The 111,482-nt window shown below is 65.9% G+C and carries 109 protein-coding genes, 1 tRNA gene and 1 riboswitch (2 of these 111 running past the window's edge); of the genes, 57 read left to right on the top strand and 53 right to left on the bottom strand.

Annotated features, from left to right (window positions below):
* The 3 genes from phaP to BLW48_RS21140 form a co-directional block, all read right to left on the bottom strand.
* Positions 1-163: the start of a TIGR01841 family phasin gene (gene phaP, locus BLW48_RS21130; RefSeq protein WP_093177318.1), read on the bottom strand. The gene continues 332 nt to the left of window position 1, outside the view; the window shows 163 of its 495 coding nt (coding positions 1-163); the start codon lies at positions 161-163; its stop codon lies beyond the left edge, outside the window.
* 152 nt (positions 164-315) lie between these two features.
* Positions 316-966 (bottom strand): hypothetical protein, encoded by a 651-nt coding sequence (locus BLW48_RS21135; RefSeq protein WP_093177320.1) that lies wholly within the window; start codon positions 964-966, stop codon positions 316-318.
* Between the two features lie 148 nt (positions 967-1,114).
* Positions 1,115-3,148, bottom strand: a complete 2,034-nt coding sequence (locus BLW48_RS21140) for a hypothetical protein (protein WP_093177322.1) — start codon at positions 3,146-3,148, stop codon at positions 1,115-1,117.
* Positions 3,149-3,342: 194 nt separating this feature from the next.
* Positions 3,343-3,413, top strand: a riboswitch (S-adenosyl-L-homocysteine riboswitch).
* A 66-nt stretch (positions 3,414-3,479) separates the two neighbouring features.
* On the opposite strand from BLW48_RS21140, the gene ahcY reads away from it, so the two are divergent.
* The 4 genes from ahcY (at position 3,480) to BLW48_RS21160 (ending at position 7,227) form a co-directional block, all read left to right on the top strand.
* Positions 3,480-4,919, top strand: a complete 1,440-nt coding sequence (ahcY, locus tag BLW48_RS21145) for an adenosylhomocysteinase (protein ID WP_093078405.1) — start codon at positions 3,480-3,482, stop codon at positions 4,917-4,919.
* 10 nt (positions 4,920-4,929) lie between these two features.
* Positions 4,930-5,712 (top strand): TlyA family RNA methyltransferase, encoded by a 783-nt coding sequence (locus BLW48_RS21150; protein ID WP_093177323.1) that lies wholly within the window; start codon positions 4,930-4,932, stop codon positions 5,710-5,712.
* Positions 5,713-5,722: 10 nt separating this feature from the next.
* A complete protein-coding gene (gene metF, locus BLW48_RS21155; protein WP_093056701.1) occupies positions 5,723-6,547 on the top strand; it encodes a methylenetetrahydrofolate reductase [NAD(P)H] in 825 nt (274 codons plus the stop codon).
* 62 nt (positions 6,548-6,609) lie between these two features.
* A complete protein-coding gene (locus BLW48_RS21160) occupies positions 6,610-7,227 on the top strand; it encodes a septal ring lytic transglycosylase RlpA family protein (RefSeq protein ID WP_093078408.1) in 618 nt (205 codons plus the stop codon).
* Between the two features lie 19 nt (positions 7,228-7,246).
* On the opposite strand, the gene BLW48_RS21165 is transcribed toward BLW48_RS21160, so the two are convergent.
* Positions 7,247-8,197 carry a 23S rRNA (adenine(2030)-N(6))-methyltransferase RlmJ gene (locus BLW48_RS21165; RefSeq protein ID WP_093177325.1) on the bottom strand — a complete coding sequence of 317 codons (951 nt, stop codon included), beginning with the start codon at positions 8,195-8,197 and terminating at the stop codon, positions 7,247-7,249.
* Positions 8,198-8,394: 197 nt separating this feature from the next.
* On the opposite strand from BLW48_RS21165, the gene rplM reads away from it, so the two are divergent.
* From rplM to mdtD, 4 genes are all read left to right on the top strand, one after another.
* Positions 8,395-8,826: a 50S ribosomal protein L13 gene (gene rplM / locus BLW48_RS21170; protein WP_028259766.1), complete on the top strand. Its 432-nt coding sequence runs from the start codon at positions 8,395-8,397 to the stop codon at positions 8,824-8,826.
* 12 nt (positions 8,827-8,838) lie between these two features.
* Entirely contained in the window at positions 8,839-9,231 is a 393-nt protein-coding gene (rpsI, locus tag BLW48_RS21175) for a 30S ribosomal protein S9 (protein ID WP_093056698.1), read from the top strand.
* A gap of 186 nt (positions 9,232-9,417) precedes the next feature.
* Positions 9,418-9,783 carry an iron-sulfur cluster insertion protein ErpA gene (gene erpA, locus BLW48_RS21180; RefSeq protein ID WP_007827949.1) on the top strand — a complete coding sequence of 122 codons (366 nt, stop codon included), beginning with the start codon at positions 9,418-9,420 and terminating at the stop codon, positions 9,781-9,783.
* A gap of 81 nt (positions 9,784-9,864) precedes the next feature.
* The gene (mdtD, locus tag BLW48_RS21185; protein WP_093177326.1) at positions 9,865-11,289 is read left to right on the top strand and encodes a multidrug transporter subunit MdtD; all 1,425 of its coding nucleotides are present in this window, start codon (positions 9,865-9,867) and stop codon (positions 11,287-11,289) included.
* A gap of 7 nt (positions 11,290-11,296) precedes the next feature.
* Here the strand turns inward: mdtD and BLW48_RS21190 are convergent, their stop codons facing one another.
* On the bottom strand, positions 11,297-12,421 hold the full coding sequence (locus tag BLW48_RS21190; protein ID WP_093177328.1) for an anhydro-N-acetylmuramic acid kinase: 1,125 nt from the start codon (positions 12,419-12,421) through the stop codon (positions 11,297-11,299).
* A gap of 39 nt (positions 12,422-12,460) precedes the next feature.
* On the bottom strand, positions 12,461-13,807 hold the full coding sequence (locus BLW48_RS21195; protein WP_093177329.1) for a M23 family metallopeptidase: 1,347 nt from the start codon (positions 13,805-13,807) through the stop codon (positions 12,461-12,463).
* 184 nt (positions 13,808-13,991) lie between these two features.
* On the opposite strand from BLW48_RS21195, the gene tyrS reads away from it, so the two are divergent.
* A complete protein-coding gene (gene tyrS, locus BLW48_RS21200; RefSeq protein ID WP_093056694.1) occupies positions 13,992-15,200 on the top strand; it encodes a tyrosine--tRNA ligase in 1,209 nt (402 codons plus the stop codon).
* A gap of 7 nt (positions 15,201-15,207) precedes the next feature.
* Here the strand turns inward: tyrS and BLW48_RS21205 are convergent, their stop codons facing one another.
* Complete coding sequence (locus BLW48_RS21205; protein ID WP_256216853.1) at positions 15,208-15,837, bottom strand: OmpA family protein; 630 nt, start codon at positions 15,835-15,837, stop codon at positions 15,208-15,210.
* Positions 15,834-16,379, bottom strand: coding sequence for a FecR family protein (locus tag BLW48_RS21210; protein ID WP_093078414.1), 546 nt, complete (start codon positions 16,377-16,379; stop codon positions 15,834-15,836). The genes BLW48_RS21205 and BLW48_RS21210 overlap by 4 nt, the downstream gene beginning before the upstream one ends.
* Before the next feature lie 150 nt (positions 16,380-16,529).
* On the opposite strand from BLW48_RS21210, the gene BLW48_RS21215 reads away from it, so the two are divergent.
* Both BLW48_RS21215 and dtd read left to right on the top strand, forming a co-directional pair.
* Positions 16,530-17,447 (top strand): cation diffusion facilitator family transporter, encoded by a 918-nt coding sequence (locus BLW48_RS21215; protein WP_093177331.1) that lies wholly within the window; start codon positions 16,530-16,532, stop codon positions 17,445-17,447.
* Entirely contained in the window at positions 17,444-17,887 is a 444-nt protein-coding gene (gene dtd, locus BLW48_RS21220) for a D-aminoacyl-tRNA deacylase (RefSeq protein ID WP_093177332.1), read from the top strand. Before BLW48_RS21215 ends, dtd begins: the two co-directional genes overlap by 4 nt.
* A 13-nt stretch (positions 17,888-17,900) precedes the next feature.
* On the opposite strand, the gene ybeY is transcribed toward dtd, so the two are convergent.
* On the bottom strand, positions 17,901-18,368 hold the full coding sequence (gene ybeY / locus BLW48_RS21225) for an rRNA maturation RNase YbeY (protein WP_093056690.1): 468 nt from the start codon (positions 18,366-18,368) through the stop codon (positions 17,901-17,903).
* A gap of 1 nt (position 18,369) precedes the next feature.
* Entirely contained in the window at positions 18,370-19,326 is a 957-nt protein-coding gene (locus BLW48_RS21230) for a PhoH family protein (protein WP_177142377.1), read from the bottom strand.
* 20 nt (positions 19,327-19,346) lie between these two features.
* Here BLW48_RS21230 and ruvA point away from each other — a divergent pair, with 20 nt between their 5' ends.
* Positions 19,347-19,919 (top strand): Holliday junction branch migration protein RuvA, encoded by a 573-nt coding sequence (gene ruvA / locus BLW48_RS21235; protein WP_093056689.1) that lies wholly within the window; start codon positions 19,347-19,349, stop codon positions 19,917-19,919.
* A gap of 203 nt (positions 19,920-20,122) precedes the next feature.
* On the opposite strand, the gene BLW48_RS21240 is transcribed toward ruvA, so the two are convergent.
* The 7 genes from BLW48_RS21240 to BLW48_RS21270 are packed head-to-tail and all read right to left on the bottom strand — an operon-like array spanning position 20,123 to position 26,591.
* Positions 20,123-20,719, bottom strand: coding sequence for a YdeI/OmpD-associated family protein (locus BLW48_RS21240; RefSeq protein WP_093177334.1), 597 nt, complete (start codon positions 20,717-20,719; stop codon positions 20,123-20,125).
* Positions 20,716-21,672 carry a phosphatidate cytidylyltransferase gene (locus BLW48_RS21245; RefSeq protein WP_093056687.1) on the bottom strand — a complete coding sequence of 319 codons (957 nt, stop codon included), beginning with the start codon at positions 21,670-21,672 and terminating at the stop codon, positions 20,716-20,718. Before BLW48_RS21245 ends, BLW48_RS21240 begins: the two co-directional genes overlap by 4 nt.
* Positions 21,669-22,394 carry a lysophospholipid acyltransferase family protein gene (locus BLW48_RS21250; RefSeq protein WP_371127381.1) on the bottom strand — a complete coding sequence of 242 codons (726 nt, stop codon included), beginning with the start codon at positions 22,392-22,394 and terminating at the stop codon, positions 21,669-21,671. Before BLW48_RS21250 ends, BLW48_RS21245 begins: the two co-directional genes overlap by 4 nt.
* Entirely contained in the window at positions 22,391-22,840 is a 450-nt protein-coding gene (locus BLW48_RS21255) for a hypothetical protein (protein ID WP_093056686.1), read from the bottom strand. The genes BLW48_RS21250 and BLW48_RS21255 overlap by 4 nt, the downstream gene beginning before the upstream one ends.
* A complete protein-coding gene (locus BLW48_RS21260; RefSeq protein WP_093177335.1) occupies positions 22,830-24,179 on the bottom strand; it encodes a phosphatase PAP2/dual specificity phosphatase family protein in 1,350 nt (449 codons plus the stop codon). Before BLW48_RS21260 ends, BLW48_RS21255 begins: the two co-directional genes overlap by 11 nt.
* Positions 24,176-25,942, bottom strand: coding sequence for a bifunctional alpha/beta hydrolase/class I SAM-dependent methyltransferase (locus tag BLW48_RS21265; RefSeq protein ID WP_093056684.1), 1,767 nt, complete (start codon positions 25,940-25,942; stop codon positions 24,176-24,178). The genes BLW48_RS21260 and BLW48_RS21265 overlap by 4 nt, the downstream gene beginning before the upstream one ends.
* 31 nt (positions 25,943-25,973) lie before the next feature.
* The gene (locus BLW48_RS21270; protein ID WP_093056683.1) at positions 25,974-26,591 is read right to left on the bottom strand and encodes a CDP-alcohol phosphatidyltransferase family protein; all 618 of its coding nucleotides are present in this window, start codon (positions 26,589-26,591) and stop codon (positions 25,974-25,976) included.
* Between the two features lie 87 nt (positions 26,592-26,678).
* Here BLW48_RS21270 and ruvB point away from each other — a divergent pair, with 87 nt between their 5' ends.
* Together ruvB and dmeF are read left to right on the top strand one after the other, a co-directional pair.
* A complete protein-coding gene (gene ruvB, locus BLW48_RS21275) occupies positions 26,679-27,743 on the top strand; it encodes a Holliday junction branch migration DNA helicase RuvB (protein ID WP_093056682.1) in 1,065 nt (354 codons plus the stop codon).
* A gap of 6 nt (positions 27,744-27,749) precedes the next feature.
* A complete protein-coding gene (dmeF, locus tag BLW48_RS21280; RefSeq protein ID WP_093177337.1) occupies positions 27,750-28,691 on the top strand; it encodes a CDF family Co(II)/Ni(II) efflux transporter DmeF in 942 nt (313 codons plus the stop codon).
* On the opposite strand, the gene BLW48_RS21285 is transcribed toward dmeF, so the two are convergent.
* Complete coding sequence (locus BLW48_RS21285; RefSeq protein WP_093177338.1) at positions 28,688-30,442, bottom strand: lysoplasmalogenase family protein; 1,755 nt, start codon at positions 30,440-30,442, stop codon at positions 28,688-28,690. The two genes, dmeF and BLW48_RS21285, sit on opposite strands and share 4 nt — an antisense overlap.
* Before the next feature lie 94 nt (positions 30,443-30,536).
* Between BLW48_RS21285 and BLW48_RS21290 the strand changes: the two genes are divergently transcribed.
* Positions 30,537-31,406, top strand: a complete 870-nt coding sequence (locus BLW48_RS21290; RefSeq protein ID WP_093056679.1) for a UDP-2,3-diacylglucosamine diphosphatase — start codon at positions 30,537-30,539, stop codon at positions 31,404-31,406.
* A 19-nt stretch (positions 31,407-31,425) separates the two neighbouring features.
* Here the strand turns inward: BLW48_RS21290 and BLW48_RS21295 are convergent, their stop codons facing one another.
* Entirely contained in the window at positions 31,426-31,662 is a 237-nt protein-coding gene (locus BLW48_RS21295; RefSeq protein WP_093177340.1) for a hypothetical protein, read from the bottom strand.
* Between the two features lie 246 nt (positions 31,663-31,908).
* Here BLW48_RS21295 and BLW48_RS21300 point away from each other — a divergent pair, with 246 nt between their 5' ends.
* The 5 genes from BLW48_RS21300 (at position 31,909) to BLW48_RS21320 (ending at position 38,219) form a co-directional block, all read left to right on the top strand.
* Positions 31,909-33,105 (top strand): acyl-CoA dehydrogenase family protein, encoded by a 1,197-nt coding sequence (locus tag BLW48_RS21300; protein WP_093177341.1) that lies wholly within the window; start codon positions 31,909-31,911, stop codon positions 33,103-33,105.
* 9 nt (positions 33,106-33,114) lie between these two features.
* A complete protein-coding gene (locus BLW48_RS21305) occupies positions 33,115-34,248 on the top strand; it encodes an acyl-CoA dehydrogenase family protein (protein WP_093177343.1) in 1,134 nt (377 codons plus the stop codon).
* 85 nt (positions 34,249-34,333) lie between these two features.
* Positions 34,334-35,446, top strand: coding sequence for a CaiB/BaiF CoA transferase family protein (locus tag BLW48_RS21310; RefSeq protein WP_093177344.1), 1,113 nt, complete (start codon positions 34,334-34,336; stop codon positions 35,444-35,446).
* Positions 35,447-35,457: 11 nt separating this feature from the next.
* Complete coding sequence (locus tag BLW48_RS21315; RefSeq protein ID WP_093177346.1) at positions 35,458-37,017, top strand: long-chain-fatty-acid--CoA ligase; 1,560 nt, start codon at positions 35,458-35,460, stop codon at positions 37,015-37,017.
* 41 nt (positions 37,018-37,058) lie between these two features.
* Positions 37,059-38,219: an acyl-CoA dehydrogenase family protein gene (locus BLW48_RS21320; RefSeq protein WP_093177348.1), complete on the top strand. Its 1,161-nt coding sequence runs from the start codon at positions 37,059-37,061 to the stop codon at positions 38,217-38,219.
* A gap of 16 nt (positions 38,220-38,235) precedes the next feature.
* Here the strand turns inward: BLW48_RS21320 and BLW48_RS21325 are convergent, their stop codons facing one another.
* From BLW48_RS21325 to BLW48_RS21340, 4 genes are all read right to left on the bottom strand, one after another.
* Positions 38,236-38,616 carry a hypothetical protein gene (locus BLW48_RS21325; protein ID WP_093056673.1) on the bottom strand — a complete coding sequence of 127 codons (381 nt, stop codon included), beginning with the start codon at positions 38,614-38,616 and terminating at the stop codon, positions 38,236-38,238.
* A gap of 73 nt (positions 38,617-38,689) precedes the next feature.
* Positions 38,690-39,499, bottom strand: a complete 810-nt coding sequence (locus BLW48_RS21330) for an AP2 domain-containing protein (RefSeq protein WP_256330853.1) — start codon at positions 39,497-39,499, stop codon at positions 38,690-38,692.
* Between the two features lie 196 nt (positions 39,500-39,695).
* The gene (locus tag BLW48_RS21335) at positions 39,696-40,526 is read right to left on the bottom strand and encodes an AP2 domain-containing protein (protein ID WP_093177351.1); all 831 of its coding nucleotides are present in this window, start codon (positions 40,524-40,526) and stop codon (positions 39,696-39,698) included.
* A gap of 180 nt (positions 40,527-40,706) precedes the next feature.
* Positions 40,707-43,385, bottom strand: a complete 2,679-nt coding sequence (locus BLW48_RS21340) for a winged helix-turn-helix domain-containing protein (RefSeq protein ID WP_093177352.1) — start codon at positions 43,383-43,385, stop codon at positions 40,707-40,709.
* A gap of 105 nt (positions 43,386-43,490) precedes the next feature.
* Here BLW48_RS21340 and BLW48_RS21345 point away from each other — a divergent pair, with 105 nt between their 5' ends.
* From BLW48_RS21345 to BLW48_RS21360, 4 genes are all read left to right on the top strand, one after another.
* A complete protein-coding gene (locus BLW48_RS21345; protein WP_093177354.1) occupies positions 43,491-44,273 on the top strand; it encodes an SDR family NAD(P)-dependent oxidoreductase in 783 nt (260 codons plus the stop codon).
* 145 nt (positions 44,274-44,418) lie between these two features.
* The gene (locus BLW48_RS21350) at positions 44,419-48,213 is read left to right on the top strand and encodes a patatin-like phospholipase family protein (protein WP_177142378.1); all 3,795 of its coding nucleotides are present in this window, start codon (positions 44,419-44,421) and stop codon (positions 48,211-48,213) included.
* Between the two features lie 102 nt (positions 48,214-48,315).
* Entirely contained in the window at positions 48,316-49,494 is a 1,179-nt protein-coding gene (locus BLW48_RS21355; protein WP_093177357.1) for an acetyl-CoA C-acetyltransferase, read from the top strand.
* A 59-nt stretch (positions 49,495-49,553) separates the two neighbouring features.
* Positions 49,554-50,723, top strand: coding sequence for a GGDEF domain-containing protein (locus tag BLW48_RS21360; protein ID WP_093177358.1), 1,170 nt, complete (start codon positions 49,554-49,556; stop codon positions 50,721-50,723).
* A gap of 9 nt (positions 50,724-50,732) precedes the next feature.
* Here the strand turns inward: BLW48_RS21360 and BLW48_RS21365 are convergent, their stop codons facing one another.
* From BLW48_RS21365 to BLW48_RS21400, 8 genes are all read right to left on the bottom strand, one after another.
* On the bottom strand, positions 50,733-51,755 hold the full coding sequence (locus BLW48_RS21365) for a serine hydrolase domain-containing protein (protein ID WP_093177359.1): 1,023 nt from the start codon (positions 51,753-51,755) through the stop codon (positions 50,733-50,735).
* A complete protein-coding gene (locus BLW48_RS21370; protein WP_093177361.1) occupies positions 51,752-52,441 on the bottom strand; it encodes a P-loop NTPase family protein in 690 nt (229 codons plus the stop codon). The genes BLW48_RS21365 and BLW48_RS21370 overlap by 4 nt, the downstream gene beginning before the upstream one ends.
* Positions 52,442-52,447: 6 nt before the next feature.
* Positions 52,448-53,287, bottom strand: a complete 840-nt coding sequence (locus BLW48_RS21375; protein WP_093177580.1) for a dienelactone hydrolase family protein — start codon at positions 53,285-53,287, stop codon at positions 52,448-52,450.
* A gap of 58 nt (positions 53,288-53,345) precedes the next feature.
* The gene (locus tag BLW48_RS21380; RefSeq protein WP_256330855.1) at positions 53,346-54,257 is read right to left on the bottom strand and encodes a DMT family transporter; all 912 of its coding nucleotides are present in this window, start codon (positions 54,255-54,257) and stop codon (positions 53,346-53,348) included.
* 36 nt (positions 54,258-54,293) lie between these two features.
* Entirely contained in the window at positions 54,294-55,073 is a 780-nt protein-coding gene (locus BLW48_RS21385; protein WP_093177362.1) for a helix-turn-helix domain-containing protein, read from the bottom strand.
* Between the two features lie 17 nt (positions 55,074-55,090).
* Complete coding sequence (locus tag BLW48_RS21390) at positions 55,091-55,336, bottom strand: hypothetical protein (RefSeq protein ID WP_093177364.1); 246 nt, start codon at positions 55,334-55,336, stop codon at positions 55,091-55,093.
* A gap of 64 nt (positions 55,337-55,400) precedes the next feature.
* Positions 55,401-56,195: a phosphodiesterase gene (locus tag BLW48_RS21395; protein WP_093177365.1), complete on the bottom strand. Its 795-nt coding sequence runs from the start codon at positions 56,193-56,195 to the stop codon at positions 55,401-55,403.
* Positions 56,196-56,233: 38 nt separating this feature from the next.
* Positions 56,234-56,905, bottom strand: a complete 672-nt coding sequence (locus tag BLW48_RS21400) for a nitroreductase (protein ID WP_093177367.1) — start codon at positions 56,903-56,905, stop codon at positions 56,234-56,236.
* 122 nt (positions 56,906-57,027) lie between these two features.
* Between BLW48_RS21400 and BLW48_RS21405 the strand changes: the two genes are divergently transcribed.
* Positions 57,028-58,668 carry a 3-(methylthio)propionyl-CoA ligase gene (locus BLW48_RS21405; RefSeq protein WP_093177368.1) on the top strand — a complete coding sequence of 547 codons (1,641 nt, stop codon included), beginning with the start codon at positions 57,028-57,030 and terminating at the stop codon, positions 58,666-58,668.
* A gap of 217 nt (positions 58,669-58,885) precedes the next feature.
* Here BLW48_RS21405 and BLW48_RS21410 read toward each other — a convergent pair whose 3' ends face one another.
* The 4 genes from BLW48_RS21410 to BLW48_RS21425 all read right to left on the bottom strand — a co-directional run bounded on the left by BLW48_RS21410 (position 58,886) and on the right by BLW48_RS21425 (position 61,321).
* Positions 58,886-59,338, bottom strand: a complete 453-nt coding sequence (locus tag BLW48_RS21410; RefSeq protein ID WP_093177370.1) for a hypothetical protein — start codon at positions 59,336-59,338, stop codon at positions 58,886-58,888.
* A 334-nt stretch (positions 59,339-59,672) separates the two neighbouring features.
* Entirely contained in the window at positions 59,673-60,149 is a 477-nt protein-coding gene (locus BLW48_RS21415; protein WP_093177371.1) for a copper chaperone PCu(A)C, read from the bottom strand.
* Positions 60,150-60,182: 33 nt separating this feature from the next.
* Positions 60,183-60,800, bottom strand: a complete 618-nt coding sequence (locus BLW48_RS21420) for an SCO family protein (protein ID WP_177142379.1) — start codon at positions 60,798-60,800, stop codon at positions 60,183-60,185.
* A gap of 116 nt (positions 60,801-60,916) precedes the next feature.
* Complete coding sequence (locus BLW48_RS21425) at positions 60,917-61,321, bottom strand: DUF2946 family protein (protein WP_256330856.1); 405 nt, start codon at positions 61,319-61,321, stop codon at positions 60,917-60,919.
* 190 nt (positions 61,322-61,511) lie between these two features.
* Between BLW48_RS21425 and BLW48_RS21430 the strand changes: the two genes are divergently transcribed.
* From BLW48_RS21430 to BLW48_RS36025, 11 genes are all read left to right on the top strand, one after another.
* Positions 61,512-62,798, top strand: coding sequence for a tyrosine-type recombinase/integrase (locus BLW48_RS21430; RefSeq protein ID WP_093177374.1), 1,287 nt, complete (start codon positions 61,512-61,514; stop codon positions 62,796-62,798).
* A gap of 270 nt (positions 62,799-63,068) precedes the next feature.
* A complete protein-coding gene (locus BLW48_RS21435; protein WP_093177376.1) occupies positions 63,069-63,431 on the top strand; it encodes a hypothetical protein in 363 nt (120 codons plus the stop codon).
* Between the two features lie 61 nt (positions 63,432-63,492).
* The gene (locus BLW48_RS21440) at positions 63,493-63,783 is read left to right on the top strand and encodes a helix-turn-helix transcriptional regulator (protein ID WP_093177378.1); all 291 of its coding nucleotides are present in this window, start codon (positions 63,493-63,495) and stop codon (positions 63,781-63,783) included.
* 5 nt (positions 63,784-63,788) lie between these two features.
* A complete protein-coding gene (locus BLW48_RS35855) occupies positions 63,789-64,274 on the top strand; it encodes a hypothetical protein (protein WP_256330857.1) in 486 nt (161 codons plus the stop codon).
* Between the two features lie 33 nt (positions 64,275-64,307).
* A complete protein-coding gene (locus tag BLW48_RS35860) occupies positions 64,308-64,766 on the top strand; it encodes a hypothetical protein (protein WP_256330858.1) in 459 nt (152 codons plus the stop codon).
* Positions 64,767-64,837: 71 nt separating this feature from the next.
* Positions 64,838-65,104 carry a helix-turn-helix transcriptional regulator gene (locus BLW48_RS21450; protein WP_256330872.1) on the top strand — a complete coding sequence of 89 codons (267 nt, stop codon included), beginning with the start codon at positions 64,838-64,840 and terminating at the stop codon, positions 65,102-65,104.
* A 6-nt stretch (positions 65,105-65,110) separates the two neighbouring features.
* A complete protein-coding gene (locus BLW48_RS21455) occupies positions 65,111-66,019 on the top strand; it encodes a hypothetical protein (protein WP_093177379.1) in 909 nt (302 codons plus the stop codon).
* 550 nt (positions 66,020-66,569) lie between these two features.
* The gene (locus BLW48_RS21460) at positions 66,570-68,831 is read left to right on the top strand and encodes a type I secretion system permease/ATPase (protein WP_371127561.1); all 2,262 of its coding nucleotides are present in this window, start codon (positions 66,570-66,572) and stop codon (positions 68,829-68,831) included.
* Positions 68,828-70,303 carry an HlyD family type I secretion periplasmic adaptor subunit gene (locus BLW48_RS21465; RefSeq protein WP_093177382.1) on the top strand — a complete coding sequence of 492 codons (1,476 nt, stop codon included), beginning with the start codon at positions 68,828-68,830 and terminating at the stop codon, positions 70,301-70,303. The genes BLW48_RS21460 and BLW48_RS21465 overlap by 4 nt, the downstream gene beginning before the upstream one ends.
* Positions 70,300-71,352: a hypothetical protein gene (locus BLW48_RS35030; RefSeq protein WP_143047763.1), complete on the top strand. Its 1,053-nt coding sequence runs from the start codon at positions 70,300-70,302 to the stop codon at positions 71,350-71,352. Before BLW48_RS21465 ends, BLW48_RS35030 begins: the two co-directional genes overlap by 4 nt.
* A gap of 239 nt (positions 71,353-71,591) precedes the next feature.
* Positions 71,592-75,614 carry a calcium-binding protein gene (locus BLW48_RS36025; protein WP_305367588.1) on the top strand — a complete coding sequence of 1,341 codons (4,023 nt, stop codon included), beginning with the start codon at positions 71,592-71,594 and terminating at the stop codon, positions 75,612-75,614.
* Positions 75,615-75,987: 373 nt separating this feature from the next.
* Here the strand turns inward: BLW48_RS36025 and BLW48_RS21475 are convergent, their stop codons facing one another.
* The gene (locus BLW48_RS21475; protein ID WP_093177385.1) at positions 75,988-76,521 is read right to left on the bottom strand and encodes an AbiV family abortive infection protein; all 534 of its coding nucleotides are present in this window, start codon (positions 76,519-76,521) and stop codon (positions 75,988-75,990) included.
* 374 nt (positions 76,522-76,895) lie between these two features.
* On the opposite strand from BLW48_RS21475, the gene BLW48_RS21480 reads away from it, so the two are divergent.
* Positions 76,896-77,405 carry a DUF1993 domain-containing protein gene (locus BLW48_RS21480; protein ID WP_093058073.1) on the top strand — a complete coding sequence of 170 codons (510 nt, stop codon included), beginning with the start codon at positions 76,896-76,898 and terminating at the stop codon, positions 77,403-77,405.
* Between the two features lie 54 nt (positions 77,406-77,459).
* A complete protein-coding gene (locus BLW48_RS35440) occupies positions 77,460-77,633 on the top strand; it encodes a hypothetical protein (RefSeq protein ID WP_371127562.1) in 174 nt (57 codons plus the stop codon).
* A gap of 57 nt (positions 77,634-77,690) precedes the next feature.
* On the opposite strand, the gene BLW48_RS21485 is transcribed toward BLW48_RS35440, so the two are convergent.
* Positions 77,691-78,254: a hypothetical protein gene (locus BLW48_RS21485; RefSeq protein ID WP_093177387.1), complete on the bottom strand. Its 564-nt coding sequence runs from the start codon at positions 78,252-78,254 to the stop codon at positions 77,691-77,693.
* Between the two features lie 410 nt (positions 78,255-78,664).
* Here BLW48_RS21485 and BLW48_RS21490 point away from each other — a divergent pair, with 410 nt between their 5' ends.
* Positions 78,665-79,288, top strand: coding sequence for a tyrosine-type recombinase/integrase (locus BLW48_RS21490; protein ID WP_093177389.1), 624 nt, complete (start codon positions 78,665-78,667; stop codon positions 79,286-79,288).
* A gap of 415 nt (positions 79,289-79,703) precedes the next feature.
* On the opposite strand, the gene BLW48_RS21495 is transcribed toward BLW48_RS21490, so the two are convergent.
* Positions 79,704-79,780 (bottom strand) — tRNA-Met (locus BLW48_RS21495).
* 54 nt (positions 79,781-79,834) lie between these two features.
* Positions 79,835-81,334 (bottom strand): vWA domain-containing protein, encoded by a 1,500-nt coding sequence (locus tag BLW48_RS21500; protein ID WP_093177390.1) that lies wholly within the window; start codon positions 81,332-81,334, stop codon positions 79,835-79,837.
* Between the two features lie 135 nt (positions 81,335-81,469).
* Here BLW48_RS21500 and BLW48_RS21505 point away from each other — a divergent pair, with 135 nt between their 5' ends.
* On the top strand, positions 81,470-82,135 hold the full coding sequence (locus tag BLW48_RS21505) for a sigma-70 family RNA polymerase sigma factor (RefSeq protein WP_093056656.1): 666 nt from the start codon (positions 81,470-81,472) through the stop codon (positions 82,133-82,135).
* Positions 82,132-83,367 carry a hypothetical protein gene (locus BLW48_RS21510; RefSeq protein ID WP_093177392.1) on the top strand — a complete coding sequence of 412 codons (1,236 nt, stop codon included), beginning with the start codon at positions 82,132-82,134 and terminating at the stop codon, positions 83,365-83,367. Before BLW48_RS21505 ends, BLW48_RS21510 begins: the two co-directional genes overlap by 4 nt.
* 5 nt (positions 83,368-83,372) lie before the next feature.
* Here the strand turns inward: BLW48_RS21510 and BLW48_RS21515 are convergent, their stop codons facing one another.
* Entirely contained in the window at positions 83,373-84,152 is a 780-nt protein-coding gene (locus BLW48_RS21515) for an enoyl-CoA hydratase (protein WP_093177393.1), read from the bottom strand.
* Between the two features lie 107 nt (positions 84,153-84,259).
* On the opposite strand from BLW48_RS21515, the gene BLW48_RS21520 reads away from it, so the two are divergent.
* Complete coding sequence (locus BLW48_RS21520; protein WP_093056653.1) at positions 84,260-84,595, top strand: SMR family transporter; 336 nt, start codon at positions 84,260-84,262, stop codon at positions 84,593-84,595.
* Positions 84,596-84,656: 61 nt separating this feature from the next.
* Positions 84,657-85,244 carry a DUF2325 domain-containing protein gene (locus BLW48_RS21525; protein ID WP_093177587.1) on the top strand — a complete coding sequence of 196 codons (588 nt, stop codon included), beginning with the start codon at positions 84,657-84,659 and terminating at the stop codon, positions 85,242-85,244.
* On the opposite strand, the gene BLW48_RS21530 is transcribed toward BLW48_RS21525, so the two are convergent.
* The 3 genes from BLW48_RS21530 to BLW48_RS21540 are packed head-to-tail and all read right to left on the bottom strand — an operon-like array spanning position 85,241 to position 88,979.
* Positions 85,241-87,088: a M61 family metallopeptidase gene (locus BLW48_RS21530; protein WP_093177395.1), complete on the bottom strand. Its 1,848-nt coding sequence runs from the start codon at positions 87,086-87,088 to the stop codon at positions 85,241-85,243. The two genes, BLW48_RS21525 and BLW48_RS21530, sit on opposite strands and share 4 nt — an antisense overlap.
* Positions 87,088-87,810 (bottom strand): DsbC family protein, encoded by a 723-nt coding sequence (locus tag BLW48_RS21535; protein ID WP_093078462.1) that lies wholly within the window; start codon positions 87,808-87,810, stop codon positions 87,088-87,090. Before BLW48_RS21535 ends, BLW48_RS21530 begins: the two co-directional genes overlap by 1 nt.
* Before the next feature lie 41 nt (positions 87,811-87,851).
* Positions 87,852-88,979: an FAD-dependent monooxygenase gene (locus BLW48_RS21540; protein WP_093177396.1), complete on the bottom strand. Its 1,128-nt coding sequence runs from the start codon at positions 88,977-88,979 to the stop codon at positions 87,852-87,854.
* A gap of 118 nt (positions 88,980-89,097) precedes the next feature.
* On the opposite strand from BLW48_RS21540, the gene BLW48_RS21545 reads away from it, so the two are divergent.
* Positions 89,098-89,979, top strand: coding sequence for an MOSC domain-containing protein (locus BLW48_RS21545; protein WP_093177398.1), 882 nt, complete (start codon positions 89,098-89,100; stop codon positions 89,977-89,979).
* 19 nt (positions 89,980-89,998) lie between these two features.
* Here BLW48_RS21545 and rbsD read toward each other — a convergent pair whose 3' ends face one another.
* Genes rbsD through BLW48_RS21575 form a run of 6 tightly spaced genes read right to left on the bottom strand, consistent with a single transcriptional unit; the run spans position 89,999 to position 96,063 of the window.
* The gene (rbsD, locus tag BLW48_RS21550; protein ID WP_093177399.1) at positions 89,999-90,391 is read right to left on the bottom strand and encodes a D-ribose pyranase; all 393 of its coding nucleotides are present in this window, start codon (positions 90,389-90,391) and stop codon (positions 89,999-90,001) included.
* Entirely contained in the window at positions 90,388-91,356 is a 969-nt protein-coding gene (rbsK, locus tag BLW48_RS21555; RefSeq protein WP_093177401.1) for a ribokinase, read from the bottom strand. The genes rbsD and rbsK overlap by 4 nt, the downstream gene beginning before the upstream one ends.
* Entirely contained in the window at positions 91,353-92,444 is a 1,092-nt protein-coding gene (locus tag BLW48_RS21560; RefSeq protein ID WP_093056646.1) for a LacI family DNA-binding transcriptional regulator, read from the bottom strand. The genes rbsK and BLW48_RS21560 overlap by 4 nt, the downstream gene beginning before the upstream one ends.
* A 36-nt stretch (positions 92,445-92,480) precedes the next feature.
* Positions 92,481-93,476, bottom strand: a complete 996-nt coding sequence (locus tag BLW48_RS21565) for an ABC transporter permease (protein ID WP_093177402.1) — start codon at positions 93,474-93,476, stop codon at positions 92,481-92,483.
* Positions 93,473-95,065, bottom strand: coding sequence for a sugar ABC transporter ATP-binding protein (locus tag BLW48_RS21570; protein ID WP_093056644.1), 1,593 nt, complete (start codon positions 95,063-95,065; stop codon positions 93,473-93,475). The genes BLW48_RS21565 and BLW48_RS21570 overlap by 4 nt, the downstream gene beginning before the upstream one ends.
* A gap of 44 nt (positions 95,066-95,109) precedes the next feature.
* Entirely contained in the window at positions 95,110-96,063 is a 954-nt protein-coding gene (locus tag BLW48_RS21575; RefSeq protein WP_093177404.1) for a sugar ABC transporter substrate-binding protein, read from the bottom strand.
* 208 nt (positions 96,064-96,271) lie between these two features.
* Between BLW48_RS21575 and ychF the strand changes: the two genes are divergently transcribed.
* The 4 genes from ychF to BLW48_RS21595 all read left to right on the top strand — a co-directional run bounded on the left by ychF (position 96,272) and on the right by BLW48_RS21595 (position 98,882).
* Positions 96,272-97,363: a redox-regulated ATPase YchF gene (gene ychF, locus BLW48_RS21580; RefSeq protein WP_093056642.1), complete on the top strand. Its 1,092-nt coding sequence runs from the start codon at positions 96,272-96,274 to the stop codon at positions 97,361-97,363.
* 30 nt (positions 97,364-97,393) lie between these two features.
* A complete protein-coding gene (locus tag BLW48_RS21585; RefSeq protein ID WP_093078473.1) occupies positions 97,394-97,915 on the top strand; it encodes an ATPase in 522 nt (173 codons plus the stop codon).
* Positions 97,912-98,097 (top strand): hypothetical protein, encoded by a 186-nt coding sequence (locus BLW48_RS21590; protein ID WP_093056640.1) that lies wholly within the window; start codon positions 97,912-97,914, stop codon positions 98,095-98,097. The genes BLW48_RS21585 and BLW48_RS21590 overlap by 4 nt, the downstream gene beginning before the upstream one ends.
* A 110-nt stretch (positions 98,098-98,207) precedes the next feature.
* Complete coding sequence (locus BLW48_RS21595; RefSeq protein ID WP_093177405.1) at positions 98,208-98,882, top strand: glutathione S-transferase; 675 nt, start codon at positions 98,208-98,210, stop codon at positions 98,880-98,882.
* Here the strand turns inward: BLW48_RS21595 and BLW48_RS21600 are convergent, their stop codons facing one another.
* The gene (locus BLW48_RS21600; protein ID WP_093056638.1) at positions 98,883-99,347 is read right to left on the bottom strand and encodes a YqaA family protein; all 465 of its coding nucleotides are present in this window, start codon (positions 99,345-99,347) and stop codon (positions 98,883-98,885) included.
* A 174-nt stretch (positions 99,348-99,521) separates the two neighbouring features.
* On the opposite strand from BLW48_RS21600, the gene dusB reads away from it, so the two are divergent.
* From dusB to purH, 3 genes are read left to right on the top strand one after another with little or no spacing between them, the layout of a single operon-like run.
* Positions 99,522-100,586 (top strand): tRNA dihydrouridine synthase DusB, encoded by a 1,065-nt coding sequence (gene dusB, locus BLW48_RS21605; protein ID WP_093056637.1) that lies wholly within the window; start codon positions 99,522-99,524, stop codon positions 100,584-100,586.
* 17 nt (positions 100,587-100,603) lie between these two features.
* Positions 100,604-100,840 (top strand): Fis family transcriptional regulator, encoded by a 237-nt coding sequence (locus BLW48_RS21610; RefSeq protein WP_007838304.1) that lies wholly within the window; start codon positions 100,604-100,606, stop codon positions 100,838-100,840.
* A 16-nt stretch (positions 100,841-100,856) separates the two neighbouring features.
* The gene (gene purH / locus BLW48_RS21615; RefSeq protein ID WP_093177407.1) at positions 100,857-102,464 is read left to right on the top strand and encodes a bifunctional phosphoribosylaminoimidazolecarboxamide formyltransferase/IMP cyclohydrolase; all 1,608 of its coding nucleotides are present in this window, start codon (positions 100,857-100,859) and stop codon (positions 102,462-102,464) included.
* Between the two features lie 107 nt (positions 102,465-102,571).
* Here the strand turns inward: purH and BLW48_RS21620 are convergent, their stop codons facing one another.
* Genes BLW48_RS21620 through BLW48_RS21630 form a run of 3 tightly spaced genes read right to left on the bottom strand, consistent with a single transcriptional unit; the run spans position 102,572 to position 105,294 of the window.
* On the bottom strand, positions 102,572-103,048 hold the full coding sequence (locus BLW48_RS21620; protein ID WP_093177408.1) for a hypothetical protein: 477 nt from the start codon (positions 103,046-103,048) through the stop codon (positions 102,572-102,574).
* Positions 103,049-103,051: 3 nt separating this feature from the next.
* On the bottom strand, positions 103,052-104,332 hold the full coding sequence (hemL, locus tag BLW48_RS21625; RefSeq protein ID WP_093177410.1) for a glutamate-1-semialdehyde 2,1-aminomutase: 1,281 nt from the start codon (positions 104,330-104,332) through the stop codon (positions 103,052-103,054).
* Complete coding sequence (locus tag BLW48_RS21630; protein WP_093056633.1) at positions 104,332-105,294, bottom strand: bifunctional hydroxymethylpyrimidine kinase/phosphomethylpyrimidine kinase; 963 nt, start codon at positions 105,292-105,294, stop codon at positions 104,332-104,334. The genes hemL and BLW48_RS21630 overlap by 1 nt, the downstream gene beginning before the upstream one ends.
* A gap of 111 nt (positions 105,295-105,405) precedes the next feature.
* On the opposite strand from BLW48_RS21630, the gene BLW48_RS21635 reads away from it, so the two are divergent.
* From BLW48_RS21635 to BLW48_RS21660, 6 genes are all read left to right on the top strand, one after another.
* Positions 105,406-105,576, top strand: a complete 171-nt coding sequence (locus BLW48_RS21635; RefSeq protein WP_007838397.1) for a rubredoxin — start codon at positions 105,406-105,408, stop codon at positions 105,574-105,576.
* An 84-nt stretch (positions 105,577-105,660) separates the two neighbouring features.
* Positions 105,661-106,059 (top strand): response regulator, encoded by a 399-nt coding sequence (locus tag BLW48_RS21640; RefSeq protein ID WP_021012487.1) that lies wholly within the window; start codon positions 105,661-105,663, stop codon positions 106,057-106,059.
* Positions 106,059-106,424: a response regulator gene (locus BLW48_RS21645; protein ID WP_093056632.1), complete on the top strand. Its 366-nt coding sequence runs from the start codon at positions 106,059-106,061 to the stop codon at positions 106,422-106,424. The genes BLW48_RS21640 and BLW48_RS21645 overlap by 1 nt, the downstream gene beginning before the upstream one ends.
* Before the next feature lie 19 nt (positions 106,425-106,443).
* On the top strand, positions 106,444-106,977 hold the full coding sequence (locus BLW48_RS21650; protein WP_093056631.1) for a chemotaxis protein CheW: 534 nt from the start codon (positions 106,444-106,446) through the stop codon (positions 106,975-106,977).
* A gap of 42 nt (positions 106,978-107,019) precedes the next feature.
* Positions 107,020-109,335, top strand: coding sequence for a methyl-accepting chemotaxis protein (locus BLW48_RS21655; protein ID WP_093056630.1), 2,316 nt, complete (start codon positions 107,020-107,022; stop codon positions 109,333-109,335).
* 34 nt (positions 109,336-109,369) lie between these two features.
* Positions 109,370-111,482 carry the start of a hybrid sensor histidine kinase/response regulator gene (locus BLW48_RS21660; RefSeq protein WP_093177412.1) on the top strand. The gene runs 4,019 nt beyond the window's last position, so 2,113 of the gene's 6,132 nt are visible here — the first part of the coding sequence; its start codon is at positions 109,370-109,372; its stop codon lies off the right edge, out of view.

Below are 111,482 nucleotides of genomic sequence, written 5' to 3' on the forward strand. Positions count from 1 at the left end.
GCAGCTTGCCGGCGCCGCCGGTCAGGTTGAGGTTCTGCAGCTTGTCGGCCATGCCCTTCAGCGGATTGAGCATGTCCGCGGCGGTCGGCATTGCCGTCTTCGCGCTGGCGGTGCTGCTGCTGGCGGTGGTCTTCTTGGCGGCGGCTTTCTTGGCAGTGGCCATGGTGCGGAATCTCCTGTGACGGTGAACGGTTGGATGGCAGGGACCAGCCTGACGGCAAAAGTCCCTCGCCACGATACGCCGCACAGATGCACCGGAGGTTGCCGCAGCGACAAAAATGCCTGCGGGATTTCCCTTGGGTGCCGGGCTTCTTCTTACATCGGCGGCGCAAAGCCGTTGCGGCCGGCCGTGACGCGCAATGCCGTGGGCGTGCCGTTCTTCTCCTGCGCATTGACCAGCACGTGGGCGCCGGGCACCAGCAGCGCGTCGGTGCCGGGGCGGAAGGTGACCACGGGCACATCGGGCGGCACGATGACGGTCTTCTCGCCACCCTTGTAGGTCAGCCGCAGCTGCTGGCCGCCGCGCACCGACTTCGGCGCCGCGGCCAGGTCGGCGACCGTGGCGTTGGTCATGGTGCTCTGGGGCAGCAGGTCCCATGGGCGGTGGCCTTCGCCCGTGCCGCGCGCAGCCTCGGGGAACACCACCACTTCGAGCGCCTTCTGCGTACCGTCGGCCTGCGGCATGGCGGCGGTGCCGATGAAGCTGCCGCGCTTGATGTCGGACAGCTTGATGCGGTAGACCTCGGACACGGCCATCTCGGCCGGGCGTGCGAGCGAGACGACCTCGCCGCCGCGGTCCTGCACGACGAGGGTGTTGGCATCGACGCGCACGATGGTGCCGCGGATGCGTACGGTGTCGGGGCTTTGCGCCGATGCGGTGACCGGCAGCACGGCGGCGGTCAGGCAAAGGGCGGTGGCGGTGGTGGCGAGCAGGGCTTTGGACGCGCTGGACAGGGAAATCGGCATGGTGGCTTTCGGGGGCGATGGGAGTCCGGCCAATGTACGTCGCGGCGGCGAATCGTGCAGACCGCCGACTTAGGCCTGAATGAGCAAGAAAAAAGGCCGCACACCGCGCGATGCGGTGTGCGGCCTTTTTTACGAAGAGCCTGGAGCGTCAGTCGATCAGGCCGATTTCAAGCGCGCCGGCCGTGGCCGGGTTGCGCGAGCCGACCATCGCGAAGAGCTTGCTGCTCTGGCTTGCGAAGTGGAACGCGGTGCCGCCGAACGTTGCCGCGCGCATGTTGAGCGGGCCGATCGTGCCCATCGAACCCAGCGTCGCACTGAGCGTGGCCGTGGTGCCGTCGGGTAGCACCTGCGCGCGGGCGTAGTTGACGGCGTCGATGGACGTGCCGCCCCAGCTGCCGTTGGTGGCGCCACCGCGTGCGGCGATGGTGGGCCATGTAGAGCGCTCCGGCAGGCCGATGCGGAACTGCGAGATCGTGGGCGTCGAGGAGCTGACGCCGGCCCCGAGGTAGACGTTCTCCCCACCGATGCGTGCGATCCCGAAGTTGCCGTTGTCGGAGGGATTGGTCACGCTCACGATGTGCCAGGTGTCGACGGTCGGGCCGGCCGACACGGTGTAGGTCCGCAGGGAGGCTGCAGGGCAGTTGTCGATGCGGTAGATCCCGTTGTCGTTGCACAGGTAGAGCGTGGCGCCTCCGTTGGCGATCTGGATCTGCGTGATCGACGAATCGCCGGTGGTGGCCGTCAGGTTGATGCCCAGACGGTTGTAAACGCCGTCGAGAGCTGCCTGCGTCTTCACCAGCGCACGCGATGCGACGAACGGCCGCACACCGTAGCTCACCGGAGTGACCTGCGCGACCGCGAACGGGAACGATCCGACCACCGTGTCCGTCGCGAGACGGAAGCGCGCCGTGTTCACCGGGCTTGTGATGCGGCTGCTGTCGAAGACGAAGCTGCCGGCTTCTGCCGCGTCTTCGGCGAAGCTGCCGGAGGCGACGGTGCTGGTCTCGTCGGTCATCTCGTAGCGCTTGCTGTCGAGGTTAAGCGCCAGCGTCTGCCGCGTGCCGTTGGTGGCGTAGACCTTGTAGCGGCCATTGCGTGCGTCGGGCGCGGTGCCGGTGTCGATCAGGTTGATCTGGATGTAGCCCTGCGTGTTGGGGTTGCGCGAACCGACGACCACCGAGAGCAGGCCGTTCTGCATCGCGAAGTAGCTGCTCGCGCCGCCGCTGTTGACGGTGCGGATGCCTTCGGGCGGCAGCGGAAAGGTGCCGCCTATCGGCATCGTCAGGGTGCCGTAGGTGCCGTCCGTGCTGGTGGCTGTGCGCACCGAGTTGGCGGTGTCGATCAGGTTGCTGCCCCAACTGCCCGTGGTCGATGCGCCGATGCCGCGGGTGGTGGGCCAGTTCGAAGAGTCGGGCAGACCGATCCTCAAGAGCTGGGTGGCCGGCGCAGTCGAGCTGGTGCCCGCCGCCAGATAGACGTTCTGGCCGCCGATGCGCGCCATCCGGAACCTCACTGTGTCAGCGGCATCGGCAATGTTGGTCGCAACCCACGCGCTGTCGATGTCTGCGGCGATTGTGTAGGTTCGCTTCGACGTGGCGGGACACAAGGCGATTCGGTAGACCACGTTGTCGAGACAGATCTCGAGCGTCGTGCCGGTGCCGGAGACGCGCATGGACAGGATTTGCGAGTCCGAAGCGCCGGCGCCGTTGCGTGTTATGCCGAGGCGGTTGTAGTCGCTGTCGAGCAATGCGGCGTCAGCCACGAAGTCGCGCGCGGCTATGAAGGGCTGCGCGGCATACGCAGCGGGGCTCGAGTACGCGGTCTGGAACGGGAAGGCACCGACGATGGCGTCCGTCGTCACCCGGAAGCGCGAGGTGTTGGCCGCAGTCGTGATCCGACTGCTGGCAAAGACGTAGGTCCCCGGCTCGGTGAAGTCTTCGCTGAAAGTGCCGGACTCGGCCAGGCCGAGGTTGTCCGTCATCGTGTAGCTGCCGGCGTCGAAATCGACCGCCAGTTGCTGTTGCGTGCCATTGGCCGCGTAGACGCGATAGCTGCCGTTGCGCGCGTCCGCGCCCAGGGTCTTGCCGGCCGCGACCTCCGGCTTGCCGCTGCCGCCCGACGACAGCGAAAGGCCACCGGAGCCGCCTCCTCCTCCCCCGCAAGCCGCCAGCAAGGCGACCATGCACCAACTCGCAAGATTCCTCGTCATCCTCATTTTTGTGCCCTTTTGTTTTCAGATAGGCTCGACAACAGGCCGGTTGGCTGCTGAACCAAACCCGAGGAAATCGTAACCAGAGGTCAATGTCACTCCGAGGGTGACAAATGTCAGCCAAGCCCCGAGCATTGGCGCAGGCTCTTGCCCCGTCTACAATCCGCCGTTCCGAGGAGCGTTGCAGCGCCGTCAGGCGTGAGGCTCGGACCACACATCGCAACCACGCTCACCCGCTGTTCTTGCGGTGAGTCCGTTCCCCGTACGCAGCGGCATCTTTCAAACCAGTTTTGTTGGAGTTCCCATGAGCGCTGTTCTCAAGCCCACCCCCGTTTCGACCGCCGACCAGGCGATCGCCGACCTGTCCCTCGCCGCCTGGGGCCGCAAGGAAATCAAGATCGCGGAAACCGAGATGCCCGGCCTGATGGCCATCCGCGAAGAGTTCTCGAAGGCGCAGCCTCTGAAGGGCGCGCGCATCACGGGCTCGCTGCACATGACCATTCAAACGGCCGTGCTGATCGAGACGCTGCAGGCGCTAGGCGCGACCGTGCGCTGGGCCTCGTGCAACATCTTCTCGACGCAGGACCACGCCGCCGCCGCCATCGCCGCGGCAGGTACGCCGGTGTTCGCCATCAAGGGCGAGTCGCTGAAGGATTACTGGGACTACACCCACGCCATCTTCGACTTCGGCCCCAAGGACTCGAAGGGCGAAGGCCCGAACATGATCCTGGACGACGGCGGCGACGCCACGCTGCTGATGCACCTGGGCCAGCGCGCCGAGAAGGACCTGGGCGTGCTCGCCAACCCGGGCAGCGAGGAAGAGCGCATTCTCTTCGCCGCCATCAAGGCCAAGCTGGCCGTCGATTCGACTTGGTACACCCGCAAGTCGGCCGAGATCATCGGCGTGACCGAGGAAACCACCACCGGCGTGCACCGCCTGAACGAGATGAGCGCCAAGGGCACGCTGCTGTTCCGCGCCATCAACGTGAACGACTCGGTCACCAAGAGCAAGTTCGACAACCTGTACGGCTGCCGCGAATCGCTGGTGGACGGCATCAAGCGCGCGACCGACGTGATGATCGCCGGCAAGGTGGCCTGCGTGGCCGGCTACGGCGACGTGGGCAAGGGCTCGGCACAGGCACTGCGCGCACTGTCGGCGCAAGTGTGGGTGACCGAGATCGACCCGATCAACGCCCTGCAGGCCGCGATGGAAGGCTACAAGGTCGTGACGATGGAATATGCCGCCGACAAGGCCGACATCTTCGTGACCACCACCGGCAACAAGGACGTCATCACGCACGACACGATGGCCAAGATGAAGGACCAGGCCATCGTCTGCAACATCGGCCACTTCGACAACGAGATCGACGTCGCGTCGATCGAGAAGTACGAGTGGGAAGAAATCAAGCCGCAGGTCGACCACATCAAGTTCCCGGACGGCAAGAAGATCATCCTGCTGGCCAAGGGCCGCCTCGTGAACCTGGGCTGCGGCACGGGCCACCCGAGCTTCGTGATGTCGTCGTCGTTCGCGAACCAGACCATCGCCCAGATCGAGCTGTTCACCAAGCCCGACGCCTACCAGGCCGGCAAGGTCTACGTGCTGCCCAAGCACCTGGACGAGAAGGTCGCGCGCCTGCACCTGAAGAAGGTCGGCGCCATGCTCACCGAGCTGACCGACGCGCAGGCCGCCTATATCGGCGTAAGCAAGAACGGTCCGTACAAGCCGGACACGTACCGCTACTGATCGACAACGGATGCGCGCTGATCAACTGTTGGTGGAGCGCGGCCTGGCCGCGTCGCGTTCGCAAGCGGTGCGGCTCATTGCCGGCGGCCTGCGCTGGCGCGACGCGGGCACGAGCGACGCGTGGCGCTCGGTCGTCAAGAACAAGGACGACGTGCCCGAGTCGGCCGAGCTCGAGCTGGCCGATGCGGCCGAGGCGCGCTATGTGTCGCGCGGCGGGCTCAAGCTCGAAGGCGCGCTGGCCGAGAGCGGCATCGATCCCTCCGGCAAGCTGTGCCTCGACGTGGGCCAGTCGACGGGCGGGTTTACCGATTGCCTGCTGCAGCGCGGTGCCGCGAAGGTGGTTGGCGTCGATGTCGGCCACGGGCAGCTGCATGCACGGCTGCGCGAGGACGAGCGCGTGGTTGCCATCGAAGGCGTCAATGCGCGTGCGTTGTCGCCCGATGACCTGGAAGAAGAAGGCGAGTCGCGTTTCGACCTGATCGTTGGCGACCTCTCGTTCATTTCGCTCACGCTGGTGCTGCCGGCGGTGGTCGAATTCCTGGCGGACGACGGGCGTCTGCTGATGCTGGTCAAGCCGCAGTTCGAACTGCAGCCCGGCCAGGTCGGCAAGGGCGGCATCGTGCGCGACGAGTCGATGTATGCGGTGGTCGAAAAACGCCTGCACGATGCCTGCGAGGCGCTGGGCCTGCGGGTGCTGCAGTGGTTCGACAGCCCGATCGCCGGAGGCGACGGCAACCGCGAGTTTTTCATTCACGCCGTTCGTGCCGTCCAGGACGCGAACGACGGTTCCTAAGGAGACGCAGGTGCGCCTTCCGCTGAGTTTCGAATTCTTCCCGACCAAGACGCCCGAAGGCGCGGTCAAGCTGCGCGCCGTGCGCCAGCAGCTGTATGTGCGCAAGCCGCAGTTCTGCTCGGTCACGTACGGCGCGGGCGGCTCCACGCACCAGGGCACTTTCGGTGCGGTGCAGGAGATCCTGTCCGAAGGCGTGGACGCCGCGAGCCACTTCTCGTGCATCGGCGCCACGCGCGCCACGGTGCGCGAGCAGCTCGCCGAGCTGAAGGCCATGGGCGTCAAGCGCCTCGTGGCCCTGCGCGGCGACCTGCCGAGCGGCTATGGCATCGGCGGCGAATTCCTGTATGCGAGCGACCTCGTCGCCTTCATCCGCGAAGAGACCGGCCGAGACTTCCACATCGAGGTGGCCTGCTACCCCGAGATCCATCCGCAGGCCCGTTCGCCCGAGGCTGATCTGCAGGCCTTTGCCGCCAAGGTGAAGGCGGGCGCCGATTCGGCAATCACGCAGTACTTCTTCAGCCCCGAGGCCTACTTCCGCTTCGTCGACGACGCGCGCAAGCTGGGGCTCGACACGCCGATCGTGCCGGGCATCATGCCGATCACGAGCTCGACGCAGCTCATGCGCTTCTCGGACGCCTGCGGCGCCGAGATTCCGCGCTGGATCCGCCTGCGGCTGCAAAGCTTCGGCGACGACACGGCATCGATCAAGGCCTTCGGCCTCGACGTGGTGACCGACCTGTGTGCGCGCCTGCGCGACGGTGGCGCCCCGGCGCTGCACTTCTACACGATGAACCAGTCGGCGGCCACGCTGGCTGTACTGGAGCGCCTCGATTGAGAGGGCGCGCGGGGCTCCGTGCAGTCCTGGTCGCTGCGACCTGCGTTCTCGCCGGTTGCGCCATGCCGCCGGCCACGGACGCCGAAGGCGGAACGGGGAAGCTGCTGCCCTTGCCCCGTGCCATCGCGGTGCCGCCGGGCGCGGCGCCGCGTTCGAGCGTGCCGTCGGTGCGCTATGACCTGGCGGTGTCCGGAATGGGCGAACAGACGCCGGACGACGGCGTGCCCGGCGACGACGGGCCGCGCGAAATCTTCGAGCGCGGCGGCGCCTCCTGGTACGGCATCCAGTTCCACCAGCGCAAGACCGCCAGCGGCGAGCGCTTCGACATGACCGCCCTGACGGCGGCCCACAAGACCCTGCCTTTCAACACGCGCGTGTGCGTGCGCAGCCTCGTCAACGGCAGCGAGGTGCTGGTGCGCATCAACGACCGCGGGCCCTATGCAGCGGGTCGCGTGATCGACCTGAGCCGTGCGGCGGCCGACCGCATCGGCCTGACGGGCCTGGGCATCAAGCAGGTGGCGCTGTCGATCGTCGACCGTGAAGGGATGCGCTGTGGTGGTTTGCCGGTGGAGGCAGGCGATGCGTCGGCGCCAGTGGCGGCTGCGGCCGTGCAGCAGCGAGCCAAGTCGCCGGTGCCCGCGCGGCGCAAGGTGATCGTGCCGCCTCGTCGCCGTAAATAAGAAACGAAAAGGCGGAGGCTCAGCCGCCCGAATCGAGCGAGAAGGCGGCATGCCGGTCTTGCGCCAGGCGCTCCACCAGCTGCGGCAGCGCAGCCGCCAGCAGCGGCTTCAGCGTGTACGGCGGATTGATCAGGAACATGCCGCTGGCCGGCAGCCCCGGCCGGTGCGTTTCGCCCGACGCATCCGTCGTGATCTTGCTGGACTTGACCGTCAGCGTGGCGTGCAGCCATGACTTGCCGGCCTTGGTCGCCATCGTCTTGAGCCGGCGCGGCAGGTCGTGCGCCTCGGGGCGCGGAATGATCGGATACCAGATCGCGTAGGTGCCGGTGGCAAAGCGCTTGAGCGCCTCGGCCGCGAAATCAAGCACCCGGCCGTAGTCGGTTTTCATCTCGTAGCTGGGGTCCATCAGCACCAGTGCGCGGCGCGACGGCGGCGGCAGGAACTTGGTGGCGCTGCCGAAGCCGTCTTCGCGCAGCACCGCGATCTGGCGTCCGGCCTCGAGCTGGGCGATGTTGGCGTCCAGCGTGCGGGCGTCGGTCGGGTGCAGCTCGAACAGCTTGAGCTTGTCGTGGTCGCGCAGCAGGTGCTGCACGATGAACGGCGAACCGGGGTAGACGCGCGCGCCGCCCTTGGGGTTGAAGTCGTGGATCACGCTGAGGTAGCGGGCGATCGCATCGGCCAGCGGGGCCTCGGCTTCGGGTGCTACCTTTTTGCTAGCGGACTTCGCCGCGGGGGCGGGCGTGGTGGGCTCTTTCTTGTCTGAAAGAAGGCGCAGGATGCCGTCAGCCGCTTCGCCGCTGGTGCCGGCGTAGTCGCCGTCGAGCCGGTACAGACCGGCGCCGGCGTGAGTGTCGACGACCGTCAGGGCTGCCTCTTTTTCAAGCAGATGGTCGAGCGTGGCAATCAGCACCGTGTGCTTGAGCACGTCGGCGTGGTTGCCGGCATGGAAGGCGTGGCGGTAACTGAACATAGGGGGAGGATGGTAACGGTGTTGGGCCGCACATATGCGAATTTGCCAGCACAGGGCCATTCTTTATATAATCGCGGGCTTCGCAGCGTTTTTGTGGCCCCGCGGCGAAGACTACCTTCCCACCTAAGAGATTCCCGTCAGAGGAACGCCGACCGTGGAAAAGGGCTCGACAAACCCTCTTTTCAAGAGAAAAACTCATGACCAAAACGTTCAGCGCCAAGCCCGCTGACGTGACGCACGAGTGGTTTGTGATTGACGCGACCGACAAGGTCCTCGGACGAGTAGCCAGCGAAGTTGCTCTCCGTTTGCGCGGCAAACACAAGGCCATTTACACGCCTCACGTCGATACCGGTGACTTCATCGTCATCATCAACGCCGCGCAACTGCGCGTCACCGGCGCCAAGTCGATCGACAAGGTGTACTACCGTCACTCGGGCTACCCGGGCGGTATCACGGCGACGAACTTCCGCGACATGCAATCCAAGCACCCGGGCCGCGCCCTGGAAAAGGCTGTCAAGGGCATGCTGCCCAAGGGCCCGCTCGGTTACGCGATGATCAAGAAACTCAAGGTGTACGGTGGTGCTGAGCACCCGCATACCGCCCAACAGCCCAAAGTGCTGGAACTGTAAGGAGCCTTGAGAATGATTGGTGAATGGAACAATGGCACCGGCCGTCGCAAATCGAGCGTCGCCCGCGTGTTTCTGAAAAAAGGCACCGGCAAGATCACGGTCAACGGCAAGGACATCCAAGAGTTCTTCGGCCGCGAAACCTCGATCATGATTGCCAAGCAGCCCCTCGCGCTGACCAACAACCTCGAAGCTTTCGACGTGATGGTGAACGTGAACGGTGGCGGCGAATCGGGTCAAGCCGGCGCCACGCGCCACGGCATCACCCGTGCGCTGATCGACTACGACGCGTCGCTCAAGCCCGTCCTGAGCCAAGCCGGCTTCGTGACGCGCGATGCACGTGAAGTCGAGCGTAAGAAGGTCGGTCTGCACTCCGCCCGTCGTCGCAAGCAGTTCAGCAAGCGCTGATCCACTGTTCGCTGCGAACAAAAAGCCGCCTTCGGGCGGCTTTTTCATTGGAAGCCCTCTTGGCACAGGGGCCTCCAACCCCACTTGCATTGGGGTGCACGCCACACCCAGCCTGCCGAGAATGCGGCATTGCAGTAGCATTCGTTCCATTGGCCGCATGTCCGGCCCCCTAGGAGTTATCACCCCATGAGCGCCGTTGCCGAAAACATCCAGACCCAGATGCCCGAGCCGATCGTCTTCACAGACAGCGCGGCCGCCAAGGTGGCCGACCTGATCGCCGAGGAAGGCAATCCCGACCTGAAGCTGCGCGTGTTCGTGCAGGGTGGCGGCTGCTCCGGCTTCCAGTACGGTTTCACCTTCGATGAAATCACCAACGAAGACGACACCACCATGACCAAGAACGGCGTGTCGCTGTTGATCGACGCCATGAGCTACCAGTACCTGGTCGGCGCCGAGATCGACTACAAGGAAGACCTGCAAGGCGCCCAGTTCGTGATCAAGAACCCGAACGCCACCAGCACCTGCGGCTGCGGATCGAGCTTCTCGGCCTGATGCCTGAATGCTGCTGACCCAGCTTCCCCAATAAGCCGCCTCCGGGCGGCTTTTTCGTTCCTGCTTCTCTTTTCCCTGCCTATGAACTCCGAGGCTGACGCCGCTGTCAATCCCGTTCGCAAGAGCCTGCTGTGGCTCGTCGCCGTCGGCTTCTTCATGCAGACGCTCGACGCCACCATCATCAACACCGCACTGCCGGCGATGGCCGCGAGCCTCGGCGAGAGCCCGCTGCGCATGCAGTCGGTGGTGGTGGCGTACGCGCTCACCATGGCGATGCTGATCCCCGCTTCGGGCTGGATTGCCGACCGCTTCGGCACGCGACGCATCTTTTTCTCGGCGATCGTGCTGTTCGCCGCCGGATCGGTGCTGTGCGCGCTCTCGCACGGGCTGGGCCAGTTGGTGGCCGCCCGGGTGGTCCAGGGCCTGGGCGGCGCGTTGCTGCTGCCCGTGGGGCGCCTGGCGCTGCTGCGCACGGTGCCGCGTGGGGAATTCCTGCAGGCGATGAGCTTTGTCGCCATTCCGGGCCTCATAGGGCCCTTGCTGGGCCCTACGTTGGGCGGCTGGCTGGTGCAGTACGCCTCGTGGCACTGGATCTTCCTGATCAACGTGCCCGTGGGGCTGCTGGGCTGCATCGCCACGCTCAAGTACATGCCCGACCTGCGCGGCGTGGTGCAGAAGCGTTTCGACAGCGTGGGCTACGCGATGCTGGCCTTCGGCATGGTGGCGATTTCGCTCTCGCTCGACGGCGTGGGCCTGCGCCAGGGCGGCGTGATGGTCGTGCTGATCTTCGGCTTTGCGAGCATCGTCGCCTACTGGCTGCGCGCTTCGCGTACGCCCGAGCCTCTGTTTGCGCCCTCGCTGTTTCATGTGCCGACGCTCAGCATCGGCCTGATCGGCAACCTGTTCTCGCGGCTGGGCAGCAGCTGCATGCCCTTCCTGGTGCCGCTGCTGTTGCAGGTGTCCATGGGCTATTCGCCGGTGCGCGCCGGACTGATGATGCTGCCGATCGCGTTGGCCGGCATGGCCATGAAGCGCTTTGCCACGCCGCTGATCACGCGCCACGGCTACCGCAAGGTGCTGGTGGTCAACACTATCCTCGTGGGCTGCACCATGGCCAGCTTCGGGCTGACGGCGCCGGGCCAGCCAATGGTGCTGCATGTGCTGCAGCTGCTGGCTTTCGGCGCGGTCAACTCGCTGCAGTTCACCGCGATGAACACCATCACGCTGAAGGACCTGGACGGCAGCATGGCGAGCAGCGGCAACAGCCTGCTGTCGATGGTGCAGATGCTGGCTATGAGCCTGGGCGTGGCCGCCGCGGGCGCCGTGCTGGCGGGTTACAACGGCATCTTCGGCACCGAAACGCCCGCGCACACGCTGGATGCCTTTCAGGCCACCTTTGCAAGTATGGGGCTGATCACGGTGGCTTCAGCGATGATCTTCTGGCATCTTCCCTCGGAAGTGCGAGCGCCGCACCCCGCCCAGCCGGAGGTTTCCGGCCAGGGCTGAGGGCGAATCAGGCGGGGTAGATCGCGCCGAGCACCCGTGCCCCGCGCGCGCCAGTCACGCTGGCCAGATTGCCGGCCTCGCGCCGGACGGTCGCGCGAGCAAGCCATGCAAACGCCGCCGCCTCGACTTGTTGGGGCGGCAGGCCGTGATCGGTCGAGGCCGCCACATGGATGCCAGGCAGCAGGGCGCGCAGGCGGTCTAGCAGATGGTCGTTCAGCGCGCCGCCGCCGCAGACGATCAGCAGCTTGCTATCTTTTCCATAGCTCTTCACGTCTGCCGCACAGACCTGTGCGGTCAATTCGGCCAGCGTCGCCTGCACATCGGCAGGCGCCATCGTCGTGGTGCCGAGTTGCGTGGCGAGCCAGGTCGGGTTGAACAGGTCGCGTCCGGTGCTTTTCGGTGGCGTCTTGGCGAAGTACGGGTCGGCCAGCAGCTGCGAGAGCAGGGCGGGCAGCACCTGCCCGCTGGCAGCCCATTGGCCGCCACGGTCGAAGGGCTGGCCCTGGTTGGTCTGGCACCAGTGATCCATCAGCGCATTGCCGGGGCCGCAGTCAAAGCCGAGCACGCTGGCGCCGCCCGCCGTATTCGTGGCCGGCAGCAGGCTCAGGTTGGAAATGCCGCCGATGTTCAGCACTGCGACCGTCTCGTCGGCCCGTGCGAACAGCGCGCGGTGAAAGGCTGGTACCAGCGGCGCACCCTGGCCGCCGGCCGCGAGGTCGCGGCTGCGGAAGTCGCCGACCACGTCGATGCCGGTCAGCTCGGCCAGCAGCGAGGGGTTGTTGACTTGCAGGGTGTAGCCGACATCGTCGAACTCGAGCGGCCGGTGGCGCACCGTCTGGCCGTGCGCGCCGATGGCGGTGACGGCCTTGGCGTCGGTGCCGCTGTCCGCCAGCAACTGGGCGACGACACCGGCATACGCACGCGCCAGCCCGTTGCCGGCAAGTGCCGCGCGATGCAGTTCGTTGTCGCCGGGAGTGTTGAGCGCGAGCAGTTCGGCGCGCAAGGTCACAGGGAACTGTGCCGTGGCGTAGGCCTGCACCGCGATGCGACCACCGGAAAAGTCGGCGAGCACGCCATCGACGCCATCGAGTGAGGTGCCCGACATCAGGCCGATGAAAAGTTCGGCGGCCATCTTTGGATCAGGGCTGGAGAGGCCGGCCGCGCGACGGAATCAGTCGGCGCTGGCCTGGATGACCGAGAAAGCAGCCGCCAGCTCGGTGCGCGCACCCACGGCGACGCGTTCGAAGGCCGGACGCATGGCGGCGGTGATCGGCGCGCCGCCTTCCTGTGCGATGGAGGCCGGGTCTTGATAGACGCCGCCCACGCGGAATTCGAAGTGCAGGTGCGGGCCGGTGGCCCAGCCGGTGGAGCCCACCGCGCCGACCGTCTGGCCCTGGCTCACTGCCTGGCCGGCCTTGACGTCGATGCGGCTCAAATGTGCGTACGCCGTCTGCTGGTTGTTGCGGTGATTGATGATGACGATGTTGCCGTAGCCGTTCTGCGTGCCCGCGAAATCGACCGTGCCGTCGCCGACCGAGCGCACCGAGGTACCCGTAGGAGCCGCGTAGTCGATGCCGTTGTGCTGGCGCCAGCTGTTCAGGATCGGGTGCATGCGCATCGCGAAGCCGCTGGACACGCGCGAGAACTCGACCGGTGTTGCCAGGTAGGCCTTGCGCAGGCTGTCGCCGTTCGGGCGGTAGTAGCTGCCCTTCTGGCCCGCGCCCGGAGGCTGGAACCAGACGGCCTGGTGGATCTTTCCGTTGTTCTCGAACTCGGCCGACAGCACGCGGCCGCTGCGCAGCGCCTGTCCGTCGGCTTCGAAGGTTTCGTACACCACGGCGAAGCGGTCGCCCTTGCGCAGGGCGCGCACGTCGACGTCGCCCGCGAAGATGTCGGCCAGCTGGCTTGCCACCGCGTCGGGAATGCGCGAGTCGTCGGTGGCGGCGAACAGCGAGGTGCGGATGGTGCCGCTCGCCAGGCGCGTGCCCGGCGTGAGCATGTCGCGCTCGGTCACGCCGGCAAAGCCGGTGGGCGTGCGTTCGATGACGAAGCGCTTGAAGCCGCCGTCGCCGTCGGGAATCCAGCGGGCGCTGAGCTTCTTGAGCTGGTTTTCCTGCGTGGCCTCGGCCGTCACGGTGCGGCCGGCGCGCGAGAACAGCGCGTTGCGGGCTTCCACGCTGCCGCGCACGAAGGCGGTGGCGGCCGGGTCGGAAATGCCCAGGCGCTTCATCAGTGCCTCGGCCGTGTCGCTCGAACGGGTGACGTCGGTGCGGAACAGGGTGAAGCTGAAGTTTTCGAGCGATTCGCTCTGGTCGGCGAACGACATTGGCGCCGTCGCTTCGAGAATCTGGTGGACCGGGAGGTCGGATGCGTCAGGACCGAGCGATGCCACCGCGAGGGTGCCGGCGCTCAGCAGCGCGGCAGCAATGACCGCGGTGATCTGCTTGGGGTACGTCCGGAATGTATAGGCCACGCGAGAAGCAAGTAGCTCCTCGGCGGCAAGAATGCCGTTGATCAAACTGTGAATTCCAGCTCAGGTTCTGCAAATCCGTGCTGCAAGGCCCAGTACGTTCAGGGCGGCAGCAGACGGTGCGGAAAAAAGCGCCGCTTAGAATTCGGCGCTTGAAAAGTCGGGCTGAGTATAGCTTCGGCACCCCCAAAGTCAGCTAAAAAAGCCCGTAAAGGCCGAATCTGTTACATCCATGAGCCTCTCAAATAGTGTAGGACGCGCGCTAGAAATATCCCTCCGCGGCGCTGACGAGCTGCTGCCGCAGGACGAGTGGGTGCGCAAGCTCCAGCGCTCCGAAGCCACCGGGACTCCCCTGCGCATCAAATTCGGCCTGGACCCGACGGCACCGGATATTCATCTGGGTCACACGGTGGTTTTCAACAAGATGCGCCAGTTGCAAGACCTGGGCCACACGGTGATCCCGCTGATCGGCGACTTCACCACCACCATCGGCGACCCGTCCGGGCGCAACAGCACCCGGCCGCCGCTGACCCGCGAGCAGATCGAGGCCAATGCGGCGACTTACTTCGACCAGCTGCGCCTGGTGCTGAACGTCGATATTGCCGAAGTCCGCTACAACTCCGAGTGGAGCGACCCCCTGGGCGCGCGCGGCATGATCCAGCTCGCCGCCAAGTACACGGTGGCCCGGATGATGGAGCGCGACGACTTCAACAAGCGCTTCAAGGGCGGCCAGTCGATCTCGGTGCACGAATTCCTCTACCCGCTGATGCAGGGCTACGACTCGGTCGCGCTCAAGAGCGACCTCGAACTGGGCGGCACCGACCAGAAATTCAACCTGCTCGTCGGTCGTCATCTCCAGCAGGAATATGGCCAAGAACCGCAGTGCATACTCACTATGCCATTGCTGGAAGGGCTCGACGGCGTCGAAAAGATGTCGAAGAGCAAGAACAATTACATCGGTATCAGCGAAGACGCCAACACCATGTTCGCCAAGGTGCTGTCGATTTCCGACGACCTGATGTGGCGCTGGTACACGCTGCTGAGCTTCCAGTCGCTGGAGCAGATCGCGGCGCTGAAGGCCGAGATCGAGGGCGGCCGCAATCCGAAGGACGCCAAGGTCGCGCTGGCCAAGGAAATCACCACGCGCTTCCACAGTGCGGCGGCGGCGGACGCGGCCGAGCAGGATTTCATCAACCGCAGCAAGGGTGGCGTGCCGGACGAGATTCCGGAGGTGTCGCTGTCGGGTGCTCCGCTGGGCATCGCCCAACTGCTCAAGCAGGCGAACCTGGCGCCTTCGACCTCGGAAGGCAATCGCCTGATCGACGGTGGCGGCGTGCGTATCGACTCAGCCGTGGTCAGCGACAAGGCGCTGAAGCTGCCCGCAGGCAGCTACGTGGTGCAGGTCGGCAAGCGCAAGTTCGCCCGCGTGACCCTGAGCTGAGGGGCTTTCAGCGAACCTCGATGGTGACGCGCCGGTTCCGCGGCTCGTCCACCTCGTCGGCGGTCGGGACGGCCAGGTCGCGCTCGCCGCGGCCCACGGCCTCGATGCGGTTGGCCGGGAACTGGCGCTCCACGAAGAGCTGGACCACTTCCTGCGCCCGACGACGCGACAACTGGTCATTCTGCTCGCCGCTGCCCTTGGTGTCGGTGTGGCCCGTGACCACGATGTCGCCGCCGCTGCGCGCCAACGCCGCAGCCAGCGCCTCGGTCATGATCTGCTGCGAAGCCGGCGTCAACGTGGTGCCGCCGAGCTCGAAATACACCGTGTAGCGCTGCGGCGGAGGCGGGCGCATGTCGAACAGCGGCTTGTTCTCTGCCTGCACCTTGGCCGGATCGGCCTGGTCGACCACCGGAGCGCCCTTTGCGCCCACTGCGGCCGTGGCGCGCTGGTAGGGCGTGGAGAGCACTTCTTCTCCGTCCTTGGCGCGCACCACCACTGCCGATGGCTTGCCGTCCGCCTGCGGCAGCAGCACCACCCGCGTGCCGGGCGTCGAGCATGCGGCCAGCAGCAGGGCGGCCAGCGCGGCCGGAAGAAGGAATGCGAGGCGGGACTGTTGGGGCTTGGGAGTCTTCATCATGGCTGGCCGTCGGCTTGCACGATGAAGTCGGTGCCGCGAATGCCGATGGTGGCCGTTTGCGTCTCGACCCGCACTGCGTCGGGATTGGTCTTGCCGATCAGGCCGGTGATCATGCGCATGGAGCCTCGCAGCAGCGAGACCAGCATGCCGCCTTCGTGCGTCGTGCCGTCGAAGTGGAATTCCTTCAGGTCGAGCCGCGACGAGGGGCCGACCACCAGTGTCGTGTCGTCGCGGAGCACCACGGAGGCCGAGGAGTCGGGGCCGGTCACGATGCGGTCCACGGCGCCCAGCGCGTCGCCGGGGCTGGCCGCGCGGGTGGCGCCGGCGCCGTTGAGCAGTTGCACGTTGCCGCGCACGAACTTCACGAAGCCCGCCTGGGGATCCGCCTTGGCGGCGGGGGCGGCTGTAGCAGGCGCCGGTGCGGACGCGGCTGCGGCAGGTGGCGCCGCCACGGGAGCGGCCGACGGCGTCTGGGCTTGTGCCAGCGCGGCCGAGGCCACAATGGCGAGGCCGCCCAAGGCGATCACGAGGTTTTTCATCATCTGGGCTCTCTGCGAAGGACAGTTTCGCGTTGGTCGCAAATTATTAATGCGAAGGCGTTACATGTAGACACGGAGCCGATAATTCAGGCAGTTCTTGCGGCCTTTTACCGCTTTTTGCGTTGCCTTCTGCCCAATTCCCATGGTTTTTGCATGACGTTGACCCCCAAGACGCTGCTGCGCGTGTCAGTTGCCGTGGCCTTGATCACGATTGTGCTCAAGGGCCTGGCTGGCTACATGACGAATTCGATGGGCCTGATCTCGGACGCGATGGAGTCCTTCGTGAACCTGGCGAGCGCCATGTTCGCGCTGGCCATGGTGACCATCGCCGAGCGGCCCGCCGACGACGACCATCCCTACGGCCACCACAAGGCCGAGTACTTTTCCTCCGGCTTCGAAGGCATCCTGATCGTGGGCGCGGCCATTGCGATCCTCTGGGTGTCCATCCAGCGCCTGCTGTCGCCGCAGCCGCTGGAGCAGCTGGGCTGGGGCCTGGCGCTGTCAGTGCTCAGCTCGGGCTTCAACGCGGGGCTGGCTTTCATGCTCTTCCGCGCGGCACGCACGCACCGTTCGATCGCGCTGGAGGCCGACGGCCGCCACCTGATGACCGACGTCTGGACCTCCGCCGCCGTTGTGGTCGGCATCGTCGGCGTGCAGCTCAGCGGCTGGCTCTGGCTCGACCCGTTGCTGGCCATCGGCGTAGCGCTCAACATCGTGCGCGAGGGCGTCAAGCTGGTGTGGCGCTCGTCGCAGGGCCTGATGGACGAAGCCCTCGACCCCGAAACCCTCGCCACCGTGCGCGCCACCCTCGACGCCTTCGCCGCCCGCATGCCCGAAGGCACGCGGCTGCGCTTCGACGACATGGTGACCCGCAGCGCCGGCCAGCGCCGCTTTGCCGACCTGCACATGCACGTGCCCGGCGACTGGACCCTGCAGCATGCCGCCAACATGCGCGACCAGCTGGAGCAGGCCCTGATGGACGCCGTGCCCGGCCTGCGCGTGACGATCCAGCTCCTGCCCCTGACCATGGAAGCCCGCGCCACCCAGGCTGGCGAACATCACGCCTTATGAAAGCTGTTCTCCAACGCGTGGCAAATGCACGCGTCGACATTGCCGGCCGCACCGTCGGCGCCATCGACACGGGCCTGCTCGTGCTGCTGTGCGCAGAGCGCGGCGACGTCGACGCGCTCGCCGACCGCATGCTCGCCAAGATCCTCAAGCTGCGCATCTTCTCGGACGAGGCCGGCAAGATGAACCGCAGCGTGCAGGACATCGGCGGCGGCCTGCTGGTGGTGAGCCAGTTCACGCTGGCGGCCGACGCGAGCGGCGGCAACCGCCCCAGCTTCACCCAGGCCGCGCCGCCCGACGAAGGCCGCCGGCTCTACGAATACTTCGTGGCGCAGGCGCGGGCCACGCACCCGGTGGTGGCCACCGGCGAGTTCGGTGCCGACATGCAGGTGCACCTGCTGAACGACGGGCCCGTCACCATCCCGCTGCAGATGACGGCGTAGCGGCGGCCGTTATTTATTTGCCGTACGGGCTGCGAATGCCCAGTCCCGCGAGGATCTCGATTTCGTAGGCCTCCATCTCGTCAGCGTCGGCCTCGCTGGTCTCGTGGTCCCAGCCCTGCGCATGCAGCGTGCCGTGCACCAGCAGGTGTGCGTAGTGGTCGGCCAGCGTCTTGCGGTTTTCCTTTGCCTCGCGCGCCACCACCGGAGCGCACAGCACCAGGTCGGCCATCACCAGCGGGCTTTGCGCGTAGTCGAAGGTCAGCACGTTGGTTGCGTAGTCCTTACCGCGAAACTCGCGGTTCAGGCGCTGGCCCTCGTCGGCGTCGACGATGCGCACCGTGATCTCGCCGTCGATGTCGAGCGCATGGCGGATCCAGCGCGTCACGCTGTGGCGCGGTAGCGCGGCGCGATGGCGCTCCACGCCCTTGAAGCGGCCGAACTGCAGCGAGAGCGAAAGTGCGGGAAGTGCGGATGCGGCCATCTCAGTGGGCTCCCGCGCGCTTGCGCTGGCCGTCGTAGGCATCGACGATCTTCGCCACAAGCGGGTGGCGCACCACGTCCACGCTCGTGAAGTGCGTCATGGCGATGCCGTTCACTCGCTTGAGCACGCGTTCGGCGTCAATCAGCCCGCTCAACTGCTGCTTGGGCAGATCGATCTGGCTGACGTCGCCCGTCACCACCGCGCGCGCGCCGAAGCCGATGCGTGTGAGGAACATCTTCATCTGCTCGGGCGTGGTGTTCTGCGCCTCGTCGAGGATCACGAAGGCGTTGTTCAGCGTGCGCCCACGCATGAAGGCCAGCGGCGCGATCTCGAGCGCATTTCGCTCGAAGGCCTTCTGCACCTTCTCGTAGCCCATCAGGTCGTAGAGCGCGTCGTACAGCGGGCGCAGGTACGGGTCGACCTTCTGCGTCAGATCACCCGGCAGAAAGCCCAGCCGCTCGCCTGCTTCCACCGCGGGCCGCGTCAGCACGATGCGCTGCACCGCGGCGCGCTCCAGCGCATCGACCGCGCAGGCCACTGCGAGATACGTCTTGCCGGTGCCGGCCGGCCCGATGCCGAAGGTGATGTCGTGCTTGGCGATGTTGTCGAGGTACAGCGCCTGCGTGGGTGTGCGCGCGCGCAGGTCGGTGCGGCGGGTGACCAGCATCGCGATGTCGTCGTCGCCCTCGAGCATTCCGCCGTCGCCGGCCAGCGTGAGCTGCACCACCGCCGCGTCGATGGGCCGCTGGGCAATTTCGTACAGCGCCTGCAGCACGTCCATTGCGCGCTGCGCGGAGGCCTTGGGGCCGTCGACCTTGAACTGTTCGTGACGGTGCGCGATCTTCACGCCCAACGCCTCTTCGATGCGGCGCAGGTGGGCGTCCAGAGGTCCGCACAGGTGGCCGAGGCGCGAATTGTTCAGTGGGGTAAAGGTGTGTCGCAGAATCACGCCGGACATTTCAAGGAAAAAGGGCACCCATGATAGGCAAACTGACCGGCACGCTGGCCGAACGCAACCCACCGCAGGTAGTTGTGGACTGCAACGGAGTCGGCTATGAGGTCGACGTGCCGATGAGCACGTTCTACAACCTGCCGAACCTCGGCGCGAAGGTCTCGCTGCTCACGCACTTCGTCGTGCGCGAGGACGCGCAGATTCTCTACGGCTTCGGCACTGCGGAGGAAAGGGCAGCCTTTCGCCAGCTCATCAAGATCACCGGCGTGGGGCCGCGCACCGCGCTGGGCCTGCTCTCGGGCATGAGCGTGGGCGAGCTTTCGCAGGCGATCACAACGCAGGAACTCGGCCGGCTCGTGAAGATTCCGGGCATCGGCAAGAAGACCGCCGAGCGGCTGCTGCTGGAGCTCAAGGGCAAGCTCGGCGCTGATATCGGCCTGCCGGCGCATGCGGCGTCCGATGCGCAGGCGGACATTCTCCAGGCGCTGATCGCGCTGGGCTACAGCGACAAGGAGGCCGCGCTTGCGCTCAAGGCGCTGCCGAAGGATGCGACGGTGAGCGAGGGGATCAAGATGGCGCTGAAGTCGTTGGCTAAGTGAGCTTGGTTCGGGGCGCGATCACGCCGATGGCGTGATCGTTCAGCGCAGCGCTTAAACCTCCGGCACAACGGCAGCGCACATGTGCGAATGGCACCGGGTGCTCCCCGCAGCGAAATAAAGGAGGAGGCCGCAGGCCGGGGGACATTCGCGGAGGGGAGTACCCGGTGTCATTCGCACGCACCCCGGAACGAAACTCTCGCCGCTCAGGGGTAGATTTTTTCGCCCTTGGCCAGCATCTCCACGAACTTCTCGATGCGCCGCGCCCGGGTCTCGGGCTTCTTCGCCCCCTGAGTACGAAACATCACCGCAAAGCGGTTGCGCGCATCCAGCGTGGCGAAGAACTTCGCAGCTTTCTTGTTCGCGTCCAGCGCGGCCTGAAGATCGGGCGGCACTGTCGCCACGCTCGCGGCTTCGTAGGCCGCGTCCCAGCGCCCGTCGGCCTTCGCGCGCTCGATCTCGGCCAGTCCGGCCGGCTGCATGCGGCCTTCGTCGATGAGCTTCAGCACCTTGGTGCGGTTGATCTGCGACCAGATGCTGCGCTTGGTGCGCGGCGTGAAGCGTTGCAGGAAATACTGCGCGTCATCGCTCTTGCGCTGGCCGTCGATCCAGCCGTAGCACAGCGCTTCCTCGAGTGCGGCGGGGTGGTCGATGGAGGCGATGCCGCTGTCCTTCTTCGCGATGCGAAGCCATACGCCGGCGGCGGTCGCGTGGTGGCGCTTGAGCCAGCGTGTCCACGACGCGGCATTGGTGCATTCGATCGGCGTGTCGTGCGGAATGCGCTCTGCCGTCTTCGTGGTCATGGCACCCACCAGTAGCGCAGCGCGTGAAAGTAGATGGGCGCTGCAAAGATCACCGAGTCGAGCCGATCGAGCATGCCGCCATGGCCTTCGATCATCGAACCCCAGTCCTTCACGCCGCGGTCGCGCTTGATGGCCGACATCACCAATCCGCCGAAGAAACCCATCAGGCAGATCGTGAGCGCCATCAGCGCCGCCTGCCACGGGTTGAACGGCGTGGCCCAGTACAGTGCCGCGCCCAGCGCGGTGGCGCTCGCCACGCCGCCGATCAGGCCTTCCCAGGTCTTGGAGGGAGACAGCTCGGGTGCCACCTTGCGCTTGCCGAAGAGCTTGCCCCACACGTACTGCAGCACGTCGCTGCCCTGCACCACGATCACGAGGAAGGCGATCAGCAGCAGGTTGCGGCCTTCGAAGCCGGGAATCTGCAGCGTGAGCAGCGCCGGCACGTGGCTGATGCAGAACACGCACACCATCAGCCCCCACTGGATCTTCGAGGTGCGCTCAAGGAAGCGGCGCGTGTCGCCGCCGACCGCCGCCAGGATGGGCAGCAGCAGGAAGGCATAGACCGGGATGTAGATCGCGTAGAGCCCGTACCAGTCGATCCAGATCAGGAAATACTGCCCCGGCAGCGCGAGGTAGAAAGCCAGCGCGATCGGCGCGTGGTCGCCGCGCCGCGTGTAGGCCAGGCTGATGAACTCGCGCAGCGCATAGAACGAGATCAGATAGAACAGCACGATCACGCCGCCCTTGCCGAAGGCAAAGGCAATGCCGATCACCGCCACCATCACCCACCACGCATTGACGCGCGAGTTGAGGTTGTCGATTACCGAATGAGGCTGGCCGTGCGCCACGCGCCACTTGAGCAGCGCGCCGATGGCCGAGGCCAGTATCAGCACGCCGGCCACGCCGCCGAAGAGCTTGAGCGTGGTCCACGCGAAGGGAGAGAGTTCGATCACGAGGCGCTCCCTCCGTTGCTTTGTTCGTTCTGTTGTTCGATGCGGTCGTATTCGGGGCGCAGGTCGAGCATCGCCGTGCGCGCGCGAGCGATGAAGGTGTTCTTGTCTTCCCCCTCAGCCAGCTTGATCGGCGCGCCGTAGCGCACCGTGCACGCGAGCGGAATAGGCACCAGCGTGCCCTTGGGCAGCACGCGTTTCAGGTTCTCGATCCACACGGGCACCAGCCGCACGTTGGGGCAGGCGCGGGCCAGGTGGAAGAGCCCGCTTTTCAGCGGCAGCAGGATCTCGTCGCCCGTGTTGCGCGTGCCCTCGGGGAACATGATGAGCGAGTCGCCTGCGTCCAGCGCTTCCTTCATCTGCTCGACCGGGTTCTCGCCCTGGCCCGATCCGTCGCGGCGGATCATCAGCGCATTGAACACGTCGGCGCCGATGAACTGGCGCGTCTTCGAGGCCATCCAGTAGTCCTGCCCGGCCACCGGCCGCGTGAGCGCGCGCAGATCGGGCGGCAGCGTGGCCCACAGCAGCACGAAGTCGCCGTGGCTCGTGTGGTTGGCGAAGTACAGCGTCTGCTCGGCCTTCGGCGTGGTGCCCGACCAGATGGCGCGCACCCCGGTCAGCAGCCCGGCCGCGCCGATGATCAGCTTGCCCGCCACGATGGCGAGCCCGCGCCGCAGCACGGTGCTTTCGGGCTTGTCGTTGTTCTTGTTGTTTTCTTCGGTCAAGAGAGGTCCTGTGTCATCAAGGCAAGGAGGAACAAGGCGCTCTGGCAGGCCACGACGATGGCATGGCGCTGCATGAGCTGTCGGGTGCCCTGCACGCGGTCGTCGAGCGGGCGCGTGGTGTTGTGTTGCGACGGCGGTGGCTCGCGCAGTCCGAGCGTGGAGAGCGCTTTGTCGAGCGCTTCGAGCGAAGCGACGGTGTTGCGCGCGAGGCCGTCGAACAGCGCTTCGTCGAAGCGCAGCCGGAACGCGAAGTAGCGCTCCAGCGCGCCGAGGATCACGACGGCGCCGAAGCCCATGGTGGCCGTGGTCGAGAGCGAGCGCAGCGTCAGCGCGAGCACCAGCGCCGAGATGCAGGTGAGCGCGAAGCCCCAGAGGCCCAGCAGCGCGATGGCGCGAAGCAGGCCCGCCAGTGCGGCGCAGGTGGTTCGGTCGTTGTCATCGGTCATGGGGCGGTACCTCCGGCAAAGGTTTGAACGGCTCCAGTGACACCCGCCAGGCACCCCGCAGCACGATCTGCGGCCGTGCGCGGCGCACCGTGTCTTCGGCCTGGGCGACGCCGCCGGCCGGGCCGTAGCGGCCCAGCCAGGCGATCACCGCCGCAGCGCTGCGCGAGAAGCCGAGCGCGCAGCAGACCCACACTGTGGCACCGTCTGCGTTCCGGCGCTGGCCTTCGATGACGGCTGCCGCGCGCTGCAGGCGCACGGTTGGCGGCACCGTCAGGTCGAGCAGCGGTACGCAGCGCGCATGCGGGACGCCCGCGGGCATCTGCAGCTCGGCGCACAGGCTCACCAGCCGGGGCTGCCCGGCGGCCAGCCATTCGGCGTGCGTCGGCCGTCGGCCCAGCCGCAGGCCCGGCACCACTTCGACCGAAGCCGGCAGCTTGCGCGTCCAGAGCCAGGCGTTGATGGCGGCGGCGAGCCGGTAGGGTGCCAGCATCCAGCGCGCGGCCCAACCCATGCGACCGTGGCCGTCCATCTGGAAGCCGCGTGCGCCGAAGCCGATGTAGTTCAACGCCACCAGCGCCAGCGACGCGGCCGGCCATGCGAGCCACAGCGCGACGCCACCGCCGTACAGCGCGGCCGCCAGGAACAGCGCCGCGCCCACTGCGTAGAAACCCGCGAGCTTCCAGCGCTGCGAGTCGCGCGTGATGCGCCACGCACGCGGCATCGACACCACGCGCTCCAGCGGCCACAGCCACACGCAGAACAGGCCGAGCAGGGCACCGGTCGGAATGTCGATGAAGTGGTGCTGCCACGTCGTGAGCACCGACGCGCAGATGGCGAAGGCCCACACATGCAGCACCAGCCGCGCCCAGAGGGGCCGGATGAACTGCCGATACCAATCCCACAGGATCACGGCCAGCGCGATGTGCAGCGAAGGCGCCTGGTTGAACGGCTGGTCGAACCCGCGCAGCGCGTTGAACAGAAAGGCCGGCGCCCCATCGACCGGCGGCTGCCCGAAGCTGAAGTGCAGCGGCCAGAGGATGAAGCAGCTGCAGGCGACGAGCGTGGCCGTGACCAGCCGCAGCGCGTGCCGGTCGAGCGTGTGCCCGCTGCGCGCCAGGAACAGCGACAGCGCATAGAAGACGTTGATCGTCCAGTAAGGAAAGATCGTCCACGGCCAGAACGGCACCTGCCGCTCCCACTCGAAAGCCATCGACGGCACGTTCGCCCGCGTGGTCGCCCACCAGTTGGCGAAACCATAGGTCGCATAGAACAGCGGCCCCAGAAACACCAGCCATGCGGCGGCGCGCTTCCAGGGCCGTTGCGCCAGCCAGGCGGTCATTGCGTGACGCGCACTGCCAGCGACACCGTGAAGATGCCCCACTCGTCGACCCGCTGGTCGATCTTGCGGAAGCCCGCTTCTTCCACCAGCTGGTCCATCTCGTACTGGGTGCGACGGCGCATCACCCAGGCCTCACCCTGGCGGTGGCTGGTGAGGGCGCGCGCGATCATCTCGAGCTGCGGGTGCCACGGCTGACCGGTGTAGACGAGGTAGCCGCGGTCTTCCACCGCGTCGCCCACGCCCGCGAGCGAGCGGCGCACCATCTCGTTGTCGGGGAACAGCTCGTACAGGCCCGACACCACGGCCAGCGTGGGCCGCGGCAATACGCTCGCGAGGCTCATGCGGTCGAAGGCGTCGGCCTGCACGAACTGCGCGACGTCCTCCAGGCCCTTCTCGGCGATGAGCGCCCGGCCATCGCGCACGTTGATGTCGCTGTAGTCGCGCAGCAGGATGGAGCTGGCCTTGACAGGGCTGGCCAGCACCGCGTCGAGCACGTAGCGGCCGTGACCGGCGGCGATGTCCATCACGCGCACCTCGCGGTGCATGTCGGCCAGGCGCTCCATTGCAATGCGTAGCAACTCCTCGACGTGGATCTTGCGTTGGCGGATGCCGCGCCAGCCGATGGAGTCCAGGTACGTCTTGTCGATGGAGCGGCCGATGGCCGAGCTGCCCTGCGGATGGTTGCGATACACGTAGTCGAGCGTGCTGCCCGAGTCGAAGCCGGTGGCGTGGCCGAGCTTGATGCCCTCGGACATCGTGCCGCCCAGCTTCAGGCTCGCGCGGGTCATGGCCCAGTAGGCACCGCGCGGCGACAGGGGCGACAGCGGCTCGGCCAGTGCACGCGACTCGTCGGCCGTGTCGCCGCTCAGGTGCGCCTCGCGGCGGTCCACCGGCACGGCCGGCTCGTCGAAGCGCTGCAGGATGAATTCGCGGATCTGCGCCACGGCCGGCGCCCGGTCTTTCTCGCCCAGCGTGTCGTGGAAGAAGCCTGGCAGCTCGGTCTTGGTCTTCACCGCGCTGCCCAGCCGCTCGAAGAACTGGTGCTGCGGCTTGTGGTGCACCACCCAGTCGGCGCCCGAGATGAGCAGCTGCACCGGCAGCGTGATCGCATTCGCGTCGGCCACCACGCGGTCAGCGGCTTCGTACAGGCCCAGCAGGATGTTGACCGCAATGGGCCGAGAGATCAGCGGATCGCTCTCGTAGCTGGCGATGCGTTCGGGGTCGTGCGTGAGGAACTTCGCCTTCACGTAGCTGTTGACGAAGAACAGGCCGCGCAGCTTGTGCATCAGCCCGAGCCCGGCGCGCGCGAACGGCACGTAGAGCTTGACCTTGAAGGCCGGCGAGGCGAGCGTGAGCCCGCGCACCTTGGGCGCGTAGTCGTGCGCCCATGTGGCGATCAGCACCGCGCCCACGCTCTGCGCGACCACGTGGATGTCCTGCTCGGGCACGCCGTGTGCCGTGCCGATGTGCTGCACGAAGGTCTGCACGTCGCGCACCGAGGTGCCGAAGCTCGGGCTGTAGCCGCGCTGCCCGGGTGAGCGGCCGTGGCCGCGGGCGTCCCAGGCGAAGAAGTCGAAGTCGGGCAGGTTCAGCTCGTCGACCAGGTGCGCCATGCGCGCGCCGTGTTCATGGCCGCGATGGAACAGCACGATGGCGCCGCGCCGCGTGGCGCCCGTGGCCGGCCAGTGGCGGTAGAAAAGCGATTCGCCGTCGTGCGTCTGGAAATGAAGCTCGTTCGGAGCGCGTGGGGTGGTGTCGTTCATTGAATCCCTGTGAAATCTTGTAGGAGCTTGTTCAGTGGCGGCCTGCGGCGTCGGCCTCGGCCAGCGCGCGGCGGATGCGGTTGACGGTGGTCCAGGCCACCAGCACAGCAAGCAGCGGCATCAGCCAGGCCGTCCAGCCCGGCAGCGGCAAGCCCAGCGCCACGTAGAGGCCGAGTGCGCCGAACACGAAGGCCCGGTCGCTCTTGCCCAGCGGACCGTCGTAGCGGCGCGAGGCGCCCACCGTGGGGCCCAGCGCGCCGGCGAATTCGCTCAGCCCGGCCAGCACGATCACCGTGCCGACCCAGAAGCCGCTGAAAGGCAGCACCAGCGCAAAGGGCAGGTACAGCGCCGCGTCGGAGACCACGTCGGTCAGTTCGTTGAGGAAAGCGCCCAGCTTGCTCTGCTGGTTGTGCTCGCGCGCCAGCATGCCGTCGATGGCGTTGAAGGCCATGCGAAGGAACATCCAAAGTGGAATGAGCCCGAAGGCTGCCAGCGAGGGCGCCGCGAAGAAGAGCCAGAGCCCGAGCGCGACCGAAACGACGCATGCCGCCATCGTGACCTGGTTGGCGGTGACGCCCATCGCATGCAGGCGGACCACCAGCGGCCGCAGCAGGGCCTGGAAACGCGGCTTCAGTTCGTAGATCGACACGTGCTGGCTTCCCCTCGTTTGTTATGTGCCGAAGCATTCTGCCAGTCTGGCCCAAGGACTAAACTTGCCGACGCAGACCCTTACCCAATGACCATCCAGACAGACGACTTCGCGCCCGCCCCCCAACGCGTGGTGTCCGCAGCCCCCGCATCGCCCAACGAAGAGGCGATCGAGCGGGCCCTGCGCCCCAAGCTGCTCGACGAGTACGTCGGCCAGGCCAAGGTGCGCGAGCAGCTCGAAATCTTCATCGGCGCCGCGCGCAAGCGCAAAGAGGCGCTCGACCACGTGCTGCTGTTCGGCCCCCCGGGCCTGGGCAAGACCACGCTGTCTCACATCATCGCGGCCGAACTGGGCGTCAACCTGCGCCAGACCTCCGGCCCCGTGCTCGAAAAGCCCAAGGACCTGGCGGCGCTGCTGACCAACCTGGAGCCCAACGACGTGCTCTTCATCGACGAGATCCACCGCCTGAGCCCGGTCGTCGAGGAAATCCTGTACCCCGCGCTGGAGGACTACCAGATCGACATCATGATCGGCGAGGGCCCCGCGGCGCGCAGCATCAAGCTAGACCTGCAGCCCTTCACCCTGGTGGGCGCCACCACCCGCGCCGGCATGCTGACCAACCCGCTGCGCGACCGCTTCGGCATCGTCGCGCGGCTGGAGTTCTACACGCCCGAAGAGCTGGCGCTGATCGTGACCCGCAGCGCCCGCCTGCTCAAGGTGGAGACCGACGAAACCGGCGGCTTCGAGATCGCCCGCCGTTCGCGCGGCACGCCCCGCATTGCCAACCGCCTGCTGCGCCGCGTGCGCGACTACGCCGAGGTCAAGGGCAATGGCCGCATCACCGAAGAAATCGCGCACAAGGCGCTGGCCATGCTCGACGTCGACCCGCAGGGCTTCGACCTGATGGACCGCAAGCTGCTCGAAGCCGTCATCCACCGTTTCGACGGCGGCCCGGTGGGCCTCGACAACGTGGCGGCCAGCATCGGCGAGGAGCGCGACACCATCGAGGACGTGATCGAGCCCTATCTCATCCAGCAGGGCTACCTGCAGCGCACGCCGCGCGGGCGCATCGCCACGCTGGCGGCGTACCGGCACCTGGGCGTGACGCCGCCTTCGAGCCGTTCCGACGGACAAGACCTCTTCGGAGCCTGAAGACACATGCACACCCATGACCTGAGTGCCTGGCAGCACGACCATCATTTCGGCGCCGACACCGCCTCCGCCGAGCGCAGCACGCGCCTCGTGATGTGGATCACCGCCGCGATGATGGTCGTCGAGATCGGCGCCGGCTGGTGGTTCAACTCGATGGCGCTGCTGGCCGACGGCTGGCACATGAGCTCGCATGCGCTGGCCATCGGCCTGAGCGCCTTTGCCTATGCGGCCGCACGGCGCTACGCACGCGACCCGCGCTTTGCCTTCGGCACCTGGAAGATCGAAGTGCTCGGCGGTTTTGCCAGCGCGCTGGTGCTGCTGGGCATCGCGGCGCTGATGGTGGTGGGCTCGCTTGAGCGGCTGTGGTCACCTTCGGCCATTCACTACCCCGAAGCCATCTCGGTCGCGGTGCTGGGGCTGGTGGTCAACCTGGTCTGCGCGCGGTTGCTGGGCGGGGCGCATCACCATCATCACGGGCATGACGATCACCACGCGCATGGCGACCATGGCCACGACCTGAACCTGCGTTCCGCCTACATGCACGTCGTGGCCGATGCCGCCACCTCGGTGCTGGCCATCGCGGCGCTGCTGGGCGGTTGGTTCTACGGCTGGGCCTGGCTCGATCCGGCGATGGGCATCGTCGGCGCGGTGCTGGTGGCGGTCTGGGCCAAGGGGCTGCTGAAGGAAACCGGCAAGGTGCTGCTCGACCGCGAGATGGACCACCCGGTGACGCAAGAGATCCGCGAAGGCGTCGAGACGACGCTGGCCGATTCGGAAACTTGCGTGGCCGATCTGCACGTGTGGCGCGTGGGGCGCGATGCGTACGCCTGTGCGCTCACGGTGGTGACGCATTCGATGACGCTGACGGCCGACCAGGTGCGGGCGTGCTTCTCGATGCACGAGGAAATTCGCCACTCCACGGTGGAAATCCAGCGCTGCGTCGACTAGCTCCCGCTTCTTTCTGCGGGCCGCGTGTGCCGCACGATCAGAATCTGCGCCGCGTAGTAGGTAGCCAGCACCCACAGCGACGCCAGCGGCAGCGGTGACACGAAACGGTTCGTTGCCAGCAGCGAGTCGCTCAGCATGAAGAAGCAGGCGCCCACCGCAACCCACAGCGCGGCAGGGTCTGCGCTTCGTAGCACGGCGGCCCGCCCGATGGCCTGTGCCGCCATGCAGGCGATCACGATCACATAGACGCCGACCGGCACCCGCAGGGCGACGGGCAGCCCACCTTGCCAGAGAAACGCGTACATCCCCGCGCCGATCAGCAGCGTCGCCGCGAGCACGCCGCGGCGCGGAAACAGGCCGACCCCGATGCGGAACAGCGCGATGTAGGCCAGGTGCGCCAGCAGGAAGCACACGAGCCCGGGTACGAAAAGCTTGGCCGGCCCCATCAGCAGCACGTCGCCGGCCAGCGATGCCACCAGCCCCGTCAGCAGCAGCCCGTCGAAGGTCGTTACGGCACCGGCCGCCATCGCCCGCCGCCCGGCGAAGAAGATCGCGATCGACAAAGCCAACGGCTTGAAGACGAGGTGCAGCCAGCCGATGCCCAGCGCCGCGCTCGCCGTGGCCAGGGCCGCTGCCTCGATCAGCAGCACCTCGGTCATCGACAACCGCCCCTGCAGCACACCGCCGATGGCCCACAGGCTCGCCGTCAGCGCGGCCAGCCAGACGGCGGCCTGCGGCAGCGGCATGGTGTCGGAGAACCACAGGAAGAATATGGCCCCCGCCAGCATCAGCATGAACTGCACGCCCGCGAACCACTGCACGGCCCGGCTCACCACCGGTTCGTAGCGCGTCACCGTTGAAATGTCGAAGGCGGGCTTTGGAAATCGCGCTGCCACGTCGGCCGGCCGCCAGCCCGGCGGCTTGAACCACACGCGCAGCTTGTCGGCCCAGCTGCGCGCATGCCATGAATCCTTCGCCAGCGCCCAGTACACCTCGGCGTTGGCCCACAGCGGGTCCCAGCTGCGCAGCTCGCCGCGCGTGCCGTAGACGCAGCGTTCGTCTTCCTCGCGGAAGCTGCCGAACATCCGGTCCCACACGATCAGGATGCCGCCGTAGTTGCGGTCGAGGTACTTGTCGTTCACCGCGTGGTGCACGCGGTGGTTCGAGGGCGAGCAGAACCAGCGGTCGAACCAGCCCAGCTTGCCCACCTGCTCGGTGTGCACCCAGAACTGATAGAGCAGGTCGACCAGAGCCACCACGCCGAACACCAGCGGTGGCACGCCCGCCACCGCCATCGGCAGATAGAACACCCAGCTCAGCAGTGCGCCGCTCGATGTCTGCCGCAACGCGGTCGACAGGTTGTAGTGCTGGCTCTGGTGATGCACCACGTGCGCCGCCCACAGGATGGCCGACTCGTGGCCCATGCGGTGCAGCCAGTAGTAGCAGAAGTCGTAGAACACCAGCGCCAGCAGCCAGCCGTACCACGTCGTCCAGAAGTCGCGCGCTGCCTCTTGCGGAAACAGCGCCACAGCCGAATACACGGCCGTGTAGATGCCGATGCGCAGCAGCCCCGTGAGCACCGCGCTGATCTGGCTCAGCATGCCCAGGCCGATGCTGTTCACCGCGTCGGCAAGGCGATAGGTGTCTTGCCCCGTGCCGCGTCGCGCGCGTACGCGGCCGACTGCGAATTCGATCGCGATCAGCAGGAAGAAAACGGGAGTTGCGAGAACGATGATCTGGCCGGGGCGCATCGCGCGATTGTGGCGTTGCCGTCGGGCCACAAGTCACCGGGATGTCACGGAGGCGCCATCGTATGGTCACGTGGCGGTGGGAGCCTACCCGTCCATGCAACGCGACGACGCCTTCCTTCGTGCATGGCACGACACCGCGACCCGGGCCCTCGACCCCGAGGACGATGATCGCGTACGTCCACCCCTGCAATTCCGCACCCTCTGGATTTCCGACCTGCACCTGGGCACGCCCGGCTGCCAGGCTCGTGCGCTGCTCGATTTTCTCAAGCACACCGAGTGCGAGACCCTGTTCCTGGTCGGCGACATCATCGACGGCTGGCAGCTCAAGCGCCACTGGTACTGGCCGCAGGCGCACAACGACGTGATCCAGAAGCTGCTGCGCAAGGCGCGCAAGGGCACGCGCGTGATCTTCATTCCGGGCAACCACGACGAGTTCGCCCGCAAGTACCTGCATCACAACTTCGGCGGCATCGACGTGGCCGAAGAATGGATCCACGAGACGGCCGATGGCCGCAAGCTCTGGATCATCCACGGCGACCTGTTCGACGGCGTCATCCAGTGCGCCAAGTGGCTCGCCTACGTGGGCGATTCGCTCTACGAGTTCACGCTCAAGCTCAACCGCCACCTCAACTCGCTGCGTGCGCGCATGGGGCTGCCGTACTGGTCGCTGTCGAAGTACCTCAAGGGCAAGGTCAAGCGCGCGGTGAGCTACGTGGGCGACTTCGAAGTGGCCGTGGCCCGCGAAGCCCGCAAGCGCGGCGCGCAGGGCGTGGTCTGCGGCCACATCCACCATGCCGAGATGCGCGACATCGACGGCATCCTCTATTGCAACGATGGCGACTGGGTCGAGAGCCTGACGGCACTGGCCGAGCATGCCGACGGCACGCTGGAAATCATCGACTGGGCGCAGCACATGCCCGTGCCGACGAAGGCGACGCCGCAGCGCGAAGCCGTCGCGGCCTGAGCCCGGCCGGGCAGGCTGGTCAGCCCTTGCGGCCGGGGTCGTTCGTCGTATGGCCGAGTTGCTCGCGCCAGGCGTCGTAATGCCGAAGCATGCTCTTGCTCATTTCGTCCATCCATAGCCACCAGGCCAGTGCGAAATTCTCGGGGCCATCGGGCTCCGGTGGCGTCTGGAAAAGGCTGGCGGGCGGTTCCGGCAGTTCGTAGTCGCACAGCCGCTCGACGCTGCTGTGCGGGAAGCCGGGAATGACAGTGCTCACTGCTGTGCTCCTTCGAGGGCGGCGCGTTCTCGGGCGCCCGGAACAACTCCCGCACGCATTGGAGCAGGAACCGGGACGCCGACGTATCGGATTATCCCGAATGAAAACAAAAGACTACGGAAGACGGTGGCTTTCGAGGCGCCATGCCGCGCGTGGCCGCGTTCGTCCGATCCGACAATGCCGCCGGGCCTCCGGGGGCCTCACACTCGGCCGGTGTTATTCCGACAGCAGGAGACGACAAACATCATGGCCTGGGCATTCACGGCGGCGGAGACCGCATTCCGCGACGAGGTTCGAGGCTTCCTGGCGCGTGAGCTGACGCCCGAACTGCGTGCCGCGGGCCGGCGCTGCTCCGGCATCTTCACCGACTACGAATACGGCAACCGCTGGCACCGTGTGCTGGCAAAGCGCGGCTGGAGCGTGCCGAGCTGGCCGGTCGAGCACGGCGGCACCGGCTGGACGCCGATGCAGCACTACCTCTTCGCGGCCGAGCTTGCCGCCGCCGATGCGCCACCGCGCGCACCCATGGGGCCGGGCATGGTCGCACCGGTGATCATCGCCTTTGGCACCGAAGCGCAGAAGCGCGCGTGGCTGCCCGGCATCCGATCGGGCGAGGACTACTGGTGCCAGGGCTACTCGGAGCCGCAGTCGGGCTCCGACCTGGCCTCGCTTCAGTGCAAGGCGGTGCGCGACGGCGACCACTATGTCATCAACGGCACCAAGATCTGGACCACCCACGCGCAGTACGCCAACCGCATGTTCTGCCTTGTGCGCACCACCTCGGGCGGCAAACCGCAGCAGGGCATCAGCTTCCTGTGCTTCGACATTCCGGCGCCGGGCATCACCATCCGGCCGATCATCAGCATCTCGGGCGACCACGAGCTCAACCAGGTGTTCTTCGACGACGTGCGCGTGCCGGCCGACGGGCTCATCGGCGAGGAGAACCAGGGCTGGGCCATCGCCAAGTACCTGCTGCAGCACGAGCGCGGCGGCGCATGGGCGCCCATGCTGCGCGCACGCCTGCGCCGGCTGACAACCGCGGCAGATGCAGCCTTTTCAGCTTCCGGCGGCGACGCACACGAAGCCGACGACATGGCCCTGCGCCTGGCCGAAGCCGAGTGCGCCATCGATGCGCTCGAAGCCACCGAGCTGCAATCGCTGCGCGCGCAGGCCCGCGGCGAGCAGCCGGGCATCCGCCCGTCGATGGGCAAGGTGCTGGGCTCCGAGCTGCGGCAGCGGCTGACCGAGCTTGGCGTGGAAATCGCCGCCCACTACGCCGCCGCCGACCTGCCGTTGGACGACGGCCTGCAAGGCGAGCTGCCGATTCCCGAAGACGCCGTGTTCTCTATGTCGGCCTACCTCAACGACCGCGCGGCTTCCATCTACGCGGGTTCCAACGAGGTGCAACGCAACATCGTCGCGGCCCACTTGCTGGCGAACTGAGGTCCTTCCATGAGCACCCTCACCGAGCAGGACGAAACCCTCGCGATGCTGCGCGACAGCCTCGCGCGCTACCTCGACGACAACCACGGCTTCGAGCAGCGCCTGTACGCGCTGCGCAAGGCCGACGATGCGCCTCCGCCGTTCTGGCAGGGCCTGGCCAGCGAGCTCGACCTGCTGGGCGCGGCGCTGCCCGAATCGCAGGGCGGCCTGGGCGGTGGCATGGCCGCCCACCTCGCGATGATGGAAACACTGGGCGGCGCACTCGCTGCCGAGCCGTACCTGTCGACGATGGTGATCGGCGCGGGCCTGCTGCAGCGCCACCCCGGCGCGCAGGCCGATGCACTGCTGAAACGCATCGTCGCGGGGCAGGCCGTGCTTGCCTTCGCGCACGGTGAGCCGCAGAGCCGGCACGACCGCGCCGATGTGCAGACCGAACTCGCGCGCGAATGCAACGGCTTTCGCCTGAACGGCCGCAAGGCCGTGGTGCACGCCGCGCCATGGGCCAGCCACTTCATCGTGAGCGCGCGCAGCGGCGCCGGTCTCTCGCTGCTCGTCGTGCCCAGGGAAACAGCCGGCGTGCGCCTGCGCGCCTACCCAACCCGCGACGGCGGCCGCGCCGCCGACATCGCCTTCGACGACGTGCGCCTGCCCGCTGAAGCGCTGCTCGGCGCAGAGGGCAGCGCGCTGCCGCAGATCGAGCGGGCGCTCGACGAAGCCACGCTCGCGGTCTGCGCCGAGTCCATCGGCGTCATGCGCCGCCTGATGCGCGACACGCTCGACTACGTACGCCAGCGCAAGCAGTTCGGCGTGCCGATCTCCAGCTTCCAGGTGCTGCAGCACCGCCTGGCCGACATGCACATGGCGCTGGAGCAGGCAGCCGCGCTCACTGCGAGCGTCGGCGAGCACGTCGACACAGCCGACCACAACGAGCGCGCCCGTGCCGTGTCTTCCGCCAAGGTCGCAGCCGCCAAGGCCTGCAAAGCCGTGGGGCAGGGCGCGGTGCAGCTGCACGGCGGCATGGGCATGACGGAGGAACTGGCGGTCGGCCACTACGTGCGACGCGCCACGCTCATCGAAGGCCAGTTCGGCCCGCCCGCGTGGCATTTGCGCCGCGTGGCGAAGCTGCGCCCGGCCGCAACGTAGACATCGGGGGCCCGCATTCGTCGCTTTGGACGATGCAGCCCCGCCGCCCCCGAGCCAAGATGCCTCCACACACAGGAGACAGACCATGGCAGGTCCATTGCAAGGCCTTCGGGTGATCGAGATGGCGGGCATCGGCCCCGGGCCCTTCTGCGCGATGCTGTTCGCCGACATGGGCGCGGAGGTGGTCCGCATCGAGCGCCCCGGCACGCGCACCGCGCCGCACGACATCCTCGCGCGCGGGCGCAGCACGCTGCAGGTCGACCTGCGCGCGGAAGGCGCGGCGCAATCCGTGCTCGACGCCATCGAAAAGGCCGACGTGCTCATCGAGGGCTTCCGTCCCGGGGTGATGGAGCGCCTGGGCCTCGGCCCCGCCGAATGCCATGCGCGCAACCCGCGGCTGGTCTACGGCCGCATGACCGGCTGGGGCCAGCACGGACCGCTCGCGCACGCGGCAGGCCACGACATCAACTACATCGCCATCAGCGGTGCGCTGCACGCCATCGGCCGCGCGGGCGAGCCGCCGGTGCCGCCGCTGAACTACGTGGGCGACTTCGGCGGCGGCGCGATGCTGCTGGCCTTCGGCATCCTCGCCGCACTGCACGAGGCGAAGAATTCCGGTCAGGGCCAGGTGGTCGATGCCGCCATGACCGATGGCGCGGCACTGCTGTCGGCCATGATGTACGGATTCAAGTCGGCTGGCCAGTGGGGCAACCAGCGCGGCGAGAACATGCTCGACGGCGGCGCGCACTTCTACGACACCTACGCCTGCGCGGACGGCAAGTACGTGGCCGTCGGCGCCATCGAGCCGCAGTTCTACGCGCTCATGCGCGAGCGCTGCGGCATCGCCGACGACCCCGCCTTCGACGCGCAGATGGACGCCGACCGCTGGCCGCTGCTCAAGCTGCGCATGGCCGACGTGTTCCGCACCCGCACGCGCGACGAGTGGTGCGTGCTGCTCGAAGGAAGCGACGCCTGCTTCGCGCCCGTGCTCGACTGGGACGAGGCCCCGGAGCATCCGCACAACGTGGCGCGCGGCACCTTCGCCAACGTGGGCGGCGTGGTGCAGCCCGCGCCCGCGCCGCGCTTCAGCCGCACCGCGTCCGTGGTGCCACAGGCCACGGCGCGCGATGACGGCTCCACCGTGCTGCGCCGCTGGGGCGTGGCGGCGGATGCCATCGCGCCCCTGTGCGGCGCCTGAAGGAGCCCCGCATGTTCCTCACCCAACCCCTGCTCAAAGGCCGCCGCGAAAACGCCCGGGCCACCGCCGTGGTCTGCGGCAACACGCGCCTGGACTTCGGCACCTTCACCGACCGCGTCGCACGCCTGGGCGCCGTGCTGAAGCAGCTCGGCATGGCGCGTGGCGACCGCGTCGGCATGATGAGCCTCAACTCGCACCGCTTCGTCGAATACTTCTTCGGCACCTGGTGGGGCGGCGGCGTCATCAACCCGGTCAACATCCGCTGGAATCCGAAGGAGGTCGCGTACTCGCTCGACGACTGCGATACCCGCATCCTGCTGGTCGACGACCTCTTCGCGCCCATGGTGCCCGCGCTGCGCCAGCTGTCGAAGTCGCTGCGCACCGTGGTGTATTGCGGCGACGGTGCCGTGCCCGAAGGCATGGCCGGCTACGAGGCGCTGCTGGCGCAAGCGCAGCCCATCGACGACGCACCGCACAGCGGCGACGAGCTCGCGGCCATCATGTACACGGGCGGCACCACTGGCCAGCCCAAGGGCGTGATGCTCACGCACGGCAGCCTGTGCATCGATGCGCTGGGCACGGTGGCGGCATTGCCGCGCGACACGCACGACGCGGCCGCCATCGTCGCGGCGCCCATGTTCCACGTGGCCGGCTGCGGCGTGGCGTTGCAGAGCCTGCTGCGGCAGATGCCGGTGCACGTGGTGCCGATGTTCGACGAACTGGCCGTGCTGCAGACCCTGCAGTCGGCGCGCATCACAGAGATGTTCCTGGTGCCGACCATGATCAAGCGCGTGATCGAGCATCCGCGCTTCGCCGAATTCGACCTGTCCAGCCTGCGCCTGCTGTCGTACGGCGCGGCGCCCATCGACGCGGCATTGCTCGACCAGGCCATGCGCGCCTTTCCGGGCACCGCGTTCGCGCAGGTGTACGGCATGACCGAGCTGTCGCCCGTCGTCACCGCGCTGCCGCCGCACTGCCACCTGCCCGGGCCCGACCGCGAGCGCCTGCTGCGCTCGGCGGGTACGCCGATCTCCATTGCCGAAGTGCGCATCGTCGACGGCGAAGACAACGAGCTGCCTCACGGCCAGGTCGGCGAGATCGTCGCGCGGGGCCCCATGGTCATGAAGGGCTACTGGAACAAGCCGGAGCAGACCGAGGCCGCGCTGCGCGGCGGCTGGATGCACACCGGCGACGGCGGCTACATGGACGACCAGGGCTTCGTGTACGTGGTCGACCGCATGAAGGACATGATCGTGAGCGGCGGCGAGAACGTGTATTCGGCCGAGGTCGAGAACGCCATCGCGCAGATGCCGCAAGTGCTGATGTCCGCCGTGATCGGTGTGCCCGACGACAAGTGGGGCGAGCGCGTGCATGCGGTGATCGTGCGGCGCGAAGGCATGGCGCTGGAGGCAGAGGCGGTCATCGCCCACTGCCGTGAGCAGATCGCCGGCTACAAGTGCCCGCGCAGCGTGGAGTTCCGCGACGCACTGCCGCTCTCGGCGGCCGGCAAGCTGCAGAAGTTCCAGCTGCGCGAACCCTTCTGGGCCGGCAGGGAGCGCCGCGTCGGCTGAGCCCCGCCAAGACCGCAAGACAACAAACCAAGGAAGACAACATGTCCATCGATTTCCGCCGCTCCTGGAGCGACGAAGACCTGGAGCTGTACCGCGACAACGTGGTGCGCTTCGTCGAGACCGAAGTGCTCCCGCACGACGAGGAAGCCCGCAAGCGCGGCCACGTGGGGCACGAGGTGTGGCGCAAGGCCGGCGCCCTGGGCCTGCTGTGCGCCGACATTCCCGAGGAATACGGCGGCGCGGGTGGCGACTTCCGCCATGAGGCCGTGGTCTACGAGGAGATGTCGCGCCGCGCGCTCACCGGCATGGCAACTTCGGTGCACGCCATCGTGGCGCATTACTTCCTCAACCACGGCACCGAGGCGCAGAAGCTCCACTACCTGCCGCGCATGGCGCGCGGCGAGCTGGTGGGCGCCATCGCCATGACCGAACCCGGCGCGGGCTCCGACCTGCAGGGCGTGCGCACCCGCGCCGAGAAGACGAAGGATGGGAAGGACGGCGGCTACCTCATCAATGGCTCCAAGACCTTCATCACCAACGGCTTTCTCGCCGGCGTGGTGCTGGTGGTGGCCAAGACCGATCCGACGCAAGGCGCCAAGGGCACGTCGATCCTCATCGTCGAGACCGAGGGCTGCAAGGGCTTTCGAGTGGGCCGCGTGCTCGACAAGATCGGCATGAAGGCGCAGGACACCTCCGAGCTTTTCTTCGACGACGTGCGCGTGTCCGCCGATGCTCTGCTGGGCGGCGTGGAAGGGCAGGGCTTTTTCCAGCTCATGAGCGACCTGCCTTACGAGCGCACCATCATCGGCCTGAGCGCGCTGGCCACCATGGAAGGCGCCTACCAGGCCACGCTCGACTACGTGCGCGACCGCAAGGCCTTCGGCAAGCCGATCGCAGAGTTCCAGAACACCAGGTTCAAGCTGGCCGAGATCGCCACGCAGATCAAGGTGGGCCGCGCCTTCATCGACCGCTGCGTGGAAGACCTCGTGGCCGGCAAGCTCGACACCGCCACCGCCTCGATGGCCAAGCTCTGGGGCTCGGAGGCGCAGGGCCGCGTGATCGACGAGTGCCTGCAGTTGTTCGGCGGCTACGGCTTCATGAACGAGTACATGGTGGCGCGCATGTACGCCGACGCCCGGGTGCAGCGCATCTACGGCGGCACCAACGAGATCATGAAGGAAGTGATCGCCAGGGCGCTTTGAGCCGCAGCGTGTTCAGTCAGGACAGCCGCCGGATCTCCGCCCGTGCAATCTCGCGGTGGGGGTACGACGGCGAGAGGCCGATGAACTGGGTGTACTTCTCGCGCGCCGCATCGGTGTGGCCCGCGTCTTCCAGCTCCAGCGCCTCCAGCGTGAACTGGGTGAAGAGCCGGTTGGCATCGTTCTCGCGCGCCGACGCGGCCAGCGACTTGGGCTGCAGTTCGGGTTGCGCGGCGTAGATCTGCCGCTGCACTTCGATCACCTCGATCAGCGCGCGGCCGATGCGCTGGATGTTCTCGTCCACGGGGTCGAGGCCGGTGGCCCGTACATCCGCAGCGGCCTGGTCCAGCAGATGCGAGGCCACGCGCAGCAACTGGTGGAGCTGTTTGTGCGTCGTCATGGGCGGGCCGCTCCGCGCACGCAGCAGCTTTCGGGCTTCGCCGCTTCGGCGAAGCCGGTTTCGTGCAGGGCCCTCATCCGTTGTTCCGCTTGGCGCTGGATGCCGCCGTCCGTGCGCGCGGCTTGCGCTGCGAGGCTGGCTGGGCCGCGGCTTCTTCCTCGGCACGCAGCTTCTCGGCGAGCTGGCTTGTCCGCTCGGCGATGGCCAGGCTCTTGGCCATTTCGGCGCCGTGCACCTTCACCGAGAACGCCTTGCTCACGCTGCCCTTGCCCGTGGTGTAGGTAATGGCCAGCCAGTAGCCGGGATGGCTGGGATTGGGCGTCTTGAAGTGGACGCCGCTCACGCCGCTGGTGTTGTTGCGCCGGGTGATTTCCGATTTGGAGCGCTTGGCCGTGCGCGGCCCGGGCGGATGGGCCGACAGCCCCATGCGGATCGCCTCTTCGGCCGGATGAATGCGCGCCAGCCCCGTCATGCGCTTGAGCTGCTGCGCGCGCTCCTGGATCGCCAGCGCCTGCGCGTCGTCGCCCAGGTCCGCGACGGAGAAGTCGGTGCGAAGAATCTCGTCCGGCGCGATGTAGGTCTTGGCCATCCACGCCCGCACACGGCCGCCCGGCGCGAGATGGTGGAACACGCCCGTCACGCCGGTGCTGTTGTTGGTGCGGTGTTTTTCGGCCCGCTCGCGGCGCGCCTGCGGCGGCACGCTGCGCACGATGAAGTCGCGCCAGTCCTGCGCGTGGAGCAGGGCCTGTTCCGCGCCGCCGTAGCTGGCCTTGCCGAACAGCCTGTGATGGCGAACGCCATTGCGAACTATGGAAACCTCGAAACCCCAGGACCTGGAGTAGATGCCGTACATGGCTGCCGGGTTGGGGATACCTTTGGGCATTCTCGACGTGATGCTGCTGCTTTTGCACTCAGTTTTGCTGAGTCTGATGGGCTCCCCGATTCGCTCGTCGCTCATCGGCGCGCGCATTTCGCAGCTATTTTGGCCCAAGCGCCATGACGATTCCGCGGAAGCGGTCATGCCCGGGACAACGCGGGGCACAGCGCCGGGGATGAGGCGTGCGTTTTCGCCGGCCCTTTCACTGCTGCGGCCTTGCCTCGGCGGTGGCCAGGCCGTGCTGCCGAGCGCCTTGCTGGGCGCCCTGCCGGAAGGGAATGGTGAGCGGGTCGTTGGCGGGGGCGGTGTTCGACATCAGCTTCTGCTCGAGCTGGCGCTCGCGCTCCTCGATGGCCAGCAGCTTGGCCTTCTCAGGCCCGTGCTCCTTGATGGAGAAGGCCTTGCTCACGCTGCCCTTGCCCGCGGTGTAGGTGATGGCGAGCCAGTAGCCCGGGTGGCCCGGGTTGGGCGCCTTGAAATGCACGCCGCTCACGCCGCTGGAATTGGTGCTGCGCCTGATCTCGGACTTCGAGCGCTTGGGCGCCAGCAGTTCGGAGTGGGTGGCCGGCGGGCTCTTGCGGATCGTTTCCTCGGCCGGATGCAGCTTCGCCAGCCCGGCCATGCGCTCCAGCTGCCGCTCACGCTCCTCGATGGCCAGCGCCTGCGCGGCCTCGCCCACCAGGTTCACGGGAAAGTCGGTGCGCAGGATCTCGTCCTGCCCGATATAGGTCTTGGCGACCCAGGCGCGCACCCTGCCGCCCGAGGCGACCTGGCAGAAGACGCCCGACACGCCGGTGGTGTTGTTGATCCGCAGCTTCTCGGCCCGGGTGCGCCGCGGCACCGGCGGCACGCTGCGCACCACGCCGTCGCGCCAGTTCTGTGCCTGCAGCAGCGCCTGCTCCTCGCCGCCGTAGCTGGCGCGGCCGAACTGCTTGTAGTAGCGCGTGCCATTGCGCACGATCGACACCTCGAAGCCCCAGGCACGAGGGTAGATGCCATACATGGCGGCGGGGTTGGGAATACCTTTGGGCATGGTGGCTTCGGCTTGCGTCGCTCTCTGTTGCTTGCGGTACCGCAGCGTTCGGAAGGCGCGGTTCCTGAGAGGGATGCTAGGGATTGCGAGGCGGCCGGGGTATCACCGGAATCCGTAGTAATCGTGACTGTCGAAGTCACTGCTGAAGCACTAAGTTCTACATTGGGGCCGGACAGGCTGCTACCTGATCACCCCAAGCCTGCGTGCAATGGCCACGGCCTGCGTCCGGCTCTTCGCGTTCAGCTTCATGTTGATGTTGCGCAGGTGCGTGCGCACCGTGCTGTCCGACACGAACAGCTTCTCCGCCATTGCGTTGTTCGAATAGCCCTCGGCCAGCAACTGCAGCACGCGGATTTCCTTGCGCGTCAGCGGCTCCTTCATGGCGTTGTCGCCGGTCGACGCTTCCGCTTCGCCTGTTGCCGCCGGTCCCACGGCGTGCAGCAGCCGCTGCAGATGGTCCGCCAGGATCGGGTCGTTGGTGCTGCCGCTGCGCGGGCCCTCATGCTGCGCTGCCGCATACCGATGCACCAGCATTCCCACGGCCGGCCCCTCGTCGAGGATCAGCCGCATGAACCCTTCCTGGCTTGCCGTCTGCAGCACTTCGCCGAATTCGTCGACGGCGGCGGCCGCGTCGCCGACACGCTGCAGTGCCAGCGCGCGCAGCACCTTGAGCTTGAGCACGCGCCGGTTGCGGGCCGAGGCCAGCGCGGCATGCAGCTCTGCGTCGAGCACGCCCAGCGCGCCGCGTGCGTCACCGAAGGTGATCTCCCAGCGTGCCTTCGCCAGCGCGAGGTAGTCGAGGTCGTGCGCCGGCAGGCGTTGCCGCTGCTCGCGCTCCCACAGCGCGGGGTCGTCGGCGCGCAGCAGTTCGTCGTGCGATGCGGGCCCGTTGCCCTGCAGCAGCAGCATGCGCGAGCGCTCCAGCTTGGCGCCCGCCACCACGCGCGGCAACTGCCGGTGGTGGCCCAGGTATTCGAGCTCGGTCAAGGCCTGGAAGGCCGCGTCGATGTCGCCCGCATGGAACGCGAGCCGAGAGCGCATCACGTGGCTCAGGATCATGTGGTCCGGCAGGCCCACGTCGCGCGCCAGCGGCAGGTACACGTTCAGCAGGTGCTCGGCCTGCACGAGCTGGTTGGTCTCGTACACGGCGCCCGCGTACAGCACGCCGGCCCATGCATTGCCGTGGCTGTGGTTGTAGGACACCGCATGCGTCGAATCGACCGCCATGCGCAGCCGCGCGGTGGCCTGCCGCAGGCGGCCTTCGTGCAGGTCGAACAGGCCGGCCAGCGACTCGGTATACATGCGGTTGAAGGTGCTGTTGCCCTGCTCGCGCCGAGCCACGTCGAGCAGGCGCCGCGCTTCCTGCTGGTCGCCGCGCACGGCCAGGATATGGGACATGGCGTTGAGCAGCACGCTGTCGGCAAAGGCCAGGCCGGTCGGCAGGCGCGCCAGGCTCGGCCGGCCGGCCTCGTAGGCCTCGTCGTGCCGGTCCTGCATGGCCAGCAGCAGGGGCACCAGCGTGTGGGCGCTGGCGCGCACTTCGGCAATGGGGCTGTCGAGGCAGCCCGACTGCTCCAACTGCCGCATCGCGTCCCACGGGCCATGGGTGAAGCAGGTGGCCCACAGCGAGATGGGCTGCAGGAACGGGTGTTCGCGCAGCTGATGCTCGGGTATCGCCGAGAACCAGCGCGCCAGCATGCGCATGCGGCCCTGTTCGAGGAACTGCGCCGCGTAGCTGTCGAGCAGGGTCAGCGCATACGGATGGTCGCCTCCCTCGATGGCATGGTCGATGGCGGGCACGGGGCGGTCATGCGCTTCGTACCAGCCCGCCGCCGCGAGGTGCAGGCGCTCCAGCTCGCCGGGCTGCTCGCGCGCCAGCTGCGCGCGCAGGAAGTCGGCAAACAGGCTGTGATAGCGCCACGCGTCGCCATCGCCGCTCACCGGCGTGACGAACAGGTTCGACGCGGCCAGCCGTTCGAGGATGGCCGCGCAGTCCACGCGCGGGCACAGCGCCTGGCACACCGACGCATCGAGCTGCCGCAGGATGCTGGTGCGCAGCAGGAAGTCGCGTATCTCCTGCGGCTGGTGCGCGAGCACGTCTTCGGCCAGGTAGTCGGCCACGGCGCGGTCTGAGCCTGAAAAGCGTTCGACAAAACCGCTCGTGGTGCCATGCCGCTCCAGCGCCATCGACGCGAGCCAGATCGCGGCCACCCAGCCTTCGGTCTTGCGGTACAGCTGCGACAGCATGTCGGCCGGCAACGCCTGGGTTGCCTGCGCCTGGCGCAAGCTGAAAAAGGCGCTGGTTTCTTCGAGGCTGAAGCGCAGGCGGTCGGTGTCGATCTCCATCAGCTGGCCGCGCGCGCGCAGCCGCCCCAGGCCCAGGTCGGGCAGGCTGCGCGAGCCGATCACGATCTGCCCGCGTCGCGGCAGGTGCTCGATGATCTCGCGCACCAGCCCCAGCACGGCCGGCTCCTGCACTCTTTCGAAGTCGTCGAGAAACAGCGTGAAGGGCGAGTCGTGGGCGGCCAGCGCAGCCACGGCATCGAAGGGCGCATTGGCGAGCGGCTCTTCCACACCCAGGCGCTGCACGGCCTCGGCCAGGCATGCGAGAAAGCGCGAGACGTCGTTGTCGGCGCGGTCCAGCGTGAGCCATGCAGTGGCAATGCCCTGCGCCTCCATGCGCTCGCGAATCTGCGCCATGGCCGTCGTCTTGCCGAAGCCGGCCGGCGCCCGCACGAGCACCAGCTTCACGGCTGCCGAGGCGATCTCCTCGCTGATAGCGGTGCGCAGCACCTGCGTGGCGACGAAGGCCGGGGGGTTGAGCTTGGTTTCGAGAATCCGGGGTGTGGGGGACTGCATGCGGTGCTGCTGAAATCCCGTCGTTTCCGACGATGTGTGCGGCTGATTCTGCTTCCTAAACTGGCTGTGGACAAACCCGTCAAGACACCTCAAGGACACCAGCAGATGCAACTCGATTCCAGCATTGCAGCCGTCGTCACCGGCGGCGCCTCGGGGCTCGGCGCCGCCACCGCGCGTCGCCTTGCCAGCCACGGCGTGAAGGTCGCGCTGTTCGATCTCAACGCCGGGCAGGGCGAGGCCTTGGCCAAAGAGCTGGGCGGCGTCTTCTGCAAGGTCGACGTCACATCCGAAGAGCAGGTCGACGCGGCGTTCGCCAAGGCACGCGCGGCGCACGGGCAGGAGCGCGTGCTCGTCAACTGCGCCGGCACCGGCAACGCGGTGAAGACCGCGAGCCGCGACAAGGCCACGGGCGAGATCAAGCACTTTCCGCTCGCCAATTTCGACCGCATCATCCAGATCAACCTGGTCGGCACCTTCCGCTGCATCGCCAAGTCGGCGGCCGGCATGCTCACGCTCGACATGCTGCAGGACGGCGAGCGCGGCGCCATCGTCAACACCGCCTCGGTGGCGGCGCAGGACGGCCAGATGGGCCAGGCGGCCTACACCGCGTCGAAGGCCGGCATCGTCGGCATGACGCTGCCGATTGCGCGCGACCTCATGAGCGAGGGCATCCGCGTGAACACCATCCTGCCGGGCATCTTCGACACGCCGCTGCTGCAGGGCGCACCCGACAACGTGAAGGCCGCACTGGCGGCGTCGGTGCCGTTTCCGAAGCGGCTGGGCAACCCGGCGGAGTACGCGACGCTGGCGGAGCTGATGATCACCAACGGATATTTCAACGGCGAAAGCGTGAGGCTCGACGGCGCTATCCGCATGGCGCCGCGCTGAGCGGTTCGACCCTCCGCACGCTCGCGCACGGACATACCTCTTATGGGGGATGTGCAGGCGCGCACCTTCCGATTGAATTCGCAGCCAGAGGCAGCATGGTCGGGCGATGCATCGGCCGTACCAGGTGCCACTGGAGGGGAATTCGATGAGCGCTATCGACGAAGAGGTGACCAGGCGACGCGACGCGCTGGGCGATCCCGCTTTGACAGGTTCGACCCGGAAGTGGGGGCTTGCGCTTTCGGGCGGTGGCATCCGCAGCGCAACTTTCTGCCTCGGCGTTTTCAGCGCGCTCGCGCGGCGAGGGGCGCTGCTGCGCTTCGACCTGATGTCCTCGGTGTCGGGCGGCGGCTATGCAGCCTCCATGCTCGGGCGGCTCTTCAGCAGGGCGCGCAATCGCGCGGATCTCGATCGCATCCAGGACGAAGTCGGCAAGGCCGGATCGAGCTGGTTCATCTGGTGGCTGCGCGCCAACGGTCGCTACCTGATTCCGCGCGGGCCGCTCGACCGCACCTTCGCGGTGGCGCTGTACCTGCGCAACCTGCTCGGCGTGCACGTGGAGCTGGGCCTGGTGTCCGTGCTGGCGGGGCTCGCGCTTGCAGCGCTGAATCTGGTGGCCTGGTGGGGCATGGCGGAAGTGGGGTACCTGCCCGGCATCGCGGGCTACTTCCAGTGGCTGGCCGAGTGGCTGCCGTCGTGGACCCCGGTGGTCTGGCTGGCGCTGCCGGTGGTCGGAGTGTTCGTGCTGGTCCATGCGTCGGCTTATTGGGCCGTGCCGTGGGTGGAGGCCACGCGCCAGCAAGGCGGCGTCTGGAGGATCTGCCTGGCCGTGCTGGTCGCGAGTGCCCTGCTGCTCGGGCTGGGCCTGACATTCGGAGATGTCCGCAGCGAGACCGGCGACGATCTCAGGAACTTTCTCTGGAGCGGTTTCGGCGTGCTGATCGCCGTCTGGTTCTTTGCTGTGCGCCTGGCGGACGGCGTGTTGACGGAGTCCGAAGACCGCGACACGCACCAGCCGCAGTCCGACAAGGCGCGCAACCTCCTGACGAACAAGCTCGCCTTCAGTTTTCGCGTGCTGATCGTCGTGCTGGCGATCGGTCTGGCCGATCGGCTCGCATGGCATGTGGCGTTCCAGCAGATCGGGCTGGCGAGTGCGGGCATTTATCTCGCGATGGCAGCGGCAGTGTTGCGTGCGGTGCTGCCGCTGGCGTCGAACCTGGTGCCGGGGCGGTCGACGTCGAAGGCCCTCATGGCCATTGCGCATCTGCTGGGCTATTTGCTGGCCTTCCTGCTGTTCGCGTGGTGGGTGTCGCTGGTGTACAAGGCCGTGCTGGGCGGGCTGTTCGTGCCGCGCCAGGACCTGGCTTTTTCCGATGCATGGCGCATCTGGGGGCTGCTGCTGGTGCCGGTCGTGAGCTATCTCTGGTGCACGGGCAAGACGCCGGCGTTCCTGAACCTCTCGTCGCTGCATGCCTTCTACCGGGCACGGCTGATCCGCAGCTATCTGGGTGCGGCCAACGCGCAGCGTTTCGGCCAACCTTCGGCGCAGGGCGCGTACGGGGTTCTGGGGGCGTTGGACTCCGTGCCGGCCGTGTTCCCGCCAAACCTGGACACCGCTTCGGTCAACACGATCGTTGCGGACGATGACGCCGATCTTGCGCACTACAAGCCGCAGGCCCCTGGAGGACCGGTCCACCTGCTCAATGTGTGCCTCAACCAGACCAAGGACCCGAGGGGGCAGCTCTTCAACCAGGACCGCCGTGGCCTGTCGTTGACCGTGGCGTCGGGCGGCTTCATGCGGGTGGGGCAGGAAGAGTGGAAAGAGCTGAAAGGCAGCGACACGCCGATGACGCTCGGCAGCTGGATGGCGGTGTCGGGTGCCGCCGTGGCACCGGGCCTGGGCAAACTCACGCGCGGCGGGGTGGCTGCACTGCTCGTGTTCGCGGGCGTGCGGCTGGGCTACTGGTGGCGCCAGCCGGAGAAAGACAAGAAACATTGGTCGGATTTCCTGACCAAGTCGTGGGGCCTGATGCGCGAGACGCTGGCGATCTTCGAGGGCAAGGAAGGCCGCGACTGGTTCATGACCGATGGCGGGCATTTCGAGAACACCGGCGCCTACGCGTTGCTCTCGGAACGCGCGGAAGTCATCGTTGTGGTGGATTGCGGAGCCGACCCCGACTACACCTTCGGCGATGTCGAAAACCTGGTGCGCAAGGCACGCATCGACTTGCAGGCCGACATCGAGTTCCTGCGGCCCCGGCGGGCATTGCCGGGCGAGGTTCCGCGCGGGCTGGCGTCGGAGCCCTCGGGCTTCTACGGTGCGCTGCACGCATTCGGCTCGCTGCAGGAGCTGGCCTCGAACGCGAGCAATGCCTGCCTGGCGGTGGCCCGTATCAATTACTCCGACAGGGACGGGGTTGTGGAGGTGGGGCCGAAGCTGAAGCGGGAGCGCGGAATCCTGCTGATCGTCAAGCCGAACATGTGCAAGGGCCTGCCCATCGATCTTCAGAACTTCAAGCGGGCAGCGCCAACCTTTCCCCAGGAAACGACCGCCGACCAGTTCTTCTCGGAAGCGCAATGGGAGAGCTACTTCCGGCTCGGGCAGGTCCTGGCGCAGGACCTGAGCCCGGCATTCATCGAGGCTCTGCGCGCGGACTGCGTCAAGAACGAGCCGGCGCATTTCGTGCCGGACGACTGCTCGGTGGCCCTGTCGGGCGCTGCGCTGAACGGCGACGAAAAAGCGGCACGCGGACGCATCATCGGCAGCGTGGGCGCAACGGCGGTGGGTGCGTCGATCGGGCTGGGCGCGGCAGCGACGCTGGGGGTGTCCGCCTGGCAGGCGATCGACAGTGTGAAGGTGGGGAGCGCCAGCCGCGTGGACAGGGAGCGCAAGGCGCTCGATGAACTGAGCGATCTCTGGAGCAAGCTGCCTGCGGCTCTTCCTGCGAATGCCAGGCCGACGCAGGTCGCTCCCCAGCTCGAGGCGCTGGCCAGCGAGCTTCTCAAGACCGCGGATACGCTGTGCCCGGCTGGCGAGGTGGACTGGTTCAAGCGCTCCGAGCTGGCCAGGCGCATCTATGCCGACACCCTCAGCGAGTGCCGCAAGGTGGTGCCCTATGTCTTTTCTCGCGCTTGCAAGGGGCTTGTGGAGGCAGAGCATCCGGAGGCGCAGAGCAGGCTTGCCGTCTGCCTCAAGCAGGAGCCGGGCAAGACCTCCAAGGAGCCGCTGCCGCGCTATTGGGGCTATGACTATTCGGCCGTGGCGCCGCTCGATGGCATGCACCTTTGCAGTCCATTCCGCGCCGAATTGCTTAAAGCCCGCAATCGGTATCTGGCTGATTACGGAGAGGCCGACGATCAAAGCGCTTCGCTGTCCGGGAAGGATGCAGGAGCGCCGGAGTCGAACGACCTTGGCGCGCGACGCGCATGCCCCAAGGTAGAGGCGACGCCAGCCGGGGCCCCGCCGCCGGCGGTTTCTCCTGCCGCGATTCCACCAGCACCAGCTGCGTCGTCGCCCGCATCTGCCGCATCGTCGCCTTCTGTTGCACCACCAGCGCCAGTCGCTCCCGCTGCGACGCCTCGCAGCGAGGCCGCGAGGAGCGAGTCCTGCAAGGGCGAGAGGGTCTACATCCAGATTTACGACGGCAGCCAGAGAGACAGCGTACGTACCTATCGTGAGCGTTGGCAGCAAATAGGTGCCAGCGTGCCGCCGATCGAAGACGTCACGGAGTCGGCGCGCAAGAACAACCTCCCGCCGCCGAGGCAGGTGAGCCAGCCCACGGTGCGCTATCACGACAAGGCGTCGATCGGTTGTGCCTACGCGCTGCTTCGCGAGGTGGGCTATCCCAATTGGCTCGTGGAGCAGCTGTCCCCCCGACTCAAGCCGAGCAATCGCACCGTCGAGGTCTGGATTCCGACCTCGGCGTCACTCTCCGCGAAGTAGGGGACGGAAAGCGGGAGTCCAAAATCGTCCGTTCCGACGACGCTGCGCCGCGGCACGGGGCCAACAATTCTCCAAACCCCAGACCCCATTGGAGAACTCCCCATGCCCGAAGCATTCATCGTCGCCGCCGCACGCACCGCCGGAGGCCGCCGCAACGGCCGCCTTGCCGGCTGGCACCCGGCCGATCTCGCCGCGCAGGTGCTCAACGCCCTGGTGGAGCGCACCGATGCCGACCCGGCACTGGTCGAGGACGTCATCATGGGCTGCGTCGACCAGGCCGGCGAGCAGTCTTCCAACATCGCGCGCAACGCGGTACTGGCGTCGAAGCTGCCTGAATCCGTGCCGGCCACTTCGGTCGACCGGCAGTGCGGCTCGTCGCAGCAGGCGCTGCATTTCGCGGCGCAGGCCGTGATGTCGGGCAGCATGGACATCGTCATCGCCGCCGGCGTGGAAAGCATGACGCGCGTGCCGATGGGCATGCCCAGCACGCTGCCGCTGAAGAACGGCCTGGGCTTCTACGTGAGCCCGCTCATGGCACAACGCTACCCCGACATCCAGTTCAGCCAGTTCACAGGCGCCGAGATGATCGCCAGGAACTACGGCATCGAGAAAGACGAGCTCGACCGCTACGCATTCGAAAGCCACAGGCGCGCCATTGCCGCCACCCAGGCCGGCCTTTTCGAGCGCGAGATCGTGCCGATTGCGGTGCGCATGGCCGACGGCACCGAGCCCGGCGAGCTGCACACCACCGACGAGGGCATCCGCTACGACGCCACGCTGGAGAGCATTGCGGCCGTCAAGCTCATTGCCGAAGGTGGGCGCTGCACCGCCGCCACCGCCAGCCAGATCTGCGACGGCGCGAGCGGCCTGATGGTGGTGAACGAGCGCGGCCTGAAGACGCTGGGCGTGAAGCCGCTCGCGCGCATCCACCACATGAGCGTGATGGGGCACGACCCGGTGATCATGCTGGAGGCACCGCTGCCCGCCACGCAGCGCGCGCTGAAGAAGGCGGGCATGAAGATCGAGGACATCGACCTGTACGAAGTCAACGAGGCCTTCGCACCGGTGCCGCTGGCCTGGCTGCAGGCGCTGGGCGCCGACCCGGCCCGGCTGAACGTGAACGGCGGCGCGATCGCGCTGGGCCATCCGCTGGGCGCCTCGGGCACCAAGCTGATGACCACGCTGGTCCACGCGCTCGGCCAGCGCGGCAAGCGCTACGGCCTGCAGACCATGTGCGAGGGCGGCGGCATGGCCAACGTGACCATCGTCGAGCGGCTCTGAGCGCGGCGCGCCCGCGCTGCGGGGCGCCCGGATCGGCGATGCCAACATAATCGGGCCCCATGGGCGCCCTGCCAGCCATCCTCGATCCTCGCTCCGTCATCATTCTTGCGGGGCTCATGGGCGTTGTGATGGCGCTGGTGGTGTTCTTCATGCGGCGCAGCTATCCGGCCACCATCCAGGGGCTGGACGAGTGGTCCCAGGCGCCGCTCCTGGCATTCGTGAGCACCATGCTGTTTGCGGCGCGCGGCTTCTTCCCGGACTTCCTCACGATCGTCGTCGCCAACTTCGTGCTGTACCAAGCCTGCATCCTGTACTACGCGGGCAGCCAGAAGTTCCTGCTCGGGCGCCGCGACACCCGGGGCTGGACGGTGCTGAACGGCTGCCTGGCGCTGGCCATGTTCTGGTTCAGCAGCGTGAAGCCCGACTTCGAGACCCGCCTGCTGCTCATTACCCTGGCGGTGTCGGCGCTGTTCTTCTTCCACGCCCAGCTGTACATGCGCCACGAGGGCCGGGTGTTCGGCAAGCGGCTGATGATCGGGCTGCTGCTGGCGCAGGCGCTGGTGGCCGGCCTGCGCTTCTTGTCGGTGGTGGCGGGGCTGGCTGGCAGCAGCCTGATGGACGGCACCTGGATCCAGTCGCTCTACATCAGCATGTACTCGTTCACCGTGCTGCTGCTGTCCATCGCCGTCATCCTCATGGCCACCGACCGGGTGCACACCGAGTTCGAATACCTGGCCACGCGCGACCCGCTCACCGGCGCGCTCAACCGGCGCGCGGTGCTGGATGCATGCGGCGCCGTGTTCGCCTCGGGTCGCCGGCGCATGGCGCTGCTGATGGTGGACCTGGACCACTTCAAGGACATCAACGACCGCTTCGGCCACCAGATGGGCGACGCGGTACTGCGCGAGGCCGTCGGCCGCATGCAGCGCGCCATCGGCGACAAGGGCCTGCTCGGGCGCTACGGCGGCGAAGAATTCGTGGTGCTGCTGCCCGACGTGGGCAAGGCCGAGGCGATGGAGATCGCCGCGCGCCTCAAGCAGAACATCGACGAACCGTTCCCGGCCGATTCGCCGATGGCCGCTGTCGGCTCGATGGCGGTGAGCATCGGCGTGGCGGCCAGCGAGAGCGGCATGGGCAGCATTGGCGTTGACGACGTGCTGGCGCTGGCTGATGCGGCGCTGTATCGCGCGAAGGCGATGGGGCGGGATCAGGTGATTGCGGCTGCCTGATTCAGCGGGTCATTCGGACACGCATGCGTCGAGCCACCGGATGGCCGGATGCGCACCGGGCAGGGCACACGCAGCGGCCTCGCGCATCAGCCGCAGCCCCTTGTTGCTGTTGGTGAACAGCACGACCGCCGATTGCTCGGCCACGCTGCCCATCGTGAATGCACGGGTACCGTCCATCTTTCCCCACTGGAAGAAGGTGCCGTGGTTCGACTCCAGCCCCCAGCCGAGGCCCCAGCCGACGTCGGACTCCAGTTCTGCCGCCGTGGGCGGGCTGTGCAGGCGCTCCGCATCCTCTTTCGGTACATGCACATGGCAGGCCAGCCACGCGCGGTGCGTGGCCTCCTTCAGCCGTTCGCCGCGCAGCACAGCGCCGAGAAAGGCGCCGTAGTCGGCTGCCGTCGTCTGCAGCGAAAAGGAAGCGCTGGCCGTGTACGACGGCACATCCACGCGAGTCTCGCCTTCGTGCGGCATCGCGAAGTTGTCCTGGTAGCGTGCCTGCTGTTCGAGGCTCGACGACTGCATGCCCAGCGGCTCGAACACCAGCCGCTGCATCGTCGCCTCCAGCGGCTCGCCGGTGATCGCTGCCATGACGGTCTGCAGATAGCCGAAGCCGACGCTGGAGTAGCTGAACCACGCGCCGGGCTGGAAGTGCATTTGCAGCGGCTGGTTCTTTGACCGCAGGTTGGGCAGGCCGCAGGTGTGCGCGAGCAGGTGGCGCGCGGTGATGGCCGCGAATGCGGCATCGCCCGGCAGCACGGTCGGAACGAAATGCGCCAGCGATTCATCGAGCGCCAGCGCGCCGGCATCCACCAACTGGAGCGCCGCGTAGGCCACCATCGGTTTCGTGAGCGAGGCGGCCTGGAACACCGTCTGCGTGTTCACCGGCTCGTTGCTCAGCGTGTCTCTGACGCCGAGCGCGGCCAGTGCGTCTACCTTGCCGTGGCGCAGCACAGCCATCGACACGCCGGGGATGCCAGCAGCTTCCATCAGGGGCCGCAGGCCTTCGAGCGTTGTCGATGCGTCGGAATTCACTCGAGGGCTTTCAGTTGGCGAGCGACCCGCTCGCGCGCCGCCCACGACGTTGGCGAGATTGCGCTAACGGCTTCGGTCAACACGCGGTTCTCATGGCCGGGTTCCGCGGTGATCTTGACCACGGGCATTGCGAGCACGTGAACCAGTGCATCGCAGAGATGCGCGTAGTCGGCCCAGAACCGATGCATACCGATTTCGCCCCGCAGCCCGTGCCGGCGCGCGTAAGGCGTCTGTTCCAAGTACGCGGCCACCTTGCGTGTCCAGTCTGAACCACGGTGTGCAGCCGCTGCGCGCGAGTGGCTTGCTGCATCCTCTGGTCGCAGGTAGATCAAGGCCGGTCGCAAGGGTGCAAGGATTTCTTCGAACCGTCTGAAGTAATCGTCGATGTCCGCCCGGTTCTGTTCCATCATGAATCGCACCGTGCTCTGAAATGCGCTGCCTTCGAGGATGTGCAGGGTGTCATCCGATCGGACCTCGTTTGCGAAGCGCTCCCAACCTTGAAGACAGCGCAAGGGATAGTCCTCCAGCGTGATCGCACCCGGCGAATGGGGGTGAACCGGATGATCCGTCGCCTCTTCCAGATACCACCGGCTCGCGCACCCCTCATGCAATGCGAGAGTGCACAGGCGCTCGGCCAGCGTGGTCTTGCCCGTCCCCGGCAGGCCTTCGATGAGTACCAGTCGCACTGCGGATTACTTCGCCAGATAAGCCTCGACAGCCGGACCCCACAGCCCCTGCTGTGCGATCAGCATGTGCCCGTTCACCCCGGGCTCCAGCGCAAAGGTCTCGAAGGTGCCTTTGCCGCCCGCGGTGGTAAAGGCTTCGAAGTTCTTCCGGCTGTGCGCAACGGCATAGAAGCTGTCCTTCTCGCCGTACAGCCAGAGCGTGGGGCGGGGAAACGCGGCGCCGCGCCTGAAGCTCACGGGGTTGATCGCATCCGCGGTGTTGTCGGGGCACTGGTCGCTCATCCAGCCGCCGACGAAGTTGATGACTCCATGGAACACGCCGGGGCGGGTGCCCGCATACGCGATCGCGAGGATGCCTCCGCGTGAGTAGCCGGCGATCTCCATGCGCTTCGTGTCGACGTCGGGGTTCTTCTGCAGCCATGCGACGGCGGCGTCGAGATCTGCGAGTGCGTGGTCGAAGCCGGCCAGCGACAGGACTGGATCGCAGCTGTAGTGCTCGCGTTTCGGGGTGAAGCCTTCGTCATACAGCCCGTCCGACTGGCCGCGCCCGCGCCGTTGGGGGAACGCCACCAGCCAGCCGCGCTGCGTGAACCATCTGGCGAGGCGCTCGGGCGCCCACGTGTCCTTGAAGAGAGCCGGGTTGTTGCCGATGCCCGTGGAGCCATGGTTGAACACCACCGTCGGAAAGGGACCGGCGCCTTCGGGCCTGTAGATCACCATTTCCAGCGTGACGGGCGCGCCGCCTTCGACGAAGGGAGTGGGCACGCGAACGGTGCTGTGCTCCTGTGCCCAGCAGGATGCGGCGGCGAAGATGAGTGAGGCGGCGAGGAAGACGAGTTTTTTCATTTGCGCGGACATCCCTGGCGATCTGCCGCATTCTGCCCGCGCTGCCTGAAGCCTCGGTCTATGCAGATGGCTGCGTTGCCTTCTTTGCGCGCCATCGCACTGCACCGCTCGCCAGCACGATCCCGGGCACCACCAGCGCCAGGGCCAGCAGCACCGCACCGGTGATCGGTTCGTTCATCCAGGCCGCCGCGCCCAGCGTGGTCAGCACTGGCACCAGCGCCGCCGAGAGCGACGCGCGCGGCGCGCCGAGCCGTGCGACGGCCATCATGTAGACCACCAGCCCAAGCACTCCTGCACCCACACCTTGCGTCGTGGCCTGCAGCGCGACATCGGGCCATGGCGCGCTGAGCAGCCGCCGCGGTGCACCGGCGATCGACATCACAGGCAACAGCATCAGCGCCGACCACCCGTTCACGAACGCCGCGCCTTGCCACGGCGTGAGCCCGCAGTGCGCGAACGCGAGCGAATGCACGGCCCACAGCATGGCCGCCGCAAGAAAGAGCAGATCGCCGCGCCAGTCGAGCGAGCCGCCGCGAAAGCTCCTCGCAGCGAACAGTGCCATGCCGATGGCAATGCAGGCCAGCCCGACAAGCCTGAGGCCCTCGACCTTCTGCCCCTTGTGAAGCCATGCGCCGATGGCGGTGAAGAGCGGAAGGCTGCCCGCCATGAAGATGCCCATGTGGCTCGCGGGCGCCCATTGCGCGCCGGCCAGCACCAGCAGTCCGAAGGGCAGTCCGCCGCCGATGACGAGGAGCGCGAGCACCAGCGGCGAGGCCTTCGGTGCGATGCGCTTGCTGCCGAACCACAGCGGCGCGAGCAGCAGTGCGGGAATGCCGTAGCGCATCAGCGCCAGCTCCATCGGCCCGAGCGTGGTGGTCACGCCGTGGCGCGAGACGAGTTGCCAGGCGCTGCCGATGAAGGCTGCGGCCAGCGCGGCGAGCAGGCCGGCGGAGAGGTTGCGATCCATCATCGCGGCGAGTCTCGCGACCGCGCCGCGCGGCGGCTATCAAATTCGTGCGCTGCCGGCCAGCACGCGGCGGGCTTCGCCCAGCGTCACGCCTACTTCGCGGCGGAACACCGCGCCCAGGTGGCTCTGGCTGCAATAGCCGAGGTCGTGCGCGATGCCCGCGAGGTTGCTGTCTCCATCGACGAGCCGCTCCATGGCTGCTGCGAGCTGCAGGTGCTGGCGGTACTGATGCAGGCTCAGGCCAGTCTGCTGCCGGAAGCTGCGTGCCAGATGGAATGGCGAGCGCGAGACCGCATCAGCCACTTCGTGCATCGGGAGCTTCGCCTCCCGGTCGGCGGTTTCCGCGAGCAGCCGCTTTGCGCGCGCGACCGCGCCTGTCAGTGGCAGTTGCCGGCGCGACATGCCGAGTTCATCGACCAGTGAAGTGATGGCATCCGCACCTGCATCGCCCGCACGCAGTTGCCGCTGTGCCGCATGAACCCGGTACAGCGACCGTGGTGACAGCAGGCAGAACACAGGTGCCGCATCGGTGTGAGACGGCCGGTGTCGGCTCACGACCATGCTGTGTCGGGCCGCGTGTGCCACCGGCCGCAACTGATAGACCATGGCGTCGCAGAACTGCATGGCGGTGAGCCCGTCGACCAGCCAGGTGCCGTTGCCTGTGCGTACATCGAGCACCGTACGGCCCACCGGGAAAATGATGCGCCGCGATTCCAGCGTGTAGGGGCTGCTCCAGTCAGGCCCCTGGTGCGCGTGGGCGCGCACGTGCTCGACCGTGAACTCGTGTCCGGTGTAGAGGAGAGTGCGTTCCTGTGGCATGACTGGATGGCCGTCGACTACTTTTCGCCCCAGCGCCAGCGCGGTGGCTCGCCCTTGATCCAGCAGACGGCGACAAGCGCGATGGTCAGGCCCATGAGGGCCACGAAGAACAGCAGGGGTTCCCGTTCGGGGCGGATGGACAACACAGCCGTCACCACCAGCAGGCCGTACACGGCCATCACCGCCCAGCCTTGCCAGCAGTTGGGCAGGCCCCAGCCCCAGCCGTAGCGCTTGGCGGGAAACCAGTAGGGTTGCTTTTGCATCACGTCTCCTTGTCGATTTGCCGGATTCTGTCCGCTCTGCCTGAAGGGATGCTGAGCCCCGGCCTCACGCAAATGGGTAAGGCCCTTGCATCTTCCCGATGTGGCTCACATGGCTCACCATGCCGTGCGCTTCGTTCCACAGGTGCAGCATGCAGCCGGGCCGGCCCATGAAGGAGGCCGGCGCCGCATCGGCGGCCAGCTGCAGGGCGATCTCGGTCGTGCTGCTCGGGCATGAACACACGACCGTGCCCGCCCAGCGCCGCAGCATGGTGCGGTGCACGTGGCCGCACAGCACCAGCTCGATGTTGGAGGCGCTGCGCACGATGGCTTCTAGCGGCGCCGTGTCCATGTAGCGGTACGTATCCATGTAGGGAATGCCGCTCATGAAGGGCGGGTGATGCAGCATCAGCAGCGTTGGCTTGATGCGATCGGTTTCGAGCGTGCGCTGCAGCCACGCCAATCCTTGCGCATCGATGCCGCCATGGTGAAGCCCGGGAATGCACGAGTCCAGCGCCACGATGCGCACCGCATGGTCGTCGATGCAGTAGTGCAGCGCGCCTTCGGCCGGCAGGTACGCATGGTCCGCGAAGGCTGCACGAAAGTTCTCGCGGTGATCGTGGTTGCCGGGAATCACGAGGTACGGAATCGTCAGCTTCGCGAGCAGGTGCCGCACCTGTGCGTATTCATCGGGCCGGCCGTCGTCGACAAGGTCGCCGGTCAGCAGCACCAGGTCGGGCTTGCGGTCGAGCCCGTGCAGGTGGTCGATGGCTTCCTCGAACATGCGGTTCGAGTCGGCCACGCCCTGGTAGAACTGGCCTGCGGGGCGGATGTGGGGGTCGGAGATCTGTGCGATGAGCATGCCGCATCATCAAGCACGATCCGTTCCCTCCGGTGGACTCAGATGCCGACGAACTCGGCCACGTCGGCCAGCGGCGCGCGCTCGGTCACCAGCGCATCGAGCGGTCGGCTGCGGTCCGCATAGCCGATGGACATGCCCGTGAACAGCATGCGCTCGGGCGGCAGGGCGATGAACTGGCCGATGGTCTGCGGGTAGATCGCCCAGCACTCCTGCGGGCAGCTGTCGAGCCCTTCGCCGCGCAGCAGCAGCATCACGTTCTGCAGCATCATCCCCAGGTCGGACCACTGCGGCGGGCCCATGCGGCGGTCGACGCTGCAGAAAAGCGCGAGCGGCGCGCCGAAGAACTGGTAGTTGCGCGCAAACCATTCGCGGCGCGCGGCCTTGTCTTCGCGCGGAATGCCCAGGCGCGCATACATTGCCTCGCCCACGGCGAAGCGGCGGTCGCGATACGGCGCTGCAAGCTCGCGCGGGTAGATGTCGTACTCGCTGCCTTCGCCGGTGGGCGCTTCCTGCACGCGCGTGCGCATGGTCGCCTTGAGCTCGGCGAGTTTTTCTCCGCCCACCACATGCAGATGCCATGGCTGCAGGTTGCCGCCGGAAGGCGCGCGCAGCGCCTGCTCGACGACGCGGCGGATGACGTCGCCGGGCACCGGCGTGTCGAGAAAGTCGCGCACCGAGCGGCGGGTGGCGATGGCGTCCTGAACGTTCATGCAAAAGTCCTCTTGAAAGGCCATGCTAGGGGCAACCCTCGAACGACCTCAATCGTCCGTTCCGACGATGCGGCGCTGAGTGGCGGCTGCCTAGCATCGCCCCAGCGTACAGGAGACAAAACATGTTCGGATTGATGCAAGACCGCCCGCTGCTGATCTCGTCGCTCATCGATCACGCAGCCACCTTCCACCCGCATGCCGAAGTCGTGGGTCGCACGGTGGAGGGGCCGGTGCATCGCACCAACTACGCGGAGATACAGCGCCGCGCCAAGCAGGTGGCCAACGCGCTGACGACGCTGGGCATCGAACCCGGCGACCGCGTGGGCACGCTCGCGTGGAACACTTATCGCCACCTCGCGCTGTACTTCGGCGTGTCGGGTTCGGGTGCGGTGCTGCACACGGTGAACCCGCGGCTCTTTCCGGAGCAGATCGACTACATCGTCAACCACGCCGAAGACAAGGTGCTGTTCTTCGATGCCAACTTCGCTCCGCTGGTCGAGAAGCTCGCGCCCGGCCTGAAGTCGGTGCGCGCCTTCATCGCAATGACCGACCGCGCCCACATGCCCGCCATCGACGTGCCCAACCTGCTGTGCTACGACGAGCTCATCGGCGCGCAGAGCGAGAGCTACGCCTGGCCCGAGTTCGACGAGCGCACTGCCTCGTCGCTTTGCTACACCTCGGGCACCACCGGCAACCCGAAGGGCGTGCTGTATTCGCATCGCTCGACCGTGCTGCACTCGCTGATGGAATGCGCGCCCGACACCTTCGGCGTCAACTCGCAGATGACGCTGCTGCTCGCGGTGCCCATGTTCCACGCCAACGCCTGGGGCATGCCGTATGCGGCGGCGATGGCCGGCGCGAAGCTCGTCATGCCCGGCCCGCACATGGACGGCCAGAGCCTGTACGAGCTGATGCGCGACGAGAAGGTCGGCTTCTCGCAGGCCGTGCCGACCATCTGGCTCATGCTGTTCCAGTACTTCGACGCGCACCCCGAAATCGACACGCGCGCCATTGGCCTGAAGCGCATCGGCGTGGGTGGTGCGGCCACGCCGCGCAGCATGATCGAACGCTTCGAGCGCGACTTCGGCGCCGACTTCGTGCAGGGCTGGGGCATGACCGAGACCAGCCCCATCGGCGTGATCGGCAACCTGCTGCCCAAGCACCTGTCGATGCCGAAGGAAGAACAGATGCGCGTGAAGATGCGCCAGGGCCGCGGCGTGTGGGGCGTGGAGCTGAAGATCGTCGGCGAGGACGGCCAGCGCCTGCCGCACGACGGCAAGGCCTTCGGCCATCTGCACGTGCGCGGCCCATGGATTGCGAGCGGCTACTTCAAGAGCGAGGGCGGCCCGGTGCTCGACGCCGAAGGTTTCTTTCCGACCGGCGACGTCGCCAACATCGACGAAGACGGCTACGTGCAACTGGTCGATCGCGCGAAGGACGTCATCAAGTCGGGTGGCGAATGGATTTCTTCCATCGACCTGGAGAACGCCGCGAGCATGCACCCGGCCGTGGCCGAAGCGGCGGTGATCGGCATCGCGCATCCGAAGTGGCAGGAGCGTCCGCTGCTCATCGTGGTGAAGCGTGCGGGTGTCGAAGTCACGCGCGAGGAACTGCTCACTTTCCTCGCGCAGCGCGTCGTGAAGTGGTGGCTACCGGAAGACGTGGTCTTCGTCGACACGCTGCCGCATACAGCCACCGGCAAGCTGCTGAAGACCAAGCTACGCGAGCAGTTCAAAGGTTACGTTGCGACGACATCTGTTTGACGGTTTGATGACTTGTTAGATTTTTCTGTGGACAACTCTGTGAGTTGTGGGTGGAGGCGCAGAGGCGAAGCGAGGATTGGCGTGGCTTCCCATCACGTTGCCTGTTGAATAGGCAGCCCTTCGATGGGGGAGGCCGAAAGGCATAGGGTGGGCGCGTATGTATACAAACAGGAGGGCAGTCGGCATCGACTCCCTCCGAAAACTGGACACCGCGAAACTAGCTGGTGCCCCGCGCCAACTGAGCCCGCCCGAACGGCGTGATACGCCGGATCACCGCCAGCTCCTGCGGCTCGCGGCTCTCCTTCCACGCCAGCACAGGGCTGATCGCGGCATCGACGAACCCGGCCTGCTTCAGCGCCTCGATGCAGTTGATCTCCTGCGCGTCGTCCACGCGAAGCGGGAATGTCGAACGCTCGATCATGCGCAGGTAGTGCAGCGGTTCGATGCCCGTGCGTGCCGGCTTCGGTGGTGCGTCGGTGTTGCTGGCGTTGCGACCGCGCAGGTTGTCGATCTCGGCGTGCCCCTCGTCGGTGATGCAGACCACCAGCGCCGCCTGCGCCAGCCTGTAGCTGCCCCCGGTGTCGAAAGCCGGGTCGATGGCGGCCTCGATCAGGCCGGTTGCTTTCAGGACGGAAACGCGTCGCACGTCCTGCGCGTCCGTCACGTGCATTGGCAGGCGAGCATGCTCCAAATGAAGAAGGTAACTGAGCGGCACCGAAGATCCCCTGTCTACGTATCCCTCGGCCCTCATGCCGCGTCATGCCGTCCAGCCAAAGCAGGGACGGCAAGAACGCCCCCGACTTCCTGGACAACTCATGCGCCCCGGACCAATCCAGCCCGCGAGGGTGTTGGTCGAGAAGGGTGTGAATTGTGAATATTTGTCAACAATTCTTGTAGGACGGCCGGTCGAGCGCCATCACCGAAACAGGGTATTTCCTCTGGCCGGGTTCTGGGGTTTCAGGATCGGCTGCGTTGGCGCGGTCGACCCTCGACGCGTTCGCTCCTCAGTGCTTGTGGCTACCGTGCCCCGCGGGTTGCGCAGAGGCATTGAGCGCCCGCACCGGCGCCTTCACCTCGACCGATTCGCGCTTGCCGTCCTTGCCTTCGAAAACCAGCGTGAGCGGCACGGTGTCGCCTTCCTTCACCTGCTGCTTGAGGTCGAGCAGCATCACGTGATAGCCGCCGGGCTTGAGCTCGACGTTCTTGCCCGCGGGCAGGTCGAGCGCAGGGATCTGGCGCATGCGCATCACGTTGTCCTGCATGGCCATTTCGTGCACCTCAACGATGGGCGTGACGGGCGAACTGGCCGAGATCAGCTTCGTGTCTTTCGCGGCGCTGAGCTGCATGAACGCGCCGGTGGCCTTCTGCTGCGGCACGGTGGCGCGCACCCACGCGTCCTTGATGGTGACCTGGGCGTGCGCGTGTGCGGCGAGCAATGTGGCGATGGCGATGAGGAGGGTGCGTGCGATGGGGTTTTTCATGGATGAAATCTCCTGAGGTTGAAACGATGGAAGTCAGGCGGATGCGGTCTGAAGAATCTGGCGGAGGTCTTGCGCGCATTCTTCCGCGCTCTGTTCGTGGCGCAGCACGAGGCGGATCTTTCCCTTCGGGTCGAACACGTAGCTGAAGGCCGAGTGGTCCATGGTGTACGAGGAGCCCGTGGGCACTTTCTTGTAGAACACCTTGAAGTCTTTCGCGGTCTCGCCGGTTCGCTGCATGTCGCCATAGAGGCCTATGAAGCTGGGGTCGAAGGCCTGCGTGTAGGCCTTGAGCACGACGGGCAGATCGCGCTCGGGGTCGACGGTGACGAAGATCACCTGAAGGCGCTCGCCGTCGGCGCCGAGCAGCCGCTTGATCTCTGCCGCGCGCACGAGTGCTGTGGGGCACACGTCGGGGCACTGGGTGAAGCCGAAGAACATCATCACTGCCTTGCCCTTGAAGTCGGCCAGCGTGCGTTCATGGCCGTCCGTGTCGGTCAAACGGAAATCCTGCGCGTATCTGGCGCCGGTGATGTCGACGCCGTTGAAGCTGGCGGGCAGCACCTTGTCGCAGGCCGCGAGGGTCGTGAGCGCGGCGAGGCTGCCGGCGGACAGCAGCAGGAATCGCCTTGTTGGATGGGGTGTGTGGATCATTGAAAAAGCTCTCTTCGGCACAGGTGCGGGTGCCGATGGATTCATTGCAGGAACACACGCGACGAGCGAGCCTCGACCGAGGCGGCCGCATCACGCGCGCAAGAACTGAAGAAGCGTCAGGAGAGCGAAGGAGGCCCGCGCGCCGGCAGGGGCGCTGCGGTGACCGCGGCGATGTGCGCGGACGGAATCGGCTGGACTGCGCGGGCCAGCGGCATGAGCACGGGCAGTTCGACGGTGGGCGTTGTCACGGGCGGGGCGCCGTTGAGCACGCACAGCGGGCAGTCCATGTGGCCCGCGCCCAGCTCTTGCGCGCCGTCGTCGGTGTGCACGATGGCTTTCACCGAGCCGGCGTTCGAGCAGACCAATTCCACGGTCTGCGGATGCACGACCGGAGAAGCGATGGCCACGCCAAGCGACAGCGCGAACCACAGCAGCACCCAGCGGATCAGGCCTACGCCCGGACGCCGCAAGCCCGCGCGGGCGGCGGGCGGGTTCGGTGTGGCGAGGGAAGGCGCGAGCATCGGCGCGGATTATCGGTCAGCATGCTCGGCAAAGAAAAAAGCCTTGTAAGTCGTTGACTCACAAGGCTTTTTCGTTTTGTTGGTGGTCTTCACTGGATCGAAAGATCCCTTGCATGCCGCGCCAACTCTAGAATTTTGTTCGGGTGTGATCTTGAGTTACTGCATCACTTACTGCACCTGAAAAACTGTTATGCCACGAAATCTAATCGGTTCCGACACCTCTCTCCGATCCATCAAACCCGGCGATCCGCGCAGGCGCATTTCCGATGGCGACGGCCTCTACATCCTGCTCTTCGTGAACGGCGGCGCCCACGGATGGCGGTTCGACTACAGCATCGCGGGCAAGCGCAAGACGCTCTCGCTTGGCACTTACCCCACCATCGGGATCGGCTTGGCCCGCGAGCGCGCCGAGGACGCGCGCAGGAAGGTGGCCCAAGGCATCGATCCCAGCGAGGCCAGAAAGGCCGTCCGTGCGGCGCATGTTCAGGCCCGTGAAGCTGCGACACGTGCCGAGGCGGGCCTGCCTGTGCTCGACAGCTTCGAGCACGTCGCGCGCGAATGGTACGAGGTGCGCCGCGCCGACTGGGCCGAGAGCTACGGCGTCAAGATCATCGGCCGGCTGGAGAACGACGTGTTCCCCTACATCGGCACGCGCCCCATCGCGAAGATTGATCCGCCAGAGCTGTTGGCGGTCATCCGTCGCATCGAGTCTCGCGGCGTGGTTGAGACTGCCCACCGCGCGCTGGAGAATTGCGGCCAGGTCTTCCGGTTTGCCGTCGCCATGGGCCGCGCGACGAGCAATCCGGCCCGTGACCTGAAGGACGCCTTGCGCAAACCGCTCGTGCAGCACTTCCCGGCCATCACCGATCCCAAACGCCTGGGCGAGTTGTTGCGCGCCTGCGATGGCTACAAGGGGACGCACGTTGTGCGGACTGCCCTGAAGTTGGCCCCGATGATCTTGCTGCGTCCGGGCGAGTTGCGCCATGCGAAGTGGGAAGAGATCGACCTCGACGCCGGGTTGTGGACTGTGCCCGCTGCGCGCATGAAGCGAAAGAAGGTCGGCAAGCTGCACGGCGCACCGCACCTGGTGCCGTTGTCAACGCAGGCCGTTGAGGCCTTGCGAGATCTGTACCCGCTGACCGGACGCAGCGCCTATGTGTTCACGGGCGAGCGCAGCCACGAGCGCCCCATGAGCGATGCCGCGATCAACGCCGCATTGCGCGCGATGGGCTTCGGCAAAGACGAAGTGACTGCCCACGGGTTCCGCGCGACCGCCCGCACCATCCTAGCGGAGCGCCTCAACGTCGACGAGTCGGTGATCGAGGCGCAGCTCGCACACGCCGTCAAAGACAGTCTCGGCCGCGCCTACAACCGCACAGAGTTTCGCGTGGAACGTTTTTCGATGATGCAGAAATGGGCCGACTACCTCGATGAATTGCGCCGTGGTGCCGACGTGGTGCAGCTTCGCGCAGCTTGACGAGCGCGGTCTAGAGCGCTTACATTTCTTTTGCCTCGTGATGAGCGAGGTCGGGATTGGTCTCCCGAAGAAGTCCTGCGACGAAAGCCGCAGTTACCGCCATTGGTCTGCGGCTTTGTCGTTCGTGCCCCATTTTTTAGGCGGCTCGATGGGCGGGCGCAAGCCCGGCCGGTTTCCGCAAGGACTTCCCGGTAGACCAACCCGTCGAGCTGCCGCCCCTGATTGGTCTCAGGGACGGCGGTTTTAGCAAACCGAAGTCCTTGGAGGCCCATGGCCGATTCTTCTCACGCTGGCGCCGACGCCGGCTGCTCTTTCGCGAGCTATCGCCCCACCGCTCAATTCAAGCCCTTCGAATGGGTTCGAGGGGAAGGGCTGAGCCTGCCCCAGCAACGGCTCGCCGAATTCCTGAACGATGCGCGCGACGTGGTTCAGGGCACGCACATGCTCGCCCAACTGCTTTCCTGGGACGAAGACCGGCGCGAAGCGGCTTGTTCCGACGCAAGCCCTGCGCCCTTCTTCAACGCATGCCACCGCGGCGCGCTGGAACGGCTCATGTCGGCTTCGCTGGGACTTCTCAGCGCTCAGATCGAACGTCAATGCGATGCGCTAGACAGCGTGCGTCGCCATGGATGAGGGGCCGGTGATGACATCTTGGGCCTCCTCAATGTCACCTCCTCTCGGTGATCCTCCTCCCATGTTCACTTCCGAAACCGTCCGCATGGAGTCGCCAACCCCTCTCAAAGTCGCGCCCGGCGACTGCTTTCTCAGGATTCAAGAGGTCGAGCGCCGTGTGTGTCTGAAGAAGAGCGCGATCTACGCGCGCATGGCAACCGGCGCATTCCCGCGAAGCATCTCGTTGGGCCGCCGATGCACGGTGTGGCTGAAGTCTTCCATCGACGGATGGATCGACGAGCAGATCGAGAGGGCCAACAACCTGGCCGTCTCGCCTGGGACCAATGGCGCAGAGCAAGCTTCGAGGGGTTGAGCGCCATGGCGGACATGCATTGGTTCCGGTGGCATCACGGGACGGTCACCGATCCGAAATTCGGGTTGATCGCGAAGAAGGCGGGCACGTCTGTGGCCGAGGTCATCGCGATCTGGGCGTACTTGCTGGAGGCGGCCAGCGCGTCCGAGGAGCGCGGCCATCCGGGCACGCCGGACTTCGAGGCCATCGACTTTGCCCTCGGGGTCCAGGAAGGCAGCACACAGCGCGTCTATGGGCTCATGCAAGACCGGGCCTTGATCGATGGCGACACAGGGCGCCTTGCCGCATGGGAGAGGCGACAACCCAAGCGTGAGCGCGACGACGAGACCAGCACGGACAGAAAGCGCCGCCAGCGTGAACGCGAAGGGGCAGGCGTGACAGCTGCTGTCCCGCCAAGTCACACCGAATCCATCAGTGTCACGCCATGTCACGCCATGTCACGCCACGTCCCGCCAAGTCACACCCAGAGGAGAGGAGAGGAGAAGAGATAAGAAAACACCCCCTACCCCCCGCAAGCGGGGGAAGTGGGGGGCGACGAATCTCAAATCTCCACGAAAGCGGAAACCGTCTGCAAGGCGATCAGGGCCAAGGGCGTAGACGTGAGCCCGTCGAATCCGAAGCTGCGCGCGCTGATCGACAAAGGCGTCGGCGTGGAGACCTTCGTGCAGGCCGCCGAGATTTGCACCAGGGCACACCCCGCCAAGGGCGCGGAATATCTGCTTGGCATCGTGGAGTGCCGGTTTCGGGAGGCTGCGGACATCGGCGAGCGACCGGGTCTGCCGCAGGCTGCCTGGGACCAAAGCAGGGCCAGCATCGAGGCCAAGGCCGAAGCGCTTGGCATCGGGCGGTGGCGAGAGTTCAACCTCGGTCCCGATCGCGAGCACTGGCCGGCGTACTTGCGGCGCGTCAAGGAGGCGGCCAAGCGCGAAGCGAGGGTGCCTGAAGGCCGCTGCGCAGCCGATCTGGAAATGGCGTCGAGGTGACATCGCTTGCCTTGTCGATGTCAGCTTTGCTGCGCGATCCTCGCTCCATGTTCAATTCCGAAACTGTCCACATGCAAGCCCCACCCGTCCTCAAAGCAGCGCCAGGAGATCGCTTTCTCCGCATCCAGGAGGTCGAGCGTCGCGTGTGTCTGAAGAAGAGCGCGATCTATGCGCGCATGTCAGCCGGGAAATTTCCGCGCAGCGTGTCCTTGGGCCGGCGATGCACCGTGTGGCTGAAGTCGTCCATCGATGCCTGGATCGTCGAGCAGGTCGACTCGGCGAATGGCGTCCATGTGCGGTCCCCCAAGCTCCACGAGACGCAGGCATCGGAGGTCTGACGCGTCATGGCGGATATGCATTGGTTCAGATGGCATCACGGGACGGTCACCGATCCGAAGCTCGGGTTGATCGCCAAGAAGGCTGGCGTGTCCATGGCGCAGGTGATCGCCATCTGGGTCCATCTGCTGGAGGCGGCGAGCACGTCCGAGGACCGAGGCAATCCCGGGGTGCCGGATTTCGAATCGATGGACTTTTACCTCGAGGTGGAGGAAGGTGTCGCGCAGCGGGTCTACGGACTCATGCAGGACAAGGCACTGATCGCCAAAGACACCGGTCGTCTGGTGGCTTGGGAGCGGCGTCAGCCCAAGAGGGAGCGCGAAGACGAGGGAGGCGCGGAAAGAAAACGTCGGCAGCGGGAGCGCGAGACTGGAAGTTCGACCAATGGTGGCGAAGCCTCTCGCAGTCGTCGAGGCCTGCCTATCGCGGCCTCCACAGCCGAGGGGGAGAACGAGACTGAGAGAACGACGTCGGACGCAACGGCCAGTGCGGAGCGTGAAGCCCGAATCTCAACGAAAGTGGCTGCTGTTTGCAAGGCCATCCGGGCCAAGGGCGTGACTGACGTGACCCCGTCGGATCCGAAGCTGCGCGAATTGGTCGAGGCAGGTGTCGGCGTGGAGATCTTTGAGGGGGCCGCGGAGGTCTGCGTCAAGGCAAGTCCGCCGAAAGGGATGGCATACCTGCTTGGCATCGTGAAGCGCCTGGTGCGGGAAGCAGAGGAGATCGGCGCGAGTCCAGATTTTTCTGATGTTGCGTGGGACCAGACGCGCAGCGGTATCGATGCGAAGGCGTGCGCCCTCGGCCTCACTGCATGGGACGAAGCGGCGTTCTCGGTGGGGCAAGGCGAGAGCTATCTCGCCTTCACTGCACGGGTCAAGCGCGCCGCTGAGAAAGCAGCGGAGACCGAATGCGCGTGAGTGAGGGCTTCAATAGCGGCGGCCTCGCGAGCGTGCTGTTGCGCTCAACGAGGTGTCGGGCAGGCAGACCAACGGCACGGGTCCTTCCGCAGAGGTATGCGTTACGGGTAATTCGAACCGCGACCTCAGACTGTTCGGAGATTGGCCTAAGGGGGTTAAGTGAATCTCGTCTACTGTGCACAAGAAACCTTGCCCTTGCCCTACCGCAGCATGGGGCATTGACCAAGATGAGCGATCACTGATAGCTCAGTCGATGGCATTGCGAGAGAGCAGGTCAGCGCCGCGCAAGAAGGACCGCCGCGGCAGTGTGATCCTTGACACGAGCAGGTACTCGGCGTTGGATGAGGTCCTCTTTCAGTCAATCAACGCCTAAGGACAACGCTTCCAGGAGCAGTCTGCGCAATGAATTGGCAGTCCTTCCAAATTGGAACTTTGGAATCAATTTAGCCAAAGTAACACCAAAGTGTGTCGTGATATTGCAATTGTTAGTCAGCCCGTGATCAGGTATCTTAATGTTTCAATAAAAGCCTGATGAGGGATCGAAATGGGAGTGGGGGAGACAACCGTGCAAGTGCACGGAGAGGGTGGCGTGCCGCCGCAAAAAGCCCTTGGCGGAGCGGCTGCGGCGAATCCGTCGCTTATTGCGCTTTGCACCGTCGCTCGCTTCCATCAGATCGCAGCCGACGCATCTTTGCTGGCGCACCAACTGGGCCTGACGCCTTCCGAGCCCGTCGACACTTCCACGCTGCTGCGCGCGGCCAAGCACTTGGGCCTCAAGGCCAAGTCTTCCCGCACCACGGCTGAACGCCTTTCCCTGACACCGCTGCCCGCGCTGGCGGTTCTGCGCAACGAAGACGGCAGCGAACGCTTCGTTATCCTCGCCCAATGCGATGCCCAGCGCGTCCTGCTGCAAGACCCGACCGCAGAAACCGCGCGCCCCGTCATCGAACCCCTGGACGTCTTCGCCGCCCACTGGACCGGCGAACTCATCCTCATCACCAGCCGCGCCAGTCTCGCGGGCGAACTCGCCAAGTTCGACTTCTCCTGGTTCATCCCCAGTCTCGTCAAGCACCGCAAGTTGCTGGGCGAGGTGCTCTTCATCTCCTTCATCCTGCAGCTCTTCGCGCTGGTCAGCCCGCTGTTCTTCCAGGTCGTGATGGACAAGGTGCTCGTGCACCGCGGGGTGACCACGCTCGACGTGCTCGTCATCGGCCTTGTGGTCGTCGTCATCTTCGAGTCGCTGCTCAACGGTCTGCGCAGCTACGTCTTCAGCCACACCACCAACCGCATCGACGTCGAACTCGGCGCGCGTCTGTTCCGCCACCTCGTGCAACTGCCACTGGCCTACTTCCAGGCAAGACGCGTCGGTGACTCGGTCGCCCGCGTGCGCGAGCTCGAGAACATCCGCAATTTCCTCACCGGCAACGCGCTGACGGTGCTGCTCGACGTGGTCTTCTCCATCGTCTTCGTGGCCGTCATGCTGTTCTACAGCGTGCCCCTGACGCTGATCGTGCTCGTGAGCATGCCGCTGTACTTCGGTCTGAGCCTGGCTGTCGTGCCCATCCTGCGTCGGCGCCTGGACGAGAAGTTCGCGCGCGGTGCCGAGAACCAAGCCATGCTGGTGGAGACCGTCAGCGCCATCCAGACCGTCAAAGCCACCGCGCTCGAACCCGCCTTCGGGCGGCGCTGGGACAACCAACTCGCCGCCTATGTCTCGGCCAGTTTCCGGACCCAGAACCTTGCCAGTTGGGCGCACGAAGGCGTCAACCTCATCGGCAAGCTCGTCAATGCCGCCACCCTCTGGTACGGCGCCCATCTCGTGATGAACAACGACCTGACCGTCGGCCAGTTCGTAGCCTTCAACATGTTCGCGCAGCGCGTGAGCCAGCCCATCATGCGCATGGCCCAGCTGTGGACCGACTTCCAGCAGACCGGCATTTCCATGGCTCGGCTCGGCGACATCCTGAACACCCGCACCGAAGTGGCGCCGAGCACCGCTGCGCAACTGCCCGCCCTCAAGGGCCGCGTCACGCTGGACAACCTGACCTTCCGCTACCGCCCCGAAGCGGCTCCGGTGCTCAACGGCGTCAGCCTCGACGTGCGACCCGGCGAAGTCATCGGCATCGTCGGGCGTTCTGGCTCTGGCAAGAGCACTCTCTCGAAACTGATCCAACGCCTGTACACCCCCGAGCAGGGGCGCCTCCTGGTCGACGGCATCGACATTAGCCTGATCGACGCGGCGCAGCTCAGAAGGCAGGTGGGCGTGGTGCTGCAGGAGAACACGCTCTTCAACCGCAGCGTGCGCGAGAACATCGCCGTCGTCGATCCGGCGGCGCCGCTCGACGCGGTGATCCACGCGGCCCAACTGGCCGGTGCGCACGAATTCATCAGCGAGTTGCCCGAGGGCTACGACACCATGGTCGGCGAGCAGGGGGCGAGCCTCTCGGGTGGGCAGCGCCAGCGCATCGCCATCGCGCGCGCGCTCTTCACCCATCCACGCATCCTGATCTTCGACGAGGCCACCAGCGCGCTCGACTACGAGAGCGAGGCCATCGTGCAACGGAACATGGCGCACATCTGCAAGGGCCGCACCGTCTTCATCATTGCCCACCGCCTGAGCGCCGTGCGGCATGCCAACCGCATCATCGTGATGGACAAGGGGCGGATCGTGGAAGGCGGCACGCACGAGAGCCTTCTGGCCAAGCCCAAGGGCATCTATGCCCACCTGTGGGCGATGCAGGACGGCGGGCTTCCGACCGAAGGGGCTGCAGCGGGCACGGGTGCAGGTGTAGGCACAGGGGGCGCGGTATGACCACGGATGTCTCCACCACGGCACCTGCGGCCAACGCACCCAGCGTTCGCCATCCAGTCTTCGAGTTGTTCGGCCGCTACCGCGCGATCTTCAAGGCCGCCTGGAAGCACCGCCATGAACTGGCCGGACCGAGGCGGCTGTCCGATGAAGCAGCCTTCCTCCCGGCGGCCCTGAGCCTGCAGGACACCCCTGTCCACCCGGCGCCCAGACGGCTGGCCTACGCGCTGATTGCGCTGTTCCTCATTGCCTTGACCTGGTCCATCTTCGGGCAGATCGACATCGTGGCGGTGGCGCCCGGGAAGATCATCGTGAGCGAGCGCACCAAGATCATCCAGCCGCTGGAGGTGAGTGTGGTCAAGCGGGTGCTGGTGAGGGACGGGGATCATGTGGAGGCCGGGCAACCGCTGGTCGAACTCGACCCCACGACTGCGAATGCGGACAAGACCAGCATCGACGAGCAGTTGAAATCGATGCAGTCGGAAGTGCTGCGCACGCGGGCGTTGCTGCAGGCACTCAACGCGTCAGCACTGTCGCGTGTGCCGGAACTGGGCAAGAGCATTCCCACCGGCTGGACGGATGTCGACATCGCCGCAACGCAGGCTCAGCTGAGTGACGAGTGGAGCGACATCACGGCCAAGCTCGCCAAGGCGGCATCCGAGATCAACCGACGCCAGGCGGAGATCGCGACCGTGCGCGAGATGGTCAACAAGCTTGAGACGACGGTGCCGATTGCCAGACAGAGAGAAGCCGACTTCCATCAGTTGGCCAACCAGGGCTTCATGTCGAGTCATGCGAACCAGGACCGCACAAGGGAGCGCATTGAGCTGGAGCGCGACCTGGCAACTCAGCGCGCCCGCTTGGCTGAAGCCAACGCCACGATGCGCGAGAGCGAGAACACAAGGACTGCCTACATCGCCGAGACCAAGCACAGCCTGCGGACGCGTGAAGCGGCTGCCGAACTCAAGCGCCAGCAAGGCACACAAGATCTGGCGAAGGCCGGCCAGCGTGAGCGGCTGACCACGCTCAAGGCGCCAGTGGCAGGCACGGTGCAGCAACTGGCCATGCACACCGACGGCGGGGTGGTCACGGAAGCTCAGCCGCTGATGGTGATCGTGCCCGACGGCGCGCAGGTAACGGCCGAGGTGACGCTGGACAACAAGGACATTGGCTTCGTCAACACCAGCCAAGAAGCCTCGATCAAGTTGGAGACGTTTCCGTACACACGCTACGGCACGGTGAACGCGACGGTCAAGACCGTGACGGCGGATGCAGTGAATGACGAGAAGCGCGGGGCGATTTTCCCGGTGACGCTGAACCTGAACAACACAACCATCGATGTGGATGGCAGGCCAATCAAGTTATCTCCGGGGATGAACCTCACAGCGGAGATCAAGACGGGCAAGCGGCGGATTATTGAATTTTTGTTAAGCCCTGTTCAGCGGGCAACAAGTGAGGGCTTAAGGGAAAGATGACCATCATGAATTGTGAAAAATTCTTTACTAGTACTCTTAATTTTGCGTACTGCACTGCTATTTTATTGCGGCGATTCGTACTTGCCATGGCAATGAATCCATTAATCTTTGCAAAAAATTTGATGAATTTGATTTTTGCAGTGATGCTCTTTTTGCAATGGGATTTTGCTTGGGCGCAGAAAGAGGAGTATGACTATCAATATATTTTGCAAAATACAAAATTATCAATTGATCCTTTGGGCTCCAAGATTTTGGTTATTCAAGGCCTGAAAACTGAGAGTCCAAATGCCCTAATTGTGCAACGAAAGAGTGAAAAATTTTCTTTGACTAGAGAATTTCCGGTTCGTGCTGACCTTCGCCATCTCAGTTTTTCCTCCAGTGCGCAGTATTTGTTGGAGATATCGCGCATCGAAAATCTCACCACTTTGGCGCGAGTCAATGTCGAAACAAATCAGCGGCAGGTGATATATAGAGAATCCAAGGAGATCTGGCTTCCTAAGGAAATAGGTGTTGATGACTATGTGTATTTTCAGGCAACAGCACAGACCTCATCTCAGGGTGTTTGGGTTCGCCAGAAAAGCAATTTGCAAAAAGTCTTGTTTTCAGTTCCTAATCGAATATCGTCCAGAATGAATTTGGCGGGGGATTCTTTGTACGTCATGAATTGGACATCTCCAAGAACTTTTTTTGCGTTAACTGGGAAAGTTCCAGCAGAAGCCGAGCGATTGGCTAAAGAGGACGATGTGTGGGAGATTTTTTGCTCCGATTCTGCGCCTTTGCAGTGTGCGAGGCACAAACTGAAATTAACAAGGCACGGTTATCTTGCCACAGTCGAAATGACGAATGGCTTGCAAAAATGCGTGGTTCCTGGCCAATGGTTCGATTTGCGAGAGCTTCAAATCTCTGCAAGCGGAGAGTATGCCATTTTTCACGCGAAAGCCTCCGGGGGAAATGGAATTAGAAGTATTTATTTGACTCGGTATGCCGAGGAAAAATGCGCGCTTGATGTCGTTTTTTCAGAAAGGGATGGGAAATGGGAACTCCAGTAAATATGAATAGGCATATCGGATCGAATATTCCAATTCGATATGGAAACTATTATGGGCCTGGTTATACAGGTGGGGAAATTGTGAAGCCGGGTGAAAGAGGCGATTACGGTGTTGCACCAATCAATCCTACTGATTCTGCAGCAAGAGATCATGATTGGCGTTACGCAAACGCTGACGATGCCCTGGCAGCTGGAAGAAAAGACATATCTGATTGGATAAAAAATGATGCCGATCGAGAAATGGCGAAAGCGCTTTCTGATCGAATTAGAGATCTTAGAGGAAGACAGGATCGAACATTTGAAGAAGATATGGAGCTTGCGCGCGCGCAAAACGCAAAAACAATTTTTGATAAAAAACCTTTACCTGAGCTTCCTGATCCCATAGAAAGATTCCAGTGGGACGTGCCGGGTCCTCCAGCACTTCCCGGTGACGCCTCAGAAGGTCCATCCTGGCACGATGTCGACGATTCCACCAACATGTGCTATCGCGACGCGAAAGGTTGGCGGCAGCCTGTCGATCCGCTGATGCTGGATCTGGATGGTGATGGGCTAGAACTGAAGGCTGCCGATGGCTCGGTTCTGTTCGACCACAACGCCGACGGCATTAAGACGGGCACCGGCTGGATTGGCTCTGACGACGGTATCCTTGTTCGTGACCTCGACGGCAATGGCAATATCCAGACCGGGCGAGAGTTGTTCGGTGTTGACACCGTCAAGCGCAACGGGGAGAAGGCAGCCAATGCCTTCGACGCCTTGGCCGATTTGGATAGCAACGCCGATGGCAACTTCACTGGTGCGGACTTCGCCTGGAGTCAAGTTAAAGTCTGGCGCGATCTCGATCAGGACGGAATCTCTGATGCGGGCGAACTCTTCTCGCTGGATCAGTTGGGCATCACCCGAATTGGGGTAAGCGGCAGTACCACCAACACGACCGGTGGCAGCCAAGCAGGCACGACCATCAACGGCAACTTTATTGCGCAAAGCGCCAGCTTTACGCGCAATGGTGAAACCCACAGCGTGGCATCCACCAACCTTTCTGCAGGTGCCATCGATTTGGACTCGAGCAATTTCCACCGCGAGTTCACCGACCACATCCCGCTCACCGATATCGCCAAGGCACTGCCGACAATGCAAGGTTCTGGTCGGGTGCGTGATTTGGCTGAGGCAGTGAGCCTGAGCACGGAGTTGGCGGCAGCGCTCACGATCTTCGGCTCCGCTACGACGCGCGAGGCGCAGATTGAACTGATTGACGGCCTGATCACGACCTGGGCTAAGAGCAGTGACTTCTGGAGCAGCATCGAGGACAACCTCGGCGGCAAGGACAACATCAGCCTTGGCATCACAGTGCCGACGGGGATGACTCAAGAGCAGTTTCGCAATCTGATTGGGGTGCTGGAGGTGTTCAATGGTGAACGCTTCTACGAGGGCGCAAATTCAACGCCGACGACACGACCTGTGGCCGGCTTCACCACCAGCACCGAAACGATCACTTCGGGTGGAGTGACCCTCGTGCGACCGGCTTATCACATCAACCCGCCCGCGGCCCAGTTGGCATTGCTGCAGCAGAGCTACGAGGCACTAAAGGAGAGCATCTATGGTGCACTGGTTTTGCAGACCCGGCTCAAGCCCTATTTGGAATCCATCGATCTGACGATTGACGAAAGCGGAGCAAGTTTTGACGTCACCGGGCTGGCAGCGAAACTGGATGCACTGAAGGCCAGTAACGAGCGGGCCGCTTTGGTTGATCTTGTGGAACTCAATCGCTACGCGCAGGATACGTTGCAAGCAGTAGGGTTCGATGGGTTGGAGCGTTTGCGCGGTTGGATCGAATCGCTTCCGGCGGACTCTGCACTGCGGACGGAGTTCAACAGCTTGAGTGTCTATGCGGGCAGCTCGACCTCGGGTAGCTCCAAGGACGACATCTATGTCGGCAGCGCGAGCGCGAATAGCTTCAGCGGGGGCACTGGTGCCGACATTGTTGACGGCGGCGCGGGCAACGACACCCTCACCGGTGGTGACGGTGCGGACACCCTGATCGGTGGCGAAGGCGCGGACTCGCTGTCGGGCAATGCCGGCAACGACACGCTGCTGGGCGGCGTGGGTAACGACAGCCTGTATGGCGAGGCCGGCAACGACATCCTCGACGGCGGTGTGGGCAGCGACAGCCTCTCGGGCGGTGACGGCTCCGACGTCTATCGCTTCGCGCGTGGCTGGGGCCAGGACACGGTCAACAACTACGACGTGAGCGCCGGCAAGACCGATGCGATCGAGTTCGCAGCCGGCATCGCAGCCAGCGACATCGTGGCCACGCGATCGGGTGATGCTCTCATCCTGAGTCTGAAGGGCACCACCGACACCATCACCATCAGCAGCTACTTCAGCGCTGACGGCACCAGCGGCTACAAGCTCGAGCAGATCCGCTTTGCGGACGGCACCAGCTGGGACTACGCAACAACCAAAGCGAAAATCACCACGGTAAATCCACCCTCGGGGGTCACGCTTCAAGGCACTGCTGCTGACGACACTCTCTCCGGTGGAACTGGCAACGACACGCTCAATGGCGGTGCAGGTGCTGACCTGCTGCAAGGCGGTGAAGGTAACGACACCCTCAACGGTGAGGCAGGCAACGACACCCTCGATGGTGGTGCTGGCAACGACACCCTGAACGGAGGTGCCGGCAACGACACCTACCTGTTCGGGCGTGGCTCGGGCCGCGACACCGCCTACGACTACGACACCGTCGCAGGCAACGTGGACACCATCCAGCTGGGCGAAGGCGTCTCGGCCTCCGACGTGCAGGTGCTGCGTAGTGGCGACAGCCTGTACCTCTACATCGATGGCCTCACGGGCGACCGTCTGGAGCTGCAGAACTACTTCTACCAGGAAGGCGTCTCGGCCTATGCCATCGAGAACATCCGCTTCGCCGACGGCACCAACTGGGATCTGGCCGCCATCAAGGCCAAGGTGATCGTGCCCACCGAGGGCAACGACAGCCTCATTGGCTACGTTGGCAACGACGCCCTCACGGGCCTGGCGGGCGACGACATCATCTACGGCCGTGCCGGCGACGACACGATCGATGGCGGCGCGGGCGCCGACACGCTGTACGGCGAGGACGGCAACGACACCCTCGTCGGCGGTGCGCAGGACGACACGCTCAATGGCGGCGCAGGCGCCGACCTGCTGCAGGGCGGCGAGGGCAACGATACCCTCAACGGTGAGGCAGGCAACGACACCCTCGATGGTGGCGCTGGCAACGACACCCTGAACGGAGGTGCCGGCAACGACACCTACCTGTTCGGGCGTGGCTCGGGCCGTGACACCGCCTACGACTACGACACCGTCGCAGGCAACGTGGACACCATCCAGCTGGGCGAAGGCGTCTCGGCCTCCGACGTGCAGGTGCTGCGCAGTGGCGACAGCCTGTACCTCTACATCGATGGCCTCACGGGCGACCGTCTGGAGCTGCAGAACTACTTCTACCAGGAAGGCGTCTCGGCCTATGCCATCGAGAACATCCGCTTCGCCGACGGCACCAACTGGGATCTGGCCGCCATCAAGGCCAAGGTGATCGTGCCCACCGAGGGCAACGACAGCCTCATTGGCTACGTTGGCAACGACGCCCTCACGGGCCTGGCGGGCGACGACATCATCTACGGCCGTGCCGGCGACGACACGATCGATGGCGGCGCGGGCGCCGACACGCTGTACGGCGAGGACGGCAACGACACCCTCGTCGGCGGTGCGCAGGACGACACGCTCAATGGCGGCGCAGGCGCCGACCTGCTGCAGGGCGGCGAGGGCAACGATACCCTCAACGGTGAGGCAGGCAACGACACCCTCGATGGTGGCGCTGGCAACGACACCCTGAACGGAGGTGCCGGCAACGACACCTACCTGTTCGGGCGTGGCTCGGGCCGTGACACCGCCTACGACTACGACACCGTCGCAGGCAACTCGGATAGCACGCAATTCGGTTCCGGCGTTTCTGCGGAGCAGTTGTGGTTCACGAAGAGCGGAAACGATCTTTCAGTCAGCATCATCGGTACGATCGATCAACTTACGATCAGCAATTGGTATGCAAGTGGTAGCTATCGCGTTGAGCAATTCAAAACCAGCGATGGAAAGGTTTTGCTGGACAGTCAGGTGCAAAATCTAGTCGATGCAATGGCGGCTTTCTCGCCGCCGGCCGCCGGCCAGACCACGTTGCCAAGTAGTTATCAAAGTAGCTTGAATACAGTAATCGCCGCAAATTGGCATTGAGTCGCTACGCACACGAAGCTAATGAGGGCGATGCTCGTAAAAGGCATCGCTCTCATTAACTAAGAATTTCGCCCGTAATACTGCAATCCTCCACCAAGGCAATCGCGAGTTCGCCTTCTGCCTCGGGTGGACCGCAAGCGAAAAACTTGATGCGATCCATCACCGGACGCAGTTAAGAGTAATTTGACCAGCGCCTCGGCAAGACACTCAAACTAAAGTCTATGGTCGGAAGATTCGCGTGCCCGGAGGTCCGCCTGGGCGGGCGGAAGCGGACTGTTGCTGGCCGAGTCTAGACTTTCACCTTCGGGCACAAGGTGCCGGTGGCCGCAGGAAGAAGCCGTGATTCAACGTTGGACATGAGCGGCTGCAGAAATCAGTCTGTCGATGGACGAGGTAGAAGGCTCTTGGCGTGCTGCGATAGGGCCTCCGCGAGTTGCACGTATTTTTCGACATCAACATTTGTGACTCTATCAATTGGACTCACGACTGACTCAGCCTTGCATGAGACGTACATCGTGTCATTCTTGAGGTCGTTGATGTGATCTATCAGGTCTGCTTGCAGATTGCCAAGGCTCTTCTGTAGTTCTTCAGAAAAGGCTACTGCATAAGTTACGAGAAATTCAATTTTCTTCTTGTGATCTCGGACAAGCCTGGAGACCTTTGAAATTTCTGTTTCGGGCGTTCCTGAGATGCCCATAGTTTTCAGAAGAATGCTCTTCGCTGACTCTTCCGTTGCCATGTGGGAAAGATAGTAAGCACGCGGCAAATGCTTTGCATCGAAGAGAAGGCGAGACTCCGTTGCGAGCGCAATTGCATTCTCTGCTGCCTGCTCTCCCCAGCGCTGATAGATCGAATGGGTCATGTGATTTTTAACGTTCACGGTAAGCCGCGCTGAAGTGCGAAGCATGGAGCCTCCTTAGTTTGACGGCGAAGCCTCAGGAGACATCGGTGCCAGCAAGATTCGAGACGAGTTTTTCAACACAATCGGCCGATAGTACCCCTCCACATGTCGCCGTCGAACGCCAGTAACCAGTCTGAAGCGGGCTTGCCTGACGGGCGGCTATGCAGCGATCGCGGTCTGTCGTGCGTCTGCAATTGACGTCCGCTTCTTGCCAGTGAACTGCCCTTCAACGCGGCTGCTCCGACTACCAGCGGGAAGAAAAGCTAGCCACAAAAGCCGGGGCGATTCAGTTCGCCCTGTGCTGTTAGCCTTACATGGTCGGCAGGGCCCCTGCCACGCCAACTCCGGCCATCGTGCCCAATTTTTGAAGTGAACTCACCATGACTAGCCCGCTGTACAACGCCTCCGTTCCCGTCATGCAGCAGATGCTGCGCGCCCTGTCCGACGTGCTCAAGAAGGCCGAAGACCAGGCGACGCAAAGAAATATCGATCCAAATGCGCTGCTGCAGGCGCGGCTGTTCCCTGACATGTTTCCGCTGGTACGTCAGGTACAGATCGCCGCAGACTTCTCCAAGGGCATTGCCTCCCGCCTGGCTGGTGCCGAGGTGCCGTCCTGGCCCGACACCGAGGTCAGCTTCGCCGACCTGCAAGCGTTGATCGCCAAAGCTTTGGCCCATATCGGCTCCTTCAAGCCTGAGCAATTTGATTCCAGCGAAAGCCGCGAGATCGTATTGCGCCCCGGCACCCCCAAGGAAAAGAAGCTGACCGCAAGCGCATATCTTTTGCACTATGGACTGCCGCAGTTTTTCTTCCACGTGACCACCACCTATGCCATCTTGCGTCACAACGGTATGGAGATCGGCAAGCGCGACTACATGGGTGCCTACTGACCCAAGACAGACAGGCGCTCGGCCACTCTGGCCACTGCCACTCGAAGTGCAAACGTGCGCGGCAACCCCAATGTGTTGACGCGCGACATCGGCACCTCATCACTGGCGCAGGGTTGCGTGGGGCAATTCACCACGGTGCAGGTCGAGCGCTACGATGTCGTGCTGCCACCGATTCGCGCCTTTGAGCCACCAATGACGGTCCTCCGAGGGGCCTTCATCACCCGGTGAAGGCGCCTTGAAGGCGCCGCCCTAGAGCCTGGGCCTGCCGGCACTCGAACGCGGTGTTCAACGGCCAGCGTACGGCAGCGACGAGTGATGCACGACGATGCGCAGCTTGCCGGCACCGTCCTTCACGAAAGTCCAGGTCTTGTCGACCGTGGTGACCTTGCCGTCCGGGTCGGTGAACAGCACGTTACCCAGCGTGCTGGCCACGTCGCCGTGGATGAGTACGGCAGTGTTGGCAATCTCGCATTTAGTCCAGCCCTTCAGGGCGAAGCCGGTGTCGTTGGGAAAGGCAGGGTTGCCGCCCACGAAGTACGCCAGCGCGCCGTCGCGAGCGGTGCGGAAGGTCTGCGGCGATGTCGTGAGCGTCGGCTTGAACAGCACTGCGCCCAGTTGGTAGGCGTAAGCGCTGTCGATGACCTTCTCGGCCAGCGCCCTGGCGGCCGGCTGCCCTCCGCTGGAATTCGCAGCGCTGATGTCGACCAGCGCCTTGCACCAGGCCTGCTGGGCCCCCAGGACTTCCGCTTCCGTGATGCTCCGGTCGACGACTTTCTCCTTGGCGACGGCCGGCAAGATTGCCCCTGCGATCAGGAGGCTGGCGATGGCGCTGGGAATGAATTTTTTCATTTGGGTCTCCAATTGAAGTAGTTGGATACCGGAGCGGCCGGGTGGGTCGAGCCGAGACCCAAAGTGCATCAATACGACATGCACAAGGCATGATGCGCCGGCTGATTTGCTCTGAGTAAAAGATGCAAATGAAATGAATGGTTGTGCATTCGCGAGATAGCCAGGCGTGCAGGCCGGTCTCGCAACAGTCTGAAGCGGGCGCACACGAAGGACGGCTATGCAGCGATTGCCGACATCCCCCGGCCTAGCGCGAATGGGTACTATCGGCGGCCGATTGTGCCCCTTGCTGCCGCAGGTCCAACATAGCCGTGAAGGCCGATGCCTAGTCCAGTGAAGCAGGCGCGGCATCAAGGACAGCTTCAGTCCGACCCGCGCATGCTGAGGTTCCCTCAACTCGATGGGAGACCATCATGGGATCAGCAAACACTGCAACCTGCCGCGCGCCCTGGAACAAGGGCAAGATCATCGGCCAGAAGGCACCGTTCAAGCTCAAAGACATTTGGGCGCTGCGGGTGCGGCTGCAGCTGGAGGGCCGAGTACGTGAGCTCGCCCTCTTCAACTTGGGCTTGGACAGCAAGCTGCGAGGCTGCGATCTTGTCAGCCTGAAGGTCAGGGACGTGTGCCACGGAGAGCAAGTTGCCCCACGGGCAACAGTGATGCAGCACAAGACGCAGCGTCCAGTGCAGTTCGAGCTCACGCCAGGAACCCGCGAGGCTGTGCAGGCGTGGATCCAGCGCACCGGACTGCGATCGGACGACTTCCTTTTTCCAAGCCGAATGCACGACTCGCCGCACCTCGGCACCCGGCAGTACGCCCGGATTCTTGGTGGCTGGGTCAGAGAGCTTGGCTTGGACCCTGCCGACTACGGAACGCACTCGATGCGACGGACGAAGGCGACGCTGATCTACCGGCGGACGAGGAACCTCCGCGCGGTGCAGTTGCTGCTCGGCCACTCCAAGCTTGAGTCGACCGTCAGATACCTGGGCATCGAGGTGGATGACGCCCTGGAGATCTCAGAGCAGATGGAAATTTGAACGAGCGTCGATTGAGCGGCGCAGATCCGTCCGCCTTGCTGCGGCAGTGAAGCGGATCGATGCACCATCGGGTGGCTCGATTCCGGCGCAAAGCAGTCATTCAGCAGGCCGCGCCGACTGACTGCTGCCAGTCTCAAGCTGACCGGATCTGTGAACGGAAAGGCTTGCCTGATTGGCAGCCCAAGGAATCTGACCAGCAGCGGCAACGCTGCGCATGAGCAAATCGACGATCCGGGGTCGCGCAGCAGTAACTTTCATTAGCTTCCAGTCGTAAAAGAGAGGTTACTGATCTAGTTACTGCACAATGCCTCGGAAGCACCCGGACCAATGCGGAAGCAAGGACAATAAAAAAAGCCCTAAGTAGTTGATTTACTTAGGGCTTTTGGACTTGAGCGGACAACCGCAAAAGTAATGTTGGTGGCTCTTCACGGACTCGAACCGCGGACCTGTGGATTATGATTCCATCGCTCTAACCGACTGAGCTAAAGAGCCGTCAGTGCTGATTTGCACCGAGCCCAAAATTATAGCCCAGGCTGAGGGCCCAGTTCAACTACCCGCGGGCAACTTGCCCAATTCTTCGGAAACCAGCCGCACGATCAGCTTGTCCAGCGTCTGCACCGAGTAGTTGCCGACGTCATGCACGGTCTGCGTTCCCGGGCCGCTCGCCGGGTTCGTCGCTTCCTTGTAGGTCAGGAACACGAAGCGCCCGCCGGTGTATTGCGCGATCTGGCGCTGGATGTATTCGCCCTGCTTGTCGAGCCCCGATGCGCCCACGCTCAACACCTTGATGCCCTTGCCCAGCGCGGCGACCATGTCGTCGTCGTATTGCGGGCCGCCGTAGTCGAGGTGCGGCGGGGCGTCGGCCAGCAGCACCACGAGGCGCGTGGTGCGGTTGCCGCGCCAGCTCATCTTGTGGATGGTTTCGTTCAGGGCCTCGTTCATCGCCTCGGGGTAGTCGCCGCCGCCTGCAGCACGCAGCGCATCGAGCACGCCCTGGAAGGCGTTGAGGTCGTTGGTGAAGTCGTGGCGGCGCACGAGAAATTCGTCGGTACGGTCGCGATACGCCACCAGGCCGAAGCAGGTGTCGGGGCGGCTCGGCAGTTTGGCAACCTGGTCGGCGATGGTGCGCAGCGTGGTCTTGAGCTTCGCGATCTCGTCGTCCATCGAGCCGGTGGCGTCGATCAGGAAGACCAGGTCGAGCCTGGCGCGCGCGGGGGCAGCGCCGGGCTTGCCGTCGAGCACGACGTCGACGGCGTTCTTCTGGCCGCGCTGCAGGAAGGCGGTGCTCTGGCGGCCGTTCCTGCGCACGGTCACTTCGTACACCGGGCTCTGCGCCTTGTCGAATGCGTTCGGATGCAGCCAGGCGCGCCCGCCCGCGTCGGTGCGGGCCCACATGGCGGCGCCGTTCGCGGCCTGCACCGCCACTTCGGCATCGGGCACGACCGCGCCGCGGGCGTCGCGCACCTGGAGGAGGTAGCGCGCGCTGATGTCGCGCTCGCGGTGGACGACCTGCGTGCGACCGCGGAAGGCCAGGTATTCGCTGAAGTCGGCGTTGTCGTCGACCATGCCGGCGGTGACGGGTTCGTTGGCGGGGCGCGGGGCTTGGGCCGGTGGCTGAAGGCCGCCGCTTATGCGCGGCGCTGCGGGCGCGGCTGGCGCAGCAGCTTCAGCGATGGCGCTGGCAAGGGGCTCGGCGGCGGGTGCCGGCATTGATTTCGCGGCCGAGACCGACGGCGAGCCGGGCCGGCGCAGGCTGTAGTCCTTCATCGCGTCGGTGTCCGCAAGCTCGCGCCGGTCGCGTGCGACGCGCGCCATGCCCGGTGTCTCGTAGGTCTGGACTGGCCTTGCGCAATGCGTGGCCGACGGCGCCTCGAAGTTCGGCGCCGTCTGCGTCACCTGCAAGCGGCTGTCGGGTGCGGGCGTAGGCCAGCGCGTGGCGCCGGCAACGGCAGGGGGCTCGGTGGCGCCGCAGGCGGCCAGGAGCAGTTGAGCGCACAGCAGTACGACGAGCGGGCGGCGAAACCGGGGGACGAAAGCTTGGGTCATGAAAGCACTCCGGGTGGTTGAGTGCAGGCTGATACGGCCGACCACCGCCAGCGGGGTTGAGCTCGCCGACTTTTTTTGCCGCCCCGAACCCCGGTGCGGTCCGCCGCCCGTACAAGCTGGGGTGAAAATCCTTCGATGTCCGCGCTTCCCCGCGCCCCTTCCGCCAAGAACGCCCCCGAGCGCCAGGCCATGCCCGACGACCAGTTGATGCTGGCCTACGCGCAGGGTGACGCCGCCGCGTTCGACGTGCTCTACGCGCGCCACGAAGGCGGACTGTTCCGCTTCGTCAAGCGGCTGCTGGGCGCGCGGCTCGTGGCGCAGGCCGACGAGGTATTCCAGGACACCTGGGTGCGGATCATCTCGGCGCGCGACAGCTTCTCGCCGCAGGGCGCGACGTGGCGCACCTGGGCCTTCACCATCGCGCACAACCTGGCGATGGACCGGCTGCGCGTGAGCGGGCGCGAAGTGACGCTCGATGCGCACCCGGACGATGACAGCGAACCCGTGCCCACGCTCGACCGTGGCGTGCGCGGGGCCGTCGATGCGGCGGCGCACCCGTCGGCTGAAGAGCTGGCGTTCTGGCGCGCCGCGGGTCGCCGCCTGCTGGCTTGCCTCGACGAACTGCCGGCCGATCAACGCGCCGCGTTCCTGCTGCACCATGAAGACGGCCTGACCGTCGAGGCGCTGGCCGCGAGCCTGGAGATTGGTTTCGAGACCGTGCGCAGCCGCCTGCGCTATGGCTTGCAAAAACTGCGCGGGTGCATGGAGCGCTATCTGTCGGTGCTGGAGCAACGGGCATGAGCGGCAACAACACCAAGTTCGACGACGACAACAACGGCGATCTGCGCGACTCCGCGCTGCGCCGCGCGCTGGACCATGCGCCCGACAGCGATGCCAGGCCCGATCCGCGCACGCGCGACGCGATCCTGAAGATGGCGCACAACCTTGCCGAGGCGCCGGTGACAGCGAGCCCTGCCGCCAACAGCGCGAGCGCCGCGCCGTGGTGGCGCCGCCTCTTCGGCGGTGGCGGCGAGCCGCGTGCGCGCATGCCGTGGAACGCGGCTTTCGCGACGGTGCTGGTGGCTGGTTTCGTGGCGGTGCTGTGGCATCGCGAGCCTGTGCCCGATGCGCGACTCGATGGTGAAGCCCGCGTGGGCGGAGCAACTGCGCAGGCGCCGGCTCCAGTGGCGCCGGCTGCACCGGCTCCGGCGCAAGCGTCCGCGGAGGCCGCGCCTCCAGCCGAAGCGCCGGCAGCCGCCGCCGCGCCGCCACCAGTCGTTGCGCAAGCCCCCGCAGCGCCTGCCGCGGAGCAACGCGCCAAGGCCCCGGCCCCGCGCGATTCTTCTTCCCCGAAAAAGGCGGCCGATGCGGCGAGCGCAGATGCTCTCCAGCGTGCTGCGCCGAAGCCATCTCTCAAGCAGGCGGCTCCTGCGCCCGTCGCGCCCGCCGAGCCGGTCACACCTTCGACACCGCCTGCCATCGTGGCCGAGCAATCCGCACCCGCACCCGTCTTGCGCGATGAACGCCGCGAAGCCCGCGTGGAAAACGAACGGCGAAGCGCTTATGCAGCAGGAGCGCCCGCGCCGGCAGCGCCACCGCCACCAGCCGCCGCACCCGCGAACCAGGACAGCGCCAGCGCCGAACTTTCCGGCGGACTGAGTTCGACCGCGCCGGGCGCTGCCGCCAAGGCCATGACAAGGCCTCGGAGCGCAGCGGCGTCTTTCTCCGCGCTGGAGCGATGGACGTCCTTCAACTTCACGCGTTCAGGCGCCAGCGTGCGCCACGAGCGCGGCGACATCGAAGGCCTGCCGGCGCTCGTGAGCACCGTGGCGCGTTCGGCCACGTCGCCCGATGAACCGCTCGCCGCACCGGTCGAGGCGCGGCTTGAGCTGCACCGGGGCAATGCGCCGGTCGCCGTGCTGGAAATCGCCGGCGGCCAGGTGCGCTGGACATCGCAGCCCGGCGGCGCGGCTCTCGTCGGCACGCCGCCGGCGCAGGCGCTCGACGCGCTGCGCTCGCTGCTTATGCGCTGATCAGATCAGGCGTTCTTGAAATCCGGCGCGCGCTTGTTGAGGAAGGCGTCCATGCCTTCCTTCTGGTCGACGGTGGCGAACAGCGCGTGGAACAGCCGGCGCTCGAACATCACGCCGTCGCTCAGGCCGCTTTCGAAGGCGCGGTTGACCGATTCCTTCGCCGCCATCACCGAGATCTGCGAGTAGCCGCAGATGATCAGCGCCGCGCCCAGCGCCTCGTCGGCGAGCTTTTCGAAAGGCACCACGCGGCTCACGAGGCCGGCGCGCTCGGCTTCGGCGGCGTCCATCATGCGGGCCGTGAGCACCATGTCCATGGCCTTGCTCTTGCCCACTGCGCGTGGCAGGCGCTGCGTGCCCCCGGCGCCGGGGATCACGCCGATCTTGATTTCGGGCTGGCCGAACTTCGCGTTGTCGGCCGCGATGATGAAGTCGCACATCATCGCCAGCTCGCAGCCGCCGCCCAGCGCGAAGCCGGCCACCGCGCCAATCACCGGCTTGCGGATCGAGCGGATGGTTTCCCAGTTGCGCGTGATGTAGTCGCCTTTGTAGGTGTCGATGAAGCTGTACTTGGCCATCGCCGCGATGTCTGCGCCGGCCGCGAAGGCGCGCTCGCTGCCCGTGAGGATGATGCAGCCGATGGCGTCGTCCGCATCGAAGGCCTTCAGGGCATGGCCCAGCTCGGTCATGAGCGCGTCGTTGAGCGCATTCAGGGCCTTCGGGCGGTTGAGGGTGATGATGCCGACCTTGCCTGCTTCGGTCCGCACTTCGATGTTTTCGTAGCTCATGGTGTCTCCGGGGGGGAACGGGGGAAGAGGGGAAAAACTCGCTTCACTATACCCAGCATGGCCGGTGCGGGTGGCGGGGCATTGCGAGTTCCCATAGAGTGCCCGCCATGAGTTCCAACTACGCCTACCTGTTCGTCGCCATCGTGGCCGAAGTGATCGCCACCAGTTTCCTCAAGGGGTCCGAGGGCTTCACCCGGCTGTGGCCCACGCTGGCATCGGTGGTGGGCTATGTGATTGCGTTCTTCTTTCTCTCGCTCACGCTGCGCACCATCCCCACGGGCATCGCCTATGCGATCTGGTCCGGCGTGGGCATCGTGCTGATCTCGCTGGTGGGCTGGCTGTGGTTCGGGCAGAAGCTCGACGGGCCGGCCATTGCGGGGCTCGCGCTGATCATCGCGGGCGTGGTGGTCGTGAACGTGTTTTCCAAGTCGGTTTCCCACTGAGCGCCATGCGGACTTTAGTTGAGAATTGTTCTCATCTAGAATGCCCGCCATGGAGTTCCCGATGCAAGAACATGCCGTGTTGCTGCGGGCCTATGCCCGCGTGCAGGAGCGCTGCTCGCGCCTGCTGGTCGAGCAGGCCGCGCTCGTCGAAAGGCTCGAAGCGCAGATCGTGCGTTTGCGTGGCGCCCTGGTGGCGCGCGACTCGGCCATTGCCATCGTGCGCGAAGAGCTTGCGGTGCGTGCCGCCGCAGGCGGAGCGCTGCCGAAGCGGCTGAGCGCGCTGCTGTCGCCGGGCAGCAAGCGCCATCTGATGATGCCGCCCGAGCCGCAGGCGCCCGCCGACCTGCGCGAGAAGGCCGTGCTGTGTGTCGGCCATGAAGACGAGGCGCCTTCGCTCGCGCGCCAGCTGGTCGAGATTGCCGGCGGCCGCTACCTGCACCACGACGGCGGAGACGATGTGGACGATCCCGCGCTCGAAGCCAGCCTGCGCGCGGCCGATCTCGTGATCTGCCAGACCGGCTGCGTGAGCCACGGTGCCTACTGGCGCGTGCAAGACCACTGCCGACGCACCGGCAAGCCCTGCGTACTGGTCGGTGAACCGCAGCCGATGCTCTTCGTGCGGCATCCGACTGCGGCGGAAAACGCCTAGCCGGCCAACCAGCCCGCCACCTTCGTGGCGTCGTGCGAGAACAGGCGCCAGGTGGTCACGCCGACAGGCAACACCAGCGGCAGCCTGATCAGCTTGCGGTCGCGCGCCACGATGGCCGTGCACTTCGTCGCATCGCCCAGGTACAGCGCCAGGTCGTCGAGCTTGGCGATGCGCCAGGCCTGCGCAGCCTGCTGCTGGCCCTTCTTGCCGACAGCGGGCAGCTCGATGCCGATCCACTCGTCGTTCGCGCAGAAGCCGGCCTTCTCGGCCGCGCCGCCGCGCAACACCACCTTCACCTGAACGCTGCCATTGGCCTCGGCCACGCGCAGGCCCAACGCCTGCGCCTGCTGCGACGGGTCCTCCAGCGTGGCAACGCCGTGCGCGCGCAGCAATTGCGCGAGCGGAAGCTCCTCGGTCGAATGCACCCAGCGCGCCAACTCCGCCGCGTACGAGCGGCCGCTCACGGCCTCGAGCGCCGCTGCAATGTCGGCCTCGCTGATCGGCCCGCCACTGCTGTGCGTCCACAGGTGGCGCATCACGTCGTCGAGCGAGCCCTTGCCTTCATGGCGCAGCGTGAGGTCGAAGCACAGCGCCACCAGCGCGCCCTTGGTGTAGTAGCTCACCGTGCTGTTGGGCGTCTGCTCGTCCTGGCGGTAGTACTTGACCCAGGCGTCGAAGCTCGCGTCGGCCACCGGTTGCACCAGCCGGCCCGGCGTCTGCATGACCTGGTTGATGGTCTTGTTCAGCAGGCGCAGGTAGGCTGCGTCGTCGATGCGACCGGCGCGGCGCAGCAGCAGGTCGTCGTAGTAGCTGGTGAAGCCTTCGAAGAACCACAGCAGCTGCGTGTAGTTCTCCTGGCTGTAGTCGTAGCGCGCGAACTCGGCCGGCCGCATGCGCTTGACGTTCCAGGTGTGGAAGTACTCGTGGCTGATGAGGCCCATCAGCGTGGTGTAGCCGTCGGGCTGCTTCTTCTTTTCGCCGCGCTGCGGGAGGTCGCGGCGGTTGCAGATCAGCGCGGTCGAATGGCGGTGTTCGAGTCCGCCATAACCGTCGTCGACGGCGTTGAGCATGAACACGTAGCGGTCGATCGGCGGCTTCGGTCCGCCGCGCTTGCCGACCTTGTCGCCGTGCCAGAAGCGCATCTCGGCTTCGCAGATCGCCTTTGTGTCGGCGATCAACCTCTCGCCATCGAAGGATGCAGCGGCACCGGCAATCACGAAGCGGTGCGGCACGCCGCAGGCTTCGAATTCGGCACTCCAGAAGGTACCCAGCTCGACCGGGCTGTCGGCCAGCTCGTCGTAGCCTGATGCGTGGTAGTTGCCGAAGCCATGCTTGTCGGCCTTCAGCGGCACGAGCGCGGTGGCGCACGACCAGCGCGCGGCGTCGTCGGCCAGCTTGGGTGCGACGATCTCCAGCGCATGCGGCGCCTCGGTCTGGCCTTCGACGCGCAGGCACACGCTGGTGCCGTTGAAGAAGCCGCGCTCGGCATCGAGCCAGGCGGTGCGCACCGAGTTGTCGTACGCGCAGACCTGGTAGTGCAGTACCAGCGGCTGGCCGGGCGTGCATTCGACGAGCCAGCTGCATTTGTCGAGCTGCATCAGCGCCGGCTTGCGGCGGCCCTGCGTGGCGCGCAGGCCTTGCAAGTTCTTGGCGAATTCGCGGACCAGGTAGCTACCGGGAATCCACACCGGCAGCGACACGTGCTGCTGCGCGGCGGGTGCGTCGATGGTGAGCGTCACGGCAAAGAGATGCGCGTGCAGGTCCGCGCATTCGACGCGATAGCGCACGCCGGCCACGGGTGCGGCGACAGCGGCGGCGCGCCGCGAAACGGTCTTCGTCGCCATCAGCTGGACGAAGCGGCGAGTTGCTTCTCGACCTGCTCTGCGGGAATGGCGCCGGGCGTGCGGGTACCGTCGCTGAAGATCAGCGTGGGCGTGCCGGTGATGTTGTACTTGCGGCCGAACTCGACGTTGCGCTGCAGCGCGGTCACGTCGCAGCCGTTAGGCGCGGTGGTGGGACGGGTGCTCGACTCCATCCAGTCGCCCCAGGCCTTGCCCTTGTCCTTGCTGCACCAGATGTCGCGCGACTTGATGTTCGAATCGGGGCCGAGCACCGGGTACAGGAACAGGTACACGGTGACGTTGTCGACCGTCTTCATGTCCTTCTCGAAGCGCTTGCAGTAGCCGCAGTTCGGGTCTTCGAACACCGCGAGCTTGCGCTTGCCGTTGCCGCGCACGATCTTGATCGAGTCCTTCAGCGGCAACTGGTCGAAGGCGACCGCGCTGAGTTTTTCCACGCGCTCTTCGGTCAGGTTCTTGCGCGATTTCACGTCGATCAGGTTGCCCTGGATGAGGTAGTTGCCCTGCTCATCGGTGTAGAAGATCTGCGAGCCGTTCACGCGCACTTCGTAGACACCCGGAATCGGCGACTTCGACACTTCGTCGATGGCCGGGAACTGCGGAATGCGTGCGGGCAGGTTCTTGCGGATCTCGGCTTCGCCGGCTGTGGCGGCCACGACCGCGCCCAGCGTGCAGGCGGCGAGTAAGAGGTTGCGTACGAGTGTCATCGGGAGATCCGTTGGTTCGGTTCTAAAAGAGGGGCGGGGCGTCAGGCCTTCAGGCCCATGGCCTGTGCCGTGATCCAGCGCTTGACGAGGCGCGTGCGGTCGAAGCCGCGCATGCCCCAGTTGCGCAATGCAGGAAGCGGACCCAGGTTGTGCGCAAAGAGTTGCTGCAGCCCGTCGGTCGCCAGGCTCATCTGCAGCACGTCGGCGCGGCGGGCGCGTTCGTAGCGGCGCAGCAGGCGCGCGTCGCCCACGCTGCGCCAGTAGTCGCGGTTCTTGATCACGTCGGCCAGCGCGGCCGCATCGGCCAGGCCCAGGTTCAGGCCCTGGCCTGCGAGCGGGTGCACCGTGTGGGCCGCATCGCCCGCCAGTGCCCAGGAGCGAGTCGGCTGTCCGGGCATGGCGCCGGTCCAGCGGTCGGCGATGGCGCGGGCCAGCGGCCAGGCGCCGCGCTCGCTCGTGAGCTTGAGCGCGCCGAGCGCGTTGTGGCTGGCTTCGGTGATGGCGGCGTTGAATTCGTCGTTGCCCTGCGCGAGCAGTTCGGGCGCGCGCAACTGGTCGACCGACCACACCAGCGCGACCGTCTTGCCGTGCGCGCCGCCGAGCGGCAGCAGCGCGAGCACTTCGCCCTTGTCGTTGAACCACTGGCGCGCGATGCCGTCGTGCGACTGCTCGGCTTCCAGTCGCGCCGCGATCGCATGCTGCGGATAGCGCGTGACCTCGTAGCTCACGCCGAGGGCTTCGCGCGTGGTGCTGGCCTTGCCTTCGCACACCACGGTGAGCGGGGCTGCCACCGGCTCGGTCACCACTTCGATCAGGGGCTGGAAGCGCACTGCGTCGGCCAGTTGCTGTTCGAGCGCGGGCACGTCGACGATCCAGGCCAGCGCGTCGACCTTCTGGCGCGCGGCGCTGAACTGCACCCGGCCGCCTTCGTCGCCATGCACGAGCATCTCGCGCACGGCCGTGGCATGGGCCGCATCGGGCCAGGCGCGCAGCGATTCGAGCAGCGTGCGGGAGGCGGTGTTGAGCGCGTAGGCGCGGATGTCTTCCTTGCCCTGCGTGGCCGGCGGCACCACCAGCGCGACACGCACACGCTCGCGCGCGAGCAGCAGGGCCAGCGTACGGCCGACGATGCCGGCGCCGCGAATGCAAACTTCTGGGGGGAGGGCCATGAATCGATTGTAGGAGTTGCCCGCCAGCCCGCGCCCGGCGCCTTTCCCCCGGGGTGCCAAGGTCTTCCGGCTGCCGCGATGCGGGACAATTGCGGCCGAATTCCAAGGAACCCCCACCGTGTCCCAGCCCGCTTTCGACCTCGAAGCCACCATCGCGCGCCTGTTCGTCTACCCGGTCAAGTCCTGCGCCGGGGTCGAGCTTCCCGAAATGCTGCTGACCGAGACCGGCCTTGAGTTCGACCGGGCCTGGATGGTGGTCGACGCCCAGGGCGAATTCGTCTCCCAGCGGCAGCTGCCGCGCATGGCGCTGATCAAGCCGCAGATGAAGCACATGGAAGTGGTGCTGCGCGCCCCCGGCATGCTGGCGCTGCACCTGGCTTTCGACCGGGTCGAGAAGCCGGTGCGGGTGCGCGTGTGGAAGGACGACGTGGCCGCCTACGACATGGGCGACATCGCCGCACAGTGGTTCAGCGACTTTCTCTCCGAACCCGGCAAGCCGCAGACCCTGCGCCTCGTGCGCTTCGACCCCGAGCACAAGCGCCTGTCGAGCATGAAGTGGACCGACGGCATCGAAGCGCAGACCCAGTTCGCCGACGGCTACGCGCTGCTGGTGGCGAGCGAGGGCTCGCTGGCGGAACTCAACGAACGCCTCGCGGCGCAGGGGCACGGTGCAGTGGGTATCGAGCGCTTCCGCCCCAACATCGTGTTGGCGGGTATCGAGTCGCACGACGAAGACCGGGTCGACGCGCTGCACATCACGACCGGCGAAGGCGAGGCCGAGCTGCGCCCCGTCAAGCCCTGCACGCGCTGCCCGATTCCCGACATCGATCCGGCCACAGCCCTCAGCAGCCCCGAGGTCGGCGACACGCTGCGCACCTACCGCGCCGACGCGCGGGTGGATGGCGGCATCACCTTCGGCATGAACTGCATCGTGATCCAGGGCGTGGAGCACATGCTCAAGGTCGGGCAGGCGGTGGGCGCGAACTACAAGTTCGAATGACCGGCGCCAGGCCGGCGCTTCAGAACTTCACTCCGGCGATCAGGATGATGTTCGCGTAGGGCGTGCATTCGCCCGTGCGCACGACGGCGCGCGCCTTTGCCGTGCGGCGCTTGAATTCTTCGTGCGACACCGTCTGCGGCGCGATCCCCAGCGACTGCGGATACCAGCCCGGCAGCTTCTTCGCATCGCCCAGCGCCTCGTCGGCCACCACGATGCCTTCCACCTGCATTTCCGACAGCACGGCCTGCAGCACGTCGGTGAGCTGCGGCACGCCGCGCGCCACGGCGAGGTCGATGCGGCGCGGGCCGTCAGGAATCGGCAGGCCGGCGTCGCCGAGCACGAGCATGTCGCCATGGCCCAGCGAGGCGATCACATGGGACAGTTCGGCATGCAGCAGGGGGGAGCGTTTCACAGCTTGATCCAGTCGGGAGGCAGGGGGCTGCGCAGCACGGCGTCGCGCTGCGGAATGGAAGGTTGGGCGCCGGGCTGCTGGATGCACAGCGCGGCGGCGCGGATGCCCAGGCGCACGGCTTCGTCGAAGGGCTGGCCTTCACCCAGCGCGACTGCGAGCGCGCCTAGGAATGTGTCGCCGGCGGCCGTGGTGTCGACCGCCTGCACCTTCGGCGCGGGATGGTGACGCGCGCCGTCGGCATCGACAGCCACGGCGCCGCGCGCGCCGAGCGTGACGACCACGCGCACAATGCCCTTGGCGCGCAGGGCCTGGCCGGCCTGGGCCGCTTCCTGCGGACTGTCGGCGGATTGGCCGCACAGCGTCTGCGCCTCGATTTCATTGACGACCAGCGTGTCGATCTGCGGCCACAGCGGTTCGGCAATCGCCTGCACCGGCGAGGGGTTGAGCAGCACCTTGCAGCCCGCACCATGCGCCACCGCAATGGCGCGCGCGACCTGGTCCATCGGTGTCTCGAACTGCGTCACGAGGAAGGCCGCGCCCTGCACCTGCTGCTTCAGCGCGGCTTCGTCGATCTCGAACCGGGCATTGGCGCCGGGAATCATCACGATGCGGTTCTGGCCGCTGTCCTCCACGAGGATCAGTGCCGTGCCGGTCGGCTCGCCCGCCACGGTGCGCAGCGCGGTGGTGTCGATGCCGTCGCGCTCCAATGCCTGACGCAGCGACTGGCCGTGCGCGTCGTCGCCGACGCAGCCGATCATTTGCACCTGAGCGCCTTCGCGCGCGCAGCTCACTGCCTGGTTGGCGCCCTTGCCGCCGGGAATGTTGGCGATCGAATGGCCCAGCAGGGTCTCGCCCGCGGCCGGCGCGTGCGGCACACGCAGCACCAGGTCCATGTTGAGGCTGCCGAGCACCACGATGCGCGGCGCCTGGGAGGAACTGGTGGAAGAAGAAGGCTTCAGGCTCACGGGGTGCGGGACTTTCGGGTTTCCGTTGAAGGCGTTTCGGTCGCGACAGGAGCTGCGGGCTCGCGGAAGCTCGCGTGCCGGGCGGTCGAGGCGCGCACGCGCAGCTCGGGCTGCAGCACCACCTTGCGCGCGTCGCGCCGCTTGCCGCCGACGCGCTCGAGCAGCATGTCGACCGCCAGCGCGCCGATGCGCTCCTTGGGCTGCGCCACGGTGGTGAGCGGGGGGCTTGTATAGGCCGAGAGCTCGATGTCGTCGAAGCCGACGATCGAGAGTTCGTCGGGCACCCGCACGCCGCTTTCATGCGCGGCACGCAGCGCGCCGATGGCCATCAGGTCGTTGCAGACGAACACGGCCGAGGGCTTGCGCTCGGTGCGAAGAATGGCGTGCATCGCCTCGTAGCCGCCCTGGCTGGTGAAGCCGCCGCGCCACAGCAGCGCCTCGGCATTCGCGATGTCCGGTGTTGCGCCGGTCTCGGCCAGCGCCATGCGCCAGCCCTCGATGCGCTGCTCGCTCGGCATCACGCCCACCGGCCCGCCGATGCAGGCAATGCGCTTGTGGCCGAGCGACAGCAGGTGCCGCACCGCGAGCAGGCCGCCCTGCATGTGCGCGGTTTCCACCAAGTCGCAGGCCGGGTCGGCGATCTCGCGGTCGACCAGCACCGTGGGCATGCGCAGGCCGCGCAGCTGCTTCATGAGGGAGTCGTCGTCGCCCGCGCCGGTCGACACCACGATCAGTCCGTCGATGCGGCGCTCGGCCAGCACCTGCAGGTAGACGCTCTGGCGGTGAGGCTCGTCGTCGGTGTTGCACAGCACCAGCGTGTAGCCGGCGCCGAAGCAGCGGTCTTCCACGATGCGCACGATCTCGGCGAAGTAGGGGTTCGAGCTGTTGGGAATCAGCATGCCCAGCGTCGAGGTGGTGTTGCTCTTCAGGCTGCGCGCCATCGCGTTGGGCACGTAGCCCAGCTCGCGGATGGCGAGCTCCACGCGTTCGCGCACCTTGGCGCTCACGTGGCGGGTGTCGTTGACCACGTGCGACACGGTGGTGACGGACACATCCGCCTTGAGTGCGACGTCCTTGATGGTGGCCATGGCTTTTCCTGTTCCTGGTGGGGCGGGATGCTGTCGTCAGGCCAGGCGGCGGTCGGCGCGGCGCTGGCGGAGGGTGTCGATGATCACCGCCACCACGATCACGGCGCCGGTGATGATGCGTTTGCTCGGCTCGCTCGCGCCAACCTGCGCAAGGCCCGCCTCGAGCACCGCGATGATCAGCACGCCGAAGAAGGTGTTGATCACCGAGCCGCGCCCGCCCATGAGGCTGGTGCCGCCGATGACCACGGCAGCGATCACCTGCAACTCGATGCCGACGCCGGCATTGGGGTCGGCCGCTTCGAGGCGCGCCGATTGCATCAGCCCCGCGAGCCCGGCCAGCAGCCCGGTAACGGCGAACACGATGATGCGGATGGGGCGCGGGTCGATGCCTGCCAGGCGCATGGCTTCTTCATTTGTGCCGATGCCCACCACGTGGCGGCCGAACACCGTGCGTGTGAGCACCATCTGCCCGATGACCACCAGTACCACCGCCAGCACGAAGGCGGCCGAGATGCCGCCGATCCACGGTGCGGCCAGGCCCGAGATGGCGTCGCCCACGTACTGCGTGCGCGAATCGGTCACGAGGTAGGCGCCGCCGCGCACCGCTTCGAGCATGCCCAGCGAGACGATGAAGCTCGGCAGCCGCCATGCGACCGACACCGCGCCCGTGACCGTGCCGCAGATGAGCCCGGTAACGAGGCCGAGCACTGCGGCCACAGGCACCGAGAGCTTCCATTCGAGGATGGCCGCCGCCGTGACGGCCGCGCTCAGCGCCAGCACCGAGCCGACGGACAGGTCGATGCCCGCGATGATCAGCACGAAGGTCATGCCGACCGCCATCACGGCCAGCGCGGGAATTTCATTCGCGATGGAGACGAAGGTCTCGCGCGTCAGGAAGTATTCGCTCAGCGAACCGAAGAGCGCGACCATGCCCACGAGCACGACCGTCAGGCCCAGGTAGGTGCCGAGCTGGCCCTTGAGTGCGGAGGGCGAGGCCGGCGGATTTTGTTTGGTGGAGGCTTCGGCGTTCATTGTGTGTCGGCGGTGACCGGGGTCGAATCGGAAACGGGGGATACCGTCGGCGGGCTGGCGGCGCGTCCTGTCGCGTCGCTGAATGCTGCGGCCAGCAGCGATTGTTCGGTCCACTCGCCGCGCTCGAACACCGCGACCAGCCGGCCGGCGCTCATCACGCCGATGCGGTCGCACATGGCCATCAGTTCGCGCAGGTCGCTCGACACCATCAGCAGCGCCTTGCCGGCGTCGGTCATGCGGTCGAGTTCGGCGTACAGGTCGGCGCGCGCGCCCACGTCTACGCCGCGCGTGGGCTCGTCGAGCAGCAGCACCTTGCATTCGCGGTGCAGCCAGCGCGCGAACACCACCTTCTGCTGGTTGCCGCCGCTGAGCGTGGCAACCGGTTGTTCGATGCTGCGCGAACGGATGCGCAGCAGTTCCACCAGCTTCTGCGCAATGCTGCGCTCCTTGGCGCGCTGCAGCCAGCCGGCGTGCGAGATAGCGCCAAGATCGCTCAGCGTGGCGTTGACGCGGATCGATTGCGTCAGCAGCAGGCCCTGCGACTTGCGGTCTTCGGTGACGAGGCCGATGCCCGCGCGGATGGCCTGCATCGGCGAGCGCCAGCCCTTGCGCGCGTGCTTCGTGGGCTGGCCGTTTTCATAAAGGGTGATCTCGCCTCGGTCGGCGCGGTCGGCGCCGAACAGCAGCCGCACCAGTTCGGTCCGGCCCGAGCCGACCAGGCCGGCCAGGCCCATGACTTCGCCCGCGCGCAGGTCGATGTCGACGTCGCGCACGACCTGCGCCCGGCCGATGCCGCGCGCGCTCAGCAACACGGGGCCGGCCACGCGGCGGTCGCGGCCCTCGTGCTCGTGCACCGCACGGCCGACCATGCGCTGCACCAGTTCGGATTCGCGCACGCCGGCCATGGCGCGCACGTCCACCAGCCGGCCGTCGCGCAGCACCGCGACGCGGTCGGCGATGCGCTGCAGTTCCTCGAGGCGGTGCGACACGTACACGATGGCCACGCCGCGCGCCTTCAGCAGCTCGATCTGCTCGAACAGGTGCGAGGTTTCGCGCGGGGTGAGCATGGCGGTGGGCTCGTCGAGCACCAGCACGCGCGTGTCGTCCTGCAGGTTGCGCGCGATCTCCACCATCTGCTGCTGGCCGATGCCCAGCCGCGCCACGGGCGTGGCCGGGTCGATGTTCTCCATGCCGATCTTGGCGAGCTGGCGCGCGGCCAGCTCGTGCAGCTTGCTGCGGCGGATCCAGCCGGTCTTGTTGGGCAGCCGGTCGAGCAGCAGGTTCTCGGCCACCGACAGCGTGGTGACGAGGCCGAGTTCCTGCATGACCATGCGCACGCCCAGCCGCTCGGCGTCGCGGCGCGAGCCAGGCGCAAAGGGCTTGCCGTCGAGCAGCATCTGGCCGCGCGTGGGCTGCACCAGGCCGCAGACGATCTTCGACAGGGTGCTCTTGCCGGCGCCGTTCTCGCCCGTGAGGGCCAGCACTTCGCCGGCGTTGAGCACGAGCGAGACGTCGTCCAGCACCGGCGCCGCATAGTCCTTGCCCATGGCGCTCAGCGAGAGCACGGGCATGGCCGTTGTGAGATTCATGGCGGCGGATGCTGTCAACGTCTGTACTTTCTCTTGCTGCGTGCTTACTTCGAGTCTTTGGTGACCAGCACCACGTCGGTCTTCACTTCGGCGGGCATCTCCGACTGCTTCTTCTTGTCGGCGATGGCTTTCAGCGCGGTCTCGATGCCGAACACGGCCTGCTTGGCGGCGAACTGGTCGGCCGTGGCGAGCACGCGGCCGTCCTTCAGCATCGGCTTGATGGCGCCGATGTTGTCGTAGCCCACCACCAGCACCTTGCCGGTCTTGCCCGCGGCCTTGACCGCAGCCACGGCGCCCAGCGCCATGCTGTCGTTGCCGGCGAGCAGGGCCTTCAGGTCGGGGTGCTCGCGCATCATGCCGGCGGCCACGGTGTTGCCCTTGTCGATTTCCCACTGGCCGGACTGCACGCCCACCACCGTCACGCCGGCGGCCTTCATTGCGTCCTGGTAGCCCAGCGTGCGCTGCTGCGCATTGAAGGTGGTCGACACGCCTTCGATGATGCCGACCTTGTCGCCCGACTTCAGCTCCTTGGCGAGCGCATCGCCCACCAGCTTGGCTCCGGCGCGGTTGTCGGGGCCGACGAAGGGCACCAGGATGCCCTTTTCCTTCAGTGCGGCACCGTCGAGCTGGTTGTCGATGTTGACCACCAGGATGCCCTTGTCGATGGCCGCCTTGATCACCGGCACCAGCGCCTTCGAATCGGCCGGAGCGATGACCAGCGCGTTGATCTTCTGCGCCACCATCTGCTCGACCATCTTGATCTGGGCGGAGGTGTCGGTCTCGTCCTTGATGCCGTTGGCCACCAGCGTGTATTCGGCGGCATGGGCCTTCTGGTGCGCCTTGGCGCCGTCTTCCATGGTGCGGAAGAACTCGTTGGCCAGCGACTTCATGACCAGCGCGACCTTGGGCTTGTCCTGGGCGAGGGCGGGTGTTCCGGCCATGGCGCCCAGCAGCGTGAGTGCGGCGGCGCTTTGCAGGGTACGGCGGGTGAACTTCATGGTGAATGTCTCCTGAGGTGGTTGATCAGAACGGTGCGCCGGTCTTTGCCGGGGGCTCCGATGTTAGCTGAGGGAAACGTTTGCGCAAACGTTTGCCGGTCGGTGCTAACCCTGAGGTTTTGAACAAGCAAATGCGAGCTCGAAGACCTGCCGGACGGGCCTGCAACCATGCTCGCCTAAAATCGCGGGTTACCCAAGAGGACCTCCCATGAGTTTGCAATGCGGCATCGTCGGCCTGCCCAACGTCGGTAAATCCACCCTTTTCAATGCGTTGACCAAGGCCGGCATCGCGGCGGAAAACTATCCGTTCTGCACCATCGAGCCCAACGTGGGCGTGGTGGAAGTGCCCGACCCCCGGCTCGCGCAACTGAGCGAGATCGTCAAGCCCGAGCGCGTGGTGCCCGCCATCGTCGAGTTCGTCGACATCGCTGGCCTGGTGGCCGGTGCCAGCACCGGCGAAGGCCTGGGCAACAAGTTTCTGGCGCACATCCGCGAGACCGACGCCACCGTCAACGTGGTGCGCTGCTTCGACGACGAGAACGTGATCCACGTGGCCGGCAAGGTCGACCCGATCTCCGACATCGAAGTGATCCAGACCGAACTCTGCCTGGCCGACCTGGCCACGGTCGAGAAGGCGCTGCACCGTCACACCAAGGTGGCCCGTTCCGGCGACAAGGACGCGCAGAAGCTCGTCGGCCTGCTCGAGCGCTGCCAGGCCGCGCTGAACGAGAACACGCCGGTGCGTGCGCTCGACTTCACCAAGGAAGAGCTGCCGCTGGTCAAGAGCTTCACGCTGATCACCGCCAAGCCCGCGATGTTCGTGGGCAACGTGGCGGAAGACGGTTTCGAGAACAACCCGTATCTCGACCGCCTGCGCGAATACGCGGCCAAGCAGGGCGCGCCCGTGGTCGCCATCTGCGCCAAGATCGAAGCCGACCTGGCCGAGATGGACGACGAAGACAAGAAGATGTTCCTCGCCGAGATCGGCCAGGAAGAGCCGGGCCTGAACCGCCTGATCCGCGCGGCCTTCAAGCTGCTGGGCCTGCAGACCTACTTCACCGCCGGCGTGAAGGAAGTGCGTGCATGGACCATCCACATCGGCGACACCGGCCCGCAGGCGGCCGGCGTGATCCACGGCGACTTCGAGAAGGGCTACATCCGCGCCCAGACCATCGCGTTCGAGGACTACATCGCCTTCAAGGGCGAGCAGGGCGCCAAGGACGCGGGGAAGATGCGTTCTGAAGGCAAGGAATACGTCGTGAAAGATGGCGACGTGATGAACTTCCTGTTCAGCTCCTGACGCCACTCTCCCGAGCGAAATGCTCCGTTGATGAGCCTTCCCAAGATCGTCATCATTGCGGGCCCCAACGGGGCGGGAAAGACTACCTTCGCCCGCGCTTTCCTTCCGCAGGAAGCGCAAATCTCGCGTTTCATCAATGCGGATCTGATCGCCGCCGGGCTGTCACCCTTCGCGCCGGAGGCCGAAGCCATCAAGGCCGGGCGATTGATGCTGGAAGAGATTGCCGAGTGCGTTCGTCGTCGGGAGAGCTTTGCTTTCGAGACCACGTTGTCGGGACTGAGCTATCTGCGCCACATCGGCGCATGGAGGAAGTCTGGCTATCACGTGAGCCTTTTCTTTCTGGCGCTTCCGACGGCAGAATTTGCAGTCGCGCGCGTGGCGGAACGTGTCCGGCAAGGCGGGCATCACATTCCTGAAGATGTGATTCGCCGTCGTTTCGAGGCGGGGCGTCGGAATTTTGACGACCGTTATCGCGCTGCGGTGGATGCCTGGGCGCTGTACGACAACGCTGGCGAAGAGCCAGATCTCATCGAATGGGGAGAAGCACCATGACCCGTGAACAGCTGATGCAAGCAAAGGACAAGGACCTGGCCGCTTCGCTGATCGCGATTCGGCGCGCCGCACGGGAAGCGCGAGAAGCCGCAGTGCGCACCAACACTGCCATCGTGGTGCAACGTGGCCAGAAATCAGTCCGCATCACGGCTGACGAACTGCGCAAGGCCGGGGTGAAGTAGGCGTCGAGCACAGTGCTGGCAGCCGCCGGCCCGCACATCCGGCTGGGTCGCCAAGGCCGGTTTCTTGGGTAGACTGCGCGCGCCCTATTTTTCCTCCAAGGCCCGCCTTCATGCTCACCGTCCACCACCTCAACAACTCGCGCTCGCAGCGTGTGCTCTGGCTGCTCGAAGAACTCGAGCTGCCGTACGAGATCGTTCACTACCAGCGCGATCCGCAAACCAGTCTGGCGCCCGCTTCGCTGCGGGCCATTCATCCGCTGGGCAAGTCGCCGGTGATAACGACGGATGACGGACTCACGCTTGCGGAATCGGGCGCGATCATCGAGACACTCGTCGAGCGCTACGGCCACGGCCGCCTCGCGCCCGCGGCCGGTTCGCCGGAGGCGCTGCGCTATCGCTACTGGCTGCACTTTGCCGAAGGCACGGCGATGTCGCCGTTGCTGCTCAAGCTGGTGTTCGACCGCATCGAGACGAGCAAGATGCCTTTCTTCGCGAAGCCGATCGCCAAGGCAATCTCGGCCAAGGCGAAGTCGGCGTTCATCAACCCGAACATCGCAAGCCATCTGAACTACATGGAAGCCGAACTCGGCAAGAGCGAATGGTTCGCCGGCGACGAGTTCACGGGCGCGGACATCCAGATGAGCTTCGTGGTCGAAGCCGCGCAGGCGCGCGGCGGGCTCGATGCGAAGCGGCCGAAGCTGATGGCGTACCTGGAACGCATCCACGCGCGTCCCGCGTACAAGCGCGCGCTCGAACGCGGCGGCCCCTACGCCTTGTTGAGCTGATCAGAAGATCTGCAGCAGCGCCACCGTCATGGTGATGTAGCGCAGGAACTTGCCCACGGCCATGTAGGCAACGCATGGCCAGAACGGCAGCTTGAGCCAACCCGCGACCGCGCACAGCGGGTCGCCCACCAGCGGCAGCCAGCTCAGCAGGCAGGCCTTCGGGCCGAGCCGCTCCAGCCAGCCCAGAACGCGCACATGATGTTTCGAGTGCGAGTATTTGTCGGCCACCTTGTGCGCGCCGTAGCCCATCCACCAGTCGACCGCGCCCCCCAGCGTGTTGCCTATGGTCGCCACCGCGATGGCCGGCCAGAACATGTCGGGGTTGAGCTTGAGCAGCCCGAAGAGAAAGGGCTCGGAGCCCACCGGCAGTAGCGTCGCGGAGACGAACGCCGCCACGAACAAGGTCGAGAGACCGTACTGCGGCAGCGCCAGCAGCGCCATGAGGGAGTCGAGCCAGGCTTGCATAAGGTCGGCGCAGTATAGGCAGCGCGTGCTTCGCAACCCCGCAGGAGAAAGCCCCGGAATGCACCGGTGTTTGTACGGGTACCCAGGGCGCAAATCGTTTCAGTCGCTGAAATGCGGCGTGGCTACAATCGTGCCTCATTTTTCAGCAGCCGAACGCGCACGCTCCTCTTTCCAATGACCTTGCAGATCGGCACCCACACGCTGGAAAACCGCCTGTTCGTCGCGCCCATGGCCGGCGTGACGGACCGGCCCTTCCGCATGCTGTGCCGCGAACTCGGCGCCGGTTATGCGGTCAGCGAGATGGTCACGTCGCGCAAGGAACTCTGGGGCACGCTCAAGACATCGCGCCGCGCGAACCATGATGGCGAACCGGGCCCCATTGCGGTGCAGATTGCCGGCACCGATGCAGCCATGATGGCCGAGGCCACGGTCTACAACATCGAGCGTGGTGCGCAGATCATCGACATCAACATGGGCTGCCCGGCCAAGAAGGTCTGCAACAAGTGGGCAGGCTCGGCGCTGATGCGCGACGAGCCGCTGGCGCTTGAAATCGTGCAGGCCGTGGTCGATGCCGCGCAGCCTTTCGGCGTGCCGGTCACGCTCAAGATGCGCACCGGCTGGAGCCAGGAGCACCGCAATGCGGTGAAGCTCGCGCGCGATTTCGAGTCGGCCGGCGTGCAGATGCTCACGGTGCACGGCCGTACGCGCGAGCAGGGCTACAAGGGCTTTGCCGAGTACGACACCATCGCCGCCGTGAAGGCCGCGGTGCGCGTGCCGGTGGTGGCCAACGGTGACATCCGTTCGCCCGAGAAGGCACGCGACGTGCTTGCGGCCACCGGCGCCGACGCGGTGATGATCGGCCGCGCCGCGCAGGGCCGCCCGTGGATCTTCCGCGAGATCGCGCACTTCCTGGAAACGGGCACGCACCGCGCGCCGCCGCTGGTCGCTGAAGTGCGCCGCTTGCTGCTCGACCATCTCGTGGAGCACTATGCGCTTTACGGCGACTACAGCGGTGTGCGCACGGCGCGCAAGCACATCGGCTGGTATGTGCGCACGCTGCCCGACGGCGAAGCGTTTCGCGCACGCATGAACACCATCGAGGACTGTGCCGAGCAGCTGCGCGCGGTCGGCGACTATTTCGACGGGCTGGCGGACCGCATGGACCGCATGCCCGTGCAGCACCTGGCGGACGAAGAGGCGTCGCCAGGTGAAGAGGAGGCGGCTTGCGCCGTCGATTGAGAAAAAGAGAAGAAGCAATGAGCAAGAAACATATCGAGGACTGCGTGCGCACCAGTCTGGACAGCTACTTTCGCGATCTGCGTGGCACCGAACCCGACGGCATGTACGAGATGCTCGTGCGCGTGGTCGAGAAACCCCTGCTCGACGTCGTGATGACGCGCGCGGAAGGCAATCAATCCAAAGCCGCGCAATGGCTGGGCCTGAATCGCAACACGCTTCGCAAGAAGCTCGTTGAACACAAACTTTTGAAATAACTCCACGGCATATCCAATGGCCCAGACCGCACTCATCTCCGTTTCCGACAAGACCGGCATTCTCGAATTCGCCCAGGCGCTGCATGCGCTGGGCATCAAGCTGCTGTCCACCGGCGGCACCGCCAAGCTGCTGGCCGACGCCGGCCTGCCCGTCACCGAAGTTGCCGACCACACCGGTTTTCCGGAGATGCTCGATGGCCGCGTGAAGACGCTGCACCCGAAGATCCACGGCGGCCTGCTCGCGCGCCGCGACCTGCCCGCGCACGTGGCGGCCATCAAGGAACACGGCATCGACACCATCGACCTGCTGGTGGTCAACCTGTACCCGTTCGAAGCCACCGTGGCCAAGCCCGGCTGCACGCTCGAAGACGCGATCGAGAACATCGACATCGGCGGCCCGGCCATGGTGCGCAGCGCGGCCAAGAACTGGAAGGACGTGGGCGTGCTCACCGACGCATCGCAGTACGCGTTGGCGCTCGCCGAGCTGAAGGCCGACGGCAAGCTCAGCGACAAGACCAAGTTCGCGTTCTCGGTGGCCGCGTTCAACCGCATCGCCGACTACGACGGTGCCATCAGCGACTACCTCTCGGCCATCGACTTCGACGCCAGCATCGGCCAGCCCGCGCCCAAGCGCTCGCTGTTCCCCGCGCAAAGCAACGGCCGCTTCGTGAAGGTGCAAGACCTGCGCTACGGCGAGAACCCGCACCAGCAGGCCGCGTTCTACCGCGACCTGTATCCGGCGCCCGGTTCGCTCGTGTCGGCGAAGCAGCTGCAGGGCAAGGAGCTGAGCTACAACAACATCGCCGACGCTGATGCTGCGTGGGAATGCGTGAAGAGCTTCGACGTGCCGGCCTGCGTGATCGTGAAGCATGCCAACCCCTGCGGCGTTGCCATCGGCAAGGATGCTGCCGAGGCTTACGGAAAGGCCTTCAAGACCGATCCGACCTCGGCCTTCGGCGGCATCATCGCCTTCAATCGACCGGTCGACGGCGCGACGGCCCAGGAGATCTCCAAGCAGTTCGTCGAAGTGCTGATGGCGCCCGATTACACGCCCGAGGCACTGGAGCTGTTCCAGGCGACCAAGAACCGGCAGAACGTGCGCATTCTCAAGATATCGCTGCCGCCGGGCGGCGCGAGCGACTGGGACAACGGCCGCAATGCGATGGACGTGAAGCGCATCGGCTCAGGCTTGTTGATGCAGACCGCCGACAACCACGAGCTCGCGGCCAGCGACCTCAAGGTGGTCAGCAAGAAGCAGCCCACGCCGCAGCAACTGCAAGACCTGCTCTTCGCATGGAAGGTCGCGAAGTACGTGAAGAGCAACGCGATCGTGTTCTGCGCCAACGGCATGACCATGGGCGTGGGCGCGGGCCAGATGAGCCGCCTCGACTCGGCGCGCATCGCCAGCATCAAGGCCGAGCACGCAGGCCTGTCGCTGAAGGACACCGCCGTGGCCAGCGACGCCTTCTTCCCGTTCCGCGACGGCCTCGACGTGGTGGTCGATGCGGGCGCGAGCTGCGTCATCCAGCCGGGCGGCTCGATGCGCGACCAGGAAGTGATCGATGCCGCCGACGAGCGCGGCGTGGTGATGGTGCTGTCGGGCGTGCGCCACTTCAGGCACTGACGACGCTCCTTCAAGAACACCGCGGAACCGGCTTTGCCGGGCCGCAGGTGTTGCCCCCGGTGGGGGTTGGCGAAGCGACACGAAGTGCGCGAAGCCTGGGGGCGAGCCTATTCTCCGAACCGGTATTTCAGCTGGAAGGTGATGGCGCCATACAGCCGGTTCTTGATCGTCGGCACGTAGGCGATGTTGAGGCCCCAGTTCTTGCCTTCGATGGCAGCCACCGGAAGGATGGCCGGGAACCAGTTGCCGTTGCGGTAATTGGGGTAGCCGTCGAAGCCGCCCACCACGGCGCCGAACTTCACGCCGTAGAACTCGACTGGCAGCACATACAGACCCACGTAGTTCGACTGCCGGCGATCGCTGTTGCGGAAGGTGCCCGCGGTGACCCGGAATGTGTCGTTCAGCGGGTACTCGAAGCCCAGCCCCTGGTTGACGTTCTCCAGGCCCTTGCCGCCGTCGAAGTGCGCCGAATAGAAGCCCGGGTTGATCCAGATGTTCTTCGGGTCGAAGGACTCCTGCGCTGATGCGAAGCCGGGAATGAGAAGAGCGATGCTCAGGACCGGCAACGTGCGCAGGGAGTTCATGGGCTAGGGCGTCCTGAAGATTTGTCTTGCGGCTTCGATGGTGGCGGCGATGTCGTCGTCGCTGTGGGCTGCGCTCACGAAGCCTGCCTCGTAAAGCGCGGGGGCAATATACACGCCGCGATCGAGCAAACCGTGAAACAGCGCATTGAATTTCGCGTTGTCGGTTGTCATCACGGTGGCATAGTTTTGCGGCAGGTCCTTCATCAGGAAGAAGCCGAACATGCCGCCTTCGCTGTCGGCATTGAAGGGCTGGCCTTCGGCTGCTGCGGCGGCCTTCAGGCCATCGACCAGCGTGCGCGTTTTCTTGCCGAGCGCTTCGTAGAAGCCGGGCTTTGCAATTTCCTTCAGCGTGGCAAGACCACATGCCGTGGCCACCGGATTGCCCGACAGCGTGCCGGCCTGATAGACCGGGCCCAGCGGCGCAAGCTGTTCCATGATCGCGCGCGGCCCGCCGAAGGCCGCGAGTGGCATGCCGCCGCCGATGACCTTGCCGAGCACCGTGAGGTCGGGCTTGATGCCAAGCACGCCCTGTGCGCCGTGCAGGCCCACGCGAAAGCCGGTCATCACTTCATCGAAGATCAGCAGGGCGCCGTGCTGCGTGCAAAGCTCGCGACAGCGCTTGGCGAACTCGGGCGTGGCGCGCACGAAGTTCATGTTGCCGGCAATGGCTTCGATCATCAGGCAGGCGATGTCGCTGCCGTGCAGGGCGAAGGCTTCTTCGAGCTGCTGCAGGTTGTTGTACTCGAGCACGATGGTGTGCTGCACTACCTCGGGCGGCACGCCGGCCGAGGTCGGGTTGCCGAAGGTGGCGAGGCCGGAGCCGGCCTTCACCAGCAATGCGTCGGCGTGGCCGTGGTAGCAGCCCTCGAACTTGACGATGCTCTTGCGGCCGGTGGCGCCGCGCGCCAGGCGCAGCGCGCTCATCGCGGCTTCGGTGCCGGAGCTCACGAGCCGCACCATCTCCATCGACGGCACCAGCTCGAGGATGGCCTCGGCCAGTTCGATCTCGCGCTCGGTCGGCGCGCCGTACGAGAAGCCTTCGAGCACGGCCTTCTGCACCGCCTCGACCACGGCAGGGTGGCCATGGCCCAGGATCATCGGACCCCAGGAGCCGATGTAGTCGATGTAGCGCTTGTCGTTGGCGTCCCAGAAGTAGGCGCCCTGTGCGCGCTGGATGAAGCGGGGCGTGCCGCCCACGGCCTTGAAGGCGCGTACGGGCGAGTTGACGCCCCCGGGGATCACGGCGCGGGCGCGCTCGAAAAGAATGTCGTTGCGGTCGGTCATCAGTGTCGGGTGTCGTGTGGGGGGAGGGCGAAGTCCGGCGCGGCGTCCGGGTCTTCATCGTCTTCGTCGTCCTCGGGCTCGGCCCAGAACAGGCGGTCGGGCAGCACGTGGCCCATGCCGGGGCGGAAGCCCGCGTCGAGGCAGCGGTCCATGTAGGCCAGCGCCTCGGTGGTCGCGGCCACGAGGTCGGTGCCGCTTGCGAGCAGGGCGGCCAGGGCGGCCGACAGGGTGTCGCCGGCGCCGGCGAAGACGGCTTCGAGCCGTTCGTACTTCTCGTTGGCGAGCACCGACTGCGGCGAGGCCAGCACGTTGTCGATGAACTGCTCGGGCAGCACCATCCCGGTTACCAGCGTGTAGGGCACGCCGAACTCGCCAGCGGCCTTGGCAATGTCGCGCGCACCGGGCGGACGCTCGCCGTTCCAGTCCGGAAGCAGCCAGCGCCACAGAGTACTGTGGTTTCCAACCAACACCGTCGTTTGAGGCAAAACCAGCTCCCGAAAAGCGTCCAGATAGGGCTCGATCAGGTTCTCGTCCCACCACGAAAGGTTGGGCATGTAGGCCACCACGGGCACCTCGGGATAGTCGGCGGCGGTCTCGGCGATGGTGCTCAGGGCCTCGGGGGTGCCGGCAAAGCCCACCTTGATCAACTGGACTTCCACGTCCTCCAGGATGGCGCGCGCCTGCTCGGCGATGGCCTCCTCGTCGAAGGGAAAGTGGTCGAAAATCTCGGCCGTGTCCCTGGCGTAGGCGCCTGTGACGACGGGCAGGACGTGTGCGCCCACCGACGCCATGGCGAGGGCATCGGCGCCCAGCCCGCCCGCACCACTGGGGTCGCTGGCGTTGAACACCAGCACGCAGGGAGGATTCAGGTCGCGCTCGGCCAGCTCGCCTTCATCCTGCGAGGGGTCGTTAAGATCGCCCGGTTTGCGGGTTTTGTCTGCTGGAAGTAAGTAGATGGTCATACGCCGGGCGGAATCCCCTGGATGGTGGCATAGGCGCGACGTTTACCGTCTGCCAGTGAGATACGCATAGATACACTCGTTGCATTTAATGAACAAGGACTTTAAGCTCCGATGAATACGAAAACTTGGATGTGCCTGATTTGTGGGTGGATCTATGACGAAGCGGTTGGTGTACCGGAAGACGGCATCGCGGCAGGCACGGCCTGGGCCGATGTGCCGATGAACTGGACCTGTCCTGAGTGCGGTGCGCGCAAGGAAGACTTCGAAATGGTTGAAATCTGAAAGCATGGCATAGATAGAGCTACGCGGTCTGCGTCGATGTTCGGCGCGGCGGGCTTCCAAGTCTCATGAGCAGGAGCGTTTGCAATGGGCCCGAATGGATCAGGTTACAAGGTGCTTGTCATCGACGACAGCAATACCATCCGGCGCAGTGCCGAGATTTTTCTGAAGCAGGGTGGGCACGAGGTTCTTCTTGCGGAGGACGGCTTCGACGCGCTCTCCAAGGTTAACGACCACAAGCCGCATCTGATTTTCTGCGACATCCTGATGCCGCGGCTCGACGGCTACCAGACCTGCGCCATCATCAAGCGCAACGCCCATTTTTCCAACGTTCCGGTCGTCATGCTGTCTTCGAAAGACGGTGTATTCGACAAGGCCCGCGGCCGTATGGTCGGATCGCAAGACTACCTGACCAAGCCTTTCACCAAAGACCAGCTGCTGCAGGCCGTGCAGCAGTTTGGCATCGTTCAACAGGAAGTGCAGTAATGCCTATTCGCAAAATCCTCGTCGTCGACGACTCCAAGACGGAACTGGTGTTCCTGACCGACCTCCTCCAGAAGAACGGCTTTGCCGTCAAGACGGCTGAAAACGCCGACGACGCCATGCGCCGCCTGGAAGAAGACCACCCCGACCTGATCCTCATGGACGTCGTGATGCCCGGCCAGAACGGCTTCCAGCTCACGCGCGCCATTGCCCGCGACCCGAAGTACGCGGCGATCCCGATCATCCTGTGCACCAGCAAGAACCAGGAAACCGACCGCGTCTGGGGCATGCGCCAGGGCGCACGCGACTACATCGTGAAGCCGGTCAACGCAGCCGACCTGATGTCCAAGATCAGCGCGCTGAACTGAGCGAAAGCCTGCCGAGTCCATGGCGAATCGCGATGCTCTGAGAGCCTTCCAGTCCCGGCTGGCGAGCCGCCTGCAGGCCGCTCGCACGACGGGCGTGGCTGCCACGTGGCTGGCGGTCGAGGCGGGCGAGGGCAAATACCTCTTTCCGCTGGGACACGCCGGCGAAATCTTTCCCTGGACGCCGCCACAGCCCGTGCCCTACACGGAGCCGTGGTTCCTCGGCGTTGCCAACCTGCGCGGTGGTCTCTATGGCGTCGTGCAGTTGTCGGCATTCGCTTCTGGCGTTCCAGTCGCGCTGGCCGCCACCGAGGCGGCGCGCATCCAGTCGCGGCTCGTTGCTTTCAACGAGCTGCTCGAAGTCAACTGCGCATTGCTGGTCGATCGACTGGCGGGGTTGCGGGGGGCGGAGGCCTTCACGGCGTCCGAGCCTCCTGGCGCAGAAGCACCTGCCTGGCATGGGCATCTGTTTACCGATGCAGCGGGGGAGCGCTGGCAGGAAGTCAACCTGCAAGCGCTTTCGCAGCAACCCCAGTTTTTGAGTATTGGTGCGTAGTGCTTCCGCACGCCGTACCGGAAACCACCTGAAGGACCGACCGTGAGCTCGATCGCCGACAAGTTCAAGAAATTACTGCCCGTGAACAACGGGAACGACAAGGCCCGCGTCGATGGCTCCGGTTCCACGATATCGCTTGACGATGTCGATACCGTCCAGGTTCCGGACGAGAAAACCGTGCGCCTCGCCAGGAAAGGTGCCGTGACCACGGACACCAGCTTCGGCGAGCTCGACCTGCCGGGCGGCGGCGGCGACGCCGCCAACGAGCCGGGCGCCACGGTTGCCGAAGCGGCGCCCGACACCACCGGCGGCCGCGCGGGCTCCAACCCGGCGAGGCAGCAGCGGATCCTGGCCATCCTGCTGGCCGTCGTGGTGCTGTTGCTGCTGCTGGTTGCCGGCTCCGCCATTCTTCGCGCGGAACGCCTGGCGCAGCAGGTGGCGGCCACCGGCCAGTCGCTGATGCAGTCGCAGCGTCTTGCCAAGTCGATCTCGCAGGCCCTCGTCGGCAGCGCCTCGGCGTTCGTCGAAGTGAAGGACAGCGCCGACGACCTCTCGCGCCGCGTGCAGGGCCTGACCAACGGCGACGACTCGTTGCGCCTGGAACGCGTGGGCAACCAGTACGACGAGGAGATGAACAAGATCAATCCTCTCGTCACCCGCGCCGACGCCAGCGCCAAGGCCGTGCTGGCCCAGCGCCAGATCCTGACGCAGGTGGGTGCCGCTCTGCGCGACATCAACCAGCAGTCGTCCACGCTGCTCGAAATGACGGAAACCGTCGCGTCGCTGAAGATGCAGCAGAACGCCACGCTGCCTGAAATCTCGGCCGCCGGCCAGCTCGTGATGCTGACGCAGCGCATCGGCAAGTCGACCAACGAGTTCTTCACGGTCGAGGGCGTGAACCCCGACGCCGTGTTCCTGCTGGGCAAGGACCTGAACACCTTCCAGGAAACCACCCGCGGCCTGCTCGACGGCAACGCGCAGCAGCGCTTCCCCGGCTCGAAAGACCCGCAGACCCGCCAGCAGCTCGAAGCCATCCTGAAGACCTACGAGCAGATGCGCACGCAGGCTTCGGCCATTCTGGGCAACCTGCAGGGCTTGGTGGCGGCGCGCGAAGCGCAGGCTTCCATCCTGACCGACAGCGAGCCGCTGCGTAAGTCGCTCGGCGACCTGCAGGAAAAGCTCTCCGCACGCACCGGCCTGGGCGCCGGCACCATCGTGCTGCTGTTCGTGCTGTCGCTGGCCGCCCTGGCACTCGCTGGCGCCATCGGTTTCGTGCAGGTGCGCGAAGGCCGCGAACGTGCCGCCGTCGCCGAACGCGAACGTCTGGCTGCCGAACAGGCTTCCGACGAAGCCGGCCGCGTGAACAACGCCAACCAGGCCGCCATTCTTCGGCTGATGAACGAACTGCAGACAGTGGCCGAAGGCGACCTGACCCAGGAAGCAACCGTGACCGAGGACATCACCGGCGCCATCGCCGACTCGGTGAACTACACGGTGGAAGAACTGCGACTGCTGGTGGGCAACGTGCAGAACACGGCTACCCGCGTGGCGCAGACGACGTCGCAGGTGGAAAGCACCTCGACCGAGCTGCTGGCCGCCTCGACCGAACAGCTGCGCGAAATTCGCGAAACCGGCCAGTCGGTGCTGACCATGGCCGAGCGAATCAACGGCGTGTCTACCCAGGCGCAAGAGTCCGCCACGGTGGCGCGCCAGTCGCTGCAGGCTGCATCCTCGGGTCTGCAGGCCGTGCAGAACGCCATCGGCGGTATGAACTCCATCCGCGACCAGATCCAGGAAACCTCCAAGCGGATCAAGCGCCTGGGCGAATCCTCGCAGGAGATTGGCGAAATCACCGAGCTGATCTCGGACATTACCGAACAGACGAACGTGCTGGCCCTGAACGCCGCCATCCAGGCCGCATCGGCCGGTGAAGCCGGACGAGGCTTCTCGGTGGTGGCGGAAGAAGTTCAGCGACTGGCCGAACGCTCCGCAGACGCCACGCGCCAGATCTCGGCGCTGGTGAAGGCGATTCAGACCGACACGCAGGATGCCGTGGGCGCCATGGAGCGCTCCACGCAGGGCGTGGTCGAAGGGGCCAAGCTGTCCGACAACGCGGGTACCGCGCTGTCCGAGATCGACCGCGTGTCGCGCCGACTCGCTGACCTGATTGAGCAGATTTCGCAATCCGCCTCCCGCGAAGCCGATTCGGCCAACGTGGTGGCCGCGAACATCCAGCACATTTTTGCCGTGACGGAACAGACCGGAGAAGGTACGCGCACCACCGCCCAGCAGGTGCGCGAACTGTCGCAGATGGCCGAAGAACTGCGTCGTTCGGTGGCTCGTTTCAAGATTGCCTGACCCACAAGATAGATAAGAACGGCGAGCACCCAACGTGTCGATTCAAACCCCTGCCACGGCCCCCCTCGCCGGCAATGTGCCGGCCACCGAAGACCTCGGGCCGCTGGCCTGGGTGCTGGGAGAAATCCAGAAATCCCTCGACGGTGTAGGCAAGTCGCTGCGGCGCTTCGTGCGCGACGTGGACGCTGGAGCCGAGCCCGAGGCCGGCCCGCTGCAGATGGCCCGCCAGCAACTGCACCAGGCCGTTGGCGCGCTCCAGATGGTGGGGCATTCCTCGCCCGCGCTGGTGCTCGGCGCCATCGAGTTCGCGGTGCAGGGCTTTATCGCCGAACCGCAGCGCTGCACCGACGCCGCGGTGGTCAAGATCGAGCGTGCCGGCTTCGCCGTCACCGATTTCCTCAACGCCCTGCTGGCCGGCAAGCCCGTGTCGTCGGTGGCGCTGTTTCCCCAGTACCGCGACGTGCTGGAGCTCGTCGGCAACGAGCGCGTTCACCCGGCCGACCTGTGGAGCACCGCCTGGCGCTGGGTCGAGGTCAAGCCCGCGCTGACGCAGGCCGCCATCGCCTATGACCCGGCCGTGCGCTCGAAGCTCGACCGCGAAGTGCTGCAACTGGTCAAGACCGGCGACGTGCAGGCCGCCCGGCGGCTGCATGCGCTGTGCCTGGGGCTCGGCCGCGGTGCACTGCTACCCCGCGTCGCCAGCTTCTGGACCCTGGCCGCCGGCTTCTTCGAAGCCCTGGCCACCGGGCTGATCACGCCCGATTCCTACGTCAAGCGCGCCGCCTCGCGCGTGCTGCTGCAGTACGCCACGCTCGCGCGCGGCGACAGCCTCGTGTCCGACCGTCTCGGGCAAGACCTGCTGTTCTTCTGCGCGCAGGCCGTGCCCACCGCCGGCGACGACGCCGCCACGCTGCGCACCGTGCGCAGCGCCTGGGGCATCGCCGGCGAACAGCGCATCGACTACACCGTCGAGCAGTTCGGCCGCTTCGATCCGCTGGTGCTGCAACAAGCGCGCAAGCGTATCGAGACCGCCAAGGAAATGTGGTCGGGCCTCTCGGGCGGCGACATCACCCGCACGCGCCAGGTGGCCGACACCTTCGCGCAGCTCGGCGAATCGCTGCAGAAGCTGCACCCGCCGAGCCTGCCGATGGTGCAGGCGCTGACCCATTCGGTCGAAGCCTCCGTGCGCTCCGGCCAGGCCCCGGGCACCGAACTCGCGATGGAAGTCGCCACCTCGGTGCTCTACCTGGAAGCCGCGCTCGAAGACCTCGACCCGAGCGATCCGCAGCTCACCTCGCGCACCCTGCAGCTGGCGGGTCGCATCGAACGCGTGCGCGCGGGCGGCCATTCCGAGCCGCTCGAGCCGTGGATGGAAGACCTCTACCGCCGCGTGAGCGACCGCCAGACCATGGGCACCGTGGTCGACGAGCTGCGCAGCCACCTGAGCGAACTCGAAAAATCGCTCGACCAGTATTTCCGCCGCCCGGCCGAAAAGGGCCTGCTGCGCACCGTGCCGACGCAGCTCCTGCAGATGCGCGGCGTGTTCTCCGTGCTCGGCCTCGACCAGGCCGCGCTCACCGTTCAGCGCATGCGCGATGACGTCGAGGCGATGCTCGTCAGCACCTCGCCGGCCGAAGAAATGGCCGGCTTCGACGCGCTGGGCAACAACCTCGGCGCGCTCGGTTTCCTGATCGACATGCTGGGCTACCAGCCCGCGCTGGCCAAGCGCCTGTTCGTGTTCGACGCCGAAGCCGGCGAACTCAAGCCGCTGATGGGCCGCCAGGCCACCGACAGCACTGCTGCCGACGGCGCCGCCCCGAGCCCGGCTCCGGTCGCCCAGGCCGTGCTCAGCATCGAGGAAGTCGACGCACAGATCGCCTCGAAGCTCGCCGCGCTCGCTACGCCCAACCGCAAGGCCAAGGTTTCGCCGATCGAGGAATTCAGCAGCAAGGCCGACAGCTGGACGAACAAGATCTCCGGTCCGTCCGCACTGCCCGACACCGAAGTCACCGAGCTCGAAGAAGACGACCTGCAGAACATCTTCCTCGACGAAGCCCGCGAGGTGGTGCAGAACGGCCTGGCCGCCATCGCCGAACTCGCCAGCTACCCGGACGACACCGAAGAACTCACGATCCTGCGTCGTGCCT

It is taken from the genome of Variovorax sp. YR266, assembly GCF_900107295.1.
Taxonomy (GTDB): Bacteria; Pseudomonadota; Gammaproteobacteria; order Burkholderiales; family Burkholderiaceae_C; genus Variovorax.

Bases quoted from the DNA above. Each gene is read 5' to 3' on its own strand.
- BLW48_RS21510 (WP_093177392.1), top strand. From the start codon at position 82,132: ATGAGCGGCAACAACACCAAGTTCGACGACGACAACAACGGCGATCTG.
- ybeY (WP_093056690.1), bottom strand. From the start codon at position 18,368: ATGGCCGCATCCGCACTTCCCGCACTTTCGCTCTCGCTGCAGTTCGGC.
- BLW48_RS21240 (WP_093177334.1), bottom strand. From the start codon at position 20,719: ATGACCACGAAGACGGCAGAGCGCATTCCGCACGACACGCCGATCGAA.
- ruvB (WP_093056682.1), top strand. From the start codon at position 26,679: ATGACCATCCAGACAGACGACTTCGCGCCCGCCCCCCAACGCGTGGTG.
- dusB (WP_093056637.1), top strand. From the start codon at position 99,522: ATGACCTTGCAGATCGGCACCCACACGCTGGAAAACCGCCTGTTCGTC.
- BLW48_RS21455 (WP_093177379.1), top strand. From the start codon at position 65,111: ATGGCGGATATGCATTGGTTCAGATGGCATCACGGGACGGTCACCGAT.
- BLW48_RS21205 (WP_256216853.1), bottom strand. From the start codon at position 15,837: ATGATGAAGACTCCCAAGCCCCAACAGTCCCGCCTCGCATTCCTTCTT.
- BLW48_RS21505 (WP_093056656.1), top strand. From the start codon at position 81,470: ATGTCCGCGCTTCCCCGCGCCCCTTCCGCCAAGAACGCCCCCGAGCGC.
- BLW48_RS21160 (WP_093078408.1), top strand. From the start codon at position 6,610: ATGCCGCCGGCCACGGACGCCGAAGGCGGAACGGGGAAGCTGCTGCCC.
- BLW48_RS21325 (WP_093056673.1), bottom strand. From the start codon at position 38,616: ATGACGACGCACAAACAGCTCCACCAGTTGCTGCGCGTGGCCTCGCAT.
- BLW48_RS21500 (WP_093177390.1), bottom strand. From the start codon at position 81,334: ATGACCCAAGCTTTCGTCCCCCGGTTTCGCCGCCCGCTCGTCGTACTG.
- purH (WP_093177407.1), top strand. From the start codon at position 100,857: ATGGCCCAGACCGCACTCATCTCCGTTTCCGACAAGACCGGCATTCTC.
- BLW48_RS21600 (WP_093056638.1), bottom strand. From the start codon at position 99,347: ATGCAAGCCTGGCTCGACTCCCTCATGGCGCTGCTGGCGCTGCCGCAG.
- BLW48_RS21650 (WP_093056631.1), top strand. From the start codon at position 106,444: ATGGCGAATCGCGATGCTCTGAGAGCCTTCCAGTCCCGGCTGGCGAGC.
- BLW48_RS21560 (WP_093056646.1), bottom strand. From the start codon at position 92,444: ATGGCCACCATCAAGGACGTCGCACTCAAGGCGGATGTGTCCGTCACC.
- BLW48_RS21385 (WP_093177362.1), bottom strand. From the start codon at position 55,073: ATGCCACAGGAACGCACTCTCCTCTACACCGGACACGAGTTCACGGTC.
- erpA (WP_007827949.1), top strand. From the start codon at position 9,418: ATGAGCGCCGTTGCCGAAAACATCCAGACCCAGATGCCCGAGCCGATC.
- BLW48_RS21340 (WP_093177352.1), bottom strand. From the start codon at position 43,385: ATGCAGTCCCCCACACCCCGGATTCTCGAAACCAAGCTCAACCCCCCG.
- BLW48_RS21610 (WP_007838304.1), top strand. From the start codon at position 100,604: ATGAGCAAGAAACATATCGAGGACTGCGTGCGCACCAGTCTGGACAGC.
- rplM (WP_028259766.1), top strand. From the start codon at position 8,395: ATGACCAAAACGTTCAGCGCCAAGCCCGCTGACGTGACGCACGAGTGG.
- ychF (WP_093056642.1), top strand. From the start codon at position 96,272: ATGAGTTTGCAATGCGGCATCGTCGGCCTGCCCAACGTCGGTAAATCC.
- dmeF (WP_093177337.1), top strand. From the start codon at position 27,750: ATGCACACCCATGACCTGAGTGCCTGGCAGCACGACCATCATTTCGGC.
- BLW48_RS21350 (WP_177142378.1), top strand. From the start codon at position 44,419: ATGAGCGCTATCGACGAAGAGGTGACCAGGCGACGCGACGCGCTGGGC.
- BLW48_RS21375 (WP_093177580.1), bottom strand. From the start codon at position 53,287: ATGAAAAAACTCGTCTTCCTCGCCGCCTCACTCATCTTCGCCGCCGCA.
- BLW48_RS21645 (WP_093056632.1), top strand. From the start codon at position 106,059: ATGCCTATTCGCAAAATCCTCGTCGTCGACGACTCCAAGACGGAACTG.
- BLW48_RS21530 (WP_093177395.1), bottom strand. From the start codon at position 87,088: ATGGCGACGAAGACCGTTTCGCGGCGCGCCGCCGCTGTCGCCGCACCC.
- BLW48_RS21150 (WP_093177323.1), top strand. From the start codon at position 4,930: ATGCGCGCTGATCAACTGTTGGTGGAGCGCGGCCTGGCCGCGTCGCGT.
- BLW48_RS21575 (WP_093177404.1), bottom strand. From the start codon at position 96,063: ATGAAGTTCACCCGCCGTACCCTGCAAAGCGCCGCCGCACTCACGCTG.
- BLW48_RS36025 (WP_305367588.1), top strand. From the start codon at position 71,592: ATGGCGAAAGCGCTTTCTGATCGAATTAGAGATCTTAGAGGAAGACAG.
- BLW48_RS21300 (WP_093177341.1), top strand. From the start codon at position 31,909: ATGGCCTGGGCATTCACGGCGGCGGAGACCGCATTCCGCGACGAGGTT.
- BLW48_RS21630 (WP_093056633.1), bottom strand. From the start codon at position 105,294: ATGACCATCTACTTACTTCCAGCAGACAAAACCCGCAAACCGGGCGAT.
- BLW48_RS21360 (WP_093177358.1), top strand. From the start codon at position 49,554: ATGGGCGCCCTGCCAGCCATCCTCGATCCTCGCTCCGTCATCATTCTT.
- BLW48_RS21290 (WP_093056679.1), top strand. From the start codon at position 30,537: ATGCAACGCGACGACGCCTTCCTTCGTGCATGGCACGACACCGCGACC.
- BLW48_RS21215 (WP_093177331.1), top strand. From the start codon at position 16,530: ATGACGTTGACCCCCAAGACGCTGCTGCGCGTGTCAGTTGCCGTGGCC.
- BLW48_RS21210 (WP_093078414.1), bottom strand. From the start codon at position 16,379: ATGATGAAAAACCTCGTGATCGCCTTGGGCGGCCTCGCCATTGTGGCC.
- BLW48_RS21635 (WP_007838397.1), top strand. From the start codon at position 105,406: ATGAATACGAAAACTTGGATGTGCCTGATTTGTGGGTGGATCTATGAC.
- mdtD (WP_093177326.1), top strand. From the start codon at position 9,865: ATGAACTCCGAGGCTGACGCCGCTGTCAATCCCGTTCGCAAGAGCCTG.
- BLW48_RS21380 (WP_256330855.1), bottom strand. From the start codon at position 54,257: ATGATGGATCGCAACCTCTCCGCCGGCCTGCTCGCCGCGCTGGCCGCA.
- BLW48_RS21535 (WP_093078462.1), bottom strand. From the start codon at position 87,810: ATGACACTCGTACGCAACCTCTTACTCGCCGCCTGCACGCTGGGCGCG.
- BLW48_RS21390 (WP_093177364.1), bottom strand. From the start codon at position 55,336: ATGCAAAAGCAACCCTACTGGTTTCCCGCCAAGCGCTACGGCTGGGGC.
- BLW48_RS21285 (WP_093177338.1), bottom strand. From the start codon at position 30,442: ATGCGCCCCGGCCAGATCATCGTTCTCGCAACTCCCGTTTTCTTCCTG.
- BLW48_RS21255 (WP_093056686.1), bottom strand. From the start codon at position 22,840: ATGACCGATGACAACGACCGAACCACCTGCGCCGCACTGGCGGGCCTG.
- BLW48_RS21345 (WP_093177354.1), top strand. From the start codon at position 43,491: ATGCAACTCGATTCCAGCATTGCAGCCGTCGTCACCGGCGGCGCCTCG.
- BLW48_RS21585 (WP_093078473.1), top strand. From the start codon at position 97,394: ATGAGCCTTCCCAAGATCGTCATCATTGCGGGCCCCAACGGGGCGGGA.
- ruvA (WP_093056689.1), top strand. From the start codon at position 19,347: ATGATAGGCAAACTGACCGGCACGCTGGCCGAACGCAACCCACCGCAG.
- dtd (WP_093177332.1), top strand. From the start codon at position 17,444: ATGAAAGCTGTTCTCCAACGCGTGGCAAATGCACGCGTCGACATTGCC.
- BLW48_RS21595 (WP_093177405.1), top strand. From the start codon at position 98,208: ATGCTCACCGTCCACCACCTCAACAACTCGCGCTCGCAGCGTGTGCTC.
- BLW48_RS21405 (WP_093177368.1), top strand. From the start codon at position 57,028: ATGTTCGGATTGATGCAAGACCGCCCGCTGCTGATCTCGTCGCTCATC.
- BLW48_RS21135 (WP_093177320.1), bottom strand. From the start codon at position 966: ATGCCGATTTCCCTGTCCAGCGCGTCCAAAGCCCTGCTCGCCACCACC.
- BLW48_RS21320 (WP_093177348.1), top strand. From the start codon at position 37,059: ATGTCCATCGATTTCCGCCGCTCCTGGAGCGACGAAGACCTGGAGCTG.
- BLW48_RS21355 (WP_093177357.1), top strand. From the start codon at position 48,316: ATGCCCGAAGCATTCATCGTCGCCGCCGCACGCACCGCCGGAGGCCGC.
- BLW48_RS21570 (WP_093056644.1), bottom strand. From the start codon at position 95,065: ATGAATCTCACAACGGCCATGCCCGTGCTCTCGCTGAGCGCCATGGGC.
- BLW48_RS21330 (WP_256330853.1), bottom strand. From the start codon at position 39,499: ATGCCCAAAGGTATCCCCAACCCGGCAGCCATGTACGGCATCTACTCC.
- BLW48_RS21525 (WP_093177587.1), top strand. From the start codon at position 84,657: ATGCAAGAACATGCCGTGTTGCTGCGGGCCTATGCCCGCGTGCAGGAG.
- BLW48_RS21540 (WP_093177396.1), bottom strand. From the start codon at position 88,979: ATGGCCCTCCCCCCAGAAGTTTGCATTCGCGGCGCCGGCATCGTCGGC.
- ahcY (WP_093078405.1), top strand. From the start codon at position 3,480: ATGAGCGCTGTTCTCAAGCCCACCCCCGTTTCGACCGCCGACCAGGCG.
- BLW48_RS21480 (WP_093058073.1), top strand. From the start codon at position 76,896: ATGACTAGCCCGCTGTACAACGCCTCCGTTCCCGTCATGCAGCAGATG.
- BLW48_RS21415 (WP_093177371.1), bottom strand. From the start codon at position 60,149: ATGAAAAACCCCATCGCACGCACCCTCCTCATCGCCATCGCCACATTG.
- BLW48_RS21430 (WP_093177374.1), top strand. From the start codon at position 61,512: ATGCCACGAAATCTAATCGGTTCCGACACCTCTCTCCGATCCATCAAA.
- BLW48_RS21475 (WP_093177385.1), bottom strand. From the start codon at position 76,521: ATGCTTCGCACTTCAGCGCGGCTTACCGTGAACGTTAAAAATCACATG.
- BLW48_RS21485 (WP_093177387.1), bottom strand. From the start codon at position 78,254: ATGAAAAAATTCATTCCCAGCGCCATCGCCAGCCTCCTGATCGCAGGG.
- BLW48_RS21395 (WP_093177365.1), bottom strand. From the start codon at position 56,195: ATGCTCATCGCACAGATCTCCGACCCCCACATCCGCCCCGCAGGCCAG.
- BLW48_RS35030 (WP_143047763.1), top strand. From the start codon at position 70,300: ATGACCATCATGAATTGTGAAAAATTCTTTACTAGTACTCTTAATTTT.
- tyrS (WP_093056694.1), top strand. From the start codon at position 13,992: ATGAGCCTCTCAAATAGTGTAGGACGCGCGCTAGAAATATCCCTCCGC.
- BLW48_RS21590 (WP_093056640.1), top strand. From the start codon at position 97,912: ATGACCCGTGAACAGCTGATGCAAGCAAAGGACAAGGACCTGGCCGCT.
- BLW48_RS21260 (WP_093177335.1), bottom strand. From the start codon at position 24,179: ATGACCGCCTGGCTGGCGCAACGGCCCTGGAAGCGCGCCGCCGCATGG.
- BLW48_RS21520 (WP_093056653.1), top strand. From the start codon at position 84,260: ATGAGTTCCAACTACGCCTACCTGTTCGTCGCCATCGTGGCCGAAGTG.
- BLW48_RS21640 (WP_021012487.1), top strand. From the start codon at position 105,661: ATGGGCCCGAATGGATCAGGTTACAAGGTGCTTGTCATCGACGACAGC.
- rpsI (WP_093056698.1), top strand. From the start codon at position 8,839: ATGATTGGTGAATGGAACAATGGCACCGGCCGTCGCAAATCGAGCGTC.
- BLW48_RS21450 (WP_256330872.1), top strand. From the start codon at position 64,838: ATGCAAGCCCCACCCGTCCTCAAAGCAGCGCCAGGAGATCGCTTTCTC.
- BLW48_RS21165 (WP_093177325.1), bottom strand. From the start codon at position 8,197: ATGTTCAGTTACCGCCACGCCTTCCATGCCGGCAACCACGCCGACGTG.
- BLW48_RS21515 (WP_093177393.1), bottom strand. From the start codon at position 84,152: ATGAGCTACGAAAACATCGAAGTGCGGACCGAAGCAGGCAAGGTCGGC.
- BLW48_RS21410 (WP_093177370.1), bottom strand. From the start codon at position 59,338: ATGCACGTGACGGACGCGCAGGACGTGCGACGCGTTTCCGTCCTGAAA.
- BLW48_RS21315 (WP_093177346.1), top strand. From the start codon at position 35,458: ATGTTCCTCACCCAACCCCTGCTCAAAGGCCGCCGCGAAAACGCCCGG.
- BLW48_RS21400 (WP_093177367.1), bottom strand. From the start codon at position 56,905: ATGAACGTTCAGGACGCCATCGCCACCCGCCGCTCGGTGCGCGACTTT.
- BLW48_RS21425 (WP_256330856.1), bottom strand. From the start codon at position 61,321: ATGCTCGCGCCTTCCCTCGCCACACCGAACCCGCCCGCCGCCCGCGCG.
- BLW48_RS21440 (WP_093177378.1), top strand. From the start codon at position 63,493: ATGTTCACTTCCGAAACCGTCCGCATGGAGTCGCCAACCCCTCTCAAA.
- BLW48_RS21565 (WP_093177402.1), bottom strand. From the start codon at position 93,476: ATGAACGCCGAAGCCTCCACCAAACAAAATCCGCCGGCCTCGCCCTCC.
- BLW48_RS21305 (WP_093177343.1), top strand. From the start codon at position 33,115: ATGAGCACCCTCACCGAGCAGGACGAAACCCTCGCGATGCTGCGCGAC.
- BLW48_RS21335 (WP_093177351.1), bottom strand. From the start codon at position 40,526: ATGCCCAAAGGTATTCCCAACCCCGCCGCCATGTATGGCATCTACCCT.
- BLW48_RS21230 (WP_177142377.1), bottom strand. From the start codon at position 19,326: ATGTCCGGCGTGATTCTGCGACACACCTTTACCCCACTGAACAATTCG.
- BLW48_RS21420 (WP_177142379.1), bottom strand. From the start codon at position 60,800: ATGATCCACACACCCCATCCAACAAGGCGATTCCTGCTGCTGTCCGCC.
- BLW48_RS21490 (WP_093177389.1), top strand. From the start codon at position 78,665: ATGGGATCAGCAAACACTGCAACCTGCCGCGCGCCCTGGAACAAGGGC.
- BLW48_RS21620 (WP_093177408.1), bottom strand. From the start codon at position 103,048: ATGAACTCCCTGCGCACGTTGCCGGTCCTGAGCATCGCTCTTCTCATT.
- BLW48_RS21465 (WP_093177382.1), top strand. From the start codon at position 68,828: ATGACCACGGATGTCTCCACCACGGCACCTGCGGCCAACGCACCCAGC.
- BLW48_RS21310 (WP_093177344.1), top strand. From the start codon at position 34,334: ATGGCAGGTCCATTGCAAGGCCTTCGGGTGATCGAGATGGCGGGCATC.
- BLW48_RS21190 (WP_093177328.1), bottom strand. From the start codon at position 12,421: ATGGCCGCCGAACTTTTCATCGGCCTGATGTCGGGCACCTCACTCGAT.
- BLW48_RS21140 (WP_093177322.1), bottom strand. From the start codon at position 3,148: ATGGTCGCCTTGCTGGCGGCTTGCGGGGGAGGAGGAGGCGGCTCCGGT.
- BLW48_RS21265 (WP_093056684.1), bottom strand. From the start codon at position 25,942: ATGAACGACACCACCCCACGCGCTCCGAACGAGCTTCATTTCCAGACG.
- BLW48_RS21435 (WP_093177376.1), top strand. From the start codon at position 63,069: ATGGCCGATTCTTCTCACGCTGGCGCCGACGCCGGCTGCTCTTTCGCG.
- hemL (WP_093177410.1), bottom strand. From the start codon at position 104,332: ATGACCGACCGCAACGACATTCTTTTCGAGCGCGCCCGCGCCGTGATC.
- BLW48_RS35855 (WP_256330857.1), top strand. From the start codon at position 63,789: ATGGCGGACATGCATTGGTTCCGGTGGCATCACGGGACGGTCACCGAT.